81 protein-coding genes and 1 tRNA gene are annotated in these 115343 nt (G+C 55.7%); 43 read left to right on the top strand and 39 right to left on the bottom strand.

Going from position 1 to position 115343, the window contains the following annotated elements:
- Positions 1-10: 10 nt before the first annotated feature.
- From cyoE to GSQ82_RS24270, 5 genes are all read left to right on the top strand, one after another.
- Entirely contained in the window at positions 11-967 is a 957-nt protein-coding gene (gene cyoE / locus GSQ82_RS24290) for a heme o synthase (protein WP_158794816.1), read from the top strand.
- Positions 968-1519 carry a DUF420 domain-containing protein gene (locus GSQ82_RS24285; RefSeq protein ID WP_158794815.1) on the top strand — a complete coding sequence of 184 codons (552 nt, stop codon included), beginning with the start codon at positions 968-970 and terminating at the stop codon, positions 1517-1519.
- Positions 1519-1764 (top strand): hypothetical protein, encoded by a 246-nt coding sequence (locus GSQ82_RS24280; protein WP_254061902.1) that lies wholly within the window; start codon positions 1519-1521, stop codon positions 1762-1764. Before GSQ82_RS24285 ends, GSQ82_RS24280 begins: the two co-directional genes overlap by 1 nt.
- A gap of 102 nt (positions 1765-1866) precedes the next feature.
- A complete protein-coding gene (locus GSQ82_RS24275) occupies positions 1867-2334 on the top strand; it encodes a single-stranded DNA-binding protein (protein WP_158794814.1) in 468 nt (155 codons plus the stop codon).
- Between the two features lie 98 nt (positions 2335-2432).
- Complete coding sequence (locus GSQ82_RS24270) at positions 2433-4262, top strand: alpha-glucosidase (protein WP_254061901.1); 1830 nt, start codon at positions 2433-2435, stop codon at positions 4260-4262.
- 56 nt (positions 4263-4318) lie between these two features.
- On the opposite strand, the gene GSQ82_RS24265 is transcribed toward GSQ82_RS24270, so the two are convergent.
- On the bottom strand, positions 4319-4879 hold the full coding sequence (locus tag GSQ82_RS24265; RefSeq protein ID WP_158794813.1) for a hypothetical protein: 561 nt from the start codon (positions 4877-4879) through the stop codon (positions 4319-4321).
- Positions 4880-5109: 230 nt separating this feature from the next.
- Between GSQ82_RS24265 and GSQ82_RS24260 the strand changes: the two genes are divergently transcribed.
- The gene (locus GSQ82_RS24260; RefSeq protein WP_158794812.1) at positions 5110-7788 is read left to right on the top strand and encodes a discoidin domain-containing protein; all 2679 of its coding nucleotides are present in this window, start codon (positions 5110-5112) and stop codon (positions 7786-7788) included.
- Between the two features lie 52 nt (positions 7789-7840).
- On the opposite strand, the gene crcB is transcribed toward GSQ82_RS24260, so the two are convergent.
- The 6 genes from crcB to GSQ82_RS24230 form a co-directional block, all read right to left on the bottom strand.
- Complete coding sequence (crcB, locus tag GSQ82_RS24255; RefSeq protein ID WP_158794811.1) at positions 7841-8218, bottom strand: fluoride efflux transporter CrcB; 378 nt, start codon at positions 8216-8218, stop codon at positions 7841-7843.
- A gap of 155 nt (positions 8219-8373) precedes the next feature.
- Complete coding sequence (locus GSQ82_RS24250) at positions 8374-9813, bottom strand: efflux transporter outer membrane subunit (protein ID WP_158794810.1); 1440 nt, start codon at positions 9811-9813, stop codon at positions 8374-8376.
- Complete coding sequence (locus tag GSQ82_RS24245) at positions 9810-11099, bottom strand: efflux RND transporter periplasmic adaptor subunit (protein ID WP_158794809.1); 1290 nt, start codon at positions 11097-11099, stop codon at positions 9810-9812. The genes GSQ82_RS24250 and GSQ82_RS24245 overlap by 4 nt, the downstream gene beginning before the upstream one ends.
- Before the next feature lie 62 nt (positions 11100-11161).
- Complete coding sequence (locus GSQ82_RS24240; RefSeq protein WP_158794808.1) at positions 11162-14353, bottom strand: efflux RND transporter permease subunit; 3192 nt, start codon at positions 14351-14353, stop codon at positions 11162-11164.
- Positions 14354-14492: 139 nt separating this feature from the next.
- Complete coding sequence (locus tag GSQ82_RS24235) at positions 14493-15170, bottom strand: TetR/AcrR family transcriptional regulator (protein ID WP_158794807.1); 678 nt, start codon at positions 15168-15170, stop codon at positions 14493-14495.
- A gap of 184 nt (positions 15171-15354) precedes the next feature.
- The gene (locus GSQ82_RS24230; protein WP_158794806.1) at positions 15355-17379 is read right to left on the bottom strand and encodes a prolyl oligopeptidase family serine peptidase; all 2025 of its coding nucleotides are present in this window, start codon (positions 17377-17379) and stop codon (positions 15355-15357) included.
- 597 nt (positions 17380-17976) lie between these two features.
- Between GSQ82_RS24230 and GSQ82_RS24225 the strand changes: the two genes are divergently transcribed.
- Positions 17977-18753 carry a MurR/RpiR family transcriptional regulator gene (locus GSQ82_RS24225; RefSeq protein WP_158794805.1) on the top strand — a complete coding sequence of 259 codons (777 nt, stop codon included), beginning with the start codon at positions 17977-17979 and terminating at the stop codon, positions 18751-18753.
- A 45-nt stretch (positions 18754-18798) separates the two neighbouring features.
- On the opposite strand, the gene GSQ82_RS24220 is transcribed toward GSQ82_RS24225, so the two are convergent.
- The 4 genes from GSQ82_RS24220 to GSQ82_RS24205 all read right to left on the bottom strand — a co-directional run bounded on the left by GSQ82_RS24220 (position 18799) and on the right by GSQ82_RS24205 (position 25093).
- Positions 18799-21252, bottom strand: coding sequence for a serine hydrolase (locus GSQ82_RS24220; RefSeq protein WP_256370116.1), 2454 nt, complete (start codon positions 21250-21252; stop codon positions 18799-18801).
- A 24-nt stretch (positions 21253-21276) separates the two neighbouring features.
- Positions 21277-22935, bottom strand: a complete 1659-nt coding sequence (locus GSQ82_RS24215; RefSeq protein WP_158794803.1) for an amidohydrolase family protein — start codon at positions 22933-22935, stop codon at positions 21277-21279.
- 305 nt (positions 22936-23240) lie between these two features.
- Positions 23241-24380, bottom strand: a complete 1140-nt coding sequence (gene menC, locus GSQ82_RS24210; protein WP_158794802.1) for an o-succinylbenzoate synthase — start codon at positions 24378-24380, stop codon at positions 23241-23243.
- On the bottom strand, positions 24377-25093 hold the full coding sequence (locus GSQ82_RS24205) for a GNAT family N-acetyltransferase (RefSeq protein WP_158794801.1): 717 nt from the start codon (positions 25091-25093) through the stop codon (positions 24377-24379). Before GSQ82_RS24205 ends, menC begins: the two co-directional genes overlap by 4 nt.
- Positions 25094-25522: 429 nt before the next feature.
- Here GSQ82_RS24205 and GSQ82_RS24200 point away from each other — a divergent pair, with 429 nt between their 5' ends.
- Genes GSQ82_RS24200 through GSQ82_RS24185 form a run of 4 tightly spaced genes read left to right on the top strand, consistent with a single transcriptional unit; the run spans position 25523 to position 30098 of the window.
- Entirely contained in the window at positions 25523-26920 is a 1398-nt protein-coding gene (locus GSQ82_RS24200) for an APC family permease (protein ID WP_216847168.1), read from the top strand.
- Positions 26913-28517 (top strand): D-alanyl-D-alanine carboxypeptidase/D-alanyl-D-alanine-endopeptidase, encoded by a 1605-nt coding sequence (gene dacB, locus GSQ82_RS24195; protein ID WP_158794799.1) that lies wholly within the window; start codon positions 26913-26915, stop codon positions 28515-28517. Before GSQ82_RS24200 ends, dacB begins: the two co-directional genes overlap by 8 nt.
- Before the next feature lie 30 nt (positions 28518-28547).
- Positions 28548-29717 (top strand): M20 family metallopeptidase, encoded by a 1170-nt coding sequence (locus tag GSQ82_RS24190; RefSeq protein ID WP_254061900.1) that lies wholly within the window; start codon positions 28548-28550, stop codon positions 29715-29717.
- Positions 29718-29777: 60 nt separating this feature from the next.
- Positions 29778-30098: a hypothetical protein gene (locus GSQ82_RS24185; RefSeq protein WP_158794798.1), complete on the top strand. Its 321-nt coding sequence runs from the start codon at positions 29778-29780 to the stop codon at positions 30096-30098.
- 435 nt (positions 30099-30533) lie between these two features.
- Here GSQ82_RS24185 and GSQ82_RS24180 read toward each other — a convergent pair whose 3' ends face one another.
- Positions 30534-32234, bottom strand: coding sequence for a serine hydrolase (locus tag GSQ82_RS24180; RefSeq protein WP_158794797.1), 1701 nt, complete (start codon positions 32232-32234; stop codon positions 30534-30536).
- A 166-nt stretch (positions 32235-32400) separates the two neighbouring features.
- Here GSQ82_RS24180 and GSQ82_RS24175 point away from each other — a divergent pair, with 166 nt between their 5' ends.
- Positions 32401-33279 carry a MurR/RpiR family transcriptional regulator gene (locus GSQ82_RS24175; RefSeq protein WP_158794796.1) on the top strand — a complete coding sequence of 293 codons (879 nt, stop codon included), beginning with the start codon at positions 32401-32403 and terminating at the stop codon, positions 33277-33279.
- Positions 33280-33588: 309 nt separating this feature from the next.
- Positions 33589-36792 (top strand): TonB-dependent receptor domain-containing protein, encoded by a 3204-nt coding sequence (locus tag GSQ82_RS24170; protein ID WP_158794795.1) that lies wholly within the window; start codon positions 33589-33591, stop codon positions 36790-36792.
- Positions 36793-36825: 33 nt separating this feature from the next.
- Here GSQ82_RS24170 and GSQ82_RS24165 read toward each other — a convergent pair whose 3' ends face one another.
- The 5 genes from GSQ82_RS24165 to GSQ82_RS24150 form a co-directional block, all read right to left on the bottom strand.
- On the bottom strand, positions 36826-38163 hold the full coding sequence (locus GSQ82_RS24165) for an amidohydrolase (protein ID WP_158794794.1): 1338 nt from the start codon (positions 38161-38163) through the stop codon (positions 36826-36828).
- A gap of 113 nt (positions 38164-38276) precedes the next feature.
- Entirely contained in the window at positions 38277-38762 is a 486-nt protein-coding gene (locus tag GSQ82_RS24160; RefSeq protein WP_254061898.1) for an OmpA family protein, read from the bottom strand.
- Positions 38755-38955: a hypothetical protein gene (locus GSQ82_RS24610; RefSeq protein WP_174243125.1), complete on the bottom strand. Its 201-nt coding sequence runs from the start codon at positions 38953-38955 to the stop codon at positions 38755-38757. Before GSQ82_RS24610 ends, GSQ82_RS24160 begins: the two co-directional genes overlap by 8 nt.
- 135 nt (positions 38956-39090) lie before the next feature.
- A complete protein-coding gene (locus GSQ82_RS24155) occupies positions 39091-39921 on the bottom strand; it encodes a hypothetical protein (protein WP_158794792.1) in 831 nt (276 codons plus the stop codon).
- Positions 39922-40435: 514 nt separating this feature from the next.
- Positions 40436-41917 (bottom strand): hypothetical protein, encoded by a 1482-nt coding sequence (locus GSQ82_RS24150; protein WP_254061897.1) that lies wholly within the window; start codon positions 41915-41917, stop codon positions 40436-40438.
- A gap of 280 nt (positions 41918-42197) precedes the next feature.
- Here GSQ82_RS24150 and GSQ82_RS24145 point away from each other — a divergent pair, with 280 nt between their 5' ends.
- From GSQ82_RS24145 to GSQ82_RS24095, 11 genes are all read left to right on the top strand, one after another.
- Positions 42198-45536 (top strand): TonB-dependent receptor domain-containing protein, encoded by a 3339-nt coding sequence (locus GSQ82_RS24145; protein ID WP_371417266.1) that lies wholly within the window; start codon positions 42198-42200, stop codon positions 45534-45536.
- 124 nt (positions 45537-45660) lie between these two features.
- The gene (locus tag GSQ82_RS24140; protein ID WP_254061895.1) at positions 45661-47127 is read left to right on the top strand and encodes an alkaline phosphatase family protein; all 1467 of its coding nucleotides are present in this window, start codon (positions 45661-45663) and stop codon (positions 47125-47127) included.
- 77 nt (positions 47128-47204) lie between these two features.
- Entirely contained in the window at positions 47205-48377 is a 1173-nt protein-coding gene (locus GSQ82_RS24135) for a phosphatidylinositol-specific phospholipase C1-like protein (RefSeq protein WP_158794791.1), read from the top strand.
- A 60-nt stretch (positions 48378-48437) separates the two neighbouring features.
- Positions 48438-50795: a GH92 family glycosyl hydrolase gene (locus GSQ82_RS24130; RefSeq protein ID WP_254061894.1), complete on the top strand. Its 2358-nt coding sequence runs from the start codon at positions 48438-48440 to the stop codon at positions 50793-50795.
- A 121-nt stretch (positions 50796-50916) separates the two neighbouring features.
- Positions 50917-52344 carry a glycoside hydrolase family 28 protein gene (locus GSQ82_RS24125; RefSeq protein WP_254061893.1) on the top strand — a complete coding sequence of 476 codons (1428 nt, stop codon included), beginning with the start codon at positions 50917-50919 and terminating at the stop codon, positions 52342-52344.
- A gap of 76 nt (positions 52345-52420) precedes the next feature.
- Complete coding sequence (locus GSQ82_RS24120; RefSeq protein ID WP_158794790.1) at positions 52421-54649, top strand: GH92 family glycosyl hydrolase; 2229 nt, start codon at positions 52421-52423, stop codon at positions 54647-54649.
- Between the two features lie 121 nt (positions 54650-54770).
- The gene (locus tag GSQ82_RS24115; RefSeq protein ID WP_158794789.1) at positions 54771-56225 is read left to right on the top strand and encodes a CehA/McbA family metallohydrolase; all 1455 of its coding nucleotides are present in this window, start codon (positions 54771-54773) and stop codon (positions 56223-56225) included.
- A 63-nt stretch (positions 56226-56288) separates the two neighbouring features.
- Positions 56289-57488: a CehA/McbA family metallohydrolase gene (locus tag GSQ82_RS24110; RefSeq protein ID WP_158794788.1), complete on the top strand. Its 1200-nt coding sequence runs from the start codon at positions 56289-56291 to the stop codon at positions 57486-57488.
- Positions 57489-58128: 640 nt separating this feature from the next.
- A complete protein-coding gene (locus tag GSQ82_RS24105) occupies positions 58129-59844 on the top strand; it encodes a hypothetical protein (RefSeq protein WP_158794787.1) in 1716 nt (571 codons plus the stop codon).
- A gap of 1365 nt (positions 59845-61209) precedes the next feature.
- Positions 61210-64620, top strand: coding sequence for a TonB-dependent receptor (locus tag GSQ82_RS24100; RefSeq protein ID WP_158794786.1), 3411 nt, complete (start codon positions 61210-61212; stop codon positions 64618-64620).
- 732 nt (positions 64621-65352) lie between these two features.
- The gene (locus GSQ82_RS24095; RefSeq protein ID WP_158794785.1) at positions 65353-65538 is read left to right on the top strand and encodes a hypothetical protein; all 186 of its coding nucleotides are present in this window, start codon (positions 65353-65355) and stop codon (positions 65536-65538) included.
- 194 nt (positions 65539-65732) lie between these two features.
- On the opposite strand, the gene GSQ82_RS24090 is transcribed toward GSQ82_RS24095, so the two are convergent.
- A complete protein-coding gene (locus tag GSQ82_RS24090) occupies positions 65733-66551 on the bottom strand; it encodes a glycerophosphodiester phosphodiesterase family protein (RefSeq protein ID WP_158794784.1) in 819 nt (272 codons plus the stop codon).
- 68 nt (positions 66552-66619) lie between these two features.
- The gene (locus GSQ82_RS24085) at positions 66620-69994 is read right to left on the bottom strand and encodes a TonB-dependent receptor (protein WP_158794783.1); all 3375 of its coding nucleotides are present in this window, start codon (positions 69992-69994) and stop codon (positions 66620-66622) included.
- 274 nt (positions 69995-70268) lie between these two features.
- Here GSQ82_RS24085 and GSQ82_RS24080 point away from each other — a divergent pair, with 274 nt between their 5' ends.
- From GSQ82_RS24080 to GSQ82_RS24065, 4 genes are all read left to right on the top strand, one after another.
- Positions 70269-71033 (top strand): DeoR/GlpR family DNA-binding transcription regulator, encoded by a 765-nt coding sequence (locus GSQ82_RS24080; protein ID WP_371417265.1) that lies wholly within the window; start codon positions 70269-70271, stop codon positions 71031-71033.
- A gap of 81 nt (positions 71034-71114) precedes the next feature.
- A complete protein-coding gene (locus tag GSQ82_RS24075) occupies positions 71115-72539 on the top strand; it encodes a galactokinase family protein (protein ID WP_158794782.1) in 1425 nt (474 codons plus the stop codon).
- Positions 72539-73462: a DMT family transporter gene (locus GSQ82_RS24070; RefSeq protein WP_158794781.1), complete on the top strand. Its 924-nt coding sequence runs from the start codon at positions 72539-72541 to the stop codon at positions 73460-73462. Before GSQ82_RS24075 ends, GSQ82_RS24070 begins: the two co-directional genes overlap by 1 nt.
- A 170-nt stretch (positions 73463-73632) precedes the next feature.
- Positions 73633-74067: a GNAT family N-acetyltransferase gene (locus GSQ82_RS24065; RefSeq protein WP_158794780.1), complete on the top strand. Its 435-nt coding sequence runs from the start codon at positions 73633-73635 to the stop codon at positions 74065-74067.
- Positions 74068-74106: 39 nt separating this feature from the next.
- Here the strand turns inward: GSQ82_RS24065 and GSQ82_RS24060 are convergent.
- Positions 74107-74196, bottom strand: a tRNA-Leu gene (locus GSQ82_RS24060).
- Positions 74197-74542: 346 nt separating this feature from the next.
- On the opposite strand from GSQ82_RS24060, the gene GSQ82_RS24055 reads away from it, so the two are divergent.
- Positions 74543-75556: a helix-turn-helix domain-containing protein gene (locus GSQ82_RS24055; RefSeq protein ID WP_158794779.1), complete on the top strand. Its 1014-nt coding sequence runs from the start codon at positions 74543-74545 to the stop codon at positions 75554-75556.
- Positions 75557-75957: 401 nt separating this feature from the next.
- On the top strand, positions 75958-76749 hold the full coding sequence (locus GSQ82_RS24050) for an alpha/beta fold hydrolase (RefSeq protein WP_158794778.1): 792 nt from the start codon (positions 75958-75960) through the stop codon (positions 76747-76749).
- Between the two features lie 212 nt (positions 76750-76961).
- Here the strand turns inward: GSQ82_RS24050 and GSQ82_RS24045 are convergent, their stop codons facing one another.
- Positions 76962-77546, bottom strand: coding sequence for a TetR/AcrR family transcriptional regulator (locus GSQ82_RS24045; RefSeq protein ID WP_158794777.1), 585 nt, complete (start codon positions 77544-77546; stop codon positions 76962-76964).
- A 142-nt stretch (positions 77547-77688) separates the two neighbouring features.
- On the opposite strand from GSQ82_RS24045, the gene GSQ82_RS24040 reads away from it, so the two are divergent.
- Positions 77689-78666, top strand: a complete 978-nt coding sequence (locus GSQ82_RS24040) for an SDR family NAD(P)-dependent oxidoreductase (protein WP_158794776.1) — start codon at positions 77689-77691, stop codon at positions 78664-78666.
- A 174-nt stretch (positions 78667-78840) separates the two neighbouring features.
- The gene (locus tag GSQ82_RS24035) at positions 78841-79839 is read left to right on the top strand and encodes a zinc-dependent alcohol dehydrogenase family protein (protein ID WP_158794775.1); all 999 of its coding nucleotides are present in this window, start codon (positions 78841-78843) and stop codon (positions 79837-79839) included.
- Positions 79840-79910: 71 nt separating this feature from the next.
- On the opposite strand, the gene msrA is transcribed toward GSQ82_RS24035, so the two are convergent.
- From msrA to GSQ82_RS24015, 4 genes are all read right to left on the bottom strand, one after another.
- Positions 79911-80420: a peptide-methionine (S)-S-oxide reductase MsrA gene (msrA, locus tag GSQ82_RS24030; RefSeq protein ID WP_158794774.1), complete on the bottom strand. Its 510-nt coding sequence runs from the start codon at positions 80418-80420 to the stop codon at positions 79911-79913.
- Positions 80421-80424: 4 nt separating this feature from the next.
- Complete coding sequence (gene msrB, locus GSQ82_RS24025) at positions 80425-80874, bottom strand: peptide-methionine (R)-S-oxide reductase MsrB (RefSeq protein WP_158794773.1); 450 nt, start codon at positions 80872-80874, stop codon at positions 80425-80427.
- A gap of 216 nt (positions 80875-81090) precedes the next feature.
- On the bottom strand, positions 81091-81393 hold the full coding sequence (locus GSQ82_RS24020) for a hypothetical protein (RefSeq protein WP_254061892.1): 303 nt from the start codon (positions 81391-81393) through the stop codon (positions 81091-81093).
- A gap of 132 nt (positions 81394-81525) precedes the next feature.
- Positions 81526-83892, bottom strand: coding sequence for a transglycosylase SLT domain-containing protein (locus GSQ82_RS24015; RefSeq protein ID WP_254061891.1), 2367 nt, complete (start codon positions 83890-83892; stop codon positions 81526-81528).
- Positions 83893-84191: 299 nt separating this feature from the next.
- Between GSQ82_RS24015 and GSQ82_RS24010 the strand changes: the two genes are divergently transcribed.
- From GSQ82_RS24010 to GSQ82_RS24000, 3 genes are all read left to right on the top strand, one after another.
- Positions 84192-84839, top strand: a complete 648-nt coding sequence (locus tag GSQ82_RS24010) for a PEP-CTERM sorting domain-containing protein (RefSeq protein ID WP_158794772.1) — start codon at positions 84192-84194, stop codon at positions 84837-84839.
- Between the two features lie 157 nt (positions 84840-84996).
- Complete coding sequence (locus GSQ82_RS24005) at positions 84997-85623, top strand: RNA polymerase sigma factor (protein WP_158794771.1); 627 nt, start codon at positions 84997-84999, stop codon at positions 85621-85623.
- The gene (locus GSQ82_RS24000) at positions 85620-85856 is read left to right on the top strand and encodes an anti-sigma factor (RefSeq protein WP_158794770.1); all 237 of its coding nucleotides are present in this window, start codon (positions 85620-85622) and stop codon (positions 85854-85856) included. Before GSQ82_RS24005 ends, GSQ82_RS24000 begins: the two co-directional genes overlap by 4 nt.
- Positions 85857-85868: 12 nt before the next feature.
- On the opposite strand, the gene GSQ82_RS23995 is transcribed toward GSQ82_RS24000, so the two are convergent.
- The 3 genes from GSQ82_RS23995 to GSQ82_RS23985 all read right to left on the bottom strand — a co-directional run bounded on the left by GSQ82_RS23995 (position 85869) and on the right by GSQ82_RS23985 (position 91864).
- Positions 85869-86312 (bottom strand): DUF779 domain-containing protein, encoded by a 444-nt coding sequence (locus GSQ82_RS23995; RefSeq protein ID WP_254061890.1) that lies wholly within the window; start codon positions 86310-86312, stop codon positions 85869-85871.
- Between the two features lie 61 nt (positions 86313-86373).
- On the bottom strand, positions 86374-87903 hold the full coding sequence (adh, locus tag GSQ82_RS23990; protein ID WP_216847167.1) for an aldehyde dehydrogenase: 1530 nt from the start codon (positions 87901-87903) through the stop codon (positions 86374-86376).
- A gap of 763 nt (positions 87904-88666) precedes the next feature.
- Positions 88667-91864, bottom strand: coding sequence for a TonB-dependent receptor (locus GSQ82_RS23985; RefSeq protein WP_254061889.1), 3198 nt, complete (start codon positions 91862-91864; stop codon positions 88667-88669).
- A gap of 534 nt (positions 91865-92398) precedes the next feature.
- Here GSQ82_RS23985 and GSQ82_RS23980 point away from each other — a divergent pair.
- Both GSQ82_RS23980 and GSQ82_RS23975 read left to right on the top strand, forming a co-directional pair.
- Positions 92399-93475 (top strand): LacI family DNA-binding transcriptional regulator, encoded by a 1077-nt coding sequence (locus GSQ82_RS23980; protein ID WP_158794769.1) that lies wholly within the window; start codon positions 92399-92401, stop codon positions 93473-93475.
- A gap of 10 nt (positions 93476-93485) precedes the next feature.
- Positions 93486-94691 (top strand): sugar MFS transporter, encoded by a 1206-nt coding sequence (locus GSQ82_RS23975; RefSeq protein WP_158794768.1) that lies wholly within the window; start codon positions 93486-93488, stop codon positions 94689-94691.
- 401 nt (positions 94692-95092) lie between these two features.
- Here the strand turns inward: GSQ82_RS23975 and GSQ82_RS23970 are convergent, their stop codons facing one another.
- The 6 genes from GSQ82_RS23970 to glnD form a co-directional block, all read right to left on the bottom strand.
- A complete protein-coding gene (locus GSQ82_RS23970) occupies positions 95093-95728 on the bottom strand; it encodes a PEP-CTERM sorting domain-containing protein (RefSeq protein ID WP_254061888.1) in 636 nt (211 codons plus the stop codon).
- Positions 95729-96252: 524 nt separating this feature from the next.
- Entirely contained in the window at positions 96253-97404 is a 1152-nt protein-coding gene (gene mqnE, locus GSQ82_RS23965) for an aminofutalosine synthase MqnE (RefSeq protein WP_158794767.1), read from the bottom strand.
- Between the two features lie 38 nt (positions 97405-97442).
- Entirely contained in the window at positions 97443-99380 is a 1938-nt protein-coding gene (locus GSQ82_RS23960) for a hypothetical protein (RefSeq protein ID WP_174243131.1), read from the bottom strand.
- Positions 99381-99575: 195 nt separating this feature from the next.
- Positions 99576-101195: an OmpA family protein gene (locus GSQ82_RS23955; RefSeq protein WP_158794766.1), complete on the bottom strand. Its 1620-nt coding sequence runs from the start codon at positions 101193-101195 to the stop codon at positions 99576-99578.
- Positions 101196-101410: 215 nt separating this feature from the next.
- Positions 101411-101914 carry an NADH-quinone oxidoreductase subunit B gene (locus GSQ82_RS23950; RefSeq protein ID WP_371417270.1) on the bottom strand — a complete coding sequence of 168 codons (504 nt, stop codon included), beginning with the start codon at positions 101912-101914 and terminating at the stop codon, positions 101411-101413.
- Positions 101915-102153: 239 nt separating this feature from the next.
- A complete protein-coding gene (gene glnD / locus GSQ82_RS23945; protein ID WP_158794764.1) occupies positions 102154-104790 on the bottom strand; it encodes a [protein-PII] uridylyltransferase in 2637 nt (878 codons plus the stop codon).
- Positions 104791-104918: 128 nt separating this feature from the next.
- Between glnD and GSQ82_RS23940 the strand changes: the two genes are divergently transcribed.
- Positions 104919-105896: an alpha/beta fold hydrolase gene (locus tag GSQ82_RS23940; protein WP_158794763.1), complete on the top strand. Its 978-nt coding sequence runs from the start codon at positions 104919-104921 to the stop codon at positions 105894-105896.
- 14 nt (positions 105897-105910) lie between these two features.
- On the opposite strand, the gene GSQ82_RS23935 is transcribed toward GSQ82_RS23940, so the two are convergent.
- Complete coding sequence (locus GSQ82_RS23935) at positions 105911-106249, bottom strand: P-II family nitrogen regulator (RefSeq protein ID WP_158794762.1); 339 nt, start codon at positions 106247-106249, stop codon at positions 105911-105913.
- A 37-nt stretch (positions 106250-106286) separates the two neighbouring features.
- Positions 106287-107750, bottom strand: a complete 1464-nt coding sequence (locus GSQ82_RS23930) for an ammonium transporter (RefSeq protein ID WP_158794761.1) — start codon at positions 107748-107750, stop codon at positions 106287-106289.
- Positions 107751-107974: 224 nt separating this feature from the next.
- Here GSQ82_RS23930 and GSQ82_RS23925 point away from each other — a divergent pair, with 224 nt between their 5' ends.
- Positions 107975-108331: a cupin domain-containing protein gene (locus GSQ82_RS23925; RefSeq protein ID WP_158794760.1), complete on the top strand. Its 357-nt coding sequence runs from the start codon at positions 107975-107977 to the stop codon at positions 108329-108331.
- A 114-nt stretch (positions 108332-108445) separates the two neighbouring features.
- Here GSQ82_RS23925 and GSQ82_RS23920 read toward each other — a convergent pair whose 3' ends face one another.
- Positions 108446-109363 carry an alpha/beta hydrolase gene (locus GSQ82_RS23920; protein WP_254061887.1) on the bottom strand — a complete coding sequence of 306 codons (918 nt, stop codon included), beginning with the start codon at positions 109361-109363 and terminating at the stop codon, positions 108446-108448.
- A gap of 134 nt (positions 109364-109497) precedes the next feature.
- Here GSQ82_RS23920 and GSQ82_RS23915 point away from each other — a divergent pair, with 134 nt between their 5' ends.
- The gene (locus GSQ82_RS23915) at positions 109498-110109 is read left to right on the top strand and encodes an SIS domain-containing protein (protein WP_158794759.1); all 612 of its coding nucleotides are present in this window, start codon (positions 109498-109500) and stop codon (positions 110107-110109) included.
- A 178-nt stretch (positions 110110-110287) separates the two neighbouring features.
- Here GSQ82_RS23915 and GSQ82_RS23910 read toward each other — a convergent pair whose 3' ends face one another.
- Together GSQ82_RS23910 and GSQ82_RS23905 are read right to left on the bottom strand one after the other, a co-directional pair.
- Entirely contained in the window at positions 110288-110425 is a 138-nt protein-coding gene (locus tag GSQ82_RS23910) for a hypothetical protein (RefSeq protein WP_158794758.1), read from the bottom strand.
- 247 nt (positions 110426-110672) lie between these two features.
- Entirely contained in the window at positions 110673-111206 is a 534-nt protein-coding gene (locus GSQ82_RS23905) for a TlpA disulfide reductase family protein (protein ID WP_158794757.1), read from the bottom strand.
- 52 nt (positions 111207-111258) lie between these two features.
- Between GSQ82_RS23905 and GSQ82_RS23900 the strand changes: the two genes are divergently transcribed.
- The 3 genes from GSQ82_RS23900 (at position 111259) to GSQ82_RS23890 (ending at position 115198) form a co-directional block, all read left to right on the top strand.
- A complete protein-coding gene (locus GSQ82_RS23900) occupies positions 111259-112608 on the top strand; it encodes a zinc dependent phospholipase C family protein (protein ID WP_254061886.1) in 1350 nt (449 codons plus the stop codon).
- Between the two features lie 77 nt (positions 112609-112685).
- Positions 112686-113240: a hypothetical protein gene (locus GSQ82_RS23895; protein WP_158794756.1), complete on the top strand. Its 555-nt coding sequence runs from the start codon at positions 112686-112688 to the stop codon at positions 113238-113240.
- 170 nt (positions 113241-113410) lie between these two features.
- Entirely contained in the window at positions 113411-115198 is a 1788-nt protein-coding gene (locus GSQ82_RS23890) for an amidase (RefSeq protein ID WP_158794755.1), read from the top strand.
- The last annotated feature ends 145 nt before the right edge of the window (positions 115199-115343 follow it).

Below are 115343 nucleotides of genomic sequence, written 5' to 3'. Positions count from 1 at the left end.
ACTTGATGACGTGGCTACCTCCGCGACAACCGATCACGTGCTTGCGCCCGCGAAGACACATTCGCTGATGGCCGACTACGCGGTGTTGTTCAAGCTGCGGATCTCCACGATGGTCTTGATTACGGCGGGAGCGGGGTTCTACCTTGGCTGCCTACGCAGTGGGATAAGCCCCTTTCATCTGAGCAGCCTGGCGGCGCTGGTGGGGATTGCTGTGGTTACATGCGGTTCGAGCGCTTTGAACCAGGCCATGGAGCGAAAGAGCGATGGCCTGATGCGGCGCACGGCGGATCGTCCGATGGCTGCGGGTCGGATATCGCTGACGCATGGGCTGCTGCTTGGGTTTGCGGCTACTTTTCTGGGTTCGCTGTATCTTGCGTGGGCGACGAACCTGCTGACGGGAACGCTGACGCTGCTGACCGCGATTGGCTATGTGGGGATCTACACTCCACTGAAGCGGGCGACAACGATCAATACGTTTATTGGGGCATTTCCGGGGGCGCTGCCGCCGTTGATCGGCTGGACGGCTGCGCGCGGTGTGATCGAGTGGCCCGGGGTGGCGCTGTTTGCCATTCTTTTTGTCTGGCAGTTTCCACACTTCATGGCAATCGGATGGATGTATCGCGAGGACTATGCACGTGGCGGCATCCGGCTGACGGCCAACCTGCCGAATACGAGATATGCCGCGCAGAGCAGCGTGGTGCAGGCTCTCTTTTATGCGGTTCTGATGATTCCGGTGAGCCTGTGGCCGAGTGCTCTGCATGTGACGGGGAACCTGTATACGGTTTCGGCGGGTGTGCTTGGCCTAGGCTATCTCTGGTTTACGGTGCGGTTTGCAAGAATTGTTCGCGATCCGGGGTCGGAGATCTCTCACCGGTATGCTCGCGATCTGCTGCGGGTCTCGGTGATCTATCTGCCGCTCCTATTGGCCGCCATGATGCTTGATGCGAAAGGACGCCTCCTCTTCTAAATGCAAGACTCTCTGCGCAGCACGAACATCCGGACGCCACCGTCGATCATCGCCACCATTATTGTTGTCAGTGCGGCGGCAAGCGCGCTGATCTGCTACCTGGTTTACTTCCACGCGCCGCTTGATGTGACAGGCGCTCATCTGCGCTCGCTTCCCTTGCTGAATGCCGTGCTGAACGGACTGTGCACGATTGCGCTGCTTATCGGGTTTGGGTATATCCGGTCGCGGCGGATTGCGCAGCATCGTGCGGCGATGTTTACCGCGTTTTTTTTCTCGACTATCTTTCTGGTCTCGTACCTGACGAACTTTACGCTGCATGGGGAGACGCACTTCAATCGGCTAAGTCCGTGGTGGCCCTTCTACTGGAAGCTGCTGGCGTCGCATGTTGTGCTCTCGATCGTCGCGTTGCCGATGATTCTGATTACGTTCTTCCTTTCGCTGACGGGGCGCTTCCCTGCTCATAAGAAGCTGGCCCGCTATACCTTCCCGATCTGGCTTTATGTGTCGATCACGGGCGTCATCGTCTATGCGATGCAGGCGCTGATTCATTGATGGCGAATCGCTTCTATCTGCAGCCAGACACACGCAAACTGCTTCGTACCGGCCTGATCATCTTCGGCGTTGGGGTGATTGCGGCGGCGCTTATTTTTACGAGCTTTGGGGGGATCACACGCCACCAGGGGCCGCATACGAACATGGGCTGGCTGTCGCTGATGTTGGCGATGGGGTGTCTTCCTACGGGCTTCCTTACTCTGTTGCTGGCAGCGTTGAAGATCTTTGGGGATTTGCGGCGCTGAGCCGGATGGTATTCCCTGTAAGGCAATCCGCCCGCTCCGCCAAGCACAGCGCTCTATCTGCTATTCTCAACGTTGCAAACCTGCATAGACCGGAGTTTTCACATGGCAAAAGGCGTCAATAAAGTCTTTCTTCTCGGCAACGTCGGCAAGGACCCCGAGATTCGTTCCACCGCAGGCGGGATGACCGTCGCCAGCTTCTCTCTCGCTACGGCCGACCGGCAGAAGGACGCTCAGGGCAACTGGGCCGATAAGACGGAGTGGCACAATATCGTCTGCTTCCAGCGCACTGCCGAGATCGTGCGCGATTATGTCAAAAAAGGCTCGCAGATCCTGATTGAGGGCAAGATTCAGACCCGGTCCTGGGACGATAAGACCAGTGGCGAGAAGAAGTACAAGACAGAGATTCTGTGCAATGAGCTGACCCTGCTGGGTGGGAAGTCTGAAGGCGGCAGCGCTCCTGGTGGCTACTCCAAGAGCAGCAGCAACACGGCGAGCTTCGATCAGCGTACGCCTGCGAGTCAGTCCGACTATGCGGATGTAGGGATCACGGACGACGATATACCGTTCTAACGGCTACTCGCGTGGTGGATGATCGTTTCACGTTTTGCGACCGCTGCCAATGCGGCGTTTCTGTCTGCTGTTGAGGGCATGTGTCTATGGGAGCCTCGATGAGTCGTAAGCACTACAGACTAGAGATGCCCGGCAGGTTCGCGAAGAGCTTGGAGACGATGCTTGTGGCAGCCGCGCTGTGTGGAGCGACTTTCGCTGCGGCGCATGGCCAGATGGCGAATGCTCCTGCGGTGCCGGTTGCTCACGAGGTTGCAGGGCACGGCCAGGGGGCGCAATCCGGCAATGATCCGTGGTGGAAGCATGCGGTGTTCTACGAGATCTATCCGCGCAGCTTTCAGGATTCTAACGGCGACGGGCTCGGCGATCTGAATGGAATTACGGAGCGGCTCGGCTACTTGCAGTCGCTGGATATTGGCGCAATTTGGTTGACCCCGGTGTATCCGTCTCCGCTAGTCGACTTTGGCTACGATATCTCCGACTACGAGAATATCGATCCGCAGTATGGCACGCTTGCGGACTTCGACCGGATGGTGGCGGAGGCGAAGACTCGTCACATCCGCGTCATTATGGATATGGTGATGAACCATACTTCGGATCAGCATAAGTGGTTTTTGGAGTCGGCGAGTTCGAGGACAAATCCGAAGCGCGATTGGTTTATCTGGCAAGATCCGAAGGGATATACGGCGGATGGAAAGCCGATACCACCTAATAATTGGATCAGCGGATTTGGCGGTTCTGCGTGGCAGTACGATCCGAGGACGAAGCAGTTTTACTATCACGAGTTCTACAAGCAGCAACCGGATCTGAACTGGCGAAATCCAGAGGTTGAGAAAGCCATGTTCGATACGGTTCGCTTCTGGCTGGACCGTGGAGTATCGGGCTTCCGATTTGATGCCGTGCCGAGTCTATTTGAGGATCAGAAGCTTCGCGATAATCCTGCGCTGGGTGGAATCAACGCGCAGGGCGACCCGATTCTCGAGGACACCTATACCAATAATCTGCCCGAGGTCCACGACGTGATGCGCAGGCTTCGTGCGATGGTGAATCACTATCCTGGCGACCGCGTTCTGATCGGCGAGACCTACCTGCCGAGTGTGCAGGAGTTGGACAAGTGGTACGGCGGCTCCAAGCACGACGAGCTGCAACTGCCGATGGACATGCAGGTGGGCTTTACGAATAAGCTGGATGCGAGTCTGCTTCGGCAGCGGATCAACGATGCAGAGACGAGTATCGATGGCAATCAGCCATTGTTCGTCTTCGATAATCACGATAACAAGAGGAGCTGGGATCGCTATGGTGATGGCGTTCACAATGAGGCTATTGCAAAGGTGCTGGCGACTCTGCTGCTGACCTCGCGCTCGACGCCGCTGATGTACTACGGTGAAGAGCTGGGGATGTCGACGTCGGTGCCGACGCGCAAAGAAGATGTGAAGGACCCGATCGGCATTACGGGGTGGCCGAAGGAGAAGGGGCGCGATGGTGAGCGTACGCCGATGCAGTGGAACGGCGAAAAGAATGCCGGTTTCAGTACTGCTTCTACGACATGGCTGCCGATCGGTGTCGACTACAAGACTGTCAACGTGAGGGTGGAAGAGGGTGAACCTGACTCCATGCTGAACTGGTACAAGACTCTCATTGCGTTTCGCAGGAGTAATCCGGCGCTGCGCAATGGGACGATGGTCATGCTGGATAAGAACAACCCATCGGTTTTGTCATTTGTACGAAAGGGTGTGGATGGTGGGCCTTCGGTTGTGGTGGCGGTCAACTGCACGGGAGAGCCACAGACGGTGTCATTCGATCTGAGGGCGGTGGGAAAGAGTATATCGGCGAAGACGGTGATTACTGATGCTCCGTCACTGCGAGGGTCCAGTAAGTTGAAAGATATTGCACTTCCGCCGTTTAGCTCTTGGGTTGGATCAATTCAGTAATGACTGAGGGTCCCGATACTCTGGGACCCCGGTTTAGTTAGCCATGATGAGCTTGATTAGCTTCCTGATGCGGCGTGGAAGGTGACGTAGTTGCGATTAATGTACAGACGATAGGTACCTGCTACGCCAGTGTTGGGCATGATCTGAAGCGGCCGTGGGCGACTGAGGGCGGTGTCGGAGACTGAGTGGGCGGTGAAGAGTTCGTGGCCACCGATGTCCATGACAACAAATTTGTCGGTTCCGATGAAGCCGCATCCGTAGGCACCTGGCGCTAATTGATGCCCGTCCACATCAAGCGGGGATTCAGCAATCAGATATGCCTGGTACTTTTCCTGTACCTGGCTTGAGTAACCTGAGGTATCGACGAGTGAGACGAGCACCAGACTGTTGTCTTCGAAACGAACGCCGCTCGAGTTACGGCCTTGAATGGGTGCGCTCTGGCCGCGAAAAAACACAGATGCGGGCAGCGTCTTCTCGGCTTCCGCAGAGGTGAGGATACCAGCGTGGGTGGGCTTCATCACTGCGGCCGGCGATTGATTGGAAGGCGTCTGGGCGATGATAGCGGCTGGCGACACGATGCCAGTGAAGAGAATGACAGCCAGGGTTGATAGTTTCATCGGTGCTCCTATGTGGACTAAGGGGGATCATACGATAGCGATGCGTATGTAGTAACTGTCTGAAGCTGCATTCGACAGATTGTAGCAACTACCTTTAAAGATAGGGAACGTGTTTCAATGAACTCGTGAAGAGAAGTTCTCGAATGTTGTTGACTCGAAGCCTTGGATCCGGTGGCGGCGATTGGATGTTTGTTTGTGCGTTTTGCTGTGCGCAGGTGATTGTTTTATGGATGGCTTTTTGTTCGCCGATGGCTATGGTGGCGCAAGCTGCTCATCGAGCGCATCCACAGGCGGATGAGGACTGGACGCTTTCGACCTCCGATTTTGATAACCGCTTTGAGGCTGAGCCGTATGTTGGAGATGGTTATCTGGGACAGCGTATACCTGCTGCGGGTATGGGTTATCTTGGGGACCTGGGACATGTGGGATGGCCTCTCGGCACGGAGCGTATTGCTTCTTCGATCGCTGCCGGAGTCTATGCCAAGGTGGCGGATGGGCGATTCTATAAAGAGGAGAAGCAGGCGATTGCGCTGATCCCGACGTGGTCGACACTTACGTTCGCGACGCCTTCCGGTGTCTATTCTCCTGCCACGGTTTCGAAGAACGAAGTTATCGGTTACAACCAAAGCCTTGATCTGCGAACCGGCGTTGTCACGACGTCTGGCACGTGGGTCTCTCCGACGGGACAGAGGACGCGATTCAGATACCGGGTGAGCACTGACCGGGCGCGAAAGCATCTTGCGGTGGTGACACTCGACCTCGTTCCTCTTTGGACAGGAGAGGCTATCGTGAGCAGCGTTCTGGATGGCGCCGGTGCGCGGCGAATAGATCCTGTTGATGACGGAGTTGACCTCGCGACACAGACAATTCATGTTACATCGAGGGCAAAGGGAACGGGCATCCTGGTTGCTGAAGCATCGACCTTGCAGTTTTCTAAAGTGAATGGGGTTACATCGTCTGCGCTTAAATCGGATGTGGCGCAGACGGCGGGCGAACGGGTCGTGTTCGAGGTAGAAGCCGGAAAGAGCTATTCGTTCACGAAGTACGTCGCTGTGGTCACTGGACGCGACTCTCAGACGCCTTCCTCCGACGCTCTTGCGGAATCGATGCAAGCAGCATCTCGTGGGCTTATAGCACTGCTGGAAGAGAATAAGGTGGCCTGGGCTTCTGTGTGGGAGAGCGAGGTGTTGGTCAGTGGGGATCGTTCTCTGCAACAGGCCATCCGCTCCAGTGAATACAGTCTGTACGCGAGCATACGTAGCGACAGCCCTGCGAGTATCGGGCCAGCTGGTTTATCCAGTGATGGTTATGCAGGCATGGTCTTCTGGGATGCGGATACCTGGATGTTTCCGGTGCTGCTAGCTCAGCATCCGGAGATCGCTCGCGTCATGGTGGACTATCGATACGATACGCTGGCGGCAGCGCGTAGAAATGCTGCGAACAATGGTTATCAAGGCGCATTTTATCCATGGACCAGTGGGACTACGGGCGACATGGGAGACGAGTGTTATGGCGCTGTTACCGACTCCCATGGCAAGGTTGTGTCGGATCCTAACAAGAGCTGTACGCAGGAGTTTCATCTACAGGCAGATATTGCATTGGCCCAGTGGCAGTACTACGAAGCGACGGGCGACAAGAGATGGCTGGAGGAACGGGGATGGCCGGTTCTAGAGGCTGTTGCGCAGTTCTGGACGGGCAAGGCTACCGCAGTGAACGGCGGATACTCTCTTTTGCAGGTACAGACGCCGGACGAATACGCGGTAGATACGAACAACGATAGTTATACGAATGCTGCTGCTTCGTTGGCGCTTGAGAGAGCGATTGAAGCAGCGAAGGTGCTGGGTAAGACAGCGCCTCCGATGTGGGATGAGGTCGGACGTGGCCTGATCAGCACGATGCCGGTTGATAAGGCAAAGAATATCTATCTTGAGCATGATGGATATGACGGCAGACAGATCAAGCAGGCGGACGTTGCCATGCTTACGTACCCTCTGGATTTTTCCATGCCGAAATCGTTCGGCATCAATGATCTCAACTACTACACGCCACGCACAGATAGGAATGGTCCGGCCATGACGGACGCTATCCACTCGATCGCGGCGTCGGCGGTGGATGTTCCAGGCTGCTCTGCATACACATACATGATTCGCAGCTACCAGCCGTTTCTGCGTAAGCCGTTTTTGCAGTTCTCGGAGTTTGCACCGGAGAAGTTATCCGACACCACCTATGACTTTCTGACTGGTGTGGGTGGGTTCGTGCAGGAGTTTTTGTATGGTTTTTCAGGATTTCGTCCACTCACCGATGCGATACATCTGGACCCGAGTCTACCTCCTCAACTCAGCGGGATTACGCTGCGCAACATGGCATGGCAGGGGCGGATCTTCACGATACAGATAGGTCCTAAGACGACTAACGTTACTCTCGTCTCCGGGTCTGCACTTCCGGTTGAAACAAAGGATGGAAAGAAGATTGTGCAGTCCGGTAAAGTTTTGATACTTCCTACTCGGCGACCTGACCTGCAACCGACCGGTGACCTGGCACGATGCCAAAGCATTGCGGCTAGCTCGTCACTCGCTGCAAATCCGCCTGTGGGTGCAATCGATGGTATTCCAGCTACTGCCTGGACCGCCGCCGAACCAAAGGCGGCTTTGACCGTAACCCTTGCAAGTCCTACATGGCTAAGGAAGATTACAGTTCATCGAGGAAGTCCGGGACTATTTTCGTATTCGGTTGAAGCATCGCTTGACGGCTTGCAGTGGAAGACGATCGGCGCGGCACCTGCAAAGTCTGCGGGAATTGACGAGTTTACCGCGACACAGATGCGAGCCAAGTTTGTTCGGCTAAAGTTTCAAGGTGATAAAGGAGCGGATGCGCCAAGTATTACTGAGTTCTCCGTTATGACGAAGTAGCTTGAGCTAGATAGAAGTTAGAGAGCGAATAAAGAGGATAGCTTCTGCTTCCTTATGAGATCGCCTTTGCCAAGGTGACCCCGAGTGCTACAGCAACAAGTCCTGCGACGAGGCTAACCACAACGTAAAGTACTGCGATCCAAAACTCGCCTTGGGTCAGGCTGGAAAATATCTCCCATTCAAAGGTAGAGAAGGTTGAATAGGCGCCGACGAAACCGATTGGAACAAGAAAACGCCAGGATGGAGGAAGATTTGTATGGCGATTCAGGAGTTCCAAAGACAGTCCGATGATGAGGCACGCTGATATATTGATGGCCAGTGTTCCAAATGGAAAGCGTGTGCCCATTCGGCCAGCGACAGTGGTTCCAACCCAAAAACGGGCGACCGAACCCAAAGCGCCGCCTATCGCGATTAAGAGATACCTCTGCAAAGTTTGTGCTCCTTGATGGTGAGCAATCTCTTTGCATCCTTTCAGAATCTTTGCATTGCGGCAAATGCTCGAAAGAATGAGGCGCGGTTGGAGAAGCTATCGAGTTCTTTCGTCCACTGATGGATCTATGGTTCATCGGCTCCTAACCCGAAACACTAGTCGTGCGGAAGCTGAGTCGCACTCCATCCTCCGCCAAGCGACATCTGTAGTTGAGCGCTCGCCACGATGCGACGTGCTACCAGCGATGCAGCTGTCCTTTCGTCCGTCAGCTCGATGGTCTGGTTCGTCAACACCTCAAGATAGGTCGTCAGGCCACCCTTATAGCGGAGTGTCGAGAGTTCTGTACTTCTCTTCGCAGCATTTACAGCGCGCTGCTCCACAGCTGCCTCTTGCTCAAGTACTCGAAGTGCCGAAAGTTGATCTTCGACATCTCGAAATGCGGATAGCACCTGTTCTCGATAGAGCGCAGTGACCTGTTCTCGCTGAGATATCGCAGCCTGGACTTGTGCCTTCCTAAGACCTCCGTCGAACACGGTCTCAGTGGCGGACGGTCCCGCACTCCACTGAGCACTGTTCGCATTGAATAGGCTGCCGATAGCACCGCTCTCTACTCCAGCTCCAGTTCCCAATGCGATGGTGGGATAGTATGCGGACTTTGCGACTCCTATGAGAGCATTTGCCGAAGCGACTCGCCGCTCTGCGGCTGCGATGTCTGGACGACGCTCGAGTAGCTCAGAGGGAATCCCTGTAGGTATTGGTGGTGGGTCGCCGCCGATTGGACGCTCTGCGATGCGAAATCCCGTGGCCGATTCTCCAACAAGTACAGCGATGGCATGCTCATATTGAGCGCGCTGCACTCCGAGTTCGACGAGTTGCGCTCGTGCGCCTTCCAACTGAGCCTGAGCTTGCGCTACGTCGCTATCCGAAGCGAGAGCACCCTTCTGCCGGTCCTCAGTCAACTGCAGAGTCTGAGTGTATGCGTCGATCGTTGTGCGTAGAAGCTGCGCCTGCAGGTCGATTCCACGAAGCTGAAAGAAGGTAACAGCCAGCAGACCCTGCAGGCTGAGGCGAGTGTTGGAAAGATCGGCTGCAGATGCCTGAGCGTTGGCTGCACTCGACTCGATCTGTCGGCGCACCTTTCCCCAGAGGTCAGGCTCCCATGAGATGTTGAGGGGAATCAGGAAGTCCCAGAAATACTGCGGAAGGTTTGCAGGACGTTGAGGCCGATTGTTGGAGACATCGTTTCGAGTGAAAGCGCCCCCGATCGACACGGTTGGATAGAGTGCGGATTTATTTTCACTAACCAGATCGTGAGCCTGCTCGTACGAATGGAGTGCCGCCTCTATGGTCTGGTTTGATGTTGCGCACCGCTGCTCCAGATCGTTCAACTCCGCATCCTGGTAGATAGCCCACCATATGCCGCGGTCCGTTGCATCCGCAGGCTTCGCCGCAACCCAATCGCCGTTGTGGCCATCTTCGGTGTATGCAGGCGGAGCTGGAACTGGGGGCGCCTTATAGTTTGGCCCCACCTTACATCCGTTCAGCGCAAGCGCTCCAAACAGTATCGCCGCCGTTGAGGAGATGCGGACATTCATCGCTTCGTCTCCTGGGGCTGAGCGGGCGTAGTCGGGATTATCCTTACCTCTTCTCCGTCTGTTATTGAATCGGGTGGGTTGCCGACGATAGCCTGCCCGGCTTGTAGTCCGCTTAGCACCTCTACGGTTGTGCCGTAGTCGCGGCCTGGTGTCACTCGCACGAGATGGATATGGTGATTCGTATCTACAGTTGCAATGCGAAGGCCGTCGGCTTCCAAGATTAGAGCACTAACAGGCACAATCAGAGCAGGAGCGGTAGCGGCTACCTTCAGATGAACCTCCGTGTAACTGCCTGGCAGCAGTTCGCCGGAGCGATTGTCTACATCGACTTCCGCAAGCAGTGTTCGTGTCGTGGGATCTACTGCACTTGAGGACCGTACCAGCTTGCCTGTAAAGCTGCGCCCTGGATATTGCGGCAGGGTCAATGTAGCTGTTGTGCCATTCTTTGCATCCGGCGCATAGACCTGTGGCACATTGATGAATACGCGCAGTGTGCGGATCGCCGAGATATCGAAGATCTGTCGATTGCCGGAGACTGTACCTGCTCCCGCGGTCGTTGTGCTGCCTGTCGCGGAGATCAGCTGTCCGATGTCCAGGTTGCGTGCCGTAATGACGCCATCGAAAGGCGCCTCAATCCGCTCGAATGACTGCAACTCTTCAAGCCTGCGAACATTTGCTGCTGCCGAAGCTACTTGTGTATTGCTCGACGCCATCTGTGTAGCGGCGTTGTCGGTGTCCTGCTGAGAGACCGCGTTACGCCCGATCAAATCCTGATAACGTCCTGCGGTCAACTTCGCGAGTCCGGCATTGCTCTGTGCGGTTGCGAGATCTGCCTTCGCCGATGCAAGCTGTTGATCGAGTTCTGGAGTTTCGATGATCGCAAGCAGTTCCCCTTTGTGAACATATGTACCAATATCGTGATACCAGGCTTTCACGTAGCCCGTGGTTCGCGCGTAGATGGGAGCCAGTGTAAACGCCTGCATGTTGCCTGGGAGAACGATCTCTCGCGCAGTCTGTTGCATTACCGGTTGTGTAAGACTCACTGGCGGCGGCGCAGTTCCGTCCGTGTACTTGTCCAACTCTGCACTGGAATGCTTGCGCTTTACGATGCCAGCGATCGCAATAACTACGGCGACTAACAAAACGATAACGACGATCGTAAGCACAGACCCTCGCGAAGCCTGAGGCCGGTCATGTGTGTCACCGAGGCCGTTTGCCGTTTCATGCTTCAATACTGCCGCCTCACCTTTGCTTGTTCCTGACATCTCCTGCTCCCTGGAACTCATCGTTCTCTCTCCGTGTCCACTGTTGACGCTGCGCTTCGTGTCATCTTCTCGCCTCGAATCGCTCATGCTTGTGCCTCATACTGTTCCTCTGGCGGCGTCGCTGGCGAAGGCAGATCATTGCGGTGCATGAAGGAAAAGAAAACCGGGACAAAGGTCAACGTACCGAAGGTCGCAAGCAGCAATCCTCCGATGACAGCGCGTCCAAGCGGTGCATTCTGCTCGCCGCCGTCGCCCAATCCGAGTGCCATCGGCACCATGCCAATGATCATCGCCAACGCCGTCATGATGACTGGCCTGAAGCGTGTAAAGCCTGCCGAACGCGCGGCCTCTGCGGCATTCAGCCCTAGCTCCATCTGCTCTTTCGCGAAGCTGACTACCAGAATCGAGTTTGCTGTTGCCACGCCGACGCACATGATCGAGCCAGTCAGAGCTGGCACGCTGATGTGAGTTCCTGTGAGAAACAGTAGCCATACGATTCCAGCTAGTGCGCCTGGTAGCGCCGCAATAATGATGAAGGGATCGAGCCAGCTCTGAAAGTTCACCACTATCAGCGCATATACCAGCACGATCGAGAATAGAAGACCCGATACGAGGCCGACAAAAGAAGTGTGCATGGTCTGGATTTGACCGCGCACATAGATCTCAGATCCGCGGGGGAGCTTTCCTTTGCTGTCTGCCACAATCTTTTCGATCCTGTTGGAGACACTGGCGAGATCAGCGCCCTCAACGGAGCCATAGATGTCAATGACGGGTCGCGCGTTATAGTGGCTGACTGTTCCCTGCTCCGCCCCGCGCTGAATCGAAGCGAGATTACCGAGGATCTGAGGCTGCTGGGTCGAGCCGTTGGTCGCAATCGGAAAGTTTTCGAGCTCCTGCAGGTTTTTTACGTTGTATTGTGGCGTCTGCACAGCGACGTTGTAACTTACATGATTTTGCGGATTCAGGTAGAAGGTCGGTGACGTCTGAAAGCTTCCACTCAGGCTCGTAAGCACGCTTATCGCTACATCGCGCTGGCTGTAGCCAACCTGCTGTGCCCGTGTGCGATCTACGTCGATCGTCCATTTAGGCAGATTGAAAGGTTGCTGAATCCGTAAGTCCGTAGTGCCGGGGATGCGGCTGAATTGCTGCATCATGTGCTCGGCAAACACACGGTTTTGGACGATCTGTTGTCCGATTACTTGCACATCGATCTGTGCGGGAAGACCGAAGTTCAAAATCTGGCTCACCATGTCTGTGGGGAGATAATAAAACTCCGTGCCAGGAAACTGGCGAGTCAGCTTATCGCGAAGTGCGTGTGTGAATTCGTCGGTCGGCCTGTGCTTCTCGCTCAGCGAGACTAAGATATCCGCGTCAGCCGTCCCGACAGTGGCAGAGTTCGAGTAAGAGAGATTGAGGCCCGAGTAAGGGATGCCGATATTGTCAATGACCGTACCTAGCTGCGACTGCGGAATCTCTTGTCGAATGACGGCTTCAATCTGATCGCAGAGGCGGGCCGTGTCTTCAATCCGAAGGCCAGTGTGAGCACGTACGTGCAACTTGAATTGACCTCCATCAACGGATGGAAAGAAGTCTTGCCCGAGCCAGGGATAAAGCAGCACCAAGGATCCGATCCAGAATGCGACAATCGATAGCAAAAATGTGACTCGATATTCCAAGCAAAAGTTCAGCAGTCCGTAATACCAGTTACGCAACTTCTCGAAGTACCGTTCAAAGGTCATCTGGAAGCGAATGAATGGATTTTTGCTCGTCTGTTTCTGATGCTCCTGATCCGGCTCATGTCCCTTTAGCAGGTACTTCGCCATTGTCGGAACGATCGTTCGCGACAAGAAATAAGACGCAAGCATGGCGAAGACGACAGCCTCTGCGAGTGGGACGAAGAGGTATCGGGCGACCCCACCGAGGAAGAACATCGGCACAAACACGATACAAATCGAGATCGTAGAGACGAAGGCAGGTATCGCGATCTGAGCGGCTCCGTCTAGGATTGCCTGTTCGACCTCTTTGCCCTCTTCGAGGTTACGATTAATATTTTCGATTTCGACTGTCGCGTCGTCCACCAGGATGCCGACTGCCAGCGCCAGCCCACCAAGCGTCATAATGTTGATCGTTTCGCCGAGAGCTGCAAGCATCAGCAATGAACAGATAACCGACAGTGGAATCGATACAGCAATGATGATTGTTGAACGCCAACTACCAAGAAAGATCAAGATCATAGCAGCCGTCAGACAGGCAGCAATCAGCGCCTCGCGTACGACGCCGCTTATCGCGGAACGAACAAAGATCGATTGGTCGGAGATTGCCTTGATTCTTAAAGCAGGAGGTAGCTGCGCAGCGATCAGTGGCAGCTGTGCGCGGACATTGCCAATGATGTCGAGGGTTGATGCATTTCCGGTCTTCTGGATTGTGATCAGCGAAGCGCGCTGTCCATCAACTCGCACGATGTTGGTCTGAGGGGGAAATCCATCTCGCACATTACCAACATCTCGGACGTAGACGGTCGCACCGTTGATGGTCTTGATGGGCAGATTATTGAGAGCAGCAATCGAATTAGGTGCGCTGTTTGTCTCTACCTGGTAGTCAACATTGCCCATCTTCACATCGCCAGCCGGCAGAATAATATTCTGCAGGTTTATCGTGTTGACCAGATCCGATGAGGAGAGTCCGTAGGCCTGCAGCTTCTGCGTGTCGACATCCACCTGTATTTGGCGCTGTTTTCCGCCATAAGGAAACGGGATGGAAGCTCCCTGCACGGTCGCGAGTTGAGTCCGAATGAAGTTGGTACCGAAGTCATTCAGCTGCTGCTCGCTCAGACCATCACCGGAGAGCCCTAACTGCAAAACCGGAACGCTTGATGCGCTGTACTGGATCACCAGCGGCGGGGTCGTTCCCTGCGGATACTGACGAAGCTGCGTCTGCGAAATCGCCGTTACCTGTGCCACAGCCTGCGAGATATTCACCGTAGGCCGGAAGAAGATCTTCACGACGGAGACGCCGCTCAACGTCTGCGATTCGGTATGTTCGATGTCGTTGACTGTCGTCGTCAGGTTGCGTTCAAACGGCAGTACGATTCGGTCGCTCAACTCTTCCGGCGACAACCCCGCATAGTTCCAAACGACTGATACAACGGGGATATCGATCGCTGGAAAGATATCGACCGGGGTCCGTAACATCACCAAAGGCCCTACGATAAAGAGCAACAGCGACAGGACGACAAATGTGTAAGGTCTCCTAAGTGCGAGACGGACGATCCACATAAAACTCCTTTAGCCGATGCGTTTCGTATAGATCAAGCGAAGATCGCGTTCATCCATGTAACACATCGATTTGAAAACGTTGCCAGCCAATACCAGACCAGCCGTCTAGAAATACGATGACGGCGGGGAGATGCAGGACTCAAATTTGCTTCACGGCTAGTTGACCCGCCGTCTTTTTTCTATTCTTACCTGTGTTGGGGCGATAGCCAGATCTTCTCAGTCCACTGAAGACAGTTGCGACCATCGCCTCCGATTCGGTGTCATTGAGTGCGCCGTGACCAGCCAGAAGACGAAAGATTGTCGGGCCGTAGATGAGGTCTAGAACTATCTCGCCGTCGATTTCTTCGCGGATCTCCCGGCGGGTGACTCCACGCCTCCACATCACACGGGCTGCGTCGCGCCGGGCAAACAAAAATCGCTCGCGAAACAGGGCGAGAAAGCCGGGATCACTTTGTCCTTCGGCAATGAATTGACAAAACAGCCGACCAAGCGACGAGGTATAGAAAGCAGTTAGAGACTTCAATTGCAGGGTAAAATCGAGTTCGGCGGACCCCGTGTCGGGAATTGCAACACGCTCGGTCATCCCTGTCAGATAAGCCTCAAGCGCTACTAGGCTCTTGTTCGGCCACCACCTGTAAATGGTCGCCTTACTGACGCCTGCCCGTCGGGCAATCTCATCGGAGGTCACTTTGCGCAGAGGCTTCCGCTCCAGCAGGTAAAGTGTCGCGTTCAAAATCGATGTCTTCGCTTCAAGACTTCGATGCCTACCACGCGCCTTCGGCTCTTCATCGAGTGGCGCTTTTTGCAGTTGTTGCATGTACTACTCCTACTTCCAGACAAGCGGCGCACGTGCGCACAAGGCAGCGCACTACATCCTCACGCTGAAGATGTACATACGATTGACCAGGACAGATCATCTGGCCGACTTATATTTACAATATTCTAAACTGTAAGTACAGTATTGAAAATTTAACCACCACCAAGCTTGAGGCATCGTCCGCTTATTTCTCTTTCAGATGAGCTTGAAAGAAATCCGCAGTAGCCTTATAGGAACGGATGAAATCTTTCCAGAGGAGGAAGTCGTGGATTTCATCCGGATAAACGATCTGTTCGAAGGGCACGTTCTTTGCGCGTAGCTTTTGGACGAGAGTGACCATTTGACTGAATGGCACGTTGCGGTCATCATCTCCCTGGATCAGCAGTACTGGCGACTTCCACATGTCGATGGATTCATTGGGTGACGACGAGAAAGCCAGTTTTTCCGCCTCCTTATAGTCCGGGGCTGATTTGGCGCTCTCCTCCCATGCCGGCAGGAAGTCGGACCAGTCGTGCACTCCGTGGTAGTCGACTCCGGCTGCGAAGATGTCTGAGTTGCGCCCCAATCCCAGGGCCGTCAAAAATCCGCCGTACGATCCGCCCCATAGGCCGATTCGATGAGGATCGACTCCGGGGAGGCCTTGAAGATAATGAGCGCCCGCAAGGACGTCGTTATATTCCGCGGCGCCACGCCAGCCAGAGTTAGGTGAGTTGCGGAAGTCGCGGCCGTACATGACACCCAACCGGTAGTTGACCGAAAGAACCGTATATCCCAGGCTTGCGAGGTATTGATTCTCTGCATACGCATTGTGGTAGTAGTCCATGTAGTGAAATCCCAACATCATTTGGCGATACGGCCCACCGTGTGTGTAGATCAATGCTGGCCCCGGTTTGAGCTGACTTTTGGGGACAAAAAGTTGACCGTGGATCGTAACTCCATCAGCACTTTTGAAGATGATTTGCCTGGGTATGACAAGTTGTTGTGGGTTTGGGAAATCTGACGGAAGTGCACTTTTTGTAATTAGTTCGCGGCTACCTTCTTTCAAGCGGTAGACAAGCGCTGGCGAGGTGGCGCTTGAGCCGAGACACACCACATCTTTTCCGTCGCCAGTAGACTTGGGTGACCACTCAATTGTCTCCCCCGTGACAAACGCGCGTGGAGGCTCTCCTCCAGCGGCCGCAACACGCCACACATGGCGTCGGTCTATGTCATCCTGGTTTGAGGTCAGCAGAACTGAAAGTTTGTCGGCGGTGAGCGAGACATCTTCGACGTCGAAGCCGCCAGGTGTCAGCAGGACTGGCTGGCCTCCGACCGACGGGATAGAGTACAGATGATTCCATCCATCCATCTCTGAACTAAATATGACTCTGCCGCCCGCTGCAAAGAGAAGCTGCGAAGGACCGAAGAGCGGAAGGGAGTCGTCCATTCCAAGCCGGCTCTTCCAGATTGGTGCGGCTGCATAGCTGTGCGTGTCTGCAATCCACAAACTCCAGGGTGTTGCATGAAGCGGGATGATCGGCCGCTTCTCCTCGACTCCTGCGATGCGCAGAAAGGCGATCTGAGATCCGTCAGGAGACCATTGCGGCGAGAGGTCGCGATCGGTTGAGGGAGCTATGTAATGAATCTGCGTGAGTACGCCGCTGTTTACTTCGAGAACTGCGGTGAGAGTGTGATCTCCACGCTCTACGGTAGCGATAAGGCGAGTGCCATCGGGCGACCACTGCGGTGAAGAGACACTTCCACGAATATCGGTAAGTTGCTTCGCGTCCGTTTGGGTTGGGTTGGTTGAAGCGATCCAGAGAGCGTGCCTGGCGGGCCAGACTACCCAATTACCATCGGGGGAGATCTCAATGTCTTCGCAGCCTTCAGCTTCGCATCCCATCTCTCCAAGCAGGCGGGGTTCGCCGTCGTCCAAACTCGCAATCCACACCTGCTGTTTCGGCTGCTTTACGCTGGCGACTGCATTGGCAGCACGGCCTACACTATTTGATTCCGTTCCGCGGGCATAGACAACGCTGTGACCGTCCGGTGTCAGCCGCAACGAGGCGATTGGCTCACCGTTGTCGCCAGTGTAGTGCGTGACCTGCCTGGGAACGAGCCCCGTCCCGTCTGCAACCCAGACGTTCTGGGCACCCTTCAGGCTGAAGACCCACGCTGCCCGTGAACCCTTCCGTGCTGTGGTGAGCTGTGTCGGAAACGGCGAACTCATGATTTGCTCAACCGTGAAGGACTGCGCCGACAGGCAATTCGATGGAAGAAGAAGAAGGCTAAAAACGGCAGTGACAATTAGCGGAAGGCGAAAGTTCTGAAAATACCTGCTCATAATAGTCATTCTTACGACCTCTTTCCTAAGAGCTAATATTGGCCATGCATCGCTGGGAACGCATCGCTCGCTAAATACTGAAAAGCAATGTTTGTTGCATTGAATCATGCTGGCGTCAGTCTGGTATGAATACCCCAAATTGTCAATGTCTTTTGCAGTTTGATTATTTGCGCGATGTGCGTTCTGCAGTATGAAGCAGCTAATGATCAGTTCTGATTTGGCAGCAAACATTGCTCCATGAAATAGAGTAATCCCAGTTTCAGCGAAGTCCCTATCTACCGTAGCTATCACAGAAAGGAGCACGTGTTACTGACTCAGCTTGGGCTGATTTGCCGGAATTTGAACAACACAGTTGACAGAGTGGCTTGTATCCGCAATGCTGCGTCTATCATGCAAATTAGCCAGCAACCGCGTTTTGCCGAAGATCCCAAGAGCTGGATGCAGCTCCTTAGTCCGCGTCGCCAGGAGATCCTACGGCGCGTCATGCAGCATCCACGTGAGTTTGTCCTTCTCAGCGTGAGAGCTGCAGCAGAACGTCTGGATACGGACGCCGCAACGATGGTCAGGATCATCCAGAAGGTCGGTTTTGAAAACTATCGGGCGTTCCAGAACTATTTGCATGATCTGTCCATTGCAAACGCTACCTCCCTCGACGGCATGCAAGCAAGCGGCGCAGGAGACGCGAAGATTCCGGATCATCTTCAGGCCACACTTGAGCAGGATTTCAAGAATCTAAACGCGGTCCGAAACATGCTGGACGTGAAGCGACTTACGCTTGCGGCGAAGAAGATCCACAGTGCCAAACGGATCTTGATCATCGGTGGAGACCTCGCCGCAAGCCTCGTGCAGTACCTTGAGCACCATCTAACCGTCATAGGTCTTCCCGTCTACACGGCGACGACGATCGGACGCAGTACTCATATCTCACGTCTGTTTGGTAAGGGCGACGTGGTCATCGCGGTCAGCTTTCGTCGGGGCCTGCGTCAGACTGTAGAGGCTCTTAAAAAAGCGCACGACAACGGCGCCTACTGCATCGGTATTACGGGCACATATGTCTCTCCCGTTGCACGTTTTACTGACGAATTTTTCGTTGCCTCCGTAGATAGTGGATCATTCCTCGATTCCTATGTTGCTCCTATGGCGATTGCAAATCTCTTACTCGTCGCCTGTGCGAATCTGGATCGGGAGGCGACTATAGTGCGACTACGAGAAGCGGCAAAGGAGCAGCGCGAGGGCTTTCGTTGGTATGAGTCACCCTAGATGCCTTCGGCCCAAAGTATTCTTCCCGCGTCGGGACAGAACGACTCATTTGACCGCTGCGCGATCCAGATCTTCGAAGGTAAGGTTGGAGATAGAGTAATGACGGTAGTCCTTGTAGTCGAAGTGCCACCATTCAAACTCATACACCGTAAAGCCCTCTTCTTCCATTGCCTCGCGTAGGAGGTGACGATGCCATCGCTGCAGCGACGTACCTCCAGGGTAGAACGGATAGGAACGCTCAGACATCTCATCGTAGCCACCTGTCATCACGATGGGCTGTCCAGTCTTGAGGTCATATAGAGTTAGATCCACCGCGCAGCCGCGATTATGCCGAGAACCCTGGCTCGGATCAGCTACAAAGATCTTTTTGTCATCTGGTGTTCCATCCCAGAACATCTTGGTCACATACCAGGGACGGTATGAATCGTGAATTAGGAGACCATAGCCAAGCTTGTGGAGCGTCTGAGAAGCACGCACGACTGCTTCCGCGGCAGGACGCTGCATATACGCACGTGGCTGCAGGTACAGCGGCGCCCTCAGGAAGTTCTTCGAAGTTGCATAACGGATATCGAGCTTGATTGACGGATCCAACTTATTCAGTTCAACCAAGTCTGCAGGGCGTAAGTTCCCTGCTTCAATGGGTGGCTTGCTGGCTAATGCCTCTTTACGTAGTTGTTCTACAGGCTTCAAGGGTTTGATCTGAAACACGGAGCCGTCAGCGTTCGTCTGCAGTTTGGGAAACAACACACCGCCGACTCTTACACCGCTGATCGTTCCATCGGCATTGCGTTCGAAGATAGCCGTCTCGCCCTGGTATAGACCACTCTCCGTGAATCGGAAGTGATCGGGTGAGATCTCTTCCAATGCGGCAAAATCGAACCACTCGATCAGCAGCTTCAAACGCCCACGGTCTTCAAATGTATAGAGCTTATTAAAACTCCAACCGTACTCTCCGACCAATTGCTTAATTGCAGGGGACGCTTCTAAAGGCATCGCGTTCGTATGGCGTTTATATGTCTGGCCATCCATTTGAACTGTGTCTGTATTAGTCCCGTTTCCTTGGAATATTATCTTTGCCGGGTCGTATCCAATCCTGCTGTCCTTGATCCAATAAGTCCCTGCATCTTTTAGTTCGACCTTGCTTCCTCCCTCTGGCCGGGAGAGGAAGAGCCGCCCGCTCTGCTCAACTAAGTCAACCTCATCTTTTCCATTGCTATAGTGTCCATCTGCCTTCCGCGCCAAATCGGGTGAAATCGCGCTGGTAGAGAACAGTTGTGGTAGTGGCTGACCATTACGTTGGCTCAGCATAAGGCGTAACGCTTCATCCGCAATATGGTTTGCCACCGCATTTGTGCTGTCCAAGGTCGTGATCACAATCACTCCGAGCTTATCGTCCGGAAGTCCAATGACTTGCGTGGCAAAACCATAGATCGCTCCACCATGGCCGAATGTGCGATGGCCCTCGATGTTTCCAAGCTGAAAGCCAAGACCGAAAGAGCGCGGTGCATTGCCAGTAAACTGCGGCGTCCACATCTCATCGAGCGTCCTGCTCTGTATGACCTGCGTCTCACCAGATCTGCCTCCGGCAAATAACACGCTTAGAAATCGACCGAGGTCTGTAACCGTTGAGTACATGCAGCCGGCAGGCCCTTCGCCAAGTTGGAATGTGGGAGCTGTAAAGTTGAGCCCATCGTAGCTCCACATCGAAGCAGCCGCCAAATTATTCATCAACTCTGGCTTCAGCTCGAAGGCACTGTGACTCATGCCCAACGGTTCCAGAACAGCATGACTAAGATATTTTGCGTAGGGATCGCCGCTTACGACCTCGAGAGTGTAACCAACCGTTGCAACTGCAGCATTCGAGTACTTCGTATGCGAGCCGGGAGCATACACAAGGGTCGTCTGGTTAAGACTCTGCACAGTGTCTTTAAGGCTCGGTTCCGATGCGTCGAAGTAGTGTCCTACGGGAGGTTCTCTCACCAGTCCGGATCGATGCGACATCAGTTCACGCAGTGTAATCGGTTGGCCAAAGGGATTATTCGGTTTGAAGTCTCTCAGGTATTTGCCGATAGGCGCATCCAGATCGAGCTGTCCAGCTTCCACCAGCTTCATCACACCAATATCGGTGAAGAGCTTGGAGACAGATCCGACGCGGAATAGAGTATCGGCGGTAGCTAAAATCTTATGATCTGGATCCTGATAGCCAAATCCCTCTGCCCAAACTATCTTCTGATTATCCACCAGTGCAATTGCGACAGCAGGCAGCTGTTTGTCTGTCATCTCATGTTGAATTGTCTGCGTGAGAGCTGTAGTGACGGGTCTCCACCTCTCATCGGGGGAGATATTGCTTGCTAAAGATACCGGCGACTGCGCCGACGCGTGACACACGAAGACACACCCTGAGACAGAAGACAGCAGAAAACCTAAAACCCATAGGGGTAGAAACGTAAGAGCTCGAAGATTGCGCTGACATATGGGACCCAATCTCGTATTCGGCATCACTGCTCCTAAGTGCTGTTTGAGCTAAGGTAACGGTAGATCGAGGCCCCTACCCTGTCCAAACAGAATGCTTCCCGGCTTCGCGCCGGTATGCTGCGCCTTATCGATCACGATCTCCCCATTCACCAGGACGTAGGGAATTCCATCAGGATATGCAACGGGCTGCTCATAGGTAGAACGATCCTGGATCTTGTCGTAATCGAAGATCGTTACATCTGCTCGCGCCCCCTCACGAATAACACCACGATCGGAGAGGCGAAACCGCGTCGCTGGCCACGAGGTCATCTTGCGGATTGCATCCTCCAGCGTCAGCGTTTGAGTGTCTCTCACAAAGTGAGCGATAACCCGCGGGAAATTTCCGTATGCACGGGGGTGATTGAGGTCCGCTGGTTGACCTGCGATTTTGGAGGAACCGGAGTCGCTCCCAATACTCGTCCAGGGAAAGTGGAGAGCGGTTTCAACATCCTCTTCGCTCATCATGTGATATACCGCCAGCACACGCGAATTACCTTGTTCCACAAGATCGAACGCTGCGTCAGAAGGGTCTTTTCCCATCTCCTTCGCAATCACCGTCATCGACTTGCCTTCGTATTTTTTATTCGCTGGGTTCGCAGCATCCACGAGTATGATTCCGTCCCATCCTCCCGCTGCCTCAATAATGTCCCACCACCCAGGCGAGCCAGTCTTCTGCTCTTTCTTAAGACGTTCACGAATCGCAGGATCCTGAAGGCGTTTTTTTAGAGCATCATGTCCGCCGTCGAAGGCCCACGAGGGAATGGTCGCTTCAAGCCCGGTTCCACCGGCTGTGTAGACATACAAGTCTCCGGCCACTTCGTCACCGCGCGCTCGAGCCGCAGCGACATGCTGTCCAATAATTGCCATGGACTTGCCCCAGTCAGGCTGATAAGCAACCTTCAAGTGAAATATCTCCGCTGGTATGTGTGCCTTCTCAGAGATTTCAATTAGTTCATCAACCGCCTGAACAACTTCTTTGCCTTCGCCACGCATATGGCTGGCATAAAGACCGCCGTATACACCTGCAACCGAAGCCATTGAGATCAGCTCGTCCGTTTTCGCATAACTGGAAGGGGGATAGATAAGAGCTGTCGTCATACCCATAGCTCCCTGCTGCATGGCTGTTGCCATCAGGCCCTTCATACGTTTCAACTCTTCGGCGATAGGAGGACGGTCGACCTGTCCGATCACGGCGACCCTTGCCTGAGTTTCACTGTAGTAGCTGCCAAAATTGATGCTGATTCCCTGCTTCTGCAGCTGGGCGAAGTACTCGCCAATCTGGGCCGCCTCGACCGGCGTTCCCCCTTCCCCTGCAATCGCAGACGTCACGCCTTCGCGAAGCTTGTTTTCGGCGAGCCCATTCTTCAGAAGCACTGATCCTGACTGATCCATAACATCAATCCAACCAGGTGAGACATACAGGCCGGTGGCATCGATCTCACGCTTGCCAGTCCCAGCGACTTTGCCAACCTTGACGAATCTACCTCCCGAAATTGCAACATCTGCTGCTATCCACGGATTACCTGCACCATCGAGTACCCGACCATGCCGAATAACGACATCATATGTTGAGCCTGAACTCTCAGCGGCCTGAGACAATCCCACTCTGCAATATATAAGACACAAGGTCAAAATACTCAAAGCCTTGAGCCAGTTCAGTTTTGCCATGGACCCTCCGAAAGAGTTTCTATTCACTTAAATGGAGTTTTGCAAGCCTGCAACATTTGTTACACAAAAAGGAGTAAGGTGAGAATCGTACACACTATAGCCCGCAAGTCAATAATTATCTCAATCAAAAGAACTTCGCGAAACTCAGCTCATTTATTAGAAGTATTGTGCGAATCAAATCTCATAACGTAAGAGATCACTTCGGAAAGGTCTTCCGCATGTTCACAGCAACTTGCAACTATTTGAGCAGTGAGCGCAGACCATATAGATTGCACTCACGCAGGAGCTATGTACTCGCTGCATCTCTATGCTGTAGCGTAGCTGCTCACTGCTTGTCGCGGCAGCCACTCCTCTTTGCGAACAGTTAGCCGCTCGATAAGATCATGGCGTAAAGCAAAGCCGAGGCCCGGTCCGTCCGGCATCATGATTGTGCCTTTTGAGCTAACCGTTACCTCGGGTTCAATGATGTCATCTTTCCAGTAGCGCTTACTCGCAGAGACATCACCCGGCAATACGAAACCCGGCAGTGAAGACATTGCGATATTGTGTGCTCGTCCGACGCCAGACTCCAACATACCGCCACACCAGACCGGAATTCCATGCTCCAAACAATACTGCTGAATACGTTTCGCCTCTGTATGCCCCGATACACGCCCTAACTTGATGTTGATAACCTTGCAAGCTTCAAGCTCCACGGCTGCTTGAGCGTCCCGAAGTCCGTGAATGCATTCGTCCAGGCAAATAGCCGTACTAAGTTGACGTTGCAGTGCAGCATGTTGATAGATCTCATTCCACTCGAGCGGCTGCTCGATATACGTGAGATTGAAACCGTCCAGTTGCTTCAGAAGTTCAACATCCTGCAAGGTGTAGGCAGAGTTTGCATCTACGGTGAGTGCAATATCCGGATAGTGCCGACGTGCCGCTTCGACAAACGCGACATCTTTACCAGGCTTAATCTTGAGTTTAATGCGCTTATAAGATGCGGAGAGCTCTTCTCCGATCTTGTCGAGAAGACTCGGTATATCGCTATGGATTCCAAGCGAGACGCCACAGGGAATCTCTCGCTGAGTGCCTCCGAGCAGAGAGTGAAGCGGCACGCCGCCGTGACGCGCAAGTACATCCCACGTCGCATTTTCAACGGCCGCCTTTGCCATCTCATGGCCTCGAATTGGCGCCATAGCATGGAGAACTCCGGCTGCATCCGTGAAGCTGTTTCCCACCACAAGCCGAGCAATAAAATTGCGAAGTATGAGCCACGCAGTATCTGTCGTCTCAGGGTTGTAGAAAGGACCTTCTCCTGCCGTGACCTCGCCCCATCCAATTCCCTCGTCTGTCTTCAACTCTACGAGAATGATCCGGCGGTCCTGCGTAACACCGAAGCTGGTCTCGAACGGCTTGGACAAGCGCATGGCGATTTCGCGTGCTTGAATGCTCTCTATCTTCACAATTTCTCCAGAATGTAAACGTGAGTATCGATTTCTTTACGGAAGCCACAAACAACATAGCCTTTGCTGAAGTAGTCCACAAACTGTTCGCGAAGGGCCGCCTGTGCTGTCGAGTCAATACGACCGCTTGGTGGCGGCAAACGTATTTCCAAAATATTTTTGCCATGAACTATGGGCCCGCCAGCCAGGATCTCATTGACACGTCCGCTTTGAAGATTCCACTCGATAAGCAGGCGGTCAGTTGGCAGGCCACCATGAAGAGGGCTGGTGGTAATGCCGTATAGATTGGGAATATAGGCCCTTGCAATACCGCCCAGTCGTACGATATTGAAGTAGGCGTTGCGTGACTGCAATGGGTCGAACGTCCATTGAATGGTTTCGATACCCCGAGCAAGGGCATCGGCGCGCTGAGCTAGCTTAAGCTTCCGGCCAACACCTAAGTTCTGATAATCGGGATGCACTCCAACACGATGTGAGTGCAGCCGGCCAACAGGCAATGTCGCAAACGCGAGTGAAAAGCCGACCACCCGATCTTGATCGAATGCTCCAAGTGTTTGGCCAGCAAAACGGGATGCGACCGTTAGCATGGAACGAGAGTCGACTTCAAGGTCAAGATAGCCCCAGACACTACGCTGCAACGAAACAGCGCCATCCAACTCCTCGTGAGTGCGCAGCGGACGGATATTGATCTCGGGTTGGGAAGAAAAGGTCATTTTGGATCGAAGCAAGTCAAAAATGGAACAAACGTTGCATATTCTATAAATCTAGTTCCGTCTAGCAACTGTAGGGGAGCATTTGCGGGTTGTCAAACCTAAAACGACAACAAAAATAAACTACGAGAAAGATATTAAGTCAGAGATCTTCTAGTTGTTTTTACAGAGAATCCTGAGAGCCAGCTTCACAATTACGTTGACAGACCTCACCTTTACGCGTGACACTGACGTCATACAAGCCTCTCAAGTTAATGCAACATTTATTGCTATAGGTTCTCGAGCCCCCAGATCTTTGCTTTTTGGAGTACCTAGAAAAGTACTATTTCGCCGATTCACAACAACGAAAACCAAGTGTTGCTCGTACTTGAACATCAGAAGCGCATCATGTTCAACCGACCTTTCCACGCAAGTCAGCAGAGGATGCCAAGGATGCATGATTTGAGCGACAGATGCTTCGCGAAGACATCGGCGTCTGTATCCGAGTCGACGGCATTGGCACGCGAGCTAACTGCCTGGGATGGGTTTTCAGTTGTTGCAGGATCAGTCATCGGTTCAGGCATCTTCCTTGTACCCGGAGCAATTGCTCTTCATCTCACTTCCGTCCGTAGTGTACTTCTCATCTGGCTGGCCGGCGGGGCGCTTAGTATATTCGGTGCACTCTCGCTTGCAGAGATGGCTTCCATGTTTCCAGCGGCAGGTGGACTCTATACGTATCTACGTGAGGCATACGGCAAAGTGGTCGCGTTCCTTTATGGTTGGGGATTGCTGACCATGATTCAGAGCGGCAGCATCGCCACGCTTGCCACAGGATTCGGCCTTTATCTTTCTCAGCTTATACCGCTCACATTGTGGCAGCAGAAGCTTGTATCGGTGGCTAGTGTAGTCATACTTACCGCGGCCAACCTCATGAGCATGAGACACGCCAAGCATATTCAAAATATTGGGATGGGAGCGAAATTTCTGGGTTTGATCGGACTCGCTAGCCTTCTATTTGAGCACGGGCACGCTGCCACATTGAGGCTGGGATGGAACGCTCCAATGCATACCGGTTGGATGGCCTATGGCATCGCACTCATCGCAGTACTTTGGGCTTATGAAGGCTGGCACGTCGTTTCTTTTACTGCCGCAGAATTTCGCAGCCCGCAGCGCGATCTTCCGCGCAGCCTAATTGGTGGAACACTTTTCGTAGCTGCTATCTATCTACTCTTGAACGCCGGCTACTACATGGTGTTACGGCCTGATCAGATTGTAGGCGTGGGGAGCGCAGCTGCCACTGCCGCCCAGGCCGCCTATGGAGCAGGCGCCACGCGCCTTATCTCACTGCTCATTGTTACGTCCATTCTTGTTGCCATCAACGGTATGACGGTTACGGGACCTCGCGTATATTATGCAATGGCCAGAGATCGTGTCTTCTTCCAGAGTCTCGGCACTACGAACTCACATAGCAAAGTGCCGACTCGTGCCCTGCTTATCCAAGGGATCTGGGCATCGGTGCTTACTTTGGCGGGAAGTTTTCAGCAGCTCTTTACCTCCGTAGTCTTTACGGCGTGGATCTTCTACGGCCTCGCCGTAGCTGCCGTCATCGTGCTGCGCATCAAGTACCCGGATCGCGCTCGCACCTTCCGCACTCCCGGCTATCCGGTGTTGCCAATCCTCTTTGTCATAGCAGCTACGGTAGTCGTGGTAAGCACGATAGTGAGTGCGCCAGCCCGCGCCATGACAGGCTTCGGCCTCATCCTCCTAGGATTACCTCTCTATTTTCTCTTCCGCTGGTACGAAGCGAAGAACACTCTTATTCCCTCAACTCTGGAGATCTCGAATGAATAAAACGTTGTTGCTCGCCCCGCTCGCCGCCATTGCGATCAGTGCAATGAACTGCGTCTCCCAGACTGCTAAACCGCAGACATTTTCCGAGGCAGTCCAACAGATAATCAGTGAGCCTCAGTTCCGGCACGTCAGCTTCGGCATTGAAGTTTATTCACTTGACGACCAGAAGCCGCTCTTCACGTTGAATAGTCAGAAGTTATTCACGCCAGGATCCACCACGAAACTACTCACCGAAGGGACTGCACTACAACTTCTCGGGCCCGACTACCGGTTCCATACCTTCGTCTACCGCACGGGTGAGATCGATAGCAAGGGAACGTTGAAGGGAGATCTGGTGCTTGTAGCCAGCGGAGATCCTAATCTCTCGAATCGTCTTCAGCCCGACGGCACACTGGCGTTTGCGGATGAGGATCACACCTATGGCGGTCCGGAGTCGAAACTTGTCCCTGGAGATCCGCTCGTGGTTATCAAGGAGTTCGCGAAACAGATATCAGCGGCAGGAATCAAACGTGTTCAGGGCAAAGTACTTGTCGATGTCAGTCTCTTCCCCGAGGGCGAGCGTGAGCTTGGCACCGGAGTGGTGATCTCTCCCATTGCGGTGAACGACAATGTGATCGACGTGACAATTCAGCCATCGGATGCGCCGAATAAGCCTGCCGTACTGACCTACTCGCTGCAGGTGCCTTCCATCCGATTCGAAAATCATATTGTCACCGTAGCCGGAGCCAAATCGTCTTTTGAAGAACCTGAGACCATTGATAACGCTGACGGCACACAGACGGTAGTGCTCGCCGGCTCCGTCGCTCAGTCCAGCGGACCTCACATCTACGGCTATCCAGTAGCCAGCCCTTCGCGTTTTGCAGTAGTCGCCCTCAATGAGGCACTGAGAGAGGTCGGGGTGAAGGTCGATGCCAAGCCGGATACCATCACAAGTGCCAGCAAATATGGCAGCTTCTCTACTCCGCAGTACAAGGTCGCAGAGCACGTTTCGGCTCCGTTTGCGGAAGAGGTGAAGGTAACCTTGAAGGTCAGCCACAATTTGCACGCCAGCATGACGCCTTACATTCTGGGAGCCGTTCTAGGTAAAACGACAGAGAAGATTGATCAGAAGGGTTTTGCGCTCGAGTATGATTTTTTGACGAAGGCCGGCCTCGATCTTTCTGGAGCTTCTCAGGCTGATGGTGCGGGTGGTGCATCCTCGGCCTTCTATACGCCAGACTTCATGGTGCATTATCTTGCTTATATGGCTAAGCAGAAGAGCTATCCAGTGTTTCTCAAGGCTCTGCCTATCCTCGGCAAAGATGGGTCGCTAGTCAAAGTTCAGCGGGACTTACCTGCCGCGGGTCATGTCTTCGCCAAAACCGGAACCTATGGCACTGAGGATTTACTCAACATGCATCTAATGCTCGAGGGTAAAGGCCTCGCGGGCTACACAACCACTCCAAGCGGACAGCGCCTCGCATTTGCCCTCTACCTCAATCATTTAGAGTTACCGGACGATTCCAATGCAGCAGAGATCGCGGGAGAGGCGCTGGGAGCTATCGCTTCCGCTGCCTATTCGCTTCCCATCGATAAGGCTACCCTCGACGTCCAGTAACTGCATAGAGTAAGCGAGATCAGGAGTTCCATGAAAGTCGTCAGTAAATTGCCCCCTCCGTCCATTGACATGTCGCTGTTGCTCACGGAGGCTCAGAGACGGGAGTCTCGACTTATAGATCGCCTGCGCTCACTGGTTGAAATAGAGTCTCCTAGCAGCGATAAAGAAGCCGTTGATCGGGCACTTACTTCATTTGCAGAGTGGGCTCAGGCGGCAGGCGGAACTATACGGCGTCACAAGCATCGTCAATACGGCGATTCTCTTGAGGTGCGTTTTAGCGGAAGTTCATCCCGAGAAAAACCCATCCTTCTCCTTGGCCATTTGGATACAGTCTGGGATCACGGCACCATCGTTCACATGCCATGGAGGGCGACAAAATACATCATCGCAGGCCCTGGAGTGCTGGACATGAAGTCCGGTGTCATGATGGCGCTCACCGCGGTTGAGATGCTGCAAGATCTGCATCTGCTTCACCGTCCGGTGATTATTTTGCTCCATGGTGACGAAGAGATTGGAAGTCCCGCATCACGTAAAGTGACTGAGGCAGTCGCCAGTCGTTGTAGCTCCGTCTACGTTCTCGAACCGGCACAAGGAGATGAAGGTGCTTACAAGACCGCACGCAAGGCCGTAGGCATGTACCGGCTCGCGGTGCATGGAACAGCTGCTCACAGTGGAGTTGATTTCGAACGCGGACACAGTGCCATCATCGAACTAGCCCGACAGATAGAAACGTTGAGCGACTTCACCGATTTGAGCCGCGGCATAACGGTCAATCCAGGGCTGATTGGCGGAGGAACGCGATCCAATGTCATCGCAGCCGAGGCTTGGGCCGAGATCGATGTACGCTTGGAACGCCAGCGAGATGTGACTACGCTCGATCGGAAGTTCAAAAAACTCAGATCACAGGACAAGTTCTGCAAACTGGAGTTAACAGGTGGTATAAACCGTCCCCCTATGGAAAGAACTACGGGCACGATCGCACTCTTTCGCCGTGCAAAAGAACTTGCCTCGAGGATGAATATCGAACTGGAAGAGGCTGCGACCGGTGGCGGTTCAGACGGCAACTTTACCTCTGCGCTTGGCGTACCCACGCTGGATGGCATGGGCGCCGTTGGCTCGGGCGCACATGCCATTCATGAACATCTCCAGCGCAAGCATATCGCGCCTCGCTTAGCACTACTTGCGGCCATGCTGATCTGACTGATTTCGGTGAGCTGTTATGAAAGCCACAATTACTCTCTTACTCTTCATCTCGATTCCATGGGTCGCCGTACGCAAACCTACGACGTTGTTATCCGCAACGGCCATGTGCTGGACGGAGCCGGAAACCCTTGGATTGCAGCTGATGTAGCGATCGCAAATGGCAAGCTCGTAAAGATCGGTAAAGTCACGGGACATGGCCGGCGAGAGATCGATGCCACCGGCAAGTACGTCTCCCCCGGCTGGATCGATATGATGGATCAATCCGGTGAAACTCTACTAGTAAACGACCTTGCCGATAATAAAGTGCGCGAAGGCGTAACTACCGTTATCGCTGGCGAAGGAGGCACTCCGGTTCCGGCCAATGAGGTCGAGAGGTAACTCGGCAAACTTCAACGACAAGGCATTAGTGTCAACTTCGGCAGCTACTTCAGCGAGGAGCAGGCTCGCGTCGCTGTGCTGGACCAGGCTGCGCGATCTCCTACGGCAGAAGAACTCGATAGAATGAAAGCAATCATGGGGACCGCGATGCGCGGCGGTGCCATGGGGATGACAACCGCACTCATCTATCCACCGGGCAGCTACGCGAACACCGACGAGTTGCCTCATCCGCGAGGGACAGTAAGCCGATGTAACTATCTTCGACTACGAAAAGATTCAGGACCTCTCAACGTATCGGGACCCGAATGTATATCCCGCCGGCATCGACTATGTTCTGGTAAGCGGCACCATCGTGGTCGACCAACAGAAGCATACCGGAGCAAAGCCAGGCGTTGCTCTCTATGGTCCCGGCTACAAGCAAACGAAGATTATGCCCTAGGTGGAAGCGATCAGAGCAACTCGACGGAGAACATCACCGTTGATTTTAAGCATCTGAGCTCGACCATCAAGGAACGAAACAAACTCCAATTCAAGCGTGCCCTCACCGCCGTTGACTGCGAAGCGATCGATACCTGTTGAATGCAACTCCTCCACCCCATCCAGCCATAACTTTCCATTGCGCTCAACCACGCGCAATGGCGACATCCAGGGGCTGTCATTGGTATACACACCTTTGTAGCGCTCTGCCTCTTCCATTCGTGAATCCTCGTGTGGTCCATGGAATCGTTCTCCGGCATACCATCGTGGCCCATAGCTCAGCCCAATAACGCCAGGAGACGAAGCGGACTTATCCCGCTCGAAGATAAGAGCGAATTCACTAGGTGCATCCGTAGAGCCACCGCCGTCCAAAACTCTTCCGTCTGCAGCACTAAATAGGTCAGGTCCCAGCGAACGCAGGCTGGTCATACCGCGAACGCCAGTAAGCACCAACGAACTTCCCTGAGCTTTGACGGTCAGTGTTTCGCCATCGGTCGACTTGTATACACCTCCGAACTCTTCGGGCCGCTTACAGTCGAGTGGATTCTCGATCCCCGGTTCCTTCGGAGCTGTACGACGCGATTTTTCGGCATATAACAGATCGACGGCAAACTTTGTCACCGGGTTCGGACGATACTCCTGCATCGCATTGATCGAGGCAAACGCTCCTACGCCCCCATCCAGATCAACGAGAATCGACGATGCAAAGGCGGTAGCTCCTCCGGTATGCCGAAGCATCATACGGCCATCGATCGTCTCCACTCCGACTCCGTATCCATAGCTAGCATTCGGGCTCAGGACGGGAGCCTTGATGTATGGTGTCGAGAACAGCTTAAAACCCTCCTCAGATACGATGCGCCCTGCAGGCCCGATCCCACGCCTAACGAGCATGCGCATATATTTAGCCATGTCGTCTGCGGTAGCCGCAATGCTACCCGCGGCATTGCTCATCAGCACATATCCGCTCGCCACCAGTGGATCAGCGACTGTGCAAGAACGATCGCGGTACTGGAACTGATATCCCGTGGGCATTCGAGCCTGAACACTGTCATCAATCTGTCCGGAAGCTCCAGCCATTCCAAGCGGCCTAAACACACGAGCGGTTACAACCTCCGGCCACCTCTGGCCATCCAAATGAGCGATTAGCAAACCAAGAGTGTCGTAACCCAGGTTGCAGTACGCGAACCGATCCCCAGGGGCATAGGCCTGCTTTGCCCGTTGCGACGGATCGCTCGAAAAAAGCTGCAACCAGTTGGGAAGCCCGGAAGTATGCGTCAAGAGATGATGCGCTGTGATCGGTCCGAAGTCGTTGACAAACGGAAGGTCAGGCATAATCTCGAGTACAGGCTTATGCAGATCAAGTTTGCCCTCGTCCAGCAGTTGCATGGCTACGATCCCAACAAATGACTTACAGATCGACCCAATCCAAAACGGTTGCTCGACGGCCACGGGAAGTCGGGCTTGAGAATTACCGTAACCAAATGCACGAGAGGTCACTTGATCGTCTGCGAGTAGCGCAACTGTCATCCCGGGCGCATGCATTGTCTCCATGTACCTCTTTACGAATCGGTCCAACGGCCCTGTAGACTGCTCCGCCCCCGGCGTCCCGCTCGCTGATGCAGTAGACGTATCAATCGGTAGAAGCGCTGCACCAAGCATCCATGCGCTCCGTCCAAGGAAAGATCTTCTATTTAGCTCATTTCGCATGCGTCAGAGCGTAACATGATATGCAATGAATGTTGCATACGACATTAAATAAATTAACGTGGCGGGAAACTTCATCTTTAAGTTGACACCATTCTCGCTTTCAGCAATGCTGCGACTTATGGCAACGAACATAACCGACGAGAATGGAATGCCGCCGGGCGGCCTGATGAGTTGGATGAAGCAGCTCAACCCGCGGCGACAGGAACTTATCCGCCCGGTACTAGAGAATCCGCGAGAGTTCGTTCTGCTTAGTGTCCGCGCCGCTGCGGCAAAGGTCCGCACCGATCCCGCGACCATGGTTCGGATCATACAGCGTATGGGATTTGAGAACTATCGGTCATTCCAGAACTACCTTCGGGATCTTTCCATCGCCAATGCAACCTCGCTCGACGGTATGCAGGAAAGTGCCAGAACACTCGCTAATATTCCGGATTACCTCAATGCGACTATGGAGCAAGATGTCAGAAACCTGAACTCGGTCCGGAACAAACTAGACGCGAAAAGGCTCGCGTCCGCTGCAAAACGCATTCATGGTGCCCGGCGAAGGCTTATCCTGGGCGGTGATCTTGCCGAAAATTTGGTGCATTACTTCGAGCATCACCTCACTCTCATCGGCCTTCCCGTGCTCATCGCAACAACCGTTGGCCGCAGCCTTCATATCACGCGCTCCATTGGCAAAGGCGACGTTGTTATCGCAATCAGCTTCCGCAAAGGGCTTCGCCAAACGGTCGAGGGGATGCAGCGAGCCCGCAAGAACGGCGCTTACTGCATCGGAATCACCGGAACTTACGTCTCACCTATTGCTAGGCTGGCTGATGAATTTTTTGTTGCCCCGGTCGAAAGTAACTCCTTCATCGACTCTTACGTCGCGCCGATGTCGCTGGCGAACCTGATTTTGGTTGCGTGCGCGAACTACGACCGTGATACGAGCCTTTCCCTGTTGCGCGAGGCTGCCAAGGAGCAACGCCAAGGCTTCCGCTGGTTCGAAACCGAATAATACAAACTATCACCGACGCGGATGACCAGTGGTCGTTTGTCCCGATCCTAAATAGCTATAACCTTTGATCCTAGCGCAAGTTACGCACCGCGAACAACGTTCTCCCTTTTCTCGTCCTATCTAACGTATCGCAACAGATGATGCGGTGAGATATCACGAGACATATCGCATTATTCCCCTAATTTTATTGTTGACCCTGTGACTAATCTGTCGCATACTAACCCGACTTACTACTTTAAAGAAACATACGTTGCATTGAAGTGAAAGCAGATCCATTCCTTAAATCCGAATAGATGCATGGGGGCACACATGATTTGTCCGTTGAATCGTTCCTTTCTCGCCTGTAAAGCCACGGGCACGTTCGCCCTCCTAAGCATCTTGCTCCTTCTAACCGTTTCCGGTATTGGCCAGGTAGCCTCGTCCATCAACGGTCGCGTGGTCGACGCACAAGGCGGAGGCATTCCAAGAGCAAGCGTCACCATTACCAGTTCCGATGTCGGCACTACCCGAGAGACTGTGGCTGACGGTAAGGGTGAGTTTTTGGTGCAGGGCTTGACTCCCGGTTTTTACACCATCAAGGTAAGCTCACCAGGCTTTGCGACTCAGGAAATTAAGAAGGCTGAATTGCTGGTCAACCAACCTCTTACCCCAACGATCACAATGACAGTCGCCACAGCCACCACGGAGATGACTGTGACCTCAGCTGCCCCCATGCTTGAGACCACCACCTCCTCGACCGGAGCCACCATTACACCGCGTCAAATCGAAGATATGCCGATCAACGGCCGAAATTACCTAGATCTTATGCAATTGGTGCCGGGCGTCGCAATCAACCGTCAGGCCAACACCGGAAGCGATGCGGCTACTCCTATTCTCGGCGAGCGCGGCGGCAATGCTGACTTCCTCATCGACGGCATGCCCAACAACGACTACCTGAACGGTGGCGCGGCCGCTCAGTTCAATCAGGACGCGATCCTCGAGTTTCAAGTGATTACCTCGTCATATAAGGCTGAATTTGGCCACTCCTCGGGAGGTGTCATCAACGTCGTCAGCCGCAGCGGAACAAACGACGTCCACGGACTTATATCCTTCTTTCATCGCAACTCTGTCTTCGATTCCTCCGACAACTCCTTGTCCAAACCGCCCTTTCTGCTTCGTTGGGACCCAGCGGCACAGATCGGTGGCCCTCTCCTTAGAGGCAAGATATTTGCCTTCGCCTCGGCAGAGCGCATCATGGAGTCCCGTCAACTGAACTTCGTCTATCCCGCAGGTCTTCCCCCTAGCCTTCAAGTGGCGGAAGCGACTTACGATAAGCATTCGATGACAGATGACACCCGTTTCAGAGTTCGCCTTGATGAACAGTTTGGGCGTCATCAGATAAGTGAGCAGGTAAACTACACCAACAATCACATCAGCGATTACCTTCCGCTCTCACTCACAACCAGCCTGCCATCAACACGCAGCAACATCGGCCAACGTTATCTCATGATTGGCGGCTCCGATGCTTGGCTTTTCGGCTCACAGAGCAATCCCTTCCTAATCACCTCCTACGCACAGTTTCGCGGAGAGCCTAGTCTCACAAGCGCCTCTCACCCACAGGCAGGCATATCTAACACTCTGGACAACCTCTTTTCCGGGCTCGATACTGGAGATCTGTTTGGTGATCAGGGTCAAGTTTCGTATGGAGCTGGATTTACGCCGTTGCAAATCTCTCAGGACTATATATCTTTTGGCTCCAACCTCACGAAGCACATCGGCAATCATGATCCAAAGATTGGATGGGACTACCAACACACGCATGTTGACGGCACTGAATCTAATTCACTCTTCAATCAATTATTCAGCACAGAATCGGATCTCGCTCAATATGGTTCTACAAACTCCGGCGTTTACTACCTGACTGAACAGGGAGGTACAACAGCACAGAATCAAATTCGTCTCCGTAACGCCTATGACGGTCTCTTCGCCCAGGACGACTGGAAGATCAAAGGCAACATCACGTTGAACCTTGGATTACGATGGGATTACGACTCAAGATTTCCCAATACTGGTAACGTTTCCCCTCGCATAGGGATTGCCTGGCAGGTGCTCCCCAAGACGGTCGTTCATGCCAGCTATGGAATCTTCTACGATCACTTCCGCCTGGGCATTGCAAGGGATGTTCCACAGTTCGGCGGTGCTACCGTAATCAGCGAGAAGTACATGTCTTTCCCTCGCCTCTTCTACGGAAATCCGAGCACGATTACAAGCTACTTCAACGGTCTCGGTGATAACGTACCTTGCGTTGCCAATAGTATGACCGACGCGCAGATCGCCGCTGCAAAACTGACCTGTGCTCCCGGCGTACCTCTTTATGGAATAGACCACCTCAACAACGCCACAGGTGTTGCGCAAAATGCAGTCGTCAACGAAAGTAATGTGCAGACAGCCAGCGGATTGTCCCCCGATGCGTTTCTCGCCGTAGCTGATGCCGCGATCAACCAGCAACCCGGTTACTTTACCTGGGATCCGTTCGGCAACCTATCCATCCACGATGCGTTCGCGCAATATACCGTTCCAGTTACAGTAGACCCGGCCTTCAAAACTCCCTACACAACTGCGATTCACTTTGGCATCCAGCAGGAACTCACTCCGACGATGACCTTGACGGCAGACTACTACCATCGCAACATCAATCACATTCTCGGCGTCCGTGTTACAAATCTCACCTTCGAATCACGTGAGGTTGGGAATTCCACCACTTACACAAATGGTACTGAGCGCGTACTTGGCTATGGACCGTGGTTAGGTGGTTTTTTCGATGGCCTAACGTTAGAGCTAGCGAAGCGCATGTCACGCCACTTCCAAGGCTCCATTGCATACACCTATGCAAAGGAGTGGGATAACGCTCTCAACTCAAGCCTGAACTCTAGTGCTCAGACCACCGGCGGCGCGACATACATTGGTGTTCCTACAGATAGCTACGTTGGACCAGTACCAAACTATACCGATCCGGTCACCGGCGCTAATAATGCTCAGCACGCTTTCATCGCCAGCAACGGCAACTATATCCCAAAGGTTCAGGCTCATTACAACGGGCCAGATCTTGACTATGGTCCTTCTGATCTTTCCATTCCACAAACCGTGCTGGCCCACGGTATCTGGGATATGCCGCTGGGTTTCCAACTGAGCGGAATCTTCAGAGCCCAATCGGGATTTGCTTACACGCTCGCCTCCAACAATCCGCCTGATGTGGATGGAGACGGTTTGTACGGCGGACGTGACCTGAACTTCATCCGCAACTCCAACCGAGCTCCCGTCTACATCAACATGGATACGCGAGTATCAAAGATCTTTCAAATCAAAGATGCTAAGCGGCTAAACCTCTACTTTGAGATGTTCAACCTCTTCAACAACGCAAATACCGCAGGCATCACGCAGTATGAAACCTTACCAGATAACAGCCAGCCTCCTACTACTACACAGACATTGCCTGGTCGAGAAGGCGAGGTTGGGCTGCGCTTCGACTTCTAATCGAAATCTCAGTCTCCCGAATTTTGTATAGATCTACTTCAATAGATCAAGAGCTGCATCGCTCATCGCCGTTACTCCGGTACTCAACGTCAGTTCCGGTAGTGGTGCAAACATACTAGAGTGAAGGGATGGTAGAGGTACGCCGCTGGTCACACTTGCTGCAACCTTCACCGGGTCGACCGCACCCAGCCAGAAGAGTACTGTCGGGATCGCATGGTCTGGCAAACCGAAGAGCCCGAAATCTTCACTCACCATCACTGGCTCGAGATCAAGGACATTGTCCGCTCCCAGGGCATCAGTGAGCACATGGCGCACGCGTGCGGTGAGCATCGGATCGTTGTAGATTGGCGATGTGAAATGCGCCACTTCGACCTGAGGCTTTCGTTCAGCCGGGACGCCGGCAATCAGGGCAACCCCATCCGCAGTGCGTTGTATATCCTCCAGGACATTTTTGCGAGTTGTTTCGTCAAGTGCTCGCACCGACAACCCCATCTTTACCTCATCAGGAATAATGTTGCTCTGTGTCCCACCGTGAATCGTGCCTACCGTCACCACCGCCGGGTGCGTCGGGAGTGTCTGTCTACTCACAATCGTCTGCACTGCCGTAACAAACTCCGCCGCCATCACAACAGGATCTTTCGTCGACGCAGGCATTGCACCGTGTCCGCCAACGCCTCTCATCGTTACAAAAACCGTTGTGGAGCTAGCCATCGCTGGTCCACTTGTGATGCCCACCATTCCTGCCGCAAGGGAGGCATTATCGTGCAGCGCAAGCGCAACGTCTGGTCTGCCAAAACGTTGATATAGATCGTCCAAAAGCATGGCCTGCGCTCCCTCGGCGAGTTCCTCGCTGGGTTGCCCAATCAAGATCAGGGTTCCATGCCACTTTGTTTTCTCTACAGCCATCACTCTCGCGACCCCAACCATGGTGGTCAGGTGAACATCGTGCCCGCACGCATGCATCACGCCCACCTCCTGACCAGCGGCATTTTTCGTTCGGACTTTGCTCGCGTAAGGCAGGTCAGTCTTCTCTATAACTGGCAGAGCATCCATATCTGTGCGAAGCAGGAGAGTCTTACCCTTGCCGTTCTTCATGACGCCAACTACGCCGTATGCCTGAGATCCATCGTTGTATCTGCCCACGTTCTCGGTAACTGTGTACCCCGCGGACCGCAACTGACCTGCAAGCCAAGCGGAGGTCTTCACCTCGAAGTGTGAGAGCTCCGGGTTCTCGTGTAACTCCTTATATGCGGAGATCAACTCAGGCATCTGATGCTTTACCAGCTCAGGAACGTCCTGTGATCTCGAACTCGCTGTTGCGCACCAGAGCGTCAAGCACACCACGACCCACAATTTCTTCTTCACATCCATGAGCTATCTTCCCCTCGACTTACTGTAAAGCGACGGTGTTATCGTCCACCTCTATTGGCAGGATGGTCTTTCTAGTGTGGTTCTCATAACAACTACGTGACTGTCGTCCTCACTTATTCAGGCTTGTTCGGCTGACTGCCGATCACATCGCCTGACACGACCAGTGCCACATGCCGTCTTTGCTGTCGTCCTGAGGCCGTTTGGTTATCCGCAATAGGACTGCTCTTACCGTATTCGACTGTGGTTACATTCGCCGCTGGAACGCCATTCGCTAGAAGGAAATCGTGAACGGCGTTAGCTCGTTTTTCACTGAGCGTATCGTTGTATTTATCACCACCGATCAAGTCCGCATGGCCTTCGATCTGCACCTTCAAACCCGGATACTCTTGCAGGATGTTCGCCACTTTCGTGAGACTGACCTGCGCGGCCGGTTTCAATGTATATCTCCCAGTGTCGAACTGCACATCGCTTATGTTGGCGATGAGGCCACGCGAGCTTTCATCGGTTGCGAGCACTGCATCCAGCTGGACCCTCAGCTTTTCACGCATCTGATCAGGTTCAGAAGTTCCATAATTGAAGACCGCCGCAACCTCAGCCAAGCTTGGCTCCATTAGACATCTTCTGGATCTCCATACCAATCGTCTTCCTGCTCTCTGCGTCCGCATTGTCAGCTACAAACTTGGCTTCACGGATGCGAGCGGAGCCGTTCAGGGAAGAGATTTGAGCAGCTGCCGCTTTCAGATAAGCAGCGTCACCGTTATCCTTAAAAAGACGCGTATTCCATGTGGCCAACCCTCCTTTGAACTTGACAATACCTTTTGTGGGATTGGGGTTATAACCGAGCTGGGAACAGGTCAGAGTGAGCGTCGCTTCTCGTGGAAGATGTTCAAGTCGATAGTACAAAAGCCAAGATTTGGAGAGCGCGATTCACCCAAATACCACCTTCATCGAAGAGCAAAGGGAGCTCCACTCTGCTGCCGTAAGAGGATGGGGAAATGCTATCTGAACCGCGTAAAGATATCTATGAAAAGGTTGAATGGGGCCAGTCTGAAATTGAATCTTCGCAACAGAGCCAGCTGAACCTGTCACTACCATAGGTACGCCAATAGAGGTCGCACCGGACATCAAGGCGATTCCACCGTTTTCTGGCGGAATCGCCGAGGTGAAGATAAGCTGACCGTGAAGTCCGCTCGAGGCACCTACACCAGTGGTTAATGCCATCTCTATTCGAGCGACGGTAGGACTAATCTTTTTTGCCTGAATGTCTGTGCTCTGGTCCGGCCAGATTGTGATGGTGAATGGACGATAGTCAGGCTTTCTGGCAGGCATCAGGAGCCCTTCCTTCGCCTCCGCCTGCACCTCGATGGAATAGCTTTGCGGCTTCACACTACGCAGAGGAGGCGACATACCAATAACGTGAAGATCGGCGTTTTGGCCAGCTTGTAGCTGCGGCACCTGAGAGATATCGAATTTAAGCGTATTCGATGAACCACTTCCGTCTGAAGGCTGAAGGTGTACGTCTTTGAGGCTAACTTCAACTTGGCCGAGCCGCGCCTGATTGCGGACAACGAGTGGGATATCAAGAGTATCTCCAACATGGAAGTTCTTCACCGTGGAGTTGGCGGCGAAGATGATGACATTTGGCCGCGCGAAAAGCTCAGTAAAGTTATCCCGAATGACCGTCAAAGCGCCAAAGAGTGCAGCTGTCCCGACGATCCAATTTCCCCATTTCGCAGGATTTTCTGTCCACTTCGGCATCCTGGGAGCTAAAACCTGTATGACCTCGCCGACAACCTGCCCATTTCTGAGGCCAAGTATCTTAGCGACGACTGGTTCCTGAGCCTGGGATCTCGCCTTCGAGATCCAGTAGAGGAGAACAGTGGTGACGTTACCGGTTCGGATAGACTCCGAAAGTAGGATATTGTGCGCGGACAGATCGAACTCTTCGGGAAAGGTAAAGTCCGGAGACGCCTCGTACTGCTTTACGTAAGCGGTTTGGCATGTATCGCGTTGCTTACTCCGAATTGTCCGCTTCCGGCCAAGCATAGCAATCGTCCGAATTGCTGACTTTCTGGAAACCGATCATACCGCAGTTCAAGCATATGTTGAACCATTTCAATTGATGATTCATTCTTCCCGCACCGGCGCCGATGACTTATTTCTAAGCTCCGAGCAGTCATTCGATTATGAAGGTGCGCCCGCTTCTACCTATAGACGAGCCCCATGTACGGGACTTCCCTACCCGCTCGAGTATCGGCTGCCATGAACGCCCCTAGGAAGGGCCTATTCGTTCCAAAATTAACTGCGGAGCCGATGCATTTGTAGCAACATTGGCAGCGCCCACAAGTACTTCGAATGGTTGAAGGCCGCCATGAGCCATCTTTGCACGTTGGAGCGTCGGCATCATCAGCGATGGGGTGAGCAGGAACGTAGTCGCTGCTTCGGTGCCGGCAGTGTTTAGCCCACCCACGATCAAGACGTGCCCTGTAGAAGTGAGGTTTGGCACATAAGCAATGAGACCATACGTATGATCTTGATCCGAAGCGCTATACAGTGCATTCTCCCCAACCTGTGGGTGTGAGTTGAGTATCCCGGACGGTTTGTCAGAGCCAGGATTGATACTGAAACGAAAGTCCATATGGGCCTGAAAAAGTTCAATCCAGGGATTGGCTTCAGTGGAACCGATCAGAACAGCATTTCCAGTTCTAAGGTCGTCCATGCGCAGATCACGCGCATATCGGATCACCATGCGGCCGGGTACAACCTCATCCAGTTGAGCCATGTGAGCAACAAAAGCCAGGTCGACTACGCTGGTATAGCGTCGCCCCCCGAGCTTGAGGATCTCGGGAGCACCCGAATCCCCATCCATTTTAATATTTGTTCGATAACTTCCATTGACGTAGCTAGAGAGAGGAACCGGGCGCGCGGTAAGTCGTTGCATGATAATCAGCCCGTCATCCGAAGGCACAATGAAGGTATCTCGATCGCTGCTGAATATCTGAGACCACAGAGAAATTGATGCAGACTCAGATGCCGACGGAAAGACGCGCTTCAAGAATGGCAACGGCCCCAAAACGGCGCCACCTAACCCTAAGATGATGCCGATACAGAGCGCAAGAACCGCTCCATATTTGCGAAGGACCACCCCTGGCTCTTTATACCAAGGAAGTATAAGAATAGGCGTGGGTGCTTCAACAATGGTAGGCAGTGACTGGAGATGTGCTTCGAACTCCGGCGTTGAGGAATCATCTGACGCTTTATCTGCTTCACTGATCGGCGGAGACATGGGATGTGGATCGATCAGGTTACCAGTTGATGACTCCGTATCCAATCTTATGGTGGAGAATGACGGTGCATAACCGCCACGAGGGATCTCCAGTCGAAGCGATTCCTCTTTCCCTTCGGCCGCAAAGTACTCATCGATTCGTTTACGCAGGTTTCTCGCGTAGCTGCGAACGATGTTGTCGTCATTCGCGTCGTAGCCTTCCGCTCTTCCGAAGACCAGAATTCCAATTTGTTGCTCAGTGATCTCGTCAGTGCGATCTCGGATATGGCGATCGACTATGTAGAGCAAAAAATCAGTAAGCAGCCGTGAGCGTCCCAGGCTGCCGCTCGCGGCGATGCGTCGCGCAAGCTGCCAGCGAGGATCATCTGCATGCGCAACCACGTCGGTAGCACCTGCCACTTTCACACGTGGAAGGCCGCCCGCGACAATCTTCGGTGATGGCTCCAGAGTTTGCATGATGGGTTTCAAACTCACTTCTTAGGCAAAGTGTAAAGTGCTTCGATGAACGTCCTGTGAACCGAAGCTTCTGCAGCGATCGTACACGTGGGTGCACCCGCAGAAAACGGGATGATGCGTATTGATGCCAAAGGGGATAGCTCAACCACAATGTGGTAATTCGTTTGTCACAAGGAAAACCCCTACCGTCGAGATGGCCGCCACCCAATACTCGAAGCCATCAGGACTGCAGGTTGATCTCTTTCTTTTCGCATGCGTGCGAAACCTCAGGCCAAGCGCAAAAGGAGATGTAATGAAAGCTTTGTTGTTGGAGATGCCGAGAGAATTTACGAAGATTCCGGACCCTCGCAGAAGAAGGTACTCCGCTCTTCATTGTGGATTGCTATTCATCCTGACCCTTTTATGGGGTCCGAGTTTGTTCGGTCAGGGCATTACGGGATCCATTACTGGAACTGTAACCGATGCAAGTGGAGCTTCGGTGGCCGGAGCAACTGTAATGGTTCGCCAGATCGATACGAACGCGATCCATACCGTAGTCAGCTCCGATGTCGGGTCCTATACTGTTCCGCAACTGCCACCGGGGGGGTATAGCGTCAGAGTCGACAAGCCGGGCTTTGAAGCCTTTCAGAAGGACAACTTCACGCTTGCGATCGATCAGGTGGCGAAGATCGATGCTCAGCTAACTATCGGTTCGGACCAGCAGACTGTGAACGTGACAGGGGAAGATCCGGTCATCCAGACCGAAACTTCCTCGGTCGGATTGGTAGTCGACAGTGCCACCATCCAGAACACTCCGTTGAACGGCCACGTAAGCATTCTCGGCCTCATCAATCTTGTCCCCGGCGTGCAGGACGTCGCCGCCCAGGATCAGGTGCCCGTCCGCGGCGTGACACTCGCCTTCGGTACCAACCAGCGCAACTCCTATGGAGATGTCGGCTTTACTCTCGACGGCGTTACCAATGAGGAGGTTGAACTACAGCGCGGTGAAGGCGAGGTGCCGCCGCTTGACGCGCTGGCCGAGTTCAAGGTTATTACCCAAGGCGCTGCCGCAGAGTTCAACCAGCCGAACCAGGTCATCATCGTAAGCGCCAGCGGAGGCAATGCGTTGCATGGCGAAGGGCTCGAGTTCAACAGGAGCCGCGGGACAGGAGCAAAGCCCTACTTCTTCGGAGCAGCTTCGGCCGCCCCAGTACGACCACCCTACCAGCGCAACGAGTATGGCGGAAACCTTAGCGGGCCTATCTATATTCCTCACTTGTATAACGGCAAAGACCGATCTTTTTTCTTTGCCAGCTACGAAGGGTTCCATCTCACCCAATCCAATCCGCTTACCAGCACCCAGCCCACAACGGCCGAGCGCAACGGCGATTTCAGCTGCTTTCTCGCCGGAGGCAGTTGCGCCACCGCCTCGGCACCGAACACAGTCATCGTCAATCCACTGACCGGGAAGCCGTTCCCCGGAAACAAGATCAATGTTCCATTCAATCCAGTGGACGTTCAACTGCAAAACCTGCTTCTTCCTCAGTCGACGACGCAGACCACTGGCGTCAATACCTTCGAACTGGTTCCACACACCACGGAAGTTACGCGCTTCAATTTGCGGCTCGATCATAAGCTCAGCGATCGCGATCAGATTCGAGGAACGTGGCTCCGCGCTTACTATGGGCCATTTGCAGACGTAGCAACCCAAGGTAGTGGATCCAGCCTCGCTGGTGGTGTAGCGCGCGACGGTGAACACAACGATATCTTTGTAGCCGGCTGGACCCACACGTTCTCACCCACCCTGCTGCTCGACAGCTATGTCTCATACCTCCACCTTCCGCTATACCGCGACGCACAGAACTACAAGACGGATTTCTCGGCGATCATCCCGGGGCTGGGTACACAGCTGCTCGAAGGTGCGCCGTCACTGACGATCACTAACATCACTGCCTTCTCGGAGGCTGGCTCCAAGAACCTCGAACAGACCTATCAAGGCAATACCGCAATGACCAAGGTCTTACCTAGGCACACAATCAAGGCTGGTGTCTCCTATCTGTATAACGATTCCTGGCAAGACAGTTCGCAATCGCATGGTGCTTTCACATTCACAGGGCGGTACTCCGGCATCGCATACGCCGACTTCCTCTTGGGTTATCCGAATACCACTGCCAACGCAACTCCACACGACTACGTAGTGCGCTTCAATACGAGTCAGTATGGCTTCTACATCCAGGATGACTGGAAGCCGGTGCCAAAGCTGACGATCAACTACGGCATTCGGTATGATCTGCAACGTTTCCACGACAACCCATATGGTACGGAATCGCTCTTCGTGCCCAGCATCGGCAAAGTTGTCGTCTTCGCGAAAGCGTACCCGGCTGGAAGTAACGCTGTCTACATTCCGGATACGGTTCTTGCGCCAGCGGTGGGCTTGCCGACCAGCATGTTCGCCTACCTCGGCCAACCAACGACGAATATCGCGCCACGCTTCGGCTTCGCCTATCAACTTCAGCCGAAGACAGTAATCCGCGGCGCTGTAGGTCAGTACTACAATCTGCTTCCCTCTTCCTATGTTGACGGTGGTTTCAGCAACCTGCCGTTTGTCAGCAGTCTCTCGTATACAAACAGCACGTCGCCGACCCTTACGATGAACGACCCCTTCGCTGCAAATCCCTCCGTTGCAGCCAATCCCACGACGATCGCTCAGCATAAACCGATTACGCCTTACACCGAGCAGTACAACCTCGCGCTCGAGCAGCAACTGCCCGACTCCATCGATCTGCGCATCGGTTACGTCGGTCAGCGCACCATCCATCAGAACAACCACGGCGGCACCGGCAACACAGAACCCGACATCAACTATGCAGCGCCGGGAATGACCGTGGAGCAGTCGCGTAGGCCGTTTCAACCTTTCTCGACGATCACGGATGCATTTGATCCCCTCTACCACACGACTGCCAATTCGCTACAAGTGGGTCTGCACAAACAATACAGACACGGCTTGATGGTGAATGCCGAGTACCAATGGATTCGCGTCCTGGGAATCGAAAACCACCAGGACCCGACAAAGATCGGCGACTCTTACGGCCCCATCTCCAGCATCACGCCCCAGACACTCGAGGTCAGCTACGCGTACGAGCTTCCGTTCGGCCACGACAAAATGCTGCTCGGTAGTGTAGGTGCGTTCACAAACAAACTCATCAGTGGATGGCAGTTGGCTGGTCTCACCTCTTTCCAGACTGGGCAGCCGTTCTCCGTCACCTATACCGCGCCTGGCAGTCAGGTATACGGCGCTACGGGTCGTGCAGACCGCGTTCCAGGCGTACCGATATATCCATCGCATAAGACCAACGCAGAGTGGTTCAATCCGGCAGCGTTCGCGGCCCCAGCTCCTTATGTCTTCGGTAACTCTGGCTACGACATGCTCCGTGGGCCAAACTACCAGAACTGGGACATGAATCTGGAAAAGAACACTGCCATTGGCGAACGCTACAAGCTGCAGCTGCGGGGCGAGGTGTTCAACATAGCCAATCATCCGAACTTCGGAGTTCCAAGTTCGGCCATCACCAACCCGGCTTCCTTTGGTGTCGTCTCGTCCGTGGTCAACGAAAGTCGCACGATCGAGTTCGCCGCCAAATTCAACTTCTAACGAAGGCATCGCAAGAACATCGGGCTGTCCGACTGTCAGATCCTGAGTACGGTTCTGACAGTCGGACAGCATCGATTTATCTATCACCTCAATCTCGGCCTTTCGCCTGGAGTTCCATCCGTCTATGAAATCTGAACTTCAACTTGACCCATCTGTTCCCATGGCGAAGTTCACCCGCCGTCGACTCCTGAAGAGCGCAACGGGGCTTGCGATTGCCGCCGCTGCCGAGACGCTTATGCCTCCGAACGTGCAGCGTATGCTGGCGCAGGGTCAACCGAGACACGGCACCATGCGCGACATCAAGCATGTCGTGATGCTGATGCAGGAAAATCGTTCCTTCGATCATTATTTCGGAACTTTGGCAGGTGTTCGCGGATTCGACGATCCGCACGCACTGACGCTTCCTCACGGGAAGTCGGTCTTTCATCAGCCCGATACTCAAAATCCGAACGGCTACCTGTTGCCGTTCCACCTGAATACTCGTGTAAGCAGCGCACAGAAGATTCCTTCTACTAGCCATGGATGGGCCGTACAGCATGAGGCATGGGACGGCGGACGCATGGATAACTGGGTGCCTGCCCATCGCAAAGCGGATGGCGAGCATGGGCCGTACACGATGAGCTACTACAAGCGGGAGGACATCCCGTTCCATTTCGCCCTAGCCGATGCATTTACGATCTGTGATGACTATCACTGTTCAATGATGGGTCCTACCGGACCGAACCGCATGTACTGGCTGACAGGAACGGTAGACCCGGATGGACAGCACGGCGGACCAATGACGCACAACAACTGGCCAGAGGAAGGTTTTGCTTGGACCACCTACGCTGAGCGGCTGGAGGAAGCTGGAATCTCCTGGAAAGCTTACTCACATCAGGAAGGCCACATCTATAACCGGCTGCTCAGCTTCAGAAACTTCATCCACGCTCCAAAGAGTTCGCCGCTCTACACCAAAGGGATGACGGTGTCCTCCGAAGGTCAGTTTGAGTACGATGCGATCCATGATAAATTGCCTGCGGTATCCTGGCTCTTCCCCACTGCAATTCAGTCGGAACATCCGGATTACACGCCTGCGGAGGGCGCAGCCTTTATTGCCAGCAAGCTCGATGCGATAGCGTCCAATCCTGACGTTTGGGCGAAGACAGCATTCATCCTCAACTACGACGAGAACGATGGCATCTTCGATCATGTGCCGCCTCCTGTTCCCCCACCCGGTACCGCTCAGGAGTTTATCGACGGACTTCCCATCGGTGCCGGCTTTCGTGTTCCCTGCATTCTCATTTCGCCATGGACGGCAGGAGGTTGGGTATGCAGCCAGCCATTCGACCATACATCAGTGCTCCAGTTTCTGGAGAAATTCACTGGCGTTCGGGAGACGAACATCAGTGACTGGAGGAGGCAGACCTTCGGCGACCTAACCTCGGCCTTTCGTTTCAACCATGCGGCCGCTCAACCTCCGATGCTGCCTGACACCACTGGTGAGCTGCGCCTGGCGAAGTATGCAGTCAACAATCTTCCGGCCGCCGAACTCCCAGTTACTGATCAGCAGCAACCGAAGCAGGAGAAAGGTACTCGCAGACGCATCTCGTAGGTAAATGAAATGTCGCTTCAATTTCACCGTCACGCTGTTCACCAAACACTTATCCAGAGAGACAAAGGCTACCTGATATGCGGAACCTCCTCGCCATACTTCCAACAATTATCCTGTTCCCCCTATGTGCCGCGGCACAACAGACTTCCGCAGTCAAGCAGGACCAGTCCATCCGTATTAACGAGATCCAGGTCATCGGAAGCCACAACAGCTATCACACAGGCATCGCGCCCAGTGAGCGCAAGTTGATCGAGCAGCAAAATCCGAAAGCGATGCGCGCACTCGACTATGCTCATGCACCGCTGGGCGATCAACTATCCGGAGGTGTTCGCCAGCTCGAGATCGACGTCTATGCCGATTCCAAGGGGGGTCGCTACTCTCACCCAGCGATCGTCGACAAGGTCGCCGCTGCGGGACTGCCCGCTGATCCGGACTTCGATCCAAGCCATGAGATGGATAAGCCCGGATTCAAGGTGATGCATGTCCTGAACGTCGATCAGCGCAGCTCCTGCCACACCTTCATCGCCTGCCTCGCGACGATCCGAAGCTGGTCCATGCAGCACCCACAGCACGTGCCGATCTTCATTCTGGTTGAAACCAAACAGAGTCGTCCGGGAACACCGGCCTCTCCGAATGGCCCGGAACAATTTACCTCTGCGACCTTTGACGCGCTCGACGCCGAGATACGCTCCGTCTTCTCTCCGACAGAGATGATTACTCCAGACCAGGTTCGAGGCAGCTATGCGACGCTCTTCGAGGCCATTCAGTCCAGCGGGAAAGGCTCTACCGATAAAAAGGCCGGTGGCTGGCCCACCCTGGCGCAGTCCCGCGGAAAGGTGATCTTCCTAATGGACCAGCGTCCGGTAGAAGCGATCTACACCGAAGGTCATCCCTCGCTTCGCGGCCGTGCGATCTTCACAAATGCCACTCCGGGCGCTCCGGACGCAGCCTTCACCGAAGAGAACAGTGGGACGAAAGAAGAGATCGATGCTCTCGCGAAACAGGGATACCTGATACGAACCCGCACAGACGATGGAACCGAGGAGGCGCGCAGCAATGATCGCACCCGCGCCGAACTTGCGCTGTCGAGTGGGGCGCAAATGTTGAGTACCGACTATCCCTCGTCAGAACCATCGAAGTGGACGGGATTTTTCGTCGGCCTGCCGCACAATCTCGCCGCTCGTTGTAATCCGGTGATCGCACCTCCAGGCTGTATCGATGCATTGCTGGAACCGACCCCCACAAAGTAAACACCGTTCAGCGAAATCTAAAAACATACTTCTGGCACCCATCAACGAACGGAGATCCTTTTGACGAACGTAACTTTGTCTGACGAGGAAGAAGACGACCACGTGACACTCACTTTCCAGTACCCGACCAGACTCCGCATCGTTCGCCTCGCTTGCTTCATCCTCTATGCGTGCACGACGCTTTCTATTATTACGGCACCGCTCTTCGGAGCCAGCGTCCAGCCCGAAAGGGACTACACACGCAACGTCGATCCCTTCATCGGCGTGGACTGGGGCGGCAATACCTTTGTCGGCTCTGCGATCCCCTATGGGCTCGTTAAATTAGGCCCTGATATGGAGACCTTCGACGGACGCCGCTCCGGCTTCGGTTATTCGAGCACTGGCTCCAGCCTTGGCTTCTCTCATCTTCATCTCAGCGGAGCCCAGGGCAAATACGGCAACATCCTCGTAACTCCCGTCACCGGCCCGCTCGACCTGAACGATATCAAATCTCCGCGAACCGAAGAGGTCGCCAAAGTCGGCTACTACGCAGCGACTCTTACCCGCTATCAGGTCAAAGCAGAGCTGACCAGCAGTCGTCGCGTCGGCTTCCATCGGTACACTTTCCCCACCTCGCAGCAGACGCATATCACTATCAACATTGCCTACGCACTCGGCCTTGGAACGGACTGGCAGGCGCAGAAGTTTCTTGGCGCGGAGATCCACCTCACATCGAACCACGAAGCTCAGGGAGTAGCTCGATTCACCGGCGGCTGGAACAGAGGAGGTGAGTACAAAGTCTTCTACTACATGGTGCTCGACACGCCCGCCAAAGCGATGCGAACGTGGACCGGAAGCTCTCTGACCGATGCAAAGGATGCCACCGTTGGCCCGGACACGCCGATCGGTGCTTCCTTCGACTTCACCACGAAAGCAAACCAGGCCATCCAGGCCAAGGTCGGCATCTCGTTCATCAGCGCCGAGCAGGCGAAGCAGAACGTCCAGCAGGAAGTTCCCGCGTGGAGCTTCGAGGCCATTCACGCCGCTGCTACCGCGCTCTGGAACACACAGCTCGCAAAATTGAACATGATCGGCGAGACCGATTCGCAACGCCGTCAGCTCTACACTGCGATCTATCACGTCATGCTGATGCCCACCGATCGCACCGGCGAGAACCCGGACTGGAAGTCGTCGGAACCATACTATGACGACTTCTACTGCATCTGGGATACATTTCGCACCTCCAGCCCGCTGCTCACACTGATCTCACCTGATCGTCAGCGTGACATCATCCGCTCGCTAATCGACATATACCGTCACACCGGATATATGCCCGATGCACGCAGCGGCAACGACAACGGCCGCACCCAGGGCGGCTCTAACGCCAACGTTGTCGTTGCTGACGCTTACCTCAAGGGACTCAAGGGCATCGACTATCAGACCGCCTTCGCCGCGATGGTGCACGATGCCGAGGTGCCTCCCGCCGATGCACAGAAGGAGGGCCGAGGAGGTCTCAAGGACTACAACGAGAAAGGCTTCGTCACGCTCGCCGATGAGCGCTCAGGCTCGCGCACTGCGGAGTACAGCTACGACGACTTCGCTATCTCCGAGGTCGCGTGTGGTCTGGGAAAGACAAAGGAGGCCGCCCTGTATTCCAGCCGTGCGCACAACTTTGAGCATCTCTGGGACAAGGACATGACAGTACAAGGCTTCAAAGGCTTCATGCGTCCACGCAATCCGAATGGCACATGGGCTCCCCCGTACCTTGTCGTCCGCGGTACCTGGCCCGACTTCTTCTACGAGGGCGATATCTGGACCTATTCGATCTATGCCCCGCAAGATATGAAGCGACTCATCGAGATGGCTGGCGGCAAGGATGCTTTCGTTCATCGTCTCGACTGGACCTTCCTGCGTGGCCACTTCGACGTGACCAACGAGCCTAGCTTCCTTCTTCCTGTGCTCTATAACTATGCAGGGCGGCCGGACAAGACCGCAGATATCGTACATATGGTGCTTGAAAAGGCCTTCACCAACAGTCGTGCCGGCATTCCTGGCAACGACGACTCTGGCGCAATGTCCAGCTGGTTAATCTTCTCCACGCTCGGCATCTTCCCAGTCGCAGGCGAGGATGTCTATCTCATCAGTACGCCGAGCATCCCCAACGCATCGCTCGCTCTCGGAGACGGCAGGAAGCTCCGAATCGTCGCCAGGAACTTGGACGCCAACGGCCTCAATCGCTATGTGCAATCGGCCACTCTCAATGGAGTCGATCTTCCAAACGCATGGTTCCGGCACTATCAGATCAAAGACGGAGCAACACTAGTCCTCACAATGGGATCAGCGCCATCGGAATGGGGCAAGGCAACATCACCGCCCTCCATGAGCGACGCAGCTTTGCCTGTCTGCTCCGCCGCACAAGTCACGACCACCGATCACTGAAATATCAGCCCAGATCTTCGCTCTTCTCTTGGATATAGAGGCAGGACCACAACACAAACTATTAGATATGGCTCGACGTACATATTCGCAATAAGTTGCCGCAAGAGTGAGGACTCACATCGTGGATGAAAAACACTTTATTAGAGGCTGTGAGACGACGTCGACAGTTACTCGAAGAAACTTCCTCCAGGGCATCAGTGGCACCGCCGCTGGCCTCTTCGTCCGGAAGACGGCTCGCGACTTCGATGTTCGAGATTATGGTGCGACAGGCAACGGTGTAACGCTCGACACTCTGGCAATACAAAGGACGATCGACAGCGCCGCCTCGTCGGGAACCAACGCTCGTGTCCTGCTACGGGGTGGGCGAAGATATCTAACTGGGGCTCTGACGTTGAAGGGAGGTATTGATCTCCACCTGGCAGACGATGCGCAACTCATTGCGAGCACAGATCCGAAGGATTATCCGCAGGACGCTCCGGCAATCCTGATGGCGGAGCAGGCGGTCGGACTTAAAGTCTCAGGGACAGGTCATATCGATGGCCAGGCCATGAAGTTTATGACGACTTACTCCGAGGCGGATGAACGATGGGAACCAAGGTCTTTTCGTCCACGGATGTTTTCTCTCAAAGCATGTCGCAATCTGGAAATAAGCGGAATCTCCTTCGGCCACGCTCCTCAGTGGGGGCTATATATGCTCGGCTGCGAACAAGTACTCATCGACACAATTCGTATTCAGAATTTACTGGACGTGCCGAACAGCGACGGCATCGATCCCGATCGCTGCCGCCATGTTGAGATTCGCAACTGCGATATCGTGTGCGCGGACGATGCAATCGTCATCAAGACGAGCGAGCATCTGGACAGCTACGGCACTTCGGCGCATATCGTAGTGAAGGATTGCCGAGTCACGACGAGGGACGCCGGTCTGAAGATTGGCACGGAGACCTTCGGCGATATCTCCAACATAGTCTTCGAGCGGTGCAAGGTTGTCTCCAGCGGCCGAGGACCCACGATCACGCATCGCCATGGTGGAGACATCTCGAACATCGAGTTCCGCGATATCGAAGTTGTGGCGGAACACCATGCAGCGCGATGGTGGGGATGGGGAGAAGCAATCTCTCTTAGCGTAAGACCTCGCGTGCATGGCGAGAAGGTTGGCCGCCTTCGGGACATTCGCATCCGCAATCTTACTGCACGGGCCGAAAACAGCGTGCGTATCGACGGCTCAAAGGACAACCTGATTGAGGATGTACTGCTCGACCATGTCGACATCACCATCGACCGTTGGACAAAATATCCCGGAGCCATGTTCGATAACCGTCCCACTGCGCATGGGGATCAGGGTCTCGAACCTCATACGACGCCCGCTTACTCCATGCGGAACGCAAAGAACGTTGTCCTGAAAGCCTGTAAGGCTCATTGGGGAACAAGCCGCCAGGACTACTTCAGCTACGCGCTAGAGGCTGAAAATGTTGTGGGCCTGGAGATGAAAGGGTTCCGAGGCGAAGCGGCCCACCCGGAGCGCGATCCTGCCGTAAAAATCGTCTAAGACTTCCCCTTCGTGTTCGAAGAACCCGAAAAACTAACAATGCAGACCACTTTTTAGAAATAGAGAAATCTCTCGAATGCAAGCAACACTCGGTATCAGTCTTCTTCTCGGAGTTTTCATATCGGCGTTCAGTGCGGCTCAAACAAAATCTGCAGCTAACTCTGTCAACCCTCTTATAGGGACCGACGGCTCCGGCATGACGTTTCCTGCAGTAGGAGCACCCTTCGGAATGACGCAATGGACGCCACAGACCCGCGAAGGGGAGAGAAAATGCGTTGCTCCCTACTATGCCGCCGATACTAGGATTCAGGGCTTTCGAGGAAGCCACTTTCTCTCCGGCTCCTGCACTCAGGACTATGGAAGTGTCACGCTGATGCCCCTAAGCGGCGCCCTCAAGGTAGATCCGAAGGAACGCTCATCAGCTTTTCTTCGGGAGAGTGAAGTGCTCCATCCCTCGTCATACTCTGTCGATCTGAAAGACTACGGAATCCATGTCGACATGACCGGCTCTGTTCGAAGCGGGCTTCTGCGCTTCCGCTTCGAACGTGGTGGTAAGTCCTGGATTCTGGTTCAGAATAACTCCCGTCCCGGAGACGGTGACATATTGATCGATGAAACCCGTCAGGAGATCAGTGGAAGGAATCCAGTGCGACGTCTCTACGCTGGACGGGGAAAGCTGGCAGGATTCAGCGGATACTTTGTCGTCAAATTCGATCGGCCATTCCATGTCGGCGGCACCTGGTCAGGGGATGTGAAGCGCGATGGCAACCGCTTCCAGACGTCTACCGATGGCGCTCCGGGTGCCTACATCTTCTTTGATCTAAAACCTGGAGATGTTATACAGGCGAAGGTTGGGACTTCATTTACCAGTATTGAAGAAGCAAAGAAGAATTTCACAGCGGAGATCAGCGACTGGAACTTCGAACGCGCCGAATTACAGTCTCGTCGCAAGTGGAACGATGCTCTCGGACGTATTCAGATCACAGCAGACACCAACGACCAAACTATCTTCTATACTGCCCTCTACCACTCGCTTCTGTTACCGCGCACCTATAGCGATGCAAGCGGACGGTATCCACGTTTTGCCGGGGCGGGCGAGGTGGAACAAGCCAAAAAATTCATCTACTACGATGACTTTTCCATATGGGATACCTTCCGTGCCGTTCATCCCCTCCTCACTATTTTGGAGCCGGATCGTGAGCGGGACATGGTCCGTTCGCTCATCGCAAAGGGAGATCAGGGCGGATTTCTTCCCATCTTTCCTGCGTGGAACAGCTATACCCAGGAGATGATCGGGGATCACGCCGGTGCTGTTATAGCAGACGCATATTTCAAAGGGATTCGCGGATTCGATGTGCAGGATGCTTATCGATTGATGCGGAAGAACGCGATGGAATCACCTGCCTCGGATGATCTCTATCGCGATGGCCGTGGTCGCCGCGCTCTGCAGTCCTATCTCCGATATGGATATATCCCGCTTGAAGACAAGGTTCCCTATGCCTTTCATAGTGAAGAACAGGTCTCGCGAACCCTCGAGTATGCCTATGACGACTCGCTGGTGGGGACGATGGCCGCTGCGCTTGGTCACATAGAAGATGCCACCCTCTTCAACAAGAGAGCGCAGAACTATCACAACGTTCTCGACCCGGAAACGGGCTTCGTTCGTGGGAGGCGTGCAGACGGTTCGTGGGACACACCATTCAACCCATCAGAAAATTACCACTACATCACCGAAGGTCTTCCGTTTCAATACACCTTCTTTGTACCCCAGGATGTGGACGGGTTGATCGCTGCGGTCCATGGCCGTCAGGCCTTCATCGCTAAGCTCGACGCCCTCTTCAACGGTGGCTACTACGACCATGGCAATGAGCCGAGCCATCATATCGCTTATCTCTACGACTACGCTGGACAAGCCTGGAAGACACAGTCCCACGTGCACCAGATTGTGCAGGCGGAATATCACAACCGTCCCACTGGTCTCGCTGGGAACGATGATGCCGGCCAGATCTCGGCATGGTATGTCTTCAGTGCTCTCGGATTTTATCCTGTGTCTCCGGGGACGCCGCGCTACGAAATCGGCACTCCTCGTTATGAAGATGCCGTCATCTACCTCCCAAACGGGAAGCGATTTCATATCCACGCGAACGGGGCTCGTGAAGGAAAGTTCTTTATCCAGGCTGCCAGGCTAAACGGGGCGCCCCTCACAAGAGACTGGATCACTCACTCCGAGATAACTGCGGGTGGCGAACTGGTCTTTGATATGTCTTCGGAGGCCAACCCGAACTGGCCGGGGCCCGTCGAATAGAGGTTTCTTCACAACCACTTCACTCTCCTCCACATCTCGTCAACCGATCTGCATACGCATCGTTCACGGGAAACGACACAACTGATTCCGCAACTATAGTGCACTGCAAGTTGAGGTTCCTATGATGAAGTACATACGCTATGCCTTCCTTCTGATCTTCACATGTTCGCTTCCCCTCTGGGCTCAGTTGGAAAAACCTGACCTGGTCTTGGAAGGCACCGTCACCGTAGCGCAGAACCACACACACTTCTATATTCCATTCACAGTGCCTTCCGGGGTGCATCGCATCTCCGTAGACTTTTCTTATGATCATCGTCGCGAAGAAAAAACCGTCTTCAATATCGGCATCCATGACCCGGCAGGATTTCGCGGACAGAGTGGCAGCAACAAGGATCACTTCACGATTGGGCCCGGTGACGCGACACCCTCCTACATCCCTGGTTCGATCCCGCCAGGACAGTGGAAGTTCCTGATCTCGGTCTCGAATATCCGGCCGGAGATCACCTCGAAGTACAGAGTGGAGATTCGCTTCAACTCGCCGCTCGAAGATGCAAGCTTCACATTGGACCCGCTCGAAATCAATCTCCGCTGGTACCGCGGCGACCTGCACATGCACACCGCGCACAGCGACGGCTTTTGTGGAAGCCAAAACGAAAAGCATGTTCCCTGTCCACTATTTCTTACAGCGCAGACAGCAACCAATCGAGGTCTCGACTTCATCGCCATCTCCGATCACAACTCAATCGCACATTACGCGGAGATGCGTGAGCTGCAACCATACTTTGACAAGCTTCTCCTCATCCCCGGGCGTGAGATGACGACGTTCTATGGACATTTCAATGCGTTCGGAGTCACGCAATACATTGATTATCTGGTAGCCGAGAAAAATGGGCGAACCATCGATGAAGTCGTGCATGACATTCAATCGATGGGAGGCATCGCATCGATCAACCATCCCATGTCGCCTACCGGCGAGGCATGTAGAGGCTGCGGATGGACTCCTCCGGCGCCTGTCGACATGTCAAAATTTACCGGGATCGAGGTGGTCAACAGCGGCAGAGTGATGGATGCTTTCTGGGATCAGCAGCTGGCAAAAGGGCTCCGCCTAACCGCGATCGGCGGAAGCGACAACCATGATGCCACCAAGGCCGAAGACCAGCGCGGCGCATTGGCGCATCCGACGACCGTAGTGCAAGCGAAGGAGCTGTCTGTTGCAGGAATTCTCGATGGGGTTCGTGCCGGGCACGTCTTCATTGATGTAACTGGCTCAAGGAATAAATTGCTCGAGGTCGAGGCGATCACGTCTGCCGCCACAGCACATATGGGCGACACCCTTGCGGCCAGGAGCGGAGACGATCTTCGACTTCATGTGCACGTCGTTGCCTGCGCTCAGGATCAGGTGCACATGCTCGTAGACGAAAAGACAACGGGTGAGCCGCTTCCGGTGCGGGACGACGATCAAGCGCTCGATACACGTTGGATGAGCGATGGGGCGAGACATTGGGTTCGCTTCGTCGTTCTAGACGCGGCAGGTAACACAGTGCTCTTAGGCAACCCAATCTATGTCAACTTCTAGGATCCTTGCCTGTTGTAGTCAAGGAGAGAATCCAACCGCAGTATCTTCTGAAAGGAATTAAGTATGCGCGCACATGTTCTCGTTTCTAGTCTGATATTGGCAGGCTGCATCAGCAATTCGGCTCACGGGCAGGCAAGCCATAGTAATCCGTGGGCGCCCGTTGACGTCGGCCCTCTGCCGTCCACCGCTAGCCTCAGCGATGGCGTATGGCTCAAGGGCGACCTTCACCTACACTCCCGGCATAGCCACGACTCCACCAATAACTCCGAGGCAAAGATCATTGCCTTCTCCGAGTCTGTCGGCATGGACTATCTCTGCATCACCGATCATGACAACCATGTTCAAGGCGATGTTGCGCACAACACATGGGCCGATCCCGAATTCAAGTCAGACTCCCTCCTGCTTCTGTATGGCGGGGAGTGGACGACGACTCGCGGTCACGGCAATGTGTTCTCAGCCAGGCCGTACGATCACCAGCGGCTCTATGATGTTCGCGATCAGCGCGACGTGGTCGTGGGTGCAGTGAAGAAGGAGCTTGGGATTCATCTATCAGCCAACCATCCGAGCGGAAAGGATCACTTCGGATACTCCTACGATATCGTCGACTCAATCGAAGTCTGGAACTCTGCGGTCTGGTCCAAGAATGCCAATGCCATCATGATTTGGGACGACATGCTCTCATCAGGCCGCAAGCTGACAGGGAGAGGTGGAAGCGACTCGCATCATGGCACTCCGGATACACCCGAACAGGCGACTAAAAACACCTACCAGCGTCAGGCCAACTACGTTGGAACCCCGACCACGTGGGTATTTGCTAAGGCACGAACCTCGCAAGCGGTCGTAGATACGCTCACCAACGGGCGGGTCTCTGTCAGCGCAAACCCTTTTGCTCCTCGCGTCGAGTTCTATGCCGATCTCGATCAGGATGGCAAGATGGAAGTAATGATGGGCGACAACACAAAGGCCACGGGCAAGCCAGTCAGGTTCCGCGTTCAGCTAACAGGAAATACCGTTGCAGGAGCGGCCTACACCGTAAAAGTGATCAAGAACGGCGACCCATTCAGCACCTTGCAGGCGATCGGCGGCAAAACAACCATGGTCGAGTTTACTGATACACCGATAACCATCGGACGGACCTACTACCGCGTCGAGGTCGAGGGTCCGCCAACAGCCTATCCGCAGGTTCCTGAATCGATGGCTCTGAGCGGGAATATGGTCGGACTGTCTAACCCAATCTACTTCAACTTCGATCCGAACTTTTGATTACGGCTGTCCAAATGTACTATGCAACGACATCCAAGTGAGCAATATGATCGCTCCTGCACTAACGCTGATCAGAGCGAAGTTGCGACCGGTAGGGTTCCACCCAGCGTAGTCATCGCACATGGCGAGATAGGTCGCCATGTGCGATGGTAGCAAGCATGTTGAAATTTGGTGAAGCACAGGGTGGCGTGTTAGTGGAGGGTGATGATCACGTTTCCTAGAGATAGCTCTCAGTTGAAGATGTTATTGGCAGGATTGAGGTTCCGGCTTGGATTTGTCGGCACAGATACTGCCAATTATGATGTAACTAGTCTACGCAGGGAGTGGCAATAATCCCGGGACTGCGATGCCGGGCAACCTTGATACGATGGGGCTTGCAGGACACCGCGATTCGTTCTTCCGGCCATTGCGCAGGATCACCGCGAAGGACGCCACTTATCACTACGTCGTGGGCTCCACAGAGACTGTGAGTCCAGACAAGCCAGCGGTATTCAAGATCGCCGCAAGACCGAACTTACACTCATCACCTGTTTTCCTTTCGACTATGCGGGCGTAGCGCCGGAACGTTTTATAGCTCACGCTTACATCTTGTCGGCTTCCTCGGACGGGGTTTCTGCCATCCATCAAAGGAAGAGGAACTATGAGATTTGAAGTACGTGAAACGATCCAGTCTACAGATATGGAGTTGGTATTGCGCGCCTTGGAGATGTGCTCCCGCGAAGTTTCCAGCGATGTGGTGCGTCATGGTGATCGGATCATGCTCCGCGGATTTGGCCCGTCGCCGCGCGCGAAAAATGTGCACGACACAACCGTATTTCGCGTGAATGCGGAGGATGACAAGACCGTCATTCAGGGTGAGGTGAACTTTCAAGCGTCGGCGCTTCTGGGGGATCAGCCGCAGGACGAGATCGTACGCTCGAAGATTGACGATCTCTTCGAATTAATGAAGGCCCAGGTCACGCTGGATACGTTGCGAACGAAGACTTATGCCGCGGCTCGGAGATCGGTTGCAGGGTCTGTTGTGGCTGAGGATGGCGAGACCTTAAATGGATCGAAGTTCTATGGCGAACAAGGTGAGGACGCAAGGGTCTCAAAACCGGCTATCGTCTCGGTAGCTCCAATAACATTGCCTGAGGCTTTGGCTGCGACTCCCGGTCCAGGATTGGCGACCGCCTTATTTGACGAGCCAGCATTAGCCCCCGCTGCTGAGCCGGAACAGATGACAGTGCAGGAAGCGACCGCTGCGCCGGAGAAGACAGCGGCCGAGAAGAAGAAGATCGATCGATCCGAAGAAAGCGTGGACGCAAAGACTAAGCCTCAGACGGCGCCAATTGCTGGAATGGGGTATGTTGCTCAGTCGAAAAAAAATCTCGAACAGGAGAAAGTCGCATCAGAAAAAGATCTCTCTTCGAAACACTCCGATCTGCAGTATCGGGTTGCCCCACCTGAACCGGTCGCTGAGCCAAAACAAAATTTCGTTCGAGACAGGATAGAGGAGCCGGCATGGGCTGCCCGAGGAAAGTGGAATGGTTTTGCAGAAGACAACGACGAGCAGGGGTATCCCTGGAAACGCTTGGCGGTATGGACCATCATCCTGGTAACTCTCTTGGGCGGTGCTTATCAAGGCCATCTCTGGTATCTCAATAATCAGGACGATGTGCGGGAGAGAATCAACGCGATCAAGGCACAGATGACTCCTTCTCGACTACTCGTTGCAACCTCTCCGATGCCTGCCTACACAACGTCGGCACCGTCCGTTGCAGCAAAGTCTCCAGCGCCTAACGTCGTAAAATCTCCTATACCTGCAGTAAGTGCTCCACAGCCTACTTCTTTGGCGCCTCCATTATCTGCTGAACCAGAACCTCCATCGCCTGATGTTGGGGCGGCGGATCCGTCTCAGGCCGGGGATGCGAAACAGAAAGCTGCTGCGCCAGCTGAGACAAATCCTGTTCCTAATCCAGACGTAGATAGCGCAAGCTCTGCGGTGGGCGCCAGCGATGTCAATGTATGGCTACAGGAGTGGGCCGCTGCGATGCGGACGCGAAATGCAAGCGCACAGGCCGCCTTCTATGCGGATTCGGTGGATCGATATCTGGATCAACGTAACGTAACGAGGGGTGTAGTTTTGCGCGATCGCGAATCGACCATTCACATGAGAAAAGGTCTGTGGACCGTGAAGATGGAAAAGATTGCAGTTATACGACAGACAGGCTCGGAGGCGGAGATTCGCCTAGTCAAACACTTCATCGATGAGTCGGAGCGATCGGAGATTATGGAGTCGTTTGTGCCAGCACGTCTGATTCTGAAAAAGGTTTGTAACACCTGGCGAATCACGTCGGAGGAAGACTTACGATAACGCCGCTATGCTCTTCGCTTCTTCGCTCCGTTTCGAGGAAGACAAGACAGAGGTGTAATTGCTCAGGGCTGGAATGGATCATCGACCGATACCGTGCCTCCAAGGACCTGCGCTTCAGCATCATCAACGACCCTAATCGCACTGCGGAAGATCGATATATCACTCATCGTCCGGAGTTATCACGATCTCGCTCGAAACTCAGTAATCATTGCCAGCCTTGTGCGCTACTCACCTGAATGGCAAGGTTAATCTTTACAGAACAGATAGCGGCATTTTGAATCAGGACTCGCGTGATTCGATGGAGTTCCTTGTCGAAAGGCTCAATATTACCGATATGAGCTGTCTTGTGAGATTGTGCGCCTGACTGTCCGTAACTTCTGTACGCGATCTGTAGGCCGCGAAAGGCTACCGACGAACAACAGCAAATATGAGCACGCCCACCCCGATCCAAAATCCAATGGCCAGAGCTAGGCCATTGACGAGTCCGGTCAACACGCGAGAATCTTCGTCTAATTCCGGTACTGGCGTAGGTTCTTGCTCAAAGGTTGGATACGGAAGTGAACCATGGGCGCTGTGGGTACGAATCCAATTGATATGCATGTTTACTCTTTTGACAGCAGACGGCTGCGGAGAGAAGAGTAGGCGCGCGATATCAAGACTCGCCATCACACAAAGGTGTTAGATGAGGACACCGGATTCTGATCTCTCAGCTCTTACTCCGAGCGTTGCTCCAAGCAGCGGGCAGGACATTTTCGTCCTTGACGACGTCTTTGCCCTTATTGACCAAAGCACTTGCGCAGGTCTGTCTACCACCCTTCGCTTTTCCCTTGCAGTAGAGCGGCGAACCATACATTTGCGGGAAGAACGAGGCGCCTGTGTCCGGAATGAGCGATTAGCGACGGCGTGCACTGCACCGGCGCAAACATGTAGTTCTCCCGATCCTTGACGAAGATGCCCGACGAATATCTATAGGAACGATCTGCAATCTCGCAATAAGACAAGCGGCCTTCAGGCGCGCAGCCGAGCTTCTCCACTTCGCGATAAAGACATTGACAGACTCTTTGAGTAAAAAGCTCGACAATCCACGCCCATTCCTTCCGTAAGGTCGCGATGAGCCGGTGATCAACTAATTAATCCTGATCACACTGCATCTCCATAACTTGGAAATCGCGCTACGAGAACTAATATTTCTATCCTCAGAAACTCCATTTTACAAATTCTAAGTCCTGCGATATGAGCAATTTGGGTTTGGTCACCTAAGTGCATCTAATCGCATCGACGCGCTCTTCTACGTTTGAACTTGTGAACTTTTTGCTCATCCTTTGAGTATTACGTGAGAGCCAATTTTGTCATGGAGTTGCCTATATGCGCCTGAGAGTTCTTCTTGGAATAGTGTCCGCTATTGGACTATTTGTGACCGGAGCAGTCGCCCAGACCGGCAGCATCACCGGTCAGGTTCTCGACGCATCCGGAGCCGTCATCCCCAACGCACAGATCACTGCCACCTCTCCTGCTACCGGCATCACCCGCACGGTCTCGAGCAGCTCCGCAGGCATCTATAACTTCGCCGCCTTGCCCCCAGCAGTTTACAACGTGTCAGCCGCCGCCTCCGGCTTTCAGGAGGAAGCTCGCAAGGACGTCATCCTCAACATCGCTGCCACACTGCCGATCAACTTCACGCTGAGCGTCTCTGGTGCGAACACCACGGTTGACGTGCAGGACGTCACTACGGCTCCCGTCGAGACTGACAGCTTCCAACTTTCCACTGTCATCGACTCGAAGCAGATCCTCTCCCTCCCCCTCATTCTGCGCGACCCTTACCAGCTCGTGCTGCTCTCCCCCGGTGTTGTAAACTCTCTCAACAATGACGGCGGCTTCGCGGTCAACGGCCAGCGCGACCGCAACAACAACTTCCTGCTTGACGGCGCCGACAACAACGATACCTCCGTCCCCGGCATCCCCGGCGGCCTTACCTCCGCCAATCCAGACTCTACCCAGGAGTTCCGCGTCATCACCAACGGCTTTGATGCCGAGTTCGGACGAAACACCGGCGCCATCATCGACGTCATCACCCGTGGCGGCACCAACCAGTTCCACGGTGACGTCTACTGGTTCGGCCGCTACAATGCTCTTGGCGCGCGCGACTTTTTTAACACCAAAGCCAACGGACCGCAGGATCCATACGTACGCAATGACGTCGGCGCCTCCATCGGCGGCCCCCTCTGGAAGGACCACACCTTCTTCTTCCTTAACGCTGAGATCCAGCGCTTCCAGACCACACGCACTGCCTCCACCGTCACCCCCACTGCCGCCTTCCGGACAGGTGTCTTCAACTATGTTGGCAGCGACGGCACCATTACCCCCGTCAACCTCACCAATCCCGCTAACCCTAACAACCTCTCTGGCCTCCCGCTCGACCCCACCATCCAGAAGATCTTTGCTATCACACCCGTCGGCCAGCAGGATCTCGGCGATGGCGCCAGCACCATCTATAACTTTCCCTCGCCCGACTCGCTCAACGACTACGCACTCACCGGCCGTTTCGACCACAAGCTGACCAACAAGCACCAGCTCACCGTTCGCTATAACTATTACCACTCCGCCGAGAGCGATCCGTACCACGACGAGAGCCTGCCCGGCTATGGCAACACCACTGTAATCGACACCGCGCACAACGGCGTCATCTCGATAGCCTCCGCACTCTCCAACAGTGCCACCAATCTCTTCCGCGCCTCCTACAACCAGAACAACAACGGCTTCTTCTGCAACCACGCCGCCTTCGACGCGCTCCTCGGCGTAGACAACTTCGGAAACGGTTTCGACGTCAACATCCCCGGCTTCTTCAACGGCAACAACTTCGGCTGCTACGACCTCGGCGACAGCAATGGCCAGGCCCGCCTCAGTTCCACTCTCCTCTTTGGAGATACCTTCACCGTCACCAAGGGACGTCACTCCATCAAGTTCGGAGGTGAATTCCGCAACGTCAAAGATTCCAGCTACGATAACTTTTTCTCCCGTGCCTCTCTCGCGCTGGACAACTACTACAACTTCGGCACCCCCGCTTACACCTTCAACGGCTCCCCCAACGATATCGAGACCTTCGAGGACTACATCTGGGGCGCGCAAGGCTCCGTCGCGAACCTCTCCGAGTACCAGTTCTTCAATGCCAACGGCACCCGCCGTGGTACCGATCTCACTCGCTTCGTGCAGCGCGAGTGGGCCACCTTTGTACAGGACACCCTTAAGGTAACGCCCCGCTTCACCCTCATCGCCGGCCTGCGTTACGCCTTCAACGGCGTTCCTTTTGAGCGTGACGCGAACTTCTCAAACTTTTACGGCAATGCCTCGGTCGCCACACCTCCCGGCGGATTCGTCTTCACCCAAGTTGGCCCTGGTACCGGCCATCAACTCTTCAAAGATAACTGGAACATGTGGGAGCCGCGCGTGGGCTTCGCCTACGACGTCAATGGCGACGGCAAAACCGCCATCCGGGGCGGCTTCGGCATATTCCATGACCGCATCTTCGACAACCTCTTCGGCAACGCCAAGTCCAACCCGCCCTTCCAAGCCTCACTCAACGCCTTTTACCAGCCGAATACCCCCGGATCATTCACGGTCTCGAACGTACAACTTCCCGGCAACCTGACCCCATCAGCCTCCATTACCGATGGAGATTTTCTGGAGCCCGTCGTCATTGACCCGAATCTCAAAATGCCAACCAGCTACAGCTGGAACATTGGCATCCAACGCCAGATCAACGCACGCCTCACAGGCGAAATCAACTACGTCGGCAGCCACTCCCTCCACGCCCTGCGTGAGATTGACGGCGCACCGCCGCAGCCGAATCTCGTTCAGGCGGACATTGCAGCAGGCATTGACCCCGCCGCCCTCACCAACACCAACCTCTACACCGGTGGTACCGACGTAAACGGAAACACTTTCAACCCTGCCGTCAACAACACTGCTTTCTACCACGAACTCTTTCAGACCTCCATCGTCGACGGCAACTACAACTCTCTTCAGGCGACTATAAAGGGTCAAGCCGCCGGCGCCGTCGTAACCGCCAGCTACACCTATGCACACTCGCTGGATAATGGCAGCGACCCGCTCACGCCCGGCGCCGGTAATAGCGGCCTGCCACGAAACAGCTTCGATCTCAGCCCCGAGTACGGAAACTCCGACTTCGACGTCCGTCATCGCGCCACCATCGCCGTCGTCTACGACCTGCCAGTCGGCATCGGCTCCGCCCACCTCAACCAGGGCATCGTCGGCCACCTCCTCGAAGGCATCCAGATCTCCGGCATTGAGACCGCTCAGACCGGCGAGCCATTCGATCTTCGCGGCACCGTAGATAACCTTCACACCAGCGTCAACAACCGTCCCGAGCAAATCGGCCCAGCCTATCCCTCCGGCCGCGGCAGTAAGGTCTCAGGCGGCGTCTTAGTAGGCCCCAATGTCGCATCTTTTACCAACGCCCCTTTCGACGAGAACGTCGCCATCCACCGCAACAAGTTCTTCGGTCCCGGCTACGTCGATACCGATGCGGTCTTCCAGAAAACCCAGACCATCTTCGAGCAAGCCAAACTGGTCTTCCGAGTCGAAAGTTACAACCTCCTCAATCACCCCAACTTCGTAACGCCAGGCAACTCCGGCCTATCAACCGGTACGATCACTCTCGGATCCCCTCTCTTTGGTCTCACCACCGCACAGGTCGGCCAGAATGACGGCACCACAGGCGCCCGCCAGATCCAGGCCGCCCTCAAGGTTGTCTTCTAACTCCAACAGAGTCTGTCGGCGACACACATCGCCGACAGATTGGAGGCCATTTCCGCCAATGAAGCGTTCCGATGTTGGCGCGGAAGACGACAGGTCATTAACCATGCACTCCGACCAACTGCAACTCTAGCCAGATCCAACAGCGAAGAGCCCGACCGCCCCACTCGAGCTCCGAGGCAAGCCCGCGAACTCGAGGTCTTGCAGTGCTCGCTAAGCGAGTAGGAATATTGATAGCGCACAGGCTGGAATTTATACACGTGCCCCTTGTGTTTAGCTGCGGTAGTTTATGTATATAGAACGCCTCAGGCGATCTAAGCTATCGCTTCAAGCAGGTTCCACCTCACAAAGATAAGTCGCCTCGAAGACGATGTTCTTGATCGTATCGGGTGGAACGGCTAATCCTTTGCAGCTCGATGCAGGCTGGCTGGAGGTAATGAATTACGGTCGACGGACGAAGGATCGTCGATCGGACCGCATCGAAGCTCTTTCCCACCTCCAGCAGATCCGCAGCACTCCTTACAATTTCGAATGGCCCAAGCCGATCCATACGCATTGATGGTACAGATGATGCTTCCGTTAGCTCGCTCATCCGATTGCTGTGCGAACGGGATATCTTCCCTGAAGATCAGGCTGATAACCTGGCGGAAGGCACGGTTACCCAAGTGGTCTTTCCGATGGCTCCGCATTCCTTACCAACAATCTTCCGCGACTCACCTGCAGTGGCGCTGACGAATGCAGGGAAAGCGCAATAAACTTTCGATTGCGAAAAAAGAAGCTCTCCTCAAGCAGGCAACGTCTGAGATGCTCGAGGCCGGAGCAGACTTTGCCGCAGAGGATCTTTCTGCCTGCGACCCTCTCTTAACGGAAATCCAAGTCAGGTTAGAAGACAGAGTATTTCGCAACAATATTTCACTTTAGCTGTAGGGATTAATAGATAGAGGACCGATCTGGCTCGGCGGCGGCAATGGAGACTGTCACGTCGGAGTCGGACGATGCATGACTCTCGAGCACCGACAGATCCTAGTCCCCTGCCGGTGCTTTTCGAGTACTTGAATGAGGTCGATGCGGAGCGCTGGGCAACGACATCAAGGGTGCGGCGAAGATCACCAGTGTTAGTGGGTGGCCATGTTGTGAGTGCGGAGGTATGCAGCGAGTTCTGCGGGAAGGTTGGTCTGGATACCAGCGGCTCCGAGGTCGATGGCCTTCTGCCATGCTTCGGGGTTGTCGGCGTCGCCGAGGCGATCAACGTAGATCTTTGCGTTGGCCTGGGTGGCACAGGCGATGACGGGGTCTTTGAAGTCGTTGGCGTCGAAGGCGAGGACCTGAAGCTGCATGGCGCGGACGAAGAGTTTGCAGACGTCGGGGCTAAGGGCTTCGGGCATGACTTTGAGGGTGGGGCGGATCTTGCGGACTTCGTAGAGGAAGAAGGGATTGCCGTAGATGACGACATGGTCCTGCATGTCATGCTTCACGATGGTGTCGACCAGTTGCTGAGGGTCGGCGTACTTGGTGTCGACGTAGACGTTGATCTTGCCGTGGGCAAGGTCGAAGGCTTCGTCTAGGGTGGGGACTTTGGTTCCGGCGAAGGCCGGGGCGAATTTGGCTCCGGCGTCGAGGGCGCGAATCTCGTCGAAGGTGTGCTTGTAGACTTCGCCGGTGCCGTTCGTGGTGCGGTCGAGGGTGTTGTCGTGCATGATGACGAACTTGCCGTCGGAGGTGGTGCGGACGTCGAGCTCGAAGTAGTCGGCGCCTGCGTCGATGGCTGCCTGGAAGGCGGGCATGGTGTTTTCGGGGTGGTGGAGGTGTTCGCCGCGATGGGAGATCACCTTGATGGTTTTACTGTCTTCCTTCGGGGTCCATGCTGTCTGGGCGAAGGCTACGCTGCCTGCGAGGGTGGAGCCGATGAGGAGCTTCAGGATTGAGCTATGCATTTTTTTCCTTTTTGTTACTTTTTAAGTGCCTTTTTATTCGTTGGAATATCTGTGTCGTTGCGTCGCTTTTAGAACCTGAGGCGACCGATGAGGAGCAACATGCGCGGGTCCTGAGCGCCTGTGACTGTACCGAAGGTTTTCATGTTGGTGAGGGATGTCCCAAGACCGGAGAACTGCGGATGGTTGAAGGCGTTATGCGCGTCGGCGCGGAAGGAGAAGGTAGCCTTCTCCCACAGTGGTATCTCGCGTGCGAGGCTAAGGTCCCAGACGTTCTGGCCGGGACCGTAGAGCGATGCGCGGGGTGCGTTGCCAAGAGTGTCTGAAGGGGTAGTGGTAAAGGCTGCGGTGTTGAACCATTTCTCAACCGTGCGCGAGCCATGGGCGATGGTGGGGTTGCCTACCTTGGTGGCGTACTGGCCGCCAGAGAAGATGTTGAGGCCATCTCCCTGTGAGACGTTGTAGGGATAACCGACCTGGAACTGAGCTACAGTACTGACCTTCCAGTGTCCGATGACCTGAGAGACGACGGGGGTATGGGGGAGGAATCTCCCACCCGCTCCGACGGGCAGAGCGTAGACGGCGGAGAGGGAGAAACGTTGAGGGATGTTCGTCATCGCCGTTCCCCACTGGGCGTGGAGGTTGTAGTAGTTCTGGACGAATACGGCATCGGCGCGTGACGGACCGTCGACATCGTCCAGAGTGTGAGCCCAGGTGTAGGCGGCACGCACGGAGATCCCATTGCTCCAGCGGTGAGTGAGGGTTGCGAGCAGAGCAGCGTACGCGGATGCGCCACCGTTGGCGAGAGATGTGATTGTGAGGAACTGAGGATAGGGGCGAAGACTCTGAGCGTTGCTTACGCCGAGACAGCAGCCAGGTGCGGGAGCGATCTGGTTGATGGGCACCTCAATAGGCAGATGCACACCGTGATTGCCTTCGTAGTCAATCTCGCCAATCCAGTTGTGGCTGAGATCCTGCTGGATGCCAAGCTGCCACTCCTGCAGGTAGGGGAGAACGGCGTGTTGCGGCAACTGTGTGACGCTTGATGAAGGCTTGGTGAGGCTGGTGGGGATCAACGGCTGACCGTTTGCGCCGACGTTGGGAGAGTAAGCGGGAACGCCCTGCGAGAGTTCGTAGGCGGGAGTAACTCCGTCGGAGCTCTGGAAGGTTGCGTTGACGGTAGAGGCGGAGGTGAGGCCAGTGGTGCCGTAGCCGATGCTGGGCAACTGGTAGATTCCGTAACCGCCGCGGAGTACGGTGTTACGGAAGGCGTGGTAGTTGAAGCCTACGCGTGGCAGGATGCCGGTGTAGATGTTGGGAATGAGGCTGCGAGGAGCGCCGTCGAACCCTGCAAACTGGATTCCACCCTGCTTGCCGGTGGTGGGATCGATGACGTTGGGGTTGAAGGTGTACATGTTGTCGTGCTTTTCGGAGAAGGGTCCGTCGAACTCATAACGCAGACCGATGTTGATGGTGAGGTTGGTGAAGATTCTGTAGTCGTCCTGTACGTAGCCTGCGAAATAGTTCAGATTTTCGTGGAAGATGGTGTTGGTCGTGTTGATCGTTGTGGTGGCGGGCAGACCGAGGAGCAGGTCGGCGAGACCGACGCCGGTCTGTCCGGGCACAGCAGTAAACATGCCGGTGAAGTTGTAGCTACCGGCGAGGACGCCGGGCGTGTAGTAGCTGTAGGCGTATCGCATGAACTCACCGCCGATAGAGAGGGTGTGGCGATCAACCTGCATGACCATTGCATCATTCAGGATGTAGTGACCATCCCTCGTTCTGGCGAAAGAGCCTGCACCAAAGCTGGCATATTCCGTGGTCTTGACAGTTGGGAACTGGGTGAGAGGAACGCCCTGCAGACCGAGAGCGCTTGCGTTGGCTGGCAACGGCGAGCTGAAATTCTCTTCGGAGACGTAGCCCAAGCGAGCTTCGTTGGAGATGCGAGGCGAGAAGATGTGGCTCCAGGAGACCTCGTAGTGATCGTCGGTCCAGCCGTTGAAGGCGGAGGTGTTGGCAGCGTTGGGAATGTCGATGGTGGGCTGATTTCTTGGCCCGTCGCGGGAGAACTTTGCCCAGATGTGATCGTAGTCGGAGTAGTTGTAGTCGATACGGCTAGCATTATAGAGGTAGCTGCTGACGGATACGGGATTGGAACAGTAGTTGTTGTTGTCGAGATTGCAGTTGGGCTGGGGGAAGAAGGAGGCGATGTTGAGGCCGACTTGATCGAGCCGCGATTTGGGAATGATGTTGCCGGGGAATGGGGTGCGAACGGTGGTTTTGCCGACGACCTTGGTGGTGAGAGGATCATAGATGATGGCAGTGGGGCCGCCTTCGGGTGATGGGCCGGAAAAGTCTCCGTTCAGCTCGGCTGCGGTGGGGACAACGGTATTGAAGGGGGAGTTGGCGTGAGTGAGGGTGTCTTCCCAGTCAGTAAAGAAATAGAGGCGATGCTTGCGGCCATCGAAGAGCTTGGGGATGAGGACAGGACCGCCGATCGATCCGCCGAAGTAGTGGAAGGAGGATGGGCTAATAACAGTTCCGGGTGCGGTGAAATAACCCAGCGCAGTGAGGGCCTGGGAGTTGTAGGACTCAAACGCGCTGCCGTGGAATCTCTCGGTGCCTGATTTGGTAGTGGTGAGGATGGCGCCCCCACCGCTCTGTCCGTACTGAGCGGAAAAAGGAGCGGTGAGGACCTGGAGCTCCTCGGTGGAGTCAGGGGTGGGGATGAGGCCGTAGGTGCCGTCGACGCCCATGTTGCTGGGAAGCCCGTCGATGATGATGGGATTGGAGGCGGGACGGCCGCCGCCGAGGGAAAGATTGTTGACGTTGGAGTAGTCCTGGCTGGTGCTGGAGGCTCCGGCGAAGGTTTTGGTAATGAGAAACTCGTTTGCGCCTTTGGTGCCCGTCTCCTCGGGAAGGTCGATGAGCTCCTGGGTGCTGAGTTCGCCGCCGACCTGGGGGTTGTTGTCGTTGAGGGCGCTGGCGGCGCCGGAGACAGTAACAATCTCGGAGGTCGTTCCGAGTTTGAGGGAACCGTCGACGATTTGCTCCTGATTGAGGACGATGTTGAGTTCGTCGGTGACGAACTGGGCGAAGCCGTCTTTCTCGAAGCGGACGGTGTAACCAGCAGGCTTAAGGAAGGAGACGCGATAGGCACCAGCCTTGTTGGTGACAGTTTTATACTCAGTGGTGGTGCCGTTCTCATGCACGGTGACGGCGACCGACTGCAGGACTGCGCCGCTGGGATCTTTGACGACGCCGCTGATTGAGCCGTAGAAAGTCTGGGCGTGGAGATGGCTGGCCGGAATGAGGAGAGCGAACAGCAAGGCCAGAGCCGGGAGGAAAAGTTTGCCGCTACCATGGAATCGGCGGACGACGGCGGATCGCAGACCGATAACGACGGGAGAAACGGGTGCAGGCACGGTAGGGACGGAACAAATCATGGAAACTCCGGAGTTGGCGTTCTGAGTGGATGCTGTAAGCGGCGACTGCTCCATGTGCGTGGAGACAGACTCAGTGATGTCTATTGCAATGAGGACAATCTAACAAGATCATGTTAATAGTGGACAAATAATGATCGTTTTATGAAAAAAAATTACATTTATAGCTTGCTGATATTCTTCTGATGGCCAGCTGCTATGGGGAATTCTGTTTGAGATCACTCCATAGGACTGAAAACTCCATAAATAAGCAACTAATTGAAATCTGACATGGACAATGATGAGTGAGATAACCGAACGTTCTAGACTTGATGCGATTGTTCAGATGTTAAAAATAAACACGTCCGCGACAATCGGAGAGATTGCGGAAACTTGTCATGTGTCGCAGATGACGATTCGGCGGGATCTGCAGAAGCTAGTGGAAGCGGGCCAGGTGATTCGCATTCCCGGTGGGGCGCGGATTGAGCACTGGCGCGGGGCTGAGCGGAGCTTCTTCGAGAGGCTTCAGAAGATGTCGCATGCGAAGAGGAGTATAGGGAGTGCGGCTTCGGCGCTGGTGAAAGATGGCGAGTCGGTAGTTTTGGATTCCGGAACTACAACGCTGTATGTGGCAAGAGAACTACGGGCGAGGCGAAATGTGGTGGTCTTTACGTTTTCGCTGGCAGTGCTGGAGGAGCTGACATCGGCGGAGGATATTCGCGTCGAGCTGACGGGTGGGGTATATCGTTCGAGCAGCCACGACCTGATCGGGCATGCGGTGGCGAAGAGTTTGACTTCGATCTATGCGGATACGGTGATCTTTGGCGCTGCGGCGATCTCGTTTACGCGCGGGGTGATGGTGCACGATCCCGATGCTCAGCATGAGTTGTTGCAGGCCGGAAAACGACGAGTGCTGGCGGTGGACAGCAGCAAGATCGGGACGGAGGCTACATATCGGCTGTGCGGAATTGAAGACTGCGACCTGATTCTGACGGATAAGGGGATTTCGGATGAGGATCTTGCCCGGTTGAGACGAATTACCGAGGTGCAGGTAGCAGAATGAGCGTGAATATTAACGCTCATTAGACAGCAATTCGGTAGCCTGTGAAGGAGAATGTTATCTCCCATTAAGAACCAGCCGGACATGAGCACCTTTGAAGATGGGATCGCAGCGGCTGTCGCCGCGTATGGTTTTTTTGCGCCGGAGAGGCTAGTGTGGGCGGCTCGAGCTCCAGGCCGGCTAGATGTGATGGGGGGAAATGTCGACTATACCGGCGGCATGGTCCTGCAGGGTCTGCTCCGCGAGGCGATATGGGTGGCGGCTCAAAGGCGGACGGATGATGTGGTTCGTATTCTCAATCCTGGGGCTGCGGAGTTTGGCTGGGAGACAAGGTTTGAAGCTCAGGCGAGTGAGCTGCGGGATCCAGAGAGTGTGCGTGCGCTTTGCGCAGTGAAAGAGGGTTCGCGCTGGGGCTGCTATGTGCTGGGTGCGGCCCATTTTCTGAAGAGATTTCATGGGTGCGATAACCGAGGTGGACTCGATTTGTTTATCGGGTCGGATCTTCCGCCGAATAAAGGTGTGAGCTCTTCGGCGGCGCTGGGGGTTGCGGCGTTGAAGGCTGCGTCTGCTGCGTGGGACGTGTCGCTTGACGGTGTTGCGCTGGCTACTGCCGGGCAGTGGGTAGAGAATGTTGTGGCAGGCGCAGCGTGCGGGATTATGGACCAGGCGGCGATTGTGTTGGGAAAGGAAAACCATCTGCTACCGATGCTGTGCCAGCCGTGCACGCCGTTCGCACCGATGACGCTGCCAGCGGGAGTTCGCATCTGGGGGATAGATTCGATGGCTCCGCGTGCGACGACTGGAGAAACTTACGAGGTAGCGAGGGCGGCAGCGTTTATGGGATACAAGCTGATCTGTCAGCGGGATGGGATCGACATCACTCGCGAAGAGAATGCTGAGATCCCGCGCTGGACCGATGCACGATGGAATGGATATCTATCGAACCTGGCGCCTTCGGAGTTTCGCGCGCGGTACGAGCACTGGTTGCCGGAGTCTATCCGCGGCGAGGAGTTTCTGGCGCGTGCCGGGCAGCATGTCGATCCGTTCACGAAGATTGAGTCCGATATCGAATATCCGATTCGTGCAACAGTGCGTTATGCCGTGGAGGAAAATCTTCGCGTGCGAATGGTGCGAACGCTGCTCGAAGCAGCCGTGCGGAGTGGATCGGACAATTCGTTGCGTCTGGTCGGCGAGATCCTCTGCCAGTCACACGTTGCCTATGGAGAGTGCGGCCTGGGGAGCACGGCGTGCGATGAGCTGGTATCGCGTGCGATGAAGGCGGGCTTTGCAGGAGCGAAGATGACTGGGGGCGGAGGAGGCGGAGTGGTGGCAATTCTCGGTCGCGCTGAGGAGGAGCGTAACGTCTATGCAATCGCTGACGAGTACGGAGCGGAGTGCGGCGCAATGCCACATATCTTCGAGGGCAGCTCTTCGGGCGTCAATGCCTTTGGGGTTCGGACATTGCACCCTGGCACCTTTGATCGAACGTTGATGCGAGGTATGCAGTAGTGAGTTCGACGCGAAACAGACGTCTGGCCTCAGCGGTTCTTCTGCTGGTGACTGCGAATCTGCTGTGGGCTGGACAGGGGGTTGCGGTAAAGCTTCTGGCTGGTGGCGCTGGTCCGCTGGCGACCGCACTGCTTCCGCTCTATCTCGTCACTATTCTGGGTTTGGGAATCCTGACGATTCGCGGAGGCATCCGAGAAAAGTTCAAAACCGCGTGGGAGTTTCGTCGCGAGTTCTTCTTGGCTGGAACCTGTGGGCAGCTGATGGCGCAAGTGGGGATGACGCTGGGTGTGAGCTGGTCAACAGCTTCAGATGGAGCCATACTCAGCCTGCTAATTCCCATCTTTGGCGCGCTTATTGCTGTATGGCTTTTGCGCGAGCGCCTTTCTGCGCTCCGTGTGGGCGCGCTGCTGCTTGGACTAGCCGGAGTATCTCTGCTGTCTCCGCTGCATGAGTTTGCCAGAGTGGGCAACCCAACCCATGAGCTTGCCGGGAACCTTCTGATCACGACCGGGTGCCTTGGGTCTGCCTTTTACAACGTTTATTCGAAGCGTCTGCTGGATTATTTTTCAGGGATCGAGACCCTGTTCTTCAGCTATCTATCGACAACCGCCTTCAGCCTGCCGGTACTATTTGTTCTGGAGCCGCATTGTCTGAGCAGGCTTGCTCACCTCACGCTGACGCAATGGGGCACGTTTGGGTATCTTGCCATCTTTCTTTACGGAGTGTCGATGGTGCTGTTTTTAAAGGCGCTGGCGACGGTCGACGTGGTCATTGCATCGGCGTCGCTGTATCTGATGCCGCTGTTCGGAGTGGCTCTCGCGTTTAGCATCCTTGGCGAACGCCTTGCTCCGAGAGCGATCCTGGGGTCGGCGATTGTGCTGATTGCGACTCTGATGCTGTTTCGCTTCGACTACGCCTTCTGATTTGCACTCCAGAACATAGACCAGCTCACGTTGTAACATAATCACATTGTTAATATTTAACATTGACATCCGAGCGACACATAAAAAGACTATTCTCGCTAGTGGCAGCATTTGAAAAATCTTAGCGCTCCTTCCGTCACAGAGAAGGTGGATAACGTTGAGAGGGCATAGTGAACGATGTGAATTATTTTCTCCGAGAGCAAGGCGGCTTTCAAGTTTCCACGAACCCCGGAGTTCTGGATACGTGTGCGGTGTTTGAATTTCTTACGGAGGCGAAGTGGTGGACAGAGCTGACCATGGAGTCGCTCGACCGGGCTTTGCGCAGCTCACTCTGTTTTTCACTGCTTGAAGGGGGGCGGCAGATTGGCCTAGCGAGGGTGATCACCGATTACGTCACATACGCTTATCTCTGCGACGTCTATATCGTGGAGGAACGGAGGCGGCGAGGGCTGGGGTCGTGGCTGATTCGCTGTGTGCTAGAGCACCCGGAGCTAAAGCCTCTGAAACGGGTGGCGTTGATTACGCACGATGCCCAAAGTTTTTACCTTGGACTAGATTTTCATTTCGCCTCGCGCCCTGACTATTATATGGAGCGGATGCAGTAATTGCAGTAGGTCGTTTTTATCCATAAACCATTAGAATCTTGGTGCCCGGAGGGGGACTTGAACCCCCACGACCTGATAAGGGTCTGCGGATTTTAAGTCCGCTGTGTCTGCCGATTTCACCATCCGGGCACTTCATACTTCCTTATTGAATCACTTCTCGCTGAAGTTCGATTCTGAGCAGTTCTACAAGCCCCGATAGATCGTTTGGACATACACAATCGCCGTATTTCGGACCTAGAAAAAACTCCCCAAAACTAAGCCTACAGACCTTGTTGGAAGCAATCTCTAACACTAGCGTAGATGGAGATAAGCCAACCGCGCAAATTAGATTCTTTGGATCACAGTTGTGTCCGGAAAGAAAGATCCGCAAATCAGGTTACGGCCATAGATTGGTTGCCGTGGTAATTCGCCCTTTTCAAAGATATATTAGATACCAGCCAAGAATGTATTTAAGAAAGTGTTGGAGCTTGCATTCATGACTACGGCTACCGAAGTTCCCACTATCTGGAATCAAATTGCCGAATCGATGTATCTCAGGGATTCGCCCACAGCGGATATCAAACTATCTGAGCTTTCGTCGTTCTCGTTCGCAAGACTGCAAATTACCGAAGGCCTTCCTGACGTGACGCGCCCGGTCGTTGAGGAGTCCGGCTACATCGTTGCGCTGCAACTCAAAGCTATACCCTACGTGGAGCTCTTCCTTGGCAAGAAAAAGGTCTCGAGTGGCTATTACCCCACTGGAGCCGTTGGTGTCATCAGCTTGCAGGATGAGCCTGCATGCTTCCTGCCAAACCCTTTCGACGCATTGACTGTGCATGTCACTCAGGCCGCCTTGGATGAAATCGCTTATGCCCATCGCGCGCCGTATGCTGACCAGCTGGTCTGGCCGTATGGAACAGTTGATCCAGTGGTCCACCACCTTGGCCAGACCCTTCTCTCTTCGCTGGAGCATCCCCTTCATACTTCGAAGATTTTCATAAACCATGTCTTACACGCTTTAAATTGTCATTTCGTCTACTCGTATGGCGGTGTGAGATTGTCGACTCCGCAACTTCGGGGTGGACTCTCTTCGCTGCAGATACGAAGAGCGACAGAGTTCTTGGAGGCTCATCTGGACGGTAATATTGTCCTCCAGCAGGTTGCGGAAGCATGTGAACTGTCAGTAAGCCACTTTGCACGCGCCTTCAAACAAACATTTCATAAGCCTCCTTATAAGTGGTTGACGGAACGCCGCGTCGATAGGGCCAAAGACCTTATGACGAATACCCAACTGCCCCTTGCCGACATCGCCACTCAGTGTGGATTTGCGGATCAGTCTGCACTCAACCACTTCTTCAAACGAACTCACGGGGTAACTCCGGGCCTCTGGCGTCGGAGGACGACACGCGGCCGCGACAATCAATGCAGTTCGAGCGACGGAGATGCGAGTACTTACCAGGAGTTGCAATCACGACTAAAGAACAAGGTGCATCCGGCGCTAAATTCGTGACATGCTTTCATCCTTCATCTGCTCCATGCTGGCCGTCTCGATTGCTAACCAACGTCAAGCTGCGGTATCTGAACTCGATGCAGAGTCCTGGTGAGTGGCGCTAGTCCCGAAAGCAAGCTCTCTAATTGGCAGAGATAAAAACATGATGCAGAGTGGCCCGCCGTCATGGCGGGCCTTTTATTTGCAACCCACTCGTCGTATCCAGCAGGAATAGCCAACTTATGATGGTTTTCGCCTAGATCTTTACCTCATCCAAACCTACGCTCAGATTGAACAGGATAGCGAATGTGAGAATGGCCACAAGAACTTTGTGTTTGTTCGCATTAGCTCAGTCCGTACGAGTTCAGAGAGAACAACTTCGAGTCTTGTGCGGATCTTCCGTTCATCAAGGAGAAAGACCAATGCAAGCACTCAAGTTTGTTCGGAATGTGATGGCGACGTGCGTCGCACTACTCGCAATCATCGCTCCGGCCGCTAAAGCGACGGCACAAGCACAACCCACTACAGGCGTAAAAACCGTGCTCCTCATTCACGGGGCATGGGCGGACGGTTCAAGCTGGTCGAAGGTAATTCCATTGTTGGAAGCAAAGGGCCTACACGTTGTTGCTGTTCAGATCCCGCTCACATCCTTCGCGGATGACGTTGCTGCAACGCAACGTGCCATAGCTCTCGAGGACGGTCCAGTATTGCTCGTCGGCCACTCGTACAGTGGAGCTGTCATCACCGAAGCTGGCAACGATCCTAAGGTGGCCGGACTCGTTTATGTGTCGGCCGTGGCTCCAGATAGCGGAGAATCCACTTTCGGTCTCATCACAAGCGTAGCAACACCTATCGGCTCAGAGCTGCGTCCCGACAAAAGTGGCTTCCTCAAGCTGACCCCCAAGGGAATTGCTGAGGACTTCGCACAGGATCTTTCACCCAAAGAGATTGCGGTTCTGACCGCAACGCAGGTGCCAATAAGCGTTACTGCCATGAAGGGAGAGATCACGACTCCTGCTTGGAAGTCGAAACCGTCGTGGTACATCATCGCCGCAAATGACCGGGCAATTTCACCTGTCCTCGAAGCTGCTCAGGCGAAGAGAATCGGGGCGACAACGACGACCGTTCCTTCCAGTCACGTAATTATGCTGGCTCAACCTTCGAAGGTCGTTGCTGTGATTCTTGATGCAGCGTCAAAAGCCAGTTCGAAATAGAGCACCTGTAATCTCTCCTCCTCAAAGAATGCTTCGGACGCGATCTGTCGTGATTTGCTTGCAAGGAACGACAGATCGCTTGTCCTGAATTCCATTGAGGACTGCACTTCGTCGCTAAAGAGAATACGCAAGCGGAAAAGAAAACCGTTTCGAAAATGAGAAACGATACTGCGACTAGCTACCACAAGTGATGCCAAGAAGATCCAATAGAACTAAGTAACTGGCCGCGAACCAATGATTAAAATCTCGACCAGTCTCTTTGCACTCTGCGGCCAGTCCGGTATCGACGCCACGTTGGATACACCGACAAGCGCACGAAGCAGATCCATTGGGTCGAGGTCCGGACGTATGTCTCCGCTCTCGATGGCGCGTTCCACCAGCCCTTGTATCGCTCCTTTGATCAGAATGCTTGTAGCTTCAAAGATCTTCGAAGGCCCTCCCACGAGAGTATTGAGCGCCGGTGCGATGATCTGCTTTGTTGCGATGTAGTCGACGAAAAGCAACATCCAGGCTCGTAGCGCATCGACAGGAGACATCGTCTTCGCAAACTCTCTCTCTGCCGCCGCCAGGTTTTCTACCTCGGTGCGGTACACCGCCTCAAGCAGCGTATCCCGCGTAGGAAAGTGGCGATACAAAGTTCCAGCACCAATCCCCGCCTGTTTGGCAACATCATCCAGACTGATGTTCGCTCCCGACTTCGTGAAAGCCTCTTTCGCAATCTCCAGAATCCGCTCACGGTTACGCAACGCATCGGCGCGCGGCTTGCGGGGAGCGGGTTGAGAATGTTTCTTCGCCATGTCAAAATATTTGCAACCGGAGACTATCTCCGATTATCTACTCAATTACGGAGATACACTCCGCTTGTTTTTAGTCTGGGCTAATAGTAAATCTCGGGTGCGCAAACGAGCGCGTAAAACGGTAGTTCAAGGAGCAGGAAAAATGGCAAATGTATTTGGTGCGACCTCAACGACGGAAGAGGTTCTGTCCGGCATAACCCTGAAAGGCAAACGGGTTCTGGTAACTGGCGTCTCCGCTGGAATCGGCGTTGAGACCGCGCGTTCTCTCGTCGCGCACGGTGCACAGGTAGTTGGCGCAGCGCGAGATCTCACCAAGGCCGAAGCAGCAACCGCTGAAGTACGAGAAGAAGCGGCGGCCAATGGTGGAAGCTTCGACCTCATTGAACTCGACCTCGCCGACCTCAAAAACGTACGCGCCTGCGCCGATAAGCTACTGGCAAAGGGCGAAGAGTTCGACGTGGTCATCGCAAATGCCGGAGTGATGGCTACACCATTCGGGCACACTGTCGATGGCTTTGAGACACAGTTCGGCACCAATCACCTGGGCCACTTCGTCTTCGTCAACCGGATTGCATCGCTCATTCGCAACGGAGGACGGCTGATCAATCTCGCCTCTTCAGGCCACCGCTTCGCCAATGTGGATCTGGAGGATCCCAACTTCGAGCGCACTCCTTACGTCCCCTTCGTTGCCTATGGCCGTTCAAAAACTGCGAACATTCTCTTCGCCGTAGCCTTCGATCAACGGCATCGCGGACGTGGCGTGCGCGCTGCCGCCGTCCATCCCGGCGGCATACATACTGAGCTGGCTCGCCACATGGATCCAGCCGTCCTCCAGGCGACGATCGACCAGATCAGCAAGCAGGCTGAAGCAGAAGGCAACGGGCCGTTCCAATTCAAGACGATCCCGCAGGGAGCCGCGACCTCAGTGTGGGCCGGTATCTTTGCTTCGGCTGACGAGATCGGCGGCCGTTACTGCGAGAACTGCCACGTCGGCCATATCGTTGCGGACGACGTCAACATCAGCCCCGCCAGCGAGGGAGTCCGCGGCTATGCACTGGACCCCCACAACGCCGAGGCCCTCTGGAAGAAGAGTGAAGAGATGGTCGGTGAGTCCTTCTAGCGATCGGATGGAGAATCCTCAAGTAGCCACAGTTCACTTTGTACTTGTGACTACTTGAGGATGGTCACCAGCAGTAGCACGAGAGGAAAATCACTGGAAATACAAATCCTGCGTCCTCAACGTTTCGCGATCATCTAAGAGAAAAGTCGTGAAAGTCTGCGATTCAGGAGATGCATGTCTAACACCGTAAAGATCGTCCGCTTCCATAAAACCGGCCCCGCCGAAGTCCTCCAGTTTGACGAACTCCCACTGCCTGAGCCCGGCGCAGGCGAGATCCGTCTCCGCGTCAAAGCTCTCGGACTCAACCGCGCAGAGGTCATGTTCCGCAACGGCCAGTACCTCGAGACGCCCGTCCATCCAGCAAAGAACGGCTACGAGGCCGCCGGCACCATCGAAGCCGTAGGCTCAGGCGTCGATGCCACTTGGATCGGCAAGACCGTCAGCACCGTCCCCGGAACCTTCAAACTCAACGACCACGGAGTCTACGGCGAAGTTGCCATCGTTCCTCTCTCTGGAACCGCCCAGTATCCCTCAAGCCTCTCCTACGAACAAGGAGCATCCATCTGGATGCAGTACCTCACCGCATACGGGGCCCTCATCTGGCTCGGCCAAGTTACCAAGGGAGACTTCGTCATCATCACTGCGGCCAGCAGCAGCGTAGGCATAGCTGCTATTGAAATGGTCAAGGTCGAAGGTGCCATCAGCATCGCCGTCACCCGCACCGCTGCAAAGAAAGACGAACTCCTCAAGCTGGGAGCAGATCACGTTATCGTGACCGACGAAGAAGACCTCGTAGCCCGCGTCAACGAGATCACCTCAGGCAAAGGCGCACGCGTCGTCTTCGATCCCATCGGCGGCAAGATCCTCGAATCGTTGGCCGCAGCCACAGCCCCCAAAGGCATCATCTTCGAGTACGGAGCCCTCGCACCCGAGCCCACTCCCTACCCTCTCTTCACCGCGCTCGCCAAGTACCTCACCATCCGAGGTTACACACTCTTCGAGCTGGCGCCCGATCCAGTGTTCCCCAAAGCAAAGCAATACATCTTCGACCATCTCGCCTCAGGCGCCTTCAAGCCCGTCATCGATAAAACATTTCCCTTTGCCGAAATCGTCCAGGCTCATCGCTATATGGAGTCGAACGCTCAGATCGGTAAGATCGTCGTCACCCTCTAACTCGCACGAGAGACGTTGCTGCCCGGGATATCAGCGAGAGAAAAACTCGCTGCCATCCCGGGCAATTTTATTCACGCCGCACGATGCGGCAAATTCCAATTCGGTCGAATGAAGTGGCAGGTATAGCCATTCGGATAGCGCTCCAGATAATCCTGGTGCTCCGGCTCCGCCTCCCAGAATGCCCCTGCTGGTACAACCTCAGTCACGACCTTACCCGGCCACAGCCCTGAAGCATCGACATCGGCGATCGTATCCTTCGCAATCTTCTTCTGCTCTTCCGTCGTGTAGAAGATCGCCGAACGGTAGCTCATTCCAACGTCATTTCCCTGCCGGTTCAGAGTCGTCGGGTCATGAATCTGGAAGAAAAACTCAAGCAGCTTCCGAAAGCTCAGCTTCTGCGGATCGAAGACAATCTCCAACGCCTCAGCGTGCGTCCCGTGGTTGCGGTAGGTCGCGTTCGCAACATCCCCTCCGGTATACCCAACCCGCGTCGAGGTCACGCCCGGGTAGCGGCGCAACAGATCCTGCATTCCCCAAAAGCAGCCCCCGGCAAGCACTGCGGTCTCCTGTGTTGAAGCCATATCGTTACCTCTCCTTCTCAAATAACTTCAGATATCTTCCATAGCCTTCACTCTCAAGCTCCTCGACCGGAACGAATCGCAGCGACGCAGAGTTGATGCAGTAGCGCAGACCGCCGGCGTCCTGCGGCCCGTCATCAAAGACGTGCCCCAAGTGACTATCGCCGTGGCTCGATCGCACCTCCGTCCGCTCCATGCCAAAGGTGTTGTCAGGTTTCTCCTCCACATTTTCGGCGTCGATCGGCTTCGTGAAGCTCGGCCATCCGCAGTCGCTGTCGTACTTATCCAGCGAAGAGAACAGCGGCTCGCCCGAAACAATATCAACGTAAATCCCCGGCTCATCATGGTCCCAGAAGGCATTCGCAAACGCCGGTTCCGTAGCGCCCTGCTGTGTTACTCGAAACTGTTCCGGAGAAAGCAGAGCTACTGCCTCGGCATTTTTTTCGTAAGTCGACATACCTCTCCCCATCTTTCCTTCAAAGACCCACCACGTAACTTAGATCGTACAGCGGCGTCAGTGGTTTCAGGAAAATGGCGCTTTGCAAAATTCAAGCGGCCGAACGGCAGAACGCTACAAGCCCATTCGCCATCGCATACCCATAAACATCGAAAAATAATTCCAAGCACGCAAAAAGCCACCCACGCTCCACCAAGCGTGGCCACTCACGCCTGCCTAGCTTGCAAGACGATAACGAATCGCCTGATCCTCAAGAAAATATTCAGCCGAGCAATCCCCGGCCCCACAGATCATCGCCTCCAGACCCGCACACTGCTGCCTCGTAATCAACCCAAGCGATCCGCACGAAGGACACGCCAGCACAGCCCAGTACGGATTCTCAGCCTTGCCCAGCTCTCCAGCCTGCTCCAGCATAAACAGCGTTCCCGGCTGCATCTGCTCCGGAATCCAGATCTCAAGAAGATTCAGCTCCGCTACCATGATTGCCTCTTCGCCCAGCGGTTGTCTTTCGTGACCCACATTTTCTTATCGATTGCTGCCTTCAGGCTGCGGACGAAAACCTCCCGGATCGATACCTGTGAGTGCACTACTTCTGGTGCAAAGAATATCGGATTTCAGCCGCGTGTCAATCCTCAACTGCAAAAAAGATTCTTACTCGATTCCTCTTTGTTGTCCCGCATACAGTGCGCGATAGATCTCCCTGTTCCGAAGAATCGCCTGCACATACTCCCGCGTCTCCGTATAAGGAATCGACTCGACGTACTCCGCAATGTCCGCATACGTCCCATTCGCCATCCACAGCCGCACCGGCACATCCCCCGCGTTATACGCCGCCAGCGCATACTCCGTCTGCCCGCCGAACCGGTCCAGCACCTGCCGAAGATTTGCCGTGCCCAGTTGCAGATTCACCGTCGGGTTCAGCAGCTCATTCGCGTTGAATCCCTTCAAACCTACCTTCTTCGCCATCGATTTGCCCACCGAAGGCAGTAGCTGCATCAGCCCATAAGCATTCGCATGGCTCACCACCCCCGCGTTGAACTCCGACTCCTGACGAATCAGCGAAGCAACCAGAAAAGGATCCAGCCCATTCTTCTCCGAGTTCGAAACCAGATCCGCCCAATAAGGCTGCGGAAACAACAGCTTCCAATACACCGTCGGAACCTGGTCAAGAGGAAGCGAAAAGAACGACAGCCCGCTATGCTTCATCGACTGCAGCGCCCGCGTGTACTCCCCATACGACACATAGATCTCAGCCTGCGCTAGCGCCCCCCACTGCGTCGCACTCGGACTCGCCTGAATCTCCGGCCCGATATATTCGTTCAACGACGCATTCGCCAGCAACCTCGCCTTAATCAGATGAGGCTCATTCTCCGGCAGCTCACCGGTAAGCTCCGGAACCGGAGGTCTCGGCACAGCGCTTAGAACCGGCGACGGAGTCGCAGCCACAGCCTCACCCTTCAACACATTCAACCGCTGCCGCGCAAGATTCGCATAATAAAAATTGATATAAGACCCAGTCAGCGCGCGGTAATAGCTGACCGCCTGCCCAAAGTTCTTCTCCTGGTCTTCATAGATCCGTCCCCGCCAATACAGCGCACTCGGCACCTCAATCCCCGCCGAATACGCTTCGATCTGCTCGTCCATCAGCCGCGCCGCCTCGGGATAGTTATGCAGCCGGTAGTTCATCCAAGCCGCCCGCCAGTGCGCCGAAGCAGCATACGCACTCTTCGGAAACAGCTTCACCAGCAGCGAGTAGTGATACGTCGCCTGCTTCGGATCGTGTTTCAGCAGATACATATTCCCGCCGGAGTAGAGCGCCTCCTCCAGCCACCTGCTCGTCGGATATCGCTGCACCATCTCCGCAATCAACGCGTCGTGCGCAGCCTCATCGTTCTCATTACGCGATAGCTCCGCCATCATATAAAGCTTCAGCGCCGCGCTGTCGTCCGTCGTCGTCGGCAACCGCTCTACCGTCTTTCGATCCAGATGCTTCAGCTTCATATCGCAAGCCGCCGCATAGATCAGCAAGGCATCATGGTCCGCCTGACTCAACCCCGTATCGTCGTGTTCAATCGCGTGATACTCCGCGCCCGCCTCCACATATCGCTTGGCGTTGAACAGTTGATCCGCATGAACCTTCCGTTCCGCTGCCGTCAGCGGCGTTCCCATCGCCTGCATCTGCGACCTCGCCTGCGTCGCCTCCATACTCAACGGCAGATTCACATAGATGCCTCGGAAAGCAGACGCCGCCCGCCCCGTATCTCCCGCCATTTGGTACGCCCGTCCAAGCGCATACCGAAAATCCCCATGAGACGCCTGCGCCGACTCCGTCAACGGCGTCAGCACCCGCAGCGCACCCTGCGGATCGTTCTGTTGCAGATAAGCATTCGCCAGCAACACCGGCGCACTCGCATCGAAGATGCTCTCCGGATGCCGCTCCGCAAAGTGATCGAGCAGCGCATACGCATCCGTCCCGCGCCCTGCCTGCACCGCCGCCTGCGCCCCCAGATAATCCGCATAGTCGTCCAGCGCCGTTCCACTCACACTCGCCTGGTGGTACATACTCTGCGCATCGGAAAATCTGTGGTCGAGCATGTAAGCATGCCCCAGCGCAAGATAAGCCGCCGCCGCACCCTCCCCCGGATGCAACCGCGCATAGCTCTCCACTCCGCTGTACGCCGCCGCAGAACGTGTCGCCGCCAGCTGCTGCGCCATCGGACGCAACTGCTCCGAAGCCTTGAACGCACTCGTCAGCCGAATCGTCTGTGCCGTCGGCTTCTTCGAAACTACTTTCGCGTGCTCCGCCCCCGCAACCGCGTGCTTACCCTTTCCCTTCCCTGCAGCCGTAGCCTTCTTCGTCGTCTTCCCCTGCGCGCCCTTCGCCGCAGGCACAGCCTTCTTCTTGGCAACCGGCTTCTTCGCATGCGTCGTCGCAGTCGCCGGAGCCTGCGTCTGACCACCCGCAGCCCCACCAGCGCACATCACCACTCCCAGCAGAGCAGCTCCAGCCAACGTCATTCTCACCCTGCCACCATCGCGCCCATCATCGTCTTACTGCCCACCTCTCCACTCTAAGCTGCCAGGCCACACCGCAACGCTCCCTTTCTCACCCGAACCTCCCCTGATACGCCACTCTTCAAGCCCTGCGCCCAAAAGGAACACATCTTCCAAGCCGCCTGTGAACTATTTTTCCCACAACGAAGACCGCACTGAGCCGGTAATCGAAATATCCCAACAATTTCCAACTCCGTTTTTGGCACTTCGAATGCATAGAACAAGGTGCATTCAGTTGTTTTCCCATAACAGGAGTCTCACCCATGCGTCTCCACAAACTCGCAGTCCTTCCGCTTCTTGCAGTCGGCTCAGCACTCTTGGCCGACCCCATCCCCTATCCGAATCCAGGCACCCCGGTCCAGGGCTCTACCACCGTCACCGCAAACGGCGGCGACATCACCGGCTACTTCGTCTCCTACAACGCAGGCGACACCGACGTTCTCTACCTCGTAGACCTCGCCACCAACACCCGTGTCGGCCCCACCTTCCAGAACAACACCACCGCGCAGGGTTCCACCTTCGACTTCGGCACCTACGCCGCAGGCACCCCGCTCGCCTTCGAGATCTTGAACGAATCCACTGGCGCGACCTACTCCTCCGACACCGCACTCAGCGACGACGGCGAAAATCACGCCTACACCACCAGCTTCGCCGGCGGAACCCTCGCCGACGGCAGCGGCAACATGGGAACCTACGTCTTCCCCGCCGGCACCTACGTCGGCTTCGAAGACCTGCCCTTCCCCAGCCCAGCCAACAACTCCGAGCCCGACTACAACGATCTGGCCTTCGTCTTCAATGACGTCACCGCAGTCCCACCCCCCGCAGTCACCCCCGAGCCCAGCACCTTCGTCCTGCTCGGAACCGGTCTCGTCGGAGCCGCCAGAGCACTCCGTCGCCGCTTCGCCCTCTAATCCAAACCGTGTCTCCCACCAGCGGAGAGTGAGTCCAACCGGACCCGCTCTCCGTTATCGTCGTTGCTCTACCTCTCCAGCAGGTTTAGTATGGTGAAAGTGTGGAAACACGCTGAAGCTCATCAAAGCATCGGCCATTTTTCGCACCTTTTACCTCATGCCTGCCATCCAATCCCCAGTGACGGAAGAAGTCCATCCAGACGTAGCGCTGGTTGCGCGCGCCAAAGATGGGGACACAGCTGCCTTCGAGCAGCTCGTCCGGCAGTACGAACGCCAGATCTTCCGTGTAGCGCAGCATATTACACAAAACCGTGAAGACGCCGAAGACATCACGCAGGATGCATTCCTCAAGGCTTACGAGAAGCTCGACCAGTTTCAGGGGAACTCAAAGTTCTCAACCTGGCTCGTCCGCATCGCCGTCAATGAGAGCCTCATGCGTCTCCGCAAGCGCAAGACCAGCAAGACCGTCTCTATGGACGAAGACGTCCAGACAGAAGAAGGATCCATCCCGCGCGACTTCGCCGAATGGCGGCCCAACCCTGAGCAGCAATACAATCAGGCCGAGCTCGCCGACATCCTTCGTAAGACCATCCAGGGTCTTCCCCCAGGCTTTCGTACCGTATTCACTCTTCGCGACGTTGAGAATCTCTCCACCGAAGAGACTGCGGAGGCACTCGGCTTGAGCGTCCCAGCGGTGAAATCCAGATTATTGCGTGCGCGTCTCCAACTGCGCGAACGTCTCAGCCGATATTTCCGGCAGAAGCAGGAGGGCCAGCCAGCATGAACTGCACGGACCTATTAAGCCACCTCTCCGACTACTTCGACGACCAGCTCAGCGAAGAGCTCCGCGAAGAGATCAGCGTCCACACCGCTGGCTGCCAGCACTGCCGTGTCGTGCTCAACACCACCCACCAGACCATTGAAGTCTATAAGGGGGCCGAACTCTACGAGGTCTCCCCCGGCCTCCGCGACCGGCTCCACGACGCCATCATGGCAAGGTGTTTCGCTAAAAAGTAGTTCACCCGTACCTCAGATTCGCGCCGCCAGCCGTAGCGCTGTAATCTCTTCGTCGCGAAACACCCGCGACCGAATCAAAAACCGCACGCCCTCTCCATTCTCCAGCGAAAACATCCCTCCGCGTCCCGGCACCACGTCCAGAATCAGCTGCGTATGCTTCCAGTACTCGAACTGGCTCCGGCTCATATAAAACGGAGTCTTCCCCAGCACCGCCAGCAGCACGTCTCCATCCCCCACCAAAAACTCCCCACGCGGATAGCACATCGGCGAGCTGCCATCGCAGCATCCCCCCGACTGATGGAACATCAGCGGCCCATGCTTCGCCTCCAGCCTCTCCATCAACGCAACAGCCGCAGGCGTCGTAATCACCTGCTCCGGCACCTCACCCATCCCATCCTCCGCCGAGCATCGCGAGGCCCCAAGCCGCCACCCGCCCCAACAAGGTACAAAAGTCACGAAGTGACCTCCCCACGAGCAGTGGGCCCGTCCGGCAGGACAAAGCCTCTAGAAAGAATCTCTAGAAGAATCCCATAGCATTCGGGCTATAACTCACCAACTGATTCTTCGTCTGCTGATAGTGGTCGAGCATCATCTTATGATTCTCCCGCCCAACTCCCGACTGCTTATACCCTCCAAACGCCGCATGCGCCGGGTACAGGTGATAGCAGTTCGTCCACACCCGTCCCGCCTGAATCTCCCGTCCAAAGTGATACGCCCTGTTCATATCCCGCGTCCACACTCCCGCGCCAAGCCCGTACAGCGTGTCATTCGCAATCGCCAGCGCCTCGTCCTCATCGTGGAACGTCGTCACCGACACCACCGGCCCGAAGATCTCCTCCTGGAAGATCCTCATCTTGTTATGCCCCTTGAAAACCGTCGGCTCAATATAGAAGCCCTCCGCCAGCTCCCCGCTCTGCACCGCGCGCTTGCCTCCAGCCAGAACCTCCGCGCCCTCCTGCCTTCCGATATCGAAGTAAGAAAGTATCTTCTCCATCTGCTCCGTCGAGGCCTGCGCCCCGATCATCGTCGTCTTATCCAGCGGATTTCCCTGCTTAATCGCAGCCACGCGCTTCAGGGCACGCTCCATGAACTCGTCATAGAGCGTGTCCTGAATCAGTGCGCGTGAAGGGCAGGTACACACCTCGCCCTGATTCAAAGCGAACATCGTAAAACCTTCCAACGCCTTGTCGAAGAACGCATCGTCAGCGCTCGCCACATCCTTGAAGAAGATATTCGGACTCTTGCCGCCCAGCTCCAACGTCACCGGAATAATATTCTGCGACGCATACTGCATAATCAGCCGGCCCGTCGTCGTCTCCCCTGTAAACGCAACCTTGTTCACCCGCGGACTCGAAGCCAGCGGCTTACCCGCCTCCAGCCCAAACCCGTTCACGATATTCACCACACCCGGCGGCAGAATATCCTGGATCAACTCCATCAGCACCAGGATCGACATCGGCGTCTGCTCCGCCGGCTTCAGCACCACGCAGTTCCCTGCCGCCAGCGCCGGAGCCAGCTTCCACGTCGCCATCAGAATCGGAAAGTTCCACGGAATGATCAGCCCGATCACGCCCAGCGGCTCATGGTAGTGATACGCCACCGTATCCTTGTCGATCTCGCAGATCGATCCCTCCTGCGCCCGTATCACACCAGCAAAGTACCGGAAGTGGTCCACAGCCAGCGGCATATCCGCCGCCATGGTCTCGCGGATCGGCTTGCCGTTATCCCAAGTCTCCACCGTCGCCAGCAGCTCCAGATTGTCCTCAATCCGCTGCGCAATCTTCTCCAGCATCCGCCCCCGCTCGGTCGTCGAGGTCTTTCCCCATGCCTTCTTCGCCGCATGCGCCGCATCCAGCGCCCTATCCACATCCGCCGCATTCGACCGCGCAATCTCGCACAACACCTGCCCCGTCACCGGCGTCACATTCTCAAAGTACTGTCCCGACAGCGGAGCCACCCACTCCCCACCAATGTAGTTGTCGTATCGCTTCTTCAAGTTCACAGGAAACCCATACGTTCCCGGATGCAATGCCGTCATCGTCGCCATAAACTCCGCTCCTCGCAAACCCAACCTGTAACAGCCCGAAGATTGTAATCCTCCCTAACCAACCGTGTCACAACCCTAAATCCACAGCCTCGGCCGTTGTAGTCCCCGTTGCCGTTGCCCGCTCTTTGTTTGTCATTCCGCAGCGCTCTTTGTTGTCATTCCGTAGCGCTCTTTGTTGTCATTCCGTAGCGCAGCGGAGGAATCTGCTTCTGCAGTTGCAGTTGCAGTTGCAGTTGCAGTTGCAGATGCCTTTGCCTTTGCCGTTGCTGTTGTCAGTCCTTTTGTTTGTCATCCCCGTAGGGGATCTGCGGTTTTCGTTGTCGTTGCGGTTGCCGTTGCCTGCCTCTTTGTTTGTCATTCCGCAGCGCAGCGAAGGAATCTGCTGTCCTGGACCCCAAGCCACCACCCAAACACCTGTCAAGCCCCACCCCACACAATCCCCAACAACGACGCACCCATTCGCGTGGCGTACTAGTTTCACCTCAACCGCTATACTTGATATATCGACTCAAATAAAAAGCCCCGGCCACCAGCCGGGGCTTCCTTTTTTGAAAGCGAGACCCGTAACCCCTTTGGAATGAAATTTTTACCCGTAACCCCTTTGGAATGAAATTTTTGCAACCACCCGTCCTCGCAACCCACTTAGAATCAAATATTTGGAAAATGCACGGGGGGGGAGGGGGTATCCCCTCACAAAGCTGAGAGCAAAAAGAAGCGCCCCGCCGAAAGATATCTGGCGAGGCGCGTGATGAAAATCAATCGGCTAGAACAGGAACTTGCCGCTGATCTGAAGCTGTCGAGACGAACCACCATCGCTCGTCGCAAAGCGCGTCGAGGTGATCTGTCCAAACGTGCTGGGCGATGCCGTGTTGGCGAAGCTTCCACCACCATTAGGCTGACCGAAGTTCGGATGGTTGAGAATATCGAAGGCATCGACGCGCAGCTTGAACGTGACGCGCTCCGTGATCTTCGTATCTTTCTCACCCGACAGATCGACATCGGCAAAGCCCGGCCCATAGATCGAGTTACGCTGCATGTCTCCAAGTCCGGTAAACACAGTCGTCGTAGCGGCTGGGTTTGTCGCCGTCGGAGCAGGAACCAGAATCGCAGGATTCTGGAAGCTGCATCCGCCAGGATTCGCAAGCGTAGTCGCAATCGGGCAGACCGTCGACTGAATGAACGAGACGTTGGTCTGGCCAGGCTGCTGAATCTTCTTCACCTTCACAGGAGCGAGAAGATTCGGACGGATCAATCCAGTAAGGCCAGTGTAGGTGGAGGTGTTGTAGATGACGTTGATAGGATTGCCCGTCTGGTACTGCACAATCGTCGAAAGTTGATAGCCCTCGACGAAACGGTTTCCCTTGAACGGGAACGAATAGATCGCCGTCCCGGCAAAGTGGTTGCGCGTATCGAAGTCGGACGCGCCGTAGTTATTCGCAGGATTGGTGCTGTCCTGGAACGTATAGCCGCCCTGCGAACCCAGAGAGTTCGTGTCGAGAGACTTCGACCACTCGTAGTTCACATTGAACTGCAGACCATTTGCAAAGTTCTTGCTCCCGGTCAGCCACAGTGCGTTGTAGCTCGACATGCCGACGCTGTTCGCCTCGGAGATGTTCACGTTGGTCGACTTACCAGGATCGATCGGACTGGTCGCCGAGAGCGCCTCAAACGGACGCGCCGGACCACCATCGATCGGCTGGTTCTGATTGGTCCTCGCGCGCAGATGTCTGCCCACCGAACCGTAGTAGCCGATGGAGCTGACCACGCCCCAGGGAAGCTGCTGCTGCAGATTCAAGTTGAACGTCTCCGTGTAGGCATTGCGGAAGTTAGGATTCACCGAGTTGATCGCAAGCCCCGTCGCCGCCGCTGCGTTGAAGATGTTGTCCACCGAGATCGGAGCATTCGCATTGCTGTAAGAAACAGAAGTGTTGAACGGAGGATTCGATGCCAGACCGGTAACCACACTCGAAACCGGCTGATCCGACATCAGCGCAAAACCGCCACGCACCACCGACTTAGCTGTACCGAAGAGATCCCACGCAAAGCCAACCCGCGGTTCCACGTTGTAGTTCTGCTTGTAGACACTGCCCACTCCGTTGGTGCCCGTACGAATAAGCGAAACCGAAGTCGGATCGAAGATCACAAAGCGATTCGCACCTTCGGTAGGCGTCCCGTTCCACTCGAACCTGAGGCCGTACTCGAGCGTCAAGCGGCTGTTCATCTTGAAGTTGTCCTGCACAAACAGGCCAACTGCATTCACGAACACACGGCTCGAAACGGTCGTAGGCTGAAGCGTGAATCCCGTCGCAAGGTCCTGTTCGAACTGTGCTGTGGTCGTGTAGGTAATCGTTCCAGTGTCGCCGGTAAAGCTGTCGCCGATGAAACGGCGGAACTCGCCGCCGAACTTGATGCTGTGTCTGCCCCGCAGAAGAGTCGCTGTATCGGACAAAACACCATAGGTGTCGTTCCTGCCCTGCGGAAAGCCGGACGGACCGCCAAAGTTGAGGCTGAGATCGGAGACCGTAATCTGCGGAATGCCAACGTTTCCGTTCAGACTATCTCCAATGTGGTAATTGGCCGGATTGAGCAACGCATTCGGCGTAAACACAATCGAGATACGGTTCAGGCCGAGCCGAGCTTCGTTGACGAAGTTCGAGTTGAAGATATGCGTCTCGTTCAGCGTGAACACCTGACGATGCGCAGGCCGATGATCGCCGAAGCCCGGAATCGTATTCCCCTGCAGATTCGGCTCCGTGCGGCTGTCCGACTGGAAGGCATAGAAGCCATGAATCTGATCCGAGTTGCTAATCTTGTGCAGGATGTCGAGTGTGTACTGGTTGATCTCAACCGGTCCCGGAGTAAACGCCGTGTAGTGAGTCTGCGTGGCGTCATTGCCCACCGGCACCAGCGCAACCAGCGCCTGAGCCGCAGGAGCACCGGTCGCCGCAATCTGCGCCCGCTCAGCCGGCGAGAACACCGAGCTGTTCAACAGAACTCCCTGATGCTGCTGCAGACCCTCATAGCTGAAGAAGAAAAAAGTATGATCCTTCCAGATCGGTCCTCCAAGAGCGCCGCCAAAGTTGTTGCGCTTCAAAGGAGCCTTATCTCCGGCGACACCAGAAACGCTGGAACGATTGAAGTAGTTGCGCGCATCCAGCGCTTCGTTACGGAAGTAGTCGAACGCCTCTCCATGAAAACCATTCGTGCCCGAGCGTGTGCTCACATTCACAATCGAGCCCGAGCTTCGGCCATACTCCGCGCTGAAAGTCGAGTTGTCGATCTTGAACTCAGACGTCGTGTTGATCGATGGCTGAAACGTGATCTGGTTCTGGTTCATATCATTCAGGTTCACACCGTTGATCTGGAAGTTCACCGAGTCTTCGCGATTTCCCGCGGTAATGAAAGAGTTCGCGCCCAATCCGCGACTGGCGCCCGTCAGACTGCCCGCAGTGGGAGCAACAACGCCGCCAGGAGTGAGAACAGTGAGATCAAGAAAGTGACGTCCGTTCAGCGGAATCTCCTGCACCGTCTTCGCATCGATGACCTGTCCAACCGTCATCGTCTGCGTTTCAATCTGTGCCGCTCCGCTGTCTACCTGGATCGTCTCGCCCGCAGAGGTCAATGCGAGCTGCGCGTTGATCGACACCTTCTGATCGACATCGAGATTGATCTTCTTCACCGTATAAAGGCTGAACCCCGCGGACGAAACCTGGAGCTCGTACTCTCCCGGCTGCAGCGACGGAACCGCGTAAAGCCCCGCACCATCCGTCACGAGATCCCGGTCAATGCCCGTAGCGACCGAATGCACCTTCACATGAGCCCCCGGCAGCACGGCACCACTCGGGTCAATCACCGTTCCAGACAATGTCGCGGTCGACTGCGCAAGACACGCACCGGCGCTCATAAAGATCAAGCAGAGGAAAGCAAAAATTACGTTCGAGAACTTCGATGGCAACTTCATTTCAAGCCTCCTGGAGCAAATGCAGCCTTCCCACAGCCTCTGTGGGAAAGGACTACGACAGATGGAATAGAGCCTCAATCGTTAAAGCATGCAGAAGGCACGCCCGACGGCCCTGATTGACTCCGATGGTTCGGTCTTGGATTCCTTCCCGCCCTGATAACCCGCGAGAGTGACCGATACCACAATAGAAACTGGTTGGTGATATCTAAAATTTCATCACTTCGGCTGCTTGTCAACTCCTGACGTCATTACGGAGCTATGTTTTTTTCAATAATATTTCGCTTGCCAGGCTATAGATTCGCCAAAATTTCGCCATCATCGCGAAACGTCTTAACCTTCCGACAGTCATAAAAAGTTATCTACGCAGATCGAGCTGTCGCAGTTCCCATTTGCCTCACAAAGGCCCAACCGGAACTCCGGCAAATTACAATGAACCATCACAGCCCTAACCCACGCAGCATGAGTGCAGACACCTTCAAGTGAAAGGTGTACAACTGTTCCGATATCAGGCAGACCTCTGCGGAGCACTAAAATATGACTGGAAAAAAATCAAGTCCGCCTGAATCCGGCAAACCGGTAACCCTGAAGACCCTGGCAGACTATCTCGACCTCTCCCCCGCCACCGTCTCCATCGTGCTCAATAACTCACCGGTGGCCAGTTCCATCTCCACAGCAACCAAGCAGCGCGTTCAGGATGCAGCAAAAAAATTCAAGTACCGGCCCAACCTGCACGCCCGCATGCTTCGTTCTCGCGTCACCAACACCGTCGGCATCATCGTTCCAGAGCTCAGTGAAGGCTACTTCACCGGTGTCATGTTTGGTGTCGAGCCATATCTTCTTCAGACGGGCTTTCTTTACTTCACCGTCAGTCACCTAGGTCGGCCCGATCTCAAGGAGGAGTACCAGGAACTCCTCATGGGTCGTTCCGTCGACGGCTTTCTTCTCGTCAACACGGAACTCTCCCTGCCCACCTCAGTTCCCGTCGTCGGCATCTCTTCTCACAACAAGGCGCCCAGCGTCACAAATATCATCCTCGATCACGGCCTAGCGGCCAGTATCGCGCTTCGTCACCTCTTCGATCTCGGGCATCGCAAGATCGCTTTTATGAAAGGTCAGCACTACTCACTCGACTCCGACGCCCGCTGGGATGCCATTCTCGCCGTCGCACAGGAACTCGGCATCGAGATGCGTCCTGAGCTTTGCATCTATCTCGAAGAAAACCTGTGGTCGCCTGCGCTCGGGTACCCTCCGGTACGCGAACTCCTCGCCCGTACCCGAGACTTCACCGCTCTATTCTGTTTCAATGACACCTCCGCAATAGGCGCTATCCGTGCCATTGAAGACGTTGGCCTCAACTGTCCGCGCGACATCTCCGTCGTCGGATTCGATGACATCATTGTGGCCGAATTCCTCACCCCAAGACTCACCACCGTCCGCCAGCCTCTGTACAAGATGGGACTCGCTGCCGCAGAGCTTCTGATCAAGCGGATCCAGTCGCCGGACAAACCCTTTCCACATGATGTCGTCTTCGAGCCCGAGCTCGTTGTCAGAGAATCGACCATGGCCCTCTCCGGCACCTCTTCGCTAAAGCAACCGCGACGAAGACGCTAACAGGAGCGCTGTGCAACAGACTCTCCACGCATCCATCCCCGCAACCTACACCCGCGCCTACGTCGTGCGTGCGCTTGGTCCAGTATTCTTCTACTTTCTTGCAGCCGGCATCGGCACCGTCATGCTCGGTCCTCTTCTGCCTGCTCTCATGCTGCGCTGGCATATCCACGACTCACAAGCAGGAACACTCTTTGCCGCAAGCTTTCTCGGACAGCTCTGCGGCGCATGGTTCGCCGCGCGCAAACTCCGAGCCAGTCTCCTCTACGGAGCGCTTCTCTCCGCCGCGGGATGCATCGCCATGGCGTGGCTCAACTTTGGCGCTGCGCACATCGCCCTTTTCTGCATCGGCCTCGGACTAGGCGCCGGACTCACCGCCGGAAACATCATTACCGGCACCGCGATACCCTCCGCTCGCGCCACTCTGCTTGCCATTCTCAACGTCGCTTGGGGGCTCGGTGCCATCGCCTGCCCTCTACTGGTACATCTGTCGCTCCCCGTCGGCGAACAGCGCTTCTTTTATTGGACCGCTGCATGCCTCGCTCTCAGTGCCGTCTTCTCTATAGCCATCCCGCAGTCGGTACAAACTGGCAATACATCCGCCGAAGCATTCGTATCGTCGCCTGGAACTAGGCCATCAAAAACACGTCTTCCACTCTCCTCTTTAGCTCTCTTCGCCTTCGCTTCCTCTATGTTTCTCTATGTCGGAATCGAAAATGCACTCGGCGGCTGGCTGCCAAGCTACGCCGTCCGCATACACCCCACCCTCCACGCCTCTTCCATCTCGTTTGACTTCTGGTCCGCAGAACTCATCGGCAGACTGCTTGTAGCGGGGCTCATGATTGTCGTAACGGAGAAATCCCTCTACCGCGTCTGCCTCATCATGCTCATCCTCACCGAAGTCTTCATCTGCATCATCACTCATCTATCCGCAGCGAACATGGTCACTCTCACCATCCTCGCTGGTCTCTCGCTCGCTCCACTCTATCCGCTTATCATCTCGTTTCTACTATCCCGCACAGGCAATCACGCTCGACTCGGACCCCTGTTCGCCAGCTCTTCCTTTGGTGGCGCAACATTGCCGTGGCTCACCGGCGTCTTCTCGACAGCGTTCCATGGGCTTCGCGCCGGCCTGGTCATCCCCGCCGCCGGTGCAGTATGCCTTTTTTTGTTGTCTAGGGTAATTACCACCGACAGCGCGACACAGCCTCAACCATAGTAAGAAGAATCTCCCGACGCGGTAAGGAGCCGCGAAATAGGTTCGCTCGAACACCCTTTCCTTTCAACCAAAAAGAAGAGGCCAGGCTTAGCCTGACCTCCAGCATGAAACTACTAACACACACAATACAAACTCGGTTGTGAAGAGAGAACAAGCCAGCCCGCCCAACCGCAGGCTACTCTCGTTGATTTAGCGCGAAGCAACAAAGTGATCGCGAAGCTGAATCACAGCGATAACAACAACAGCAGTCATGGCAGGGCCAAATAATAGATACATAAAGTCCTCCTTCCTCAAGAAGTAGATCTGGACGAAACCTGATGGTGCTATCGGCTAACGGGATCCGCAAAGGCATCCCGCAGCGCTAATGACAATGGAGATAGCAACTCGAACACTTCGACTCGTTATGCACGAACCATACGACGACGAACCATTCCAGCCATCCCGATCAATCCCGATCCCAACAGCATCAGGGTCGAGGGCTCTGGTGTTGCAGCAGTTCCGATAAACTCCTGCGGTCCCGAGTTGGTGTCATTCGAGGGAATGTACAGAGTGAAGTTATTGAAGAAACCGGAGCTGATGAGTGAGGAGTTGTCAGCCGACGACAGCGCGCTCGCCGCGAGGTTCTTAGCGGTGGAATCGAACAATGGATTTGAATCCACATCGCTCGGATCGAAGATGCTCCACGCCGCATACTGAATCTCGCTGGCGGTTGCGCCATGCGGATTGACGATGTCGGAGTAAAGGATCGCGAGAGCCCGATAGTCCTGGTCTTTTACGGTGTTACCCGTCGGAACGGTCTCTTCCGTTACACTCCAGCTCTCGCCAGTGGTGATCTCACGGTTGAAGTTCAAACACATCAGGTTAGCGGTAGAAGTTGTGGACCCAGTGGTGACCTGAAACGTATATGGAAAGATCTCCGAGCTGCCGCCGCTGGGATTTCCCGTGGCGCTGAGCAGCGTGAGCGAATCCGCATTAGCGGCCACAGAACCGATTGCAAGACAGATAACTGGAATAAGAAGTGCCAATTTATTCTTCAAGTACTTTCTCCTCGTGCCGTAGAGCGGTTATCAGAGCTGATCACTCAAATCGAAGCACCCTTCGCTATTGCGAATGTCGCGCCTCTCTTCCCGAGAACAAGCCCCGCGCTGCAATCAGACACACTCCATGCAAGGCAAGCGAATCCGCAGCGGTATCCATTGTTTAGCCGTCCCTTCGCACTCAATTTGGAGTTCGAAAGGTCAGCCACGTCGTTGCAATGATTGATTCGCTATTCCTTTTGCAACTAGATAGCCAATGGCGGCTTGGCAAAAAACTCCCAAATTCCTATGTATTTTTCGTCTTCGGCTGTCTCATCACGCAATAGATTGGTCATGAAATGCCAAAAGATTACCCAGAAGGCAAATATTTTCCGCACACATGCAAAGGCGCACCCCGTCTCCAGGGTCAGCCCTTACCTATTTCAATTGAGCTTGTTAGGACCCGCATTCGGAAGAAGCAAACTTCAATCCCGAGATGAAGGCACCAACTGAATCAGTCGGTCCTAAGGCATAGCCCCCGAACGTCACACCGCTACAGTAAAACTGTCTTCGCTTCGAGTGACCGCCCGATACATTGTGTCCCGCTCGAAAGGCACCCGCCCAGCCTCGGTAATCAGCCTTACCAGATCTGCCCGCCTCATGCCCTGCGGAGTCGTCGCGCCCGCATCGTGGTAGATCTTCTCCTCGATCACCGTACCGTCGATATCGTCCGCCCCAAACCGCAACGAGATCTGCGCCATCTTCGCCGACACCATCTGCCAATAGCTCTTCACATGCGGAAAGTTATCCAGCATCAACCGTCCCACTGCAATCTGCCGCAGGTCGAGCATCCCCGTCGTTCGCGGAATATGTCCCAGCGCAGTATTTTCAGGATGAAATGCCAGCGGGATAAACGTCTGAAAACCGCCCGTCTCATCCTGTACCTCGCGCAGCTTCAGCATGTGGTCCACGCGGTCCTCTTCGTTCTCCACATGTCCGTACAGCATCGTCGCATTGGAGCGAAGCCCAATCTTGTGCGCCATCCGAGCCGTATCCAGCCACTCGCTTCCATCGATCTTGTGATCGCAGATGATATGCCTCACCCTGTCCGCAAAGATCTCCGCGCCACCGCCCGGCATCGAATCAACCCCGGCAGCCTTCATCCGCTCCAGCGTCTCAGGAATCGTCATCTTCCCGCGCTTGGCCAGAAACGCCACCTCCACCATGGTGAACGCCTTCACATGCACCTTCGGGAACCGCACCTTCAGCCCACGCACCAGATCCATGAAGTACTCAAACGGCAGATCCGGATGCAGCCCCCCGACAATATGAAACTCCGTCACCGCCTCCGAGTACCCCGAGGCCGCGGTCTCCCACGCCTCCTCCAGCGCCATCGTGTACGTCCCTGCCTCGCCCTTCTTGCGTCCGAACGCGCACAGCCGGCAGGATGCCACACACACATTGGTAGGGTTGATGTGACGGTTCACATTGAAGTAAGCCGTGTCTCCATGCAGCCGCTCCCGCACCAGGTTCGCAAGCCATCCCACCGCCAGAATGTCTCCACTTCGGTACAGCGCGACCCCATCGTCGAAGCCGAGCCGCTCCCCCCGTTGCACCTTCTCCGCAATAGGCAAAAGTGCTGCATCGTCTGTTTGAAAGGAGTGTCGTGAACGAGGGCTGAACGGTGGAAAGCTCATCTTATAATTCTATTCCTCATCCGCCCTGCCGGGACACGTCACTGCGCCGCCACTTTACTCGAATCGACCATCTGCGGCTGTATCACGATGCCATCAAACAAGGTTGCCCCAACAAAGTGATCTCCTACCGGCCGTACCATCCTCAAGCTCCAGCCTACATTCCAGTAGCGCACCGACCGGTCCGGCAGATGTACCGCAAAGACGATCGTGTTCTTGCTGTCCGCCGTGATCAATATCCGCTGCGAAGCCTCGTCGTAAAAAATACTATTCACGTCTCGAATATCCAGGCCGGTCAAAGGCTGCCACGTCATACCGCGATCCTCCGAGACGAAGACTCCCTCGCGTCCACCCACCCAGATCCCACCCGTATCGTCCACCGCAATCGATGAAAGCTGCTTCAATACCCCAGGGAGCCTGACCTCCTCCCAGCGATGGCCGCCGTCGGAAGAGAACATAGCCGACTGCATCGTAGCCGCTACCACTATCGACCTCGTCGCCGAAACCGAGCCCCACCCCTGTCGGTTCAAACCACCAACCAGCTTCCAGCTTCCTCCCGCCGTCGCACTTCGCAGCAACCCCGCCGAAGTCGCTGCATACAACACATCGCCAGAGCGAGCGATCGCGTTCACGCTCATATCAAAACCCTTGGCACTCTCCGGCACCACCCGTGCTTTGCCAGCAGATGCCGCCTTCTTCGCCGGCCCCGCGCTCTTCTTCCCTGCACGAGAAGCCGCAGCTCCTACATCCTCCGCAAACGAGACGTCGCTCACAGGAGACCAAACCTCGCCCTGAAGTCGATAGAGCCCATGCCCCGTACCCGCCAGCACCGTCCCATCCGACGCCTGCCCCAGGCTGAACACATCCAGACCATTCAACCCCGCGCTCTTCTGCGACCACGTCAGTCCGCCGTTATCGCTTACAAACACCCCACCCCATGCCTTATCGTTCACCACCCCAACATAGATCACCGCAGGCCGCGCCAGATCCGCAACATACGCCGTGATCTGTCGCGCCGAGAAGCCACTGTTCGACGGCAGAAACGACTTGCCCCCATCGTTACTGACTAGCACTCCGCCGCGGTCAGTCGCCAGCATCACCCGATTCGTATTGCCGGGATCGACATAGACATCGTTCACGATCACCTCCGGCCCCGTAGTGCGAATCCAGTTCGCACCCGAATCCCCTGTCCGGAACAGCCCCTCCGTCGTACCCGCAAAGACGATATTCAAATTCTGAGGATCCTGCATCAAAACCCTGGTTCTGCGCGCCGTCGAAGGAATCCCCTGCACCTTCAAAAACCTCTCGCCGCCATTCTGACTCTTATAAATTCCCGAACATGCACTCGCGTAGACAACCTTGGGGTCCTTGGGATCCACAATGATCGAAAAGACATCCGAATCATCAATAATTCCCTGCTTGATATTGGTCCAGCTCTTCCCCCCATCGGTCGTCTTCCACGGCAGATGCCACGTCCCTGCATAGATCGCCTCAGGGTCGACCGGATCGATCGCAATCGACTCAACCTCGTGCAGCTCCTGGCTCCCCTCCGGACTGATCAGCTTCCAGTGCTCTCCCCCATCCGTTGACCGGTAGACCCCCTTCAGCGTACCCGCGACCAGAATCTTCGGATCAGACGGCGCCGCCGAAAGCGCGCGTATGGACTGCCCTCGCATCTCAGCATTACTCTGCCAACTAACCCCTCCGTCGTGGCTGATGAAGAGGCCGCCGTCCACACTTCCCAGCACCCAGGCTCCGATCACCATATGTTTGGAGTTCGAAGCATCGATCACAATCGAATCCAACGCCAGGTCGTCGCGCTTTCCAATCGACGCCAGCCGCTTCCAGTTCGCGCCTCCATCATGCGTCTCATAGATCCAACCCGTAGCCGTGCCCAGGTAGAGATGCGAATGATCATGCGGATCTGCAGCAAATGCGCGCGCATCTCCTCCATCTGGCCCGAATGGCAGCCAGTTCACCGCCTGCAAACGAAGGCACGATAAAACCAGAAAAAAAGTGACGAGGATCGTACGAACTCTGTTCCGTCTATTCAAGTCTCGGTCCATCTCTATCTCAAGTCTAATAACGCGGTGAAGCCAACCTTACGCCCTCAACACAAAGGCTGACTGGGTAATCAAACCCAGTCAGCCCGTGTGCTTTGCTACTGCAAGGCGTTACTTCTTGTGGCGGTGAGCCGGCTTCACGGGAGCCGCAAGCGCGCTCTCGTCGACCGGGGTGATGCCGGTTGTGCTCAGTGTCGCACCGGCAGGAACCAGCGTGTCGGTCACAGCCTTCGAGTCATCCGAACCGGTGTAAACCGAGATGCGGCTGGCGTCGATGCCCTTTTCCTTCACAAGATAGTCCTTCGTGTTGACAGCGCGCTCTGCGGCAAGCTTGGTGCCTGCCTTTTCGCTGCTGGCTGCGTTACCTACGATGGCAAGCTTCGCATCGGAAGAACGCTGCAGGTTGAGGGAGATATCGTCGAGGCAAGCCTTGCCTTCGTTATCAACCCGTGCCGGACGTCTCTTATCACGCTCGAAGCTGACAGAGCAGAGAGCGCTAGTCGTCGGTGCTGGTGGCGGCGGCGGCGCATTGACCGTAACGCTGGTCGTTGACGAAGCCGTCTGTCCCTTGTCATCGACAACGTTGCAGGTCACTGTGATCGTGCCAGGAGCCGCACCCGCTGTGCTGAGTGTCGCGGTTGAAGAGCTACCCGAGACCGAACCAGCCGAAGCGCTATAGCTGTAGGTCAGAGGACGATTCTGTGGGCTCATGCCCGTTGCGGTGATGGTCGAGGAATCTCCAGGTGCAACCGTGGAAGGATTCGCCGAGCAGCTGATGGTCGGAGGATCGAACTGCTTCACAGTGTAGGAAGCCGTGCAATCCGCCATCTCGCCAGGTTTGTTGCCTTCGGAGATGTGACCCTTAACCGTATACGTTCCCGGTGCAGCGGACTTCGTATCGATGTTGGCTGTGCTGGAGCTACCGGAGATCGTTCCGCCGTCAGCCGTCCAGTTGTACGTCGCCGTCTTCTTCGGGTTCAGGTTCAGAGCCGTTCCCGTAACCGTAAGAGGATCGCCGGGGTATACCGTCGTCGGGGAGACCGCGCAGGAATAGGTCACAGGAGGAGGAGGAATGATGTGACCGAAGTGAGCCACGATACCCGTGCTTAGTTCAGCCGCACTCAAATTCGCGCGACCACCCAGTACGCCGGAGGTCGGAATCGCGACCGGAGGACCGAAGTCTGTATGAACATAGCGGTAGTCAGCCTGGAAGAGACGGAGCGAGAACCGGTGATCGAAGAACGGCAGATCGTAGTCCATACCGCCGCCGACCGTCAGGGTTGGTCCCCAGGTCCATGGCTCGTGATAGATGAAAGGATTGGACTGGTTCGGTCCAACCAGCTTGCCGCCGCCAGCGAGGGCATGAGCGAACAAGGTAAAGTTCTGCATCGGGGCGCGGAAGATCGGACCGGCGGATGCGCTGTAGAAACCATCGTTATTGCCATCGGGATGCGCGGAGAAGATGAACTCGCCTCCGACATACTTGTTGAAGTAGTAGGCGCCGCTGCCTATCGCTCCAACGTCAACCGACGAGTAAGAAATTCCTGCGGGCTTCACCTGCCCATGGGCACCAAAGTACGAATACCCCAAAAATACATCCACTCGCGAAGGGTTAAGCCCCACCGGGGCGGCTGTGCTGGGAGTCTGCGCGCTCAGACTTGCAACTCCAAGACTGACTGCGCAAGCAGCCAGTGCAAACCGGCGTGAATTACGAAACGGGCGATAAACCATTCGAGTTCCTCCACTCAAAGTCTTACGTTTTACGAGCCTTATTGCTTGGATCGTTTTCATTCTTCGATTCTTTACAGCTTACTTCAGTTGCTATGCGATCAGGAAAAAAATACGTTTCCAGAACTATATTTTCAATACTTTACCAGCCACTACTGTAAAAACACCCTATTGACAATCCATGCCGTACCCATCCAGTAAACCGGCCTCTTCCTCGGCTAAGTCAGATTCAAGGTCTTCCGCACCGTTCCCCGCTCCCGCTGAATCTTCTCCTGCAGTAGCGTAATCGCATACAGCAGCTGCTCCGGACGAGGCGGACATCCCGGCACATACACATCCACCGGAATCACCTGATTGACCCCCTGCATCAGCGCATAATTGTTGAAAACCCCGCCGGAAGTCGCGCACGCCCCCATCGAGATCACCCACTTTGGCTCCGGCATCTGCTCATACAGCCGGCGGATCACCGGCGCCATCTTCTGCGACACCCGCCCCGCGATAATCATCAAATCGCTCTGCCGCGGCGACGGACGAAACACCTCAGCCCCGAACCGCGCAATATCGTACCGCGAACCACCCATCGACATCATCTCAATCGCGCAGCACGCCAGACCAAAGGTCATCGGCCAGATGGAGTTCTTTCGCACCCAGTTGATCGCCGCGTCCATCGAAGCCAGAACTATACCCTCCGGCTGCTCAGCCCCCCAGCTCACCTCACGCAGCTTCTCCTGGTTCTTGCCAAAACTATCCAGCGTTCCAAACAGATAGCGGTCGTTCTTCTGCGGAGTTCCGGTGGGACGACCGTTACTCGAAGTCTCGTTTGTGGGTGCGCTCATATCTCTAATATAAAACCGAAGGACCCGGCAGGTAAGTTATTTGTTGCCATCACCCATCCGTGGGTAACGAAGAGGCAGCCAAACAGCCGCGTCTTTTGATGCGTTGTACCGAAATTCTGGTTGCCTCAGCGAGCATTTTCCTCGATCGCCTTCAGCAATCCCTGCCGCAGCCCCTCCTCCTCGCCCCGATCCAGCTTCAACCCGCTCCGCGTCAGGTAGAAGACGTCGATCGCCGTCTCACCCTCCGTATCCACCAACGCCACCTCGATATTGCACCCCTGCGTCGCCAGCGCCCGGCTCAGCGCATGCAGCAGCCCCGTTGTATCCTGCGCCACCACCTCCAGCAGCGTGCTGTGCGACGAAGCCTCATCATCAAACTCCACCCGCGTCTCCACCACCACCAGCGGAGCCTTCCGCCTTCCCCGCCTTCGCCCGCTCAGCAGCTTCTCCAGCGACACCGTCCCGTTCACCACATCATGCACGCTCTTTACAAACGCCTCATGTTCGGAGGCGTTCATCTCCAACGTTCGAAAGCTGTCGGTAAAACGAAACGTATCCACCACCACACCCTGCCGGTTCGAAAAAGCGTCCGCCGTCACGATATTCATCCCCCATGCCGCCAACGCTCCCGCCATCGTTGCAAACAGCTGCGGTCTATCGCGCGTCACCAGCGTCAGTTCGCTCACCCCCGGCGCATACCGAAACTCAAGCTGCTCTGCATCCTCGCCCAGCCGCGTCGCCATCTGAAAGTGCGCCCTCACCTGCTCCGGCGTTCTCGTCAGCACATAACGCTCCGGAAACCCCTCCAGAAACTCCCCCACCGCAGCTTTGTCCCCCGGCAGCAGCGCCACCACCCGATGCACCAGCTCGCTCTCCTCCTGTGCGCTCAGTCGCTCATCGTCCACGCTGCGATCCAGATAGTTCGCCGTCGCAATATAAAGCTGCCACAGATTCTCTGCCTTCCACGGCGTCAGCGCATCCGGATGCACCGCATTCACATCCGCATACGTAAACAGCGTCAGCATCCGCAGCATCTCCGGCGTCTGCACCTTCCCCGCGAACGCCCGCACCGTCTCCTCGTCGAAGATGTCCCTCCGCAGCGCAGCCGACATCTCCAGATGATTCGAGATCAGCCCCACCACCAGCCCGCTCTCATACCCATCCAGCTCCAGCCGCTCCAACACACTCGCGGCCATCCGCGCACTCTCCCGCGCATGATCTCCCGTGCTTCGACCCTTCCCCGTATCGTGCAACAAAGCCGCAAGATACAACAGCCCCGGATGCGGCAGCTCCCGCAACACCGCTCCAAACCGCCTCGCCCACTCCCCCATCGCACCCGTCTGCGCGCTCTCCAGATGGTGCAGCGTATCGATCAGCACAAACGTATGTTCATCCACCGTGTAGCGGTGGTACGCGTCCCGGATCACCAGCGCATCGATACCATGAAACTCCGGAATCAGAAGCTCCAACACCCCCAGCGCATGCATCGACCGCAGCGTATCTCCCGCATGAGCACCCGTCAGAATCTCCTGCAGATGACGCCAGAGTGCAGGCCCCTCCTCCAGATGCGCCGACAACAGCGGCAGCCCCTCCGACAGCCGCTCCTCCGCATCCCTGCCCAGCGTCGCTCCCGTCCCAGCCATCACCGAAAACACGTTCAGCACTACGTCCGGGTCCTCCGCCGGATCGTGTCCAAACTCCTCAGCCGTCTCCATCTCCACCCGGCCCCGTTCCAATCGAAACCCGGGATGCCGCGCCTCCACCTTGCGCTTCAGCCCCAACAGCTTCGACGCAGCCTTGCCCACCGGCACCTCTTCCAGCATCTGCGTCACCCGCCGCTCGACGCTCCTTGCATGACGAAAATAAAGCCGCATCCAATAGGCCGCATCCGCCTTCTTCGGCCTCCGCCCCACTAGCCCGACCGATGCCTCCGCCGCCGCATCCTGTGCCTGCCAGTCCAGCGTATTGTCGTCCCGCTCATGCCGGTAGTGCAGAAAACAACGCACCAGCCAAAGAAACTCCACCGCCTTCGGAAACTCGTCTCCCTCTTTCGCCGACACCGCCGCCGGATCGCCCTTCTTCTGCGCCTGCGCCGCCACCTCGCGCAGCCTCGTCATCCACCGGCACACATGCACATCCCGCAGCCCACCCGGACAATCCTTGATGTTCGGCTCCAGATGAAACAGCGTATCCCCGTACTTCGCATGGCGCGCCCGCGTCAGCTCAATCAGTCTCGCCATCACCGCCTTATGCTCCCGCTGCAACAGCTTTGGCAACACCTGCCCGGCAAGCTTTTCGTACAGCCCAACATCCCCCGTCACCAGCCGATGATCCATCAGCGAAAGCGCAAACTCCGCATTCTCCGGATCGAACTTCTCGCACTCCGTCAGCTTCCGCGTCGTCGGCGACACCCGGATCCCGCAGTCCCACATCTCCTGGTTCACCCTGCGCACCGCGTCCTTCACCTCCTTCTCCGCCAGCCGCCCATCCAGCAGAAAAAGCAGATCCACATCCGAGTAAGGAAACAGCTCCCGCCTCCCATAACCACCCACGGCCACCAGTGCAACCCCGCTCCCAAGCCGCGGATCGCCTGCCACCGCCTGCCTCCAAAGCCCCGACACAAGCTCGTCCAACGCCGCAGCCCGCGCCGCGATCGTCACCGCCCCCGATGCGCCACCCGCCTCGAACGCACCACGAACCTCCAGCATCCTCCGCTGGTACACCCCGCGCATCCCGCTAGTGGTCGACTCTTTACTCTGCATGGCTATTATTTGCTCGAAAGAATTTAAAGCATACAGCCACTCGAAATGCGGACCTATGGCTTAGGAGCTTTTCGTTCGCTTGCTTCAGTCCCAGCCACTGCTCTCTACCCGTGCTAAGCTGGCCTCGAATGTCCCGAGAATTCAAACTCGCCACGGCGATCCTGAACATCTTCCTGCTAACAAGCTTTGGTCATGGCTCACGTATCGGAAGAAAGATCGAGATGGATAACAACGGACATAAGATTCACCTTACCCCATATGCATCCATTGATATACAGCGAAGCACCTCTCCCACAATTGTTTTCGAGAGTGGACTTGGCGGAGGCGAATCACACTGGTCTTCGGTCATTAAACAGCTTTCCGATTCTGTTCCAATGGTCACATACGGCCGTCCTGGTCTCGACGGATCTGAGCCCGATGGAGCCGTTCCGTCGCCCGAACATATTGCGACTGTTCTTCACACCGCTCTGTCCCGCACGACCCATCCACCTTACCTTCTGGTCGGCCATTCATGGGGTGGGCCACTTATCCGAGCCTTCGCCGGATTGTTTCCCAAGGAGACTGCAGGATTAGTCTTCATCGATCCAACAGACTTCAACGAGACCGCAACTGGCAGACGAGACTATGTATTCGGCCCGCTCGGGCATGCCGATGACGGAGAATCGATCCGAGCCGCAATCGATCTGTATTACGAAAAACAGGCAGGCAACTTCGATCCGGCAGTCCAAGCCGAGATCGATGCGTCGCGGGAAGGACGGGCGAACGATTTTCTACAGCTGAAAAAACTTCCGATGCCGCAGGTGCCCGTGATTATCGTTGCAACAACGCGATACCCACCACTGAACGACCCAAATCTGATCGTTCCGTTCGACAAGCAGAGATATCAAAACCTGTTACTAAACTATCGGCTTCTGTCCCTTAGTTCATTCACTCGTTCCGTTACGGACGGAACCCTGATTACCACGTCGAACAGCGGTCATTACATTCAGGAAGACGAACCCGGACTGGTGGTTTGGGCGATCAATCGTGCGCTGCTGCATGCTTCTATTGAACAGCGCTCGTCAGCTGTACCTCATCCGCACTCAACCCCGAGTTCCAGTCCCTAGGATTTGATAGCCAACTAAAGCGCAATCTCCCCACGCTCATCGTTCCGAATCCGGATCGCCTCATCGATCTTTGAGATAAAGATCTTCCCATCCCCAATCGTCCCCGTCCGCGCAGCCGACGTAATTGCTAAAATTGCCTTATCCAGCATCTCGTCGGTCACCACAACCTCCAGCTTCACCTTCGGCAGCAGATCAACCGAGTACTCCCGGCCCCGGTAAAACTCCGTATGGCCCTTCTGCCGGCCATGTCCGCGAGCCTCGGTGATCGTCATCCCTTCAACGCCAATCTCCACCAGCGCATCTTTCACCGCGTCCAGCTTCGACGGCTGAATCACCGCTTCAATCTTCTGCATATCCGTATCGTCCTCTCGCCACCATCGTGATCAACTTCTAGTGCGCCCAATCGTACCCTTCTTCACCGTGTTGCGAAAGATCCAGTCCCTCGCGCTCATCGTCTTCAGAAACTCTAAGCCCAATCGATTTATCGACGATGAACAGGATCACAAGAGTGCCCACAATCGACAGGCTCCACGCAATCGCCACACCCACAAACTGATTCACCAACTGGTGCGCATTGCCCTCAAACAATCCCGTAGCCTTCCCCGCTCCGAAGATCGGATTGATCGCACTATTAGCAAACAACCCAGTCAAGATCGCTCCCAGCGTTCCGCCCGCGCCATGCACGCCAAACGCATCCAGCGAGTCGTCATACCCGAACGCCGCCTTCACCTTCACCACCATCATGTAGCAGAAGACTCCAGCGATCAGCCCAATCCAAAGCGCCGACATCGGCGACACAAAACCAGCCGCCGGCGTAATCGCCACCAGCCCGGCCACCGCGCCCGAGATCGCTCCCAACGCCGAAGGCTTACCCTGCCGAATCCACTCCGCCACGCTCCACCCAATCGCCGCCGCAGCCGCGCCAAAGTGCGTCGCCACAAACGCCGATGTCGCCAGCGTCCCCGAGCCCAGCGCCGAGCCCGCATTGAACCCAAACCAGCCCACCCACAACAGACAAGCCCCAATAAAGCTCAGCACCACCGAGTGCGGCGGCATCGGCACCTTCGGATATCCGAGCCGCTTGCCCAGGTAAAGCGCCGTCACCAGCGCCGAAACCCCCGACGTCACATGCACCACCGTCCCACCTGCAAAGTCGAGAGTAGGAAACCGTCCGCCCAGCGAAGCATTCAAAAAACCGCCCTTGCCCCAAACCATATGCGCCATCGGGCTATACACAATCAGCGCCCACAGAATCATGAACACCAGCATCGCCGAAAACTTCATCCGCTCCGCAAACGCGCCCGTGATCAGCGCCGGAGTAATAATCGCGAACATCAGCTGATACACCATGAACGTCTGCAGCGGAATCGTCGCCGCATACTTCACATCCGGCGCCAGCCCCACCCCGCGCAGAAACACATTATGCAACCCGCCGATAAACGCATTCCCCTCGCCGAACGCCAGCGAGTACGTCACCAGCGCCCACAGCACCGTGATCACAGCCATCATCGCGAAGGTCTGCATCATCGTGCCCAGAATATTCTTCTTCCGCACCAGGCCGCCGTAGAACAGCGCCAGCCCCGGCCCGCTCATCATCAGCACCAGAGCGGCCGAAACCAGCATCCACCCGTTATCCCCCGCCGTCTGCGCCGCCGCAATCAACGCCGCATTATCCGCGTTCTGCTTCTCCAGCGCCGCAATCCGTTCCGACTGGCTCGTCACCGAGGTCGTCGCCGCCACCGGAGCCGTAGAGCCCACAGCCTGGGCCATCACCCGCGATCCACCCACCGCTGATCCGCCCACAATCAGCGCAAACAGAAAAGTCAGAAACACCTTCGCTACCGGAAGACGCATGGTCCAATCACCTGTTTCAAAGTTAGTCACTTCAGAATAAACGAAGCCATGGCGGAGACCATCTTCTAAATCCGCAAACCGGCTACCGGCTCATGTCTTCGCAGGACAGAAGGCGAAACACCAATGCATCGCTTCCGTTTCGCTTACTCTACACAAGGGGAGCGCGCAACACAAAGCAGGAAGTGCACTCCCCCCACGCATCACCACTCGAAAGGCGTCCATCCATGTCCACCGCCACACTCTTCCGTTGGAGCGAAGTCGAAGCCGAGCAGCTCAACCCGCTCCTCCAGCGCCAGTACATCTCCGGCGACAAAGCCATGCTCTCGCGCATCGTCCTCACCAAAGGCTGCAAAGTCCCCAGCCACTCTCACCCTCACGAGCAGCTCGCCTTCATCCTCCAGGGCTCGCTCCGCTTCGAGATGGGCGACGGCACCACCCACATCGTCAACTCCGGCGAGATCCTCGTCATCCCCAGCAACCTCGCCCACTCCGCCGAAGCCCTCGAAGACACCATCAACTTCGACATCTTCGCCCCGCCCCGCCAGGACTGGATCAACAAAGAAGACGCCTACCTACGCTAGCCGCAAACCGCCGACCAACGGGAGGCCCCGAGAAGTCGGCATCCCCCCAAACAAGTTAAAAAGGCGTGCGAACGCCCTCCCCACGAGCAGTGGGCCCGTCCGGCAGGACAAGCTCTAATCCTTCCCCATATACCCACGCTCCCGCATCCACTTCGCCAGCAGCTCCGGCCAAACACTCAAATCAGGATTCGCCGCCGCCAGCCCTGCTCCATGCCCCCCATGTTGGAACAGGTGCATCTCCACAGGAACCCCGGCACTCACCAGCGCCGAATAAAACATCACGCTGTTCATCACCGGAACGGTCTTATCATCGGTCGTCGAAAACAGAAACGCAGGTGGCGTCTCCTTCGTCACCTGCGTCTCATCCGACAGCGACGCCACCAGCCTCGGATCAGGATCGTCTCCCAACAAATAATGCAGCGATCCACGATGCAGCTGCGGCTCTTCAAACGTAATCACCGGATACGCCAGAATCAAAAAATCCGGCCTGCTTCCCTGCCGCTCCACAACATCCGCCGCGCTCGCATCACCCGCATCGAAATGCGTCCCCGCAGTCGCCGCAAGATGCCCACCCGCCGAAGACCCCCACATCCCCACCTTATCCGCGTCAACGCCATACTCCGCAGCATGCGCCCGCACCATCCGTATCGCCCTCTGCGCATCCTCCAGCTCCACCGGATAGTGATACTTCGGCCCCAGCCTGTACTGCAGCACAAACGCCGCCACCCCACGCTCGTTCAGCCACAGCGCATACTTCGACCCCTCCTTCGCAATCGCCAGATCTTTGTACCCTCCGCCCGGCGCAATCACCACACCCGTCCTCGTCACATTCGGCCCCTTCGGCAGATACACCGTCAGCGCAGGCCTATCGATATCCTCGCTCCCCTTAGCCCCCGGCGCGCCATCCGGCCACAGCAGCACTGTCTTACCGCCCGCAGCCAGACCCTCCGTCACAGCCACTCCACCCGCCTGCCCAAAGCAAACACCACCTAACGCCAGAACAAGCACAGCCCCACTTAAAACACGCTTCACACATCCTCCGCATAAGCCAGTAACTCCATCCAACAGCAACGCAGCCTCTACCGCAACTCACCCTAAGCATCATCGACATCCCCGACTCCCATCCCGTACCCTTGCAAAAGCAAACAAGACCCGCCGGAGAGTCCATGAAGCACCTCGTCCAAAGACAGCTCGCTCAATCCATCGCCACCATGCAGGCCGTCCTCGCCGACGAAACCATCTCCGACACCCTCGTCACCATCGCCGAACTCACCGCCCGCGCCATGCACTCCGGCCACAAGCTCCTCGTCGCCGGCAACGGAGGCTCCGCCGCCGACGCCCAGCATCTCGTCGCCGAGTTCGTCGTCCGCCTCACCGTCAACCGCCCCGCCCTCCGCGCCGTCGCCCTCACCACCGACACCTCCATCCTCACCGCCGCCGGCAACGACTTCGGCTTCGACCACATCTTCTCCCGCCAGCTCGAAGCCCTCGGCCAGCCCGGCGACATCTTCCTCGGCATCTCCACCTCCGGCAACTCCAAAAACATCGTCAAGGCCCTCCACGTCGCAAAGAAAATCGGCATCGCCACCATCGGCCTCTCCGGCAACGACGGCGGCCTCATGCGCCCCCTCTGCGACTACAACATCGTCATCCCCTCCGCCGTCACCATGAACATCCAGGAGTCCCACCTCGCCCTCGAACACATCTTCTGCATGCTCGTCGAACGCTTCACCTTCGGCCCCGACTTCGACACCAAGCCCCAAATCCTAAGCGAATAACCCTTCCTAGGCAGTATCGACCTATAGCCTGAGCGTAAAGTGATGGATTGATATAGAAAGTGTCATCCTGAGCGGAGCCTCTCGCAGCCTCATCGCGAGAGGCGTAGTCGAAGGACCTGCGTCTCGCTCGGCGCGCCCATACTTCCTCCCCATCTCGCACCACAGCCGGGATAGTTTGTCATCCCGCAGGGATCTGCAGTTGTCTTCGTCGTTGCTGTTGCCCTTGCCGTTGCTGTTTGCCCTTGCCGTTGAGGTTGAGGTTGAGGTTGAGGTTGAGGTACAGCGAGGCTTCAGCGTCGCGTCTAAACCAAGCCACAAAGCCCCTCCTCTCTGCCGAAGGCAGGAGCGAAAGGCGAAGCCGAAGCGACAAATATTGCCGTTGCTCTTGCCGTTGCCGTTGCCTGTCCTTTTGTTTGTCATCCCGCAGAGATCTGCTGTTGCCTCTTGCAGCCGCATAAGCTTCACCCAACCACCCACCGCAAACCCCACCCTGAGCAAAGTCGTTCGCGCATTGTGCAAACGGCGCAGCCGAAAAAACCTGCGCCGGTCTAACCCCTTGTAAACTACCTCTCCCCCAGCAACACCCCCACATCCTCGCGAAAGTCCCGCTCCCTCACCGCCCCCACATACGTCTTCGCCACCCTCCCCTGCCGATCCACCAGCACCGTCGTAGGCACTCCCTCCAGCCCATACGACATCTGCGACATCCTCTCCGGCAGTGTCACCGGATACGGCACCCGAAACTCCTCTACAAACTTCCTCACCTTCTCCGTCCCGCCCTCATCCACCGCCACTCCCACCACCGCCAACCCCGGTCCCATCTCTTTCGACAACCGGATCAACCCCGGCGTCTCCTCCCAGCAAGGCCCGCACCACGTCGCCCAGTAGTTCACCAGCACCACCTGCCCGCGATGCTCCGCCATCCTCCACGTCCCGCCATCCAGCTCCGTCATCACCAACGCCGGCATCACCCGCCGCTCACTCGCCGCCACAATCCCACCCGACTGCCTCGACCCGAAGTGCCATACGGCCGCCACCACCGCGAACGCAGCCAACCCCACCCCATATCGAACCCATCTATTCTCCATCCTCGTCATCCGCGCTCCCACGTCAGCCTAACTCTTTTCATCCACGTCCCCACTCTGTACATTGAATCAGTCACCGCACACGCAGCGCCAAGAGGCAACCACCATTCGCATCCCAGGCCGCACCATCCTCGTCAGGACGACAACGCTGCTGGCCCTCCTCCTCACCTCTGCGCCCGCCATCCCCTACTCCGTCCAGACCCATCAGGAGCTCATCGACCTCGCCTGGAAGCAATCCATCCGCCCCATCCTCCTCAAGCACTATCCCAACCTCACCGAAGCCCAGCTCCAGGAGGCCCACGCCTACGCCTACGGCGGCTGCGCCATTCAGGACTTCGGCTACTATCCCTTCGGCAACCGCTTCTTCTCCGACCTCACCCACTACGTCCGCTCCGGAGACTTCGTCCTCGCCCTCCTCCACAACGCCCAGACCGCCGACGAACTCGCCTTCGCCATCGGTTCCCTCTCGCACTACATCGGCGACAACTTCGGCCACTCCCTCGCCGTCAACCAGTCCGTCCCCATCGAGTTCCCCAAACTCGAAAAAAGATACGGCCCCTCCGTCAACTACGCCGAAGACCCCCACGCCCACGTTCAAACCGAGTTCGCCTTCGACATCAACCAACTTAGCAAAGGCCGCTTCGCCCCCTCCGCCTACCTCAAGCACGTCGGTCTCGAAGTCCCTCGCCCCCTCCTCCGCAAAGCCTTCTTCGAGACCTACGGCCTCAACCTCCCCGACATCATCGGCAGTAAAGAGACATCCATCCGCGTCTATCGCTACGCCGTCCGCCGCTTCCTCCCCAACATCGCCCGCGCCGAAACCCTCCTCCACAAAAAGAACTTCCCCGCCGACACCCCCAGCCCCGATCTCGACGATCTCACTAAAGATCTCCTCCAGGCCTCCGCCGACAACGACTGGGAGGCCTACCGCAAAGCTCCCGGCTTCCGCAGCCACCTCTACGCCGGCTTCATCTTCATCCTCCCCAAAGTCGGCACCCTCAAACTCCTCGCCATCAAAGGCCCCACCCAGCAGACCGAAGGCTTCTACATCAAGAGCCTCAACCGCTCCATCACCGCGCTCCGCCTCGTCCTCACCAACTACGACAACATCGACCACTACATCTCCAACCGCGACCTCGACACCGGAGCCGTCGTCAAGCCCGGCGCCTATCCCCTCACCGACAAGACCTACGCCCAACTCCTCGCCTACCTCACCAAGCAACCCGCCAACCCCGTCCCCGCCCAGCTCAAGCACGACATCATCGCCTACTACGCCGACCCCAACGCACCCATCTCCACCAAAAACAATCCCTCTCAATGGGCCACAGTCCAAGCCAATCTCAAAACCCTCGACACCATGCCAACCGTAGGCGACCTCGACGCCGTCACCCATTTCATGGACGACCCCAGCTAACTCCGGCTCACAACACCCAACGCTCCTTCAATTCCCGCATCTAACCCGCAGAAGCTTAAAAGCTCAAAGGAGCGACCATGCAACTCCCTGCAATCTGTAACCATCACCGTGTCAAAATCGCTCTCCTCACCCTCTCCCTCCTCATCGCCGGATGCAACAACGGAAAGTCCGCCGCCACCTACGACAACTTCACCTCGGGCCTCAACAACTACTTCCTCGACCACACCGAGTGCCTCCTCCCCAACACCCGCTTCCCCCTCGAAGTCACCGATAAAGATCAGATCAAGCAGATGGACACCCTCGTCAAAGCCACCCTCCTCGACAAGACCATCGACGCCGGCGTCAAAACCGCCCGCTACACTCCCACCACCGTCGGCGCCCGCTACGCCCCACACTTCTGCTACGGCCATCGCGAGATCGTCAGCATCGACAGCAGCTCGCCCCTCCAGGTCTCCAACGGCTTCAAAGTCACCTCTGTCACCTACCACTACAAGATGCAGGACGTCCCCGTCTGGGCCAAAACCCCCGACGTCCAGGCCGCCTTCCCCGCCATGGCTCTATCCACCAGCGGCCAAGCCACCGGCAAAGCCACCCTCGCCCAAAGCCCCGTCGGCTGGCAGGTCCCCGACTAAGCGCATCTGACGAATTAACTTAACCTCAGCCTTCGAGTACCCAAGGCTTCATCTCCCATGCACCAAAGCTTTTGTCTTTGAGATAGCCCAAGGCTTTAGCCTTGGGTCTCTCACCTCGCAAAAACAGAACACAACCTCCTCTCCCGCTACAATCGCCAACAGAGGAACCAATGTCGAAATCACGCCGCGAATTCCTGACCCAAAGCACCCTCGCTCTCCTCGCCGCCACCACCGCGCAAGCCCAAACCCCCGCCACACCCTCCACTCCCGGCGCACCAGCCGCCTTCGGCACCTCACCCGCCGTCGGCCCCGAAGTCACCACCGCCACCTTCATCGAAGCGGAAAAACTCGTCCAGTTCCCCCTCACCGAAAAGGATCGTGCCGAGGCCGCAGGCAACTGGCGTAACGCCATGGCCCCCCTCTACGAGCGCCGCACCGGCCCCCGCAAAGTCCCCATCCCCGACTCCATCGCCCCCTACACCACCGTCCGCTCCACCCTCCCCGGCACCACCTCCGGCCCCGAAAAAAATCTCTTCGTCCGCACCACCTCCAGCGCCCCGCTCCCCACCACCGACGAAGCCATCGCCTTCGCCCCCATCCACCAGCTCTCGCACTGGATCGAGTCCCGCCAACTCACCAGCACCCGCCTCACCAACATCTACCTCGCCCGCATCGAACGCCTCAATCCCAAGATCAACTGCATCATCACCCTCACCCGCGACCACGCCCTCGCGCAGGCCAAAGCCGCCGACGCCGAGATCGCCGCCGGACACTATCGCGGCCCCCTCCACGGCATCCCCTGGGGCGCAAAAGATCTCCTCGACACCGCCAACATCCCCACCACCTGGGGCGCCGAACCCTTCCAGCACCGCGTCCCCACCGCCGACGCCACCGTCACCGAACGCCTCAACGCCGCCGGAGCCGTACTCATCGCCAAACTCTCCCTCGGTGCCTTAGCCCTCAACGACGTCTGGTTCGGCGGCCAGACCATGAACCCCTGGCTCCTCGAAGAAGGCTCCTCCGGCTCGAGCGCTGGCCCCGGAGCCGCCACCGCCGCAGGCCTCGTAGCCTTCGCCATCGGCTCCGAAACCGGAGGCAGCATCGTCTCCCCCTCCATGCGCTGCGGCGTCACTGGCCTCCGCCCCACCTTCGGCCGCGTCCCACGCACCGGAGCCATGACCCTCTGCTGGTCCCTCGACAAACTCGGCCCCATGGCCCGCTCTGTAGAAGACACCATGCTCGTCCTCCACGCCATCACCGGCCCCGACCACAAAGACGTCTCCTGCGTCCCCAGCAAACTCGACTTCGACGCCGCAGCCCCTATCACCGGCCTCAAAGTCGGCTACTTCCCCCAGTGGATGAAAGAAGCCCCCGCCACCGACGTCGATCGCGCCGTCCTCGCCGCTCTCCCCGCCCTCGGCATGACCCCCGTCGAGGTCACCCTCCCCGACTGGCCCTACGACAACCTCGACCTCATCCTCTTCGCCGAAGGTGCCGCCGCCTTCGAAGAGATCACTCTCAACCATCAACTCGACCTGCTCAAAGCCCAGGTTCCCGACGCCTGGCCCAACACCTTCCGTCAGGCCCACTTCCTCTCCGCCGCCGACTTCGTCCAGGCCGACCGCCTCCGCCGCATGGTCGCCCTCGAGATGTTCCGCATCATGTCCGAGGTCGATCTCCTCCTCGTTCCCTCCCTGCGCGACGAGATGCTCACCCTCACCAACTTCACCGGCCACCCCTCCCTCACCCTGCGCGCCGGATTCGTCGAAGTCTCCGAGGCCCGCAGCGACTGGGCACCCGACCCCAACAAGCCCATACCTAAATTCTCCACACCCCGCCGCGTTCCTCACGGCGTCACCCTCATCGGCCGCCTCTTCGAAGAGGGCACCATAGCCCGCGCCGGACTGGCCATCGAACAACACTTCAACGTAGCGAAGGAAAACCCACCCGGCTTCTAAAAACTCTGTCCTGCCGGACGAGCCGCCTACTCGGCGCGAGGTCACTTCGTGACGCTTATACCTGTCACGCCCGCCCTAACCGCACAAGTCCTCCCGAAGGGTATACAAGTCACGAAGTGACCTCCCCACGAGCAGTGGGCCGGCC

This window comes from Granulicella sp. L60 (assembly GCF_009765825.1).
Classification (GTDB): domain Bacteria; phylum Acidobacteriota; class Terriglobia; order Terriglobales; family Acidobacteriaceae; genus Edaphobacter.
Note: the sequence above shows the minus strand (reverse complement) of the source record. Positions and strands in the feature narration are given on the sequence as shown.

Excerpts from the sequence above, each read along its gene's own strand:
- GSQ82_RS24285 (WP_158794815.1), top strand. The coding sequence starts at position 968 with ATGCAAGACTCTCTGCGCAGCACGAACATCCGGACGCCACCGTCGATC.
- GSQ82_RS24280 (WP_254061902.1), top strand. The coding sequence starts at position 1,519 with ATGGCGAATCGCTTCTATCTGCAGCCAGACACACGCAAACTGCTTCGT.
- GSQ82_RS24275 (WP_158794814.1), top strand. The coding sequence starts at position 1,867 with ATGGCAAAAGGCGTCAATAAAGTCTTTCTTCTCGGCAACGTCGGCAAG.
- GSQ82_RS24270 (WP_254061901.1), top strand. The coding sequence starts at position 2,433 with ATGAGTCGTAAGCACTACAGACTAGAGATGCCCGGCAGGTTCGCGAAG.
- GSQ82_RS24265 (WP_158794813.1), bottom strand. The coding sequence starts at position 4,879 with ATGAAACTATCAACCCTGGCTGTCATTCTCTTCACTGGCATCGTGTCG.
- GSQ82_RS24260 (WP_158794812.1), top strand. The coding sequence starts at position 5,110 with ATGGCTTTTTGTTCGCCGATGGCTATGGTGGCGCAAGCTGCTCATCGA.
- GSQ82_RS24250 (WP_158794810.1), bottom strand. The coding sequence starts at position 9,813 with ATGAATGTCCGCATCTCCTCAACGGCGGCGATACTGTTTGGAGCGCTT.
- GSQ82_RS24245 (WP_158794809.1), bottom strand. The coding sequence starts at position 11,099 with ATGAGTTCCAGGGAGCAGGAGATGTCAGGAACAAGCAAAGGTGAGGCG.
- GSQ82_RS24240 (WP_158794808.1), bottom strand. The coding sequence starts at position 14,353 with ATGTGGATCGTCCGTCTCGCACTTAGGAGACCTTACACATTTGTCGTC.
- GSQ82_RS24235 (WP_158794807.1), bottom strand. The coding sequence starts at position 15,170 with ATGCAACAACTGCAAAAAGCGCCACTCGATGAAGAGCCGAAGGCGCGT.
- GSQ82_RS24230 (WP_158794806.1), bottom strand. The coding sequence starts at position 17,379 with ATGAGTTCGCCGTTTCCGACACAGCTCACCACAGCACGGAAGGGTTCA.
- GSQ82_RS24225 (WP_158794805.1), top strand. The coding sequence starts at position 17,977 with ATGCAGCATCCACGTGAGTTTGTCCTTCTCAGCGTGAGAGCTGCAGCA.
- GSQ82_RS24220 (WP_256370116.1), bottom strand. The coding sequence starts at position 21,252 with ATGCCGAATACGAGATTGGGTCCCATATGTCAGCGCAATCTTCGAGCT.
- GSQ82_RS24215 (WP_158794803.1), bottom strand. The coding sequence starts at position 22,935 with ATGGCAAAACTGAACTGGCTCAAGGCTTTGAGTATTTTGACCTTGTGT.
- GSQ82_RS24205 (WP_158794801.1), bottom strand. The coding sequence starts at position 25,093 with ATGACCTTTTCTTCCCAACCCGAGATCAATATCCGTCCGCTGCGCACT.
- GSQ82_RS24200 (WP_216847168.1), top strand. The coding sequence starts at position 25,523 with ATGCATGATTTGAGCGACAGATGCTTCGCGAAGACATCGGCGTCTGTA.
- dacB (WP_158794799.1), top strand. The coding sequence starts at position 26,913 with ATGAATAAAACGTTGTTGCTCGCCCCGCTCGCCGCCATTGCGATCAGT.
- GSQ82_RS24190 (WP_254061900.1), top strand. The coding sequence starts at position 28,548 with ATGAAAGTCGTCAGTAAATTGCCCCCTCCGTCCATTGACATGTCGCTG.
- GSQ82_RS24185 (WP_158794798.1), top strand. The coding sequence starts at position 29,778 with ATGGGTCGCCGTACGCAAACCTACGACGTTGTTATCCGCAACGGCCAT.
- GSQ82_RS24180 (WP_158794797.1), bottom strand. The coding sequence starts at position 32,234 with ATGCTTGGTGCAGCGCTTCTACCGATTGATACGTCTACTGCATCAGCG.
- GSQ82_RS24175 (WP_158794796.1), top strand. The coding sequence starts at position 32,401 with ATGGCAACGAACATAACCGACGAGAATGGAATGCCGCCGGGCGGCCTG.
- GSQ82_RS24170 (WP_158794795.1), top strand. The coding sequence starts at position 33,589 with ATGATTTGTCCGTTGAATCGTTCCTTTCTCGCCTGTAAAGCCACGGGC.
- GSQ82_RS24165 (WP_158794794.1), bottom strand. The coding sequence starts at position 38,163 with ATGGATGTGAAGAAGAAATTGTGGGTCGTGGTGTGCTTGACGCTCTGG.
- GSQ82_RS24155 (WP_158794792.1), bottom strand. The coding sequence starts at position 39,921 with ATGCCGAAGTGGACAGAAAATCCTGCGAAATGGGGAAATTGGATCGTC.
- GSQ82_RS24145 (WP_371417266.1), top strand. The coding sequence starts at position 42,198 with ATGAAAGCTTTGTTGTTGGAGATGCCGAGAGAATTTACGAAGATTCCG.
- GSQ82_RS24140 (WP_254061895.1), top strand. The coding sequence starts at position 45,661 with ATGAAATCTGAACTTCAACTTGACCCATCTGTTCCCATGGCGAAGTTC.
- GSQ82_RS24135 (WP_158794791.1), top strand. The coding sequence starts at position 47,205 with ATGCGGAACCTCCTCGCCATACTTCCAACAATTATCCTGTTCCCCCTA.
- GSQ82_RS24120 (WP_158794790.1), top strand. The coding sequence starts at position 52,421 with ATGCAAGCAACACTCGGTATCAGTCTTCTTCTCGGAGTTTTCATATCG.
- GSQ82_RS24115 (WP_158794789.1), top strand. The coding sequence starts at position 54,771 with ATGATGAAGTACATACGCTATGCCTTCCTTCTGATCTTCACATGTTCG.
- GSQ82_RS24110 (WP_158794788.1), top strand. The coding sequence starts at position 56,289 with ATGCGCGCACATGTTCTCGTTTCTAGTCTGATATTGGCAGGCTGCATC.
- GSQ82_RS24105 (WP_158794787.1), top strand. The coding sequence starts at position 58,129 with ATGAGATTTGAAGTACGTGAAACGATCCAGTCTACAGATATGGAGTTG.
- GSQ82_RS24100 (WP_158794786.1), top strand. The coding sequence starts at position 61,210 with ATGCGCCTGAGAGTTCTTCTTGGAATAGTGTCCGCTATTGGACTATTT.
- GSQ82_RS24095 (WP_158794785.1), top strand. The coding sequence starts at position 65,353 with ATGCAGGGAAAGCGCAATAAACTTTCGATTGCGAAAAAAGAAGCTCTC.
- GSQ82_RS24090 (WP_158794784.1), bottom strand. The coding sequence starts at position 66,551 with ATGCATAGCTCAATCCTGAAGCTCCTCATCGGCTCCACCCTCGCAGGC.
- GSQ82_RS24085 (WP_158794783.1), bottom strand. The coding sequence starts at position 69,994 with ATGATTTGTTCCGTCCCTACCGTGCCTGCACCCGTTTCTCCCGTCGTT.
- GSQ82_RS24080 (WP_371417265.1), top strand. The coding sequence starts at position 70,269 with ATGATGAGTGAGATAACCGAACGTTCTAGACTTGATGCGATTGTTCAG.
- GSQ82_RS24075 (WP_158794782.1), top strand. The coding sequence starts at position 71,115 with ATGAGCACCTTTGAAGATGGGATCGCAGCGGCTGTCGCCGCGTATGGT.
- GSQ82_RS24055 (WP_158794779.1), top strand. The coding sequence starts at position 74,543 with ATGACTACGGCTACCGAAGTTCCCACTATCTGGAATCAAATTGCCGAA.
- GSQ82_RS24050 (WP_158794778.1), top strand. The coding sequence starts at position 75,958 with ATGCAAGCACTCAAGTTTGTTCGGAATGTGATGGCGACGTGCGTCGCA.
- GSQ82_RS24045 (WP_158794777.1), bottom strand. The coding sequence starts at position 77,546 with ATGGCGAAGAAACATTCTCAACCCGCTCCCCGCAAGCCGCGCGCCGAT.
- GSQ82_RS24040 (WP_158794776.1), top strand. The coding sequence starts at position 77,689 with ATGGCAAATGTATTTGGTGCGACCTCAACGACGGAAGAGGTTCTGTCC.
- GSQ82_RS24035 (WP_158794775.1), top strand. The coding sequence starts at position 78,841 with ATGTCTAACACCGTAAAGATCGTCCGCTTCCATAAAACCGGCCCCGCC.
- msrA (WP_158794774.1), bottom strand. The coding sequence starts at position 80,420 with ATGGCTTCAACACAGGAGACCGCAGTGCTTGCCGGGGGCTGCTTTTGG.
- msrB (WP_158794773.1), bottom strand. The coding sequence starts at position 80,874 with ATGTCGACTTACGAAAAAAATGCCGAGGCAGTAGCTCTGCTTTCTCCG.
- GSQ82_RS24015 (WP_254061891.1), bottom strand. The coding sequence starts at position 83,892 with ATGACGTTGGCTGGAGCTGCTCTGCTGGGAGTGGTGATGTGCGCTGGT.
- GSQ82_RS24010 (WP_158794772.1), top strand. The coding sequence starts at position 84,192 with ATGCGTCTCCACAAACTCGCAGTCCTTCCGCTTCTTGCAGTCGGCTCA.
- GSQ82_RS24005 (WP_158794771.1), top strand. The coding sequence starts at position 84,997 with ATGCCTGCCATCCAATCCCCAGTGACGGAAGAAGTCCATCCAGACGTA.
- GSQ82_RS24000 (WP_158794770.1), top strand. The coding sequence starts at position 85,620 with ATGAACTGCACGGACCTATTAAGCCACCTCTCCGACTACTTCGACGAC.
- adh (WP_216847167.1), bottom strand. The coding sequence starts at position 87,903 with ATGGCGACGATGACGGCATTGCATCCGGGAACGTATGGGTTTCCTGTG.
- GSQ82_RS23985 (WP_254061889.1), bottom strand. The coding sequence starts at position 91,864 with ATGAAGTTGCCATCGAAGTTCTCGAACGTAATTTTTGCTTTCCTCTGC.
- GSQ82_RS23980 (WP_158794769.1), top strand. The coding sequence starts at position 92,399 with ATGACTGGAAAAAAATCAAGTCCGCCTGAATCCGGCAAACCGGTAACC.
- mqnE (WP_158794767.1), bottom strand. The coding sequence starts at position 97,404 with ATGAGCTTTCCACCGTTCAGCCCTCGTTCACGACACTCCTTTCAAACA.
- GSQ82_RS23955 (WP_158794766.1), bottom strand. The coding sequence starts at position 101,195 with ATGGTTTATCGCCCGTTTCGTAATTCACGCCGGTTTGCACTGGCTGCT.
- glnD (WP_158794764.1), bottom strand. The coding sequence starts at position 104,790 with ATGCAGAGTAAAGAGTCGACCACTAGCGGGATGCGCGGGGTGTACCAG.
- GSQ82_RS23940 (WP_158794763.1), top strand. The coding sequence starts at position 104,919 with ATGTCCCGAGAATTCAAACTCGCCACGGCGATCCTGAACATCTTCCTG.
- GSQ82_RS23935 (WP_158794762.1), bottom strand. The coding sequence starts at position 106,249 with ATGCAGAAGATTGAAGCGGTGATTCAGCCGTCGAAGCTGGACGCGGTG.
- GSQ82_RS23930 (WP_158794761.1), bottom strand. The coding sequence starts at position 107,750 with ATGCGTCTTCCGGTAGCGAAGGTGTTTCTGACTTTTCTGTTTGCGCTG.
- GSQ82_RS23925 (WP_158794760.1), top strand. The coding sequence starts at position 107,975 with ATGTCCACCGCCACACTCTTCCGTTGGAGCGAAGTCGAAGCCGAGCAG.
- GSQ82_RS23915 (WP_158794759.1), top strand. The coding sequence starts at position 109,498 with ATGAAGCACCTCGTCCAAAGACAGCTCGCTCAATCCATCGCCACCATG.
- GSQ82_RS23905 (WP_158794757.1), bottom strand. The coding sequence starts at position 111,206 with ATGACGAGGATGGAGAATAGATGGGTTCGATATGGGGTGGGGTTGGCT.
- GSQ82_RS23895 (WP_158794756.1), top strand. The coding sequence starts at position 112,686 with ATGCAACTCCCTGCAATCTGTAACCATCACCGTGTCAAAATCGCTCTC.
- GSQ82_RS23890 (WP_158794755.1), top strand. The coding sequence starts at position 113,411 with ATGTCGAAATCACGCCGCGAATTCCTGACCCAAAGCACCCTCGCTCTC.